Annotated in this window: 123 protein-coding genes, 2 tRNA genes and 5 pseudogenes (2 of these 130 cut by a window edge); 70 read left to right on the top strand and 60 right to left on the bottom strand. The window is 62.1% G+C overall.

All coding sequences use genetic code 11. The annotated features are described in order from the left end of the window. Together AC0NIE_RS26030 and AC0NIE_RS26025 are read left to right on the top strand one after the other, a co-directional pair. Positions 1-88: the final stretch of a leucyl aminopeptidase gene (locus AC0NIE_RS26030; protein ID WP_473486772.1), read on the top strand. It extends 1,424 nt beyond the left edge of the window; 88 of the gene's 1,512 nt are visible here — the last part of the coding sequence; its start codon lies off the left edge, out of view; its stop codon occupies positions 86-88. A gap of 19 nt (positions 89-107) precedes the next feature. Beyond that, a complete protein-coding gene (locus AC0NIE_RS26025; RefSeq protein ID WP_473486702.1) occupies positions 108-557 on the top strand; it encodes a DNA polymerase III subunit chi in 450 nt (149 codons plus the stop codon). Positions 558-881: 324 nt separating this feature from the next. On the opposite strand, the gene AC0NIE_RS26020 is transcribed toward AC0NIE_RS26025, so the two are convergent. Further along, positions 882-1,370 carry a MarR family winged helix-turn-helix transcriptional regulator gene (locus tag AC0NIE_RS26020; protein ID WP_473486703.1) on the bottom strand — a complete coding sequence of 163 codons (489 nt, stop codon included), beginning with the start codon at positions 1,368-1,370 and terminating at the stop codon, positions 882-884. 98 nt (positions 1,371-1,468) lie between these two features. Here AC0NIE_RS26020 and AC0NIE_RS26015 point away from each other — a divergent pair, with 98 nt between their 5' ends. Then, a complete protein-coding gene (locus AC0NIE_RS26015) occupies positions 1,469-1,837 on the top strand; it encodes an antibiotic biosynthesis monooxygenase family protein (RefSeq protein ID WP_473486704.1) in 369 nt (122 codons plus the stop codon). Positions 1,838-1,902: 65 nt separating this feature from the next. Beyond that, a complete protein-coding gene (locus AC0NIE_RS26010; protein ID WP_473486705.1) occupies positions 1,903-2,349 on the top strand; it encodes an anthrone oxygenase family protein in 447 nt (148 codons plus the stop codon). Between the two features lie 166 nt (positions 2,350-2,515). Here AC0NIE_RS26010 and AC0NIE_RS26005 read toward each other — a convergent pair whose 3' ends face one another. Both AC0NIE_RS26005 and AC0NIE_RS26000 read right to left on the bottom strand, forming a co-directional pair. After that, positions 2,516-3,238: a haloacid dehalogenase type II gene (locus AC0NIE_RS26005; RefSeq protein ID WP_473486706.1), complete on the bottom strand. Its 723-nt coding sequence runs from the start codon at positions 3,236-3,238 to the stop codon at positions 2,516-2,518. A gap of 195 nt (positions 3,239-3,433) precedes the next feature. Then, positions 3,434-3,877: a RidA family protein gene (locus AC0NIE_RS26000; protein WP_473486707.1), complete on the bottom strand. Its 444-nt coding sequence runs from the start codon at positions 3,875-3,877 to the stop codon at positions 3,434-3,436. 236 nt (positions 3,878-4,113) lie between these two features. Here AC0NIE_RS26000 and AC0NIE_RS25995 point away from each other — a divergent pair, with 236 nt between their 5' ends. From AC0NIE_RS25995 to AC0NIE_RS25950, 10 genes are all read left to right on the top strand, one after another. Further along, positions 4,114-4,803 (top strand): TetR/AcrR family transcriptional regulator, encoded by a 690-nt coding sequence (locus AC0NIE_RS25995; RefSeq protein WP_473486708.1) that lies wholly within the window; start codon positions 4,114-4,116, stop codon positions 4,801-4,803. A gap of 232 nt (positions 4,804-5,035) precedes the next feature. Then, positions 5,036-5,776: a FadR/GntR family transcriptional regulator gene (locus AC0NIE_RS25990; RefSeq protein ID WP_473486709.1), complete on the top strand. Its 741-nt coding sequence runs from the start codon at positions 5,036-5,038 to the stop codon at positions 5,774-5,776. Continuing rightward, entirely contained in the window at positions 5,773-6,948 is a 1,176-nt protein-coding gene (locus AC0NIE_RS25985) for a PLP-dependent transferase (protein ID WP_473486710.1), read from the top strand. The genes AC0NIE_RS25990 and AC0NIE_RS25985 overlap by 4 nt, the downstream gene beginning before the upstream one ends. A gap of 27 nt (positions 6,949-6,975) precedes the next feature. Then, the gene (locus AC0NIE_RS25980; RefSeq protein WP_473486711.1) at positions 6,976-8,235 is read left to right on the top strand and encodes an ABC transporter substrate-binding protein; all 1,260 of its coding nucleotides are present in this window, start codon (positions 6,976-6,978) and stop codon (positions 8,233-8,235) included. A gap of 104 nt (positions 8,236-8,339) precedes the next feature. Next, positions 8,340-9,275, top strand: coding sequence for a carbohydrate ABC transporter permease (locus AC0NIE_RS25975; RefSeq protein WP_473486712.1), 936 nt, complete (start codon positions 8,340-8,342; stop codon positions 9,273-9,275). 19 nt (positions 9,276-9,294) lie between these two features. Then, a complete protein-coding gene (locus tag AC0NIE_RS25970) occupies positions 9,295-10,128 on the top strand; it encodes a carbohydrate ABC transporter permease (protein WP_473486713.1) in 834 nt (277 codons plus the stop codon). 10 nt (positions 10,129-10,138) lie between these two features. Then, positions 10,139-11,239, top strand: coding sequence for an ABC transporter ATP-binding protein (locus tag AC0NIE_RS25965; protein WP_473486714.1), 1,101 nt, complete (start codon positions 10,139-10,141; stop codon positions 11,237-11,239). A 265-nt stretch (positions 11,240-11,504) separates the two neighbouring features. Continuing rightward, positions 11,505-12,119, top strand: a complete 615-nt coding sequence (locus AC0NIE_RS25960) for a hypothetical protein (RefSeq protein WP_473486715.1) — start codon at positions 11,505-11,507, stop codon at positions 12,117-12,119. A gap of 3 nt (positions 12,120-12,122) precedes the next feature. After that, positions 12,123-12,968: a 23S rRNA (adenine(2030)-N(6))-methyltransferase RlmJ gene (locus tag AC0NIE_RS25955; protein ID WP_473486716.1), complete on the top strand. Its 846-nt coding sequence runs from the start codon at positions 12,123-12,125 to the stop codon at positions 12,966-12,968. A 131-nt stretch (positions 12,969-13,099) separates the two neighbouring features. Beyond that, the gene (locus tag AC0NIE_RS25950; RefSeq protein ID WP_095496612.1) at positions 13,100-13,552 is read left to right on the top strand and encodes a hypothetical protein; all 453 of its coding nucleotides are present in this window, start codon (positions 13,100-13,102) and stop codon (positions 13,550-13,552) included. On the opposite strand, the gene AC0NIE_RS25945 is transcribed toward AC0NIE_RS25950, so the two are convergent. Further along, complete coding sequence (locus tag AC0NIE_RS25945) at positions 13,522-13,860, bottom strand: transcriptional regulator (protein ID WP_473486773.1); 339 nt, start codon at positions 13,858-13,860, stop codon at positions 13,522-13,524. The two genes, AC0NIE_RS25950 and AC0NIE_RS25945, sit on opposite strands and share 31 nt — an antisense overlap. Positions 13,861-14,308: 448 nt before the next feature. Further along, positions 14,309-14,857, bottom strand: coding sequence for a hypothetical protein (locus AC0NIE_RS25940; RefSeq protein WP_473486717.1), 549 nt, complete (start codon positions 14,855-14,857; stop codon positions 14,309-14,311). 449 nt (positions 14,858-15,306) lie between these two features. Here AC0NIE_RS25940 and AC0NIE_RS25935 point away from each other — a divergent pair, with 449 nt between their 5' ends. Then, positions 15,307-15,903, top strand: a complete 597-nt coding sequence (locus AC0NIE_RS25935; protein WP_473486718.1) for a glutathione S-transferase family protein — start codon at positions 15,307-15,309, stop codon at positions 15,901-15,903. 82 nt (positions 15,904-15,985) lie between these two features. On the opposite strand, the gene AC0NIE_RS25930 is transcribed toward AC0NIE_RS25935, so the two are convergent. After that, entirely contained in the window at positions 15,986-16,636 is a 651-nt protein-coding gene (locus tag AC0NIE_RS25930) for an outer membrane protein (RefSeq protein WP_473486719.1), read from the bottom strand. Positions 16,637-17,043: 407 nt separating this feature from the next. Between AC0NIE_RS25930 and AC0NIE_RS25925 the strand changes: the two genes are divergently transcribed. From AC0NIE_RS25925 to AC0NIE_RS25905, 5 genes are all read left to right on the top strand, one after another. Further along, on the top strand, positions 17,044-17,820 hold the full coding sequence (locus tag AC0NIE_RS25925; protein WP_473486720.1) for an SDR family oxidoreductase: 777 nt from the start codon (positions 17,044-17,046) through the stop codon (positions 17,818-17,820). Then, on the top strand, positions 17,817-19,904 hold the full coding sequence (gene uvrC, locus AC0NIE_RS25920) for an excinuclease ABC subunit UvrC (protein WP_473486721.1): 2,088 nt from the start codon (positions 17,817-17,819) through the stop codon (positions 19,902-19,904). Before AC0NIE_RS25925 ends, uvrC begins: the two co-directional genes overlap by 4 nt. Positions 19,905-20,003: 99 nt before the next feature. Next, the gene (pgsA, locus tag AC0NIE_RS25915; RefSeq protein WP_127316551.1) at positions 20,004-20,600 is read left to right on the top strand and encodes a CDP-diacylglycerol--glycerol-3-phosphate 3-phosphatidyltransferase; all 597 of its coding nucleotides are present in this window, start codon (positions 20,004-20,006) and stop codon (positions 20,598-20,600) included. A gap of 1 nt (position 20,601) precedes the next feature. Beyond that, on the top strand, positions 20,602-20,859 hold the full coding sequence (gene moaD / locus AC0NIE_RS25910; RefSeq protein WP_473486722.1) for a molybdopterin converting factor subunit 1: 258 nt from the start codon (positions 20,602-20,604) through the stop codon (positions 20,857-20,859). A 1-nt stretch (position 20,860) separates the two neighbouring features. Then, the gene (locus AC0NIE_RS25905; RefSeq protein ID WP_473486774.1) at positions 20,861-21,349 is read left to right on the top strand and encodes a molybdenum cofactor biosynthesis protein MoaE; all 489 of its coding nucleotides are present in this window, start codon (positions 20,861-20,863) and stop codon (positions 21,347-21,349) included. 46 nt (positions 21,350-21,395) lie between these two features. Here the strand turns inward: AC0NIE_RS25905 and AC0NIE_RS25900 are convergent, their stop codons facing one another. From AC0NIE_RS25900 to AC0NIE_RS25885, 4 genes are read right to left on the bottom strand one after another with little or no spacing between them, the layout of a single operon-like run. Then, the gene (locus tag AC0NIE_RS25900) at positions 21,396-21,893 is read right to left on the bottom strand and encodes a DoxX family protein (protein ID WP_473486723.1); all 498 of its coding nucleotides are present in this window, start codon (positions 21,891-21,893) and stop codon (positions 21,396-21,398) included. A 2-nt stretch (positions 21,894-21,895) separates the two neighbouring features. Continuing rightward, on the bottom strand, positions 21,896-22,696 hold the full coding sequence (locus AC0NIE_RS25895) for an HvfC/BufC N-terminal domain-containing protein (RefSeq protein WP_473486724.1): 801 nt from the start codon (positions 22,694-22,696) through the stop codon (positions 21,896-21,898). Next, positions 22,683-23,606 (bottom strand): MNIO family bufferin maturase, encoded by a 924-nt coding sequence (gene bufB / locus AC0NIE_RS25890; protein ID WP_473486725.1) that lies wholly within the window; start codon positions 23,604-23,606, stop codon positions 22,683-22,685. The genes AC0NIE_RS25895 and bufB overlap by 14 nt, the downstream gene beginning before the upstream one ends. Before the next feature lie 32 nt (positions 23,607-23,638). Further along, entirely contained in the window at positions 23,639-23,962 is a 324-nt protein-coding gene (locus AC0NIE_RS25885; protein ID WP_473486726.1) for a BufA1 family periplasmic bufferin-type metallophore, read from the bottom strand. A 283-nt stretch (positions 23,963-24,245) separates the two neighbouring features. Between AC0NIE_RS25885 and AC0NIE_RS25880 the strand changes: the two genes are divergently transcribed. Further along, complete coding sequence (locus AC0NIE_RS25880) at positions 24,246-25,010, top strand: YbaY family lipoprotein (RefSeq protein ID WP_473486727.1); 765 nt, start codon at positions 24,246-24,248, stop codon at positions 25,008-25,010. A gap of 135 nt (positions 25,011-25,145) precedes the next feature. Here AC0NIE_RS25880 and ndk read toward each other — a convergent pair whose 3' ends face one another. From ndk to AC0NIE_RS25860, 4 genes and pseudogenes are all read right to left on the bottom strand, one after another. Beyond that, complete coding sequence (gene ndk, locus AC0NIE_RS25875) at positions 25,146-25,568, bottom strand: nucleoside-diphosphate kinase (RefSeq protein ID WP_473486728.1); 423 nt, start codon at positions 25,566-25,568, stop codon at positions 25,146-25,148. 139 nt (positions 25,569-25,707) lie between these two features. After that, entirely contained in the window at positions 25,708-26,004 is a 297-nt protein-coding gene (locus AC0NIE_RS25870; protein ID WP_473486729.1) for a DUF1905 domain-containing protein, read from the bottom strand. 158 nt (positions 26,005-26,162) lie between these two features. Then, positions 26,163-26,798, bottom strand: coding sequence for a 5,6-dimethylbenzimidazole synthase (gene bluB / locus AC0NIE_RS25865; protein WP_473486730.1), 636 nt, complete (start codon positions 26,796-26,798; stop codon positions 26,163-26,165). A 125-nt stretch (positions 26,799-26,923) separates the two neighbouring features. Continuing rightward, positions 26,924-27,046: pseudogene (locus AC0NIE_RS25860) on the bottom strand (glutathione S-transferase family protein); the annotation flags it as partial. A 96-nt stretch (positions 27,047-27,142) separates the two neighbouring features. On the opposite strand from AC0NIE_RS25860, the gene AC0NIE_RS25855 reads away from it, so the two are divergent. Both AC0NIE_RS25855 and AC0NIE_RS25850 read left to right on the top strand, forming a co-directional pair. Then, positions 27,143-27,523, top strand: a complete 381-nt coding sequence (locus AC0NIE_RS25855; RefSeq protein WP_123151279.1) for a hypothetical protein — start codon at positions 27,143-27,145, stop codon at positions 27,521-27,523. A 183-nt stretch (positions 27,524-27,706) separates the two neighbouring features. Continuing rightward, a pseudogene (locus tag AC0NIE_RS25850) lies at positions 27,707-27,937 on the top strand (alpha/beta hydrolase); the annotation flags it as partial. An 80-nt stretch (positions 27,938-28,017) separates the two neighbouring features. Here the strand turns inward: AC0NIE_RS25850 and AC0NIE_RS25845 are convergent. Further along, positions 28,018-28,719, bottom strand: coding sequence for a glutathione S-transferase family protein (locus AC0NIE_RS25845; RefSeq protein WP_473486731.1), 702 nt, complete (start codon positions 28,717-28,719; stop codon positions 28,018-28,020). 92 nt (positions 28,720-28,811) lie between these two features. On the opposite strand from AC0NIE_RS25845, the gene AC0NIE_RS25840 reads away from it, so the two are divergent. Continuing rightward, entirely contained in the window at positions 28,812-29,324 is a 513-nt protein-coding gene (locus AC0NIE_RS25840) for a DinB family protein (protein WP_292184234.1), read from the top strand. Between the two features lie 91 nt (positions 29,325-29,415). Here the strand turns inward: AC0NIE_RS25840 and AC0NIE_RS25835 are convergent, their stop codons facing one another. The 3 genes from AC0NIE_RS25835 to AC0NIE_RS25825 form a co-directional block, all read right to left on the bottom strand. Next, a complete protein-coding gene (locus AC0NIE_RS25835; protein WP_473486732.1) occupies positions 29,416-29,718 on the bottom strand; it encodes a DUF982 domain-containing protein in 303 nt (100 codons plus the stop codon). A gap of 157 nt (positions 29,719-29,875) precedes the next feature. Then, entirely contained in the window at positions 29,876-31,957 is a 2,082-nt protein-coding gene (locus AC0NIE_RS25830) for an ATP-dependent helicase (RefSeq protein WP_473486733.1), read from the bottom strand. 70 nt (positions 31,958-32,027) lie between these two features. Next, the gene (locus AC0NIE_RS25825; protein ID WP_473486734.1) at positions 32,028-32,198 is read right to left on the bottom strand and encodes a hypothetical protein; all 171 of its coding nucleotides are present in this window, start codon (positions 32,196-32,198) and stop codon (positions 32,028-32,030) included. Positions 32,199-32,328: 130 nt separating this feature from the next. Here AC0NIE_RS25825 and AC0NIE_RS25820 point away from each other — a divergent pair, with 130 nt between their 5' ends. Beyond that, a complete protein-coding gene (locus tag AC0NIE_RS25820) occupies positions 32,329-32,499 on the top strand; it encodes a hypothetical protein (protein WP_165848808.1) in 171 nt (56 codons plus the stop codon). On the opposite strand, the gene AC0NIE_RS25815 is transcribed toward AC0NIE_RS25820, so the two are convergent. Beyond that, on the bottom strand, positions 32,472-32,816 hold the full coding sequence (locus AC0NIE_RS25815; protein WP_473486735.1) for a hypothetical protein: 345 nt from the start codon (positions 32,814-32,816) through the stop codon (positions 32,472-32,474). The two genes, AC0NIE_RS25820 and AC0NIE_RS25815, sit on opposite strands and share 28 nt — an antisense overlap. A gap of 89 nt (positions 32,817-32,905) precedes the next feature. Here AC0NIE_RS25815 and AC0NIE_RS25810 point away from each other — a divergent pair, with 89 nt between their 5' ends. The 7 genes and pseudogenes from AC0NIE_RS25810 (at position 32,906) to AC0NIE_RS25780 (ending at position 39,994) form a co-directional block, all read left to right on the top strand. Beyond that, entirely contained in the window at positions 32,906-34,783 is a 1,878-nt protein-coding gene (locus tag AC0NIE_RS25810; RefSeq protein ID WP_473486736.1) for an ABC-F family ATP-binding cassette domain-containing protein, read from the top strand. A gap of 90 nt (positions 34,784-34,873) precedes the next feature. Then, positions 34,874-35,112, top strand: a pseudogene (locus tag AC0NIE_RS25805) (molybdopterin oxidoreductase family protein); the annotation flags it as partial. 131 nt (positions 35,113-35,243) lie between these two features. After that, positions 35,244-35,669: a thioredoxin family protein gene (locus tag AC0NIE_RS25800; RefSeq protein ID WP_473486737.1), complete on the top strand. Its 426-nt coding sequence runs from the start codon at positions 35,244-35,246 to the stop codon at positions 35,667-35,669. Between the two features lie 9 nt (positions 35,670-35,678). Beyond that, positions 35,679-36,398 carry a cytochrome c biogenesis CcdA family protein gene (locus AC0NIE_RS25795; RefSeq protein ID WP_473486738.1) on the top strand — a complete coding sequence of 240 codons (720 nt, stop codon included), beginning with the start codon at positions 35,679-35,681 and terminating at the stop codon, positions 36,396-36,398. A 110-nt stretch (positions 36,399-36,508) separates the two neighbouring features. After that, positions 36,509-38,617 (top strand): molybdopterin-containing oxidoreductase family protein, encoded by a 2,109-nt coding sequence (locus AC0NIE_RS25790; protein WP_473486739.1) that lies wholly within the window; start codon positions 36,509-36,511, stop codon positions 38,615-38,617. A 56-nt stretch (positions 38,618-38,673) separates the two neighbouring features. Beyond that, positions 38,674-39,372, top strand: coding sequence for a DUF2270 domain-containing protein (locus AC0NIE_RS25785; RefSeq protein ID WP_473486740.1), 699 nt, complete (start codon positions 38,674-38,676; stop codon positions 39,370-39,372). Positions 39,373-39,730: 358 nt separating this feature from the next. Next, on the top strand, positions 39,731-39,994 hold the full coding sequence (locus tag AC0NIE_RS25780; RefSeq protein WP_123151291.1) for a DUF680 domain-containing protein: 264 nt from the start codon (positions 39,731-39,733) through the stop codon (positions 39,992-39,994). Between the two features lie 79 nt (positions 39,995-40,073). Here AC0NIE_RS25780 and AC0NIE_RS25775 read toward each other — a convergent pair whose 3' ends face one another. Genes AC0NIE_RS25775 through purM form a run of 6 tightly spaced genes read right to left on the bottom strand, consistent with a single transcriptional unit; the run spans position 40,074 to position 43,349 of the window. Beyond that, positions 40,074-40,589 (bottom strand): SixA phosphatase family protein, encoded by a 516-nt coding sequence (locus AC0NIE_RS25775; protein WP_473486741.1) that lies wholly within the window; start codon positions 40,587-40,589, stop codon positions 40,074-40,076. Between the two features lie 9 nt (positions 40,590-40,598). Continuing rightward, entirely contained in the window at positions 40,599-40,931 is a 333-nt protein-coding gene (locus AC0NIE_RS25770) for a hypothetical protein (RefSeq protein WP_473486742.1), read from the bottom strand. A gap of 17 nt (positions 40,932-40,948) precedes the next feature. After that, on the bottom strand, positions 40,949-41,236 hold the full coding sequence (locus AC0NIE_RS25765; RefSeq protein WP_473486743.1) for a type II toxin-antitoxin system RelE/ParE family toxin: 288 nt from the start codon (positions 41,234-41,236) through the stop codon (positions 40,949-40,951). Continuing rightward, entirely contained in the window at positions 41,229-41,519 is a 291-nt protein-coding gene (locus tag AC0NIE_RS25760) for a type II toxin-antitoxin system ParD family antitoxin (RefSeq protein WP_473486744.1), read from the bottom strand. The genes AC0NIE_RS25765 and AC0NIE_RS25760 overlap by 8 nt, the downstream gene beginning before the upstream one ends. A gap of 58 nt (positions 41,520-41,577) precedes the next feature. Further along, positions 41,578-42,288, bottom strand: a complete 711-nt coding sequence (purN, locus tag AC0NIE_RS25755; RefSeq protein WP_473486745.1) for a phosphoribosylglycinamide formyltransferase — start codon at positions 42,286-42,288, stop codon at positions 41,578-41,580. Then, positions 42,285-43,349, bottom strand: coding sequence for a phosphoribosylformylglycinamidine cyclo-ligase (gene purM / locus AC0NIE_RS25750; protein ID WP_123151294.1), 1,065 nt, complete (start codon positions 43,347-43,349; stop codon positions 42,285-42,287). The genes purN and purM overlap by 4 nt, the downstream gene beginning before the upstream one ends. A 262-nt stretch (positions 43,350-43,611) precedes the next feature. On the opposite strand from purM, the gene AC0NIE_RS25745 reads away from it, so the two are divergent. Genes AC0NIE_RS25745 through hdaA form a run of 3 tightly spaced genes read left to right on the top strand, consistent with a single transcriptional unit; the run spans position 43,612 to position 46,053 of the window. Further along, positions 43,612-44,169 (top strand): CDP-alcohol phosphatidyltransferase family protein, encoded by a 558-nt coding sequence (locus AC0NIE_RS25745; protein WP_473486775.1) that lies wholly within the window; start codon positions 43,612-43,614, stop codon positions 44,167-44,169. Further along, positions 44,141-45,340 (top strand): AI-2E family transporter, encoded by a 1,200-nt coding sequence (locus AC0NIE_RS25740; RefSeq protein WP_473486746.1) that lies wholly within the window; start codon positions 44,141-44,143, stop codon positions 45,338-45,340. The genes AC0NIE_RS25745 and AC0NIE_RS25740 overlap by 29 nt, the downstream gene beginning before the upstream one ends. Before the next feature lie 5 nt (positions 45,341-45,345). After that, positions 45,346-46,053, top strand: coding sequence for a DnaA regulatory inactivator HdaA (hdaA, locus tag AC0NIE_RS25735; RefSeq protein ID WP_473486776.1), 708 nt, complete (start codon positions 45,346-45,348; stop codon positions 46,051-46,053). A 133-nt stretch (positions 46,054-46,186) separates the two neighbouring features. Here hdaA and AC0NIE_RS25730 read toward each other — a convergent pair whose 3' ends face one another. Further along, a complete protein-coding gene (locus tag AC0NIE_RS25730) occupies positions 46,187-46,513 on the bottom strand; it encodes a hypothetical protein (protein WP_473486747.1) in 327 nt (108 codons plus the stop codon). 416 nt (positions 46,514-46,929) lie between these two features. Between AC0NIE_RS25730 and AC0NIE_RS25725 the strand changes: the two genes are divergently transcribed. After that, positions 46,930-47,208, top strand: a complete 279-nt coding sequence (locus AC0NIE_RS25725) for a type II toxin-antitoxin system Phd/YefM family antitoxin (protein ID WP_473486748.1) — start codon at positions 46,930-46,932, stop codon at positions 47,206-47,208. 47 nt (positions 47,209-47,255) lie between these two features. Here the strand turns inward: AC0NIE_RS25725 and AC0NIE_RS25720 are convergent, their stop codons facing one another. Next, positions 47,256-48,017 (bottom strand): SDR family NAD(P)-dependent oxidoreductase, encoded by a 762-nt coding sequence (locus AC0NIE_RS25720; RefSeq protein WP_473486749.1) that lies wholly within the window; start codon positions 48,015-48,017, stop codon positions 47,256-47,258. 102 nt (positions 48,018-48,119) lie between these two features. On the opposite strand from AC0NIE_RS25720, the gene AC0NIE_RS25715 reads away from it, so the two are divergent. Next, positions 48,120-49,043, top strand: a complete 924-nt coding sequence (locus AC0NIE_RS25715) for a LysR family transcriptional regulator (protein WP_473486750.1) — start codon at positions 48,120-48,122, stop codon at positions 49,041-49,043. A gap of 345 nt (positions 49,044-49,388) precedes the next feature. On the opposite strand, the gene AC0NIE_RS25710 is transcribed toward AC0NIE_RS25715, so the two are convergent. Continuing rightward, on the bottom strand, positions 49,389-50,390 hold the full coding sequence (locus AC0NIE_RS25710) for a GlxA family transcriptional regulator (protein ID WP_473486751.1): 1,002 nt from the start codon (positions 50,388-50,390) through the stop codon (positions 49,389-49,391). A gap of 127 nt (positions 50,391-50,517) precedes the next feature. Between AC0NIE_RS25710 and AC0NIE_RS25705 the strand changes: the two genes are divergently transcribed. Further along, the gene (locus tag AC0NIE_RS25705) at positions 50,518-51,345 is read left to right on the top strand and encodes an alpha/beta fold hydrolase (RefSeq protein ID WP_473486752.1); all 828 of its coding nucleotides are present in this window, start codon (positions 50,518-50,520) and stop codon (positions 51,343-51,345) included. Positions 51,346-51,472: 127 nt separating this feature from the next. Here AC0NIE_RS25705 and AC0NIE_RS25700 read toward each other — a convergent pair. Both AC0NIE_RS25700 and AC0NIE_RS25695 read right to left on the bottom strand, forming a co-directional pair. Continuing rightward, positions 51,473-51,549: transfer RNA gene (locus AC0NIE_RS25700), tRNA-Pro, on the bottom strand. Between the two features lie 938 nt (positions 51,550-52,487). Beyond that, positions 52,488-52,773, bottom strand: a pseudogene (locus tag AC0NIE_RS25695) (ZIP family metal transporter); the annotation flags it as partial. Between the two features lie 197 nt (positions 52,774-52,970). Here AC0NIE_RS25695 and AC0NIE_RS25690 point away from each other — a divergent pair. From AC0NIE_RS25690 to AC0NIE_RS25655, 8 genes are all read left to right on the top strand, one after another. Beyond that, positions 52,971-53,276 (top strand): ETC complex I subunit, encoded by a 306-nt coding sequence (locus AC0NIE_RS25690; protein ID WP_027152615.1) that lies wholly within the window; start codon positions 52,971-52,973, stop codon positions 53,274-53,276. Positions 53,277-53,338: 62 nt separating this feature from the next. Continuing rightward, positions 53,339-53,415, top strand: a tRNA-Arg gene (locus tag AC0NIE_RS25685). A 515-nt stretch (positions 53,416-53,930) separates the two neighbouring features. Further along, positions 53,931-54,218: a DUF982 domain-containing protein gene (locus AC0NIE_RS25680; protein WP_473486753.1), complete on the top strand. Its 288-nt coding sequence runs from the start codon at positions 53,931-53,933 to the stop codon at positions 54,216-54,218. Between the two features lie 130 nt (positions 54,219-54,348). Further along, the gene (locus AC0NIE_RS25675) at positions 54,349-54,558 is read left to right on the top strand and encodes a hypothetical protein (RefSeq protein ID WP_473486754.1); all 210 of its coding nucleotides are present in this window, start codon (positions 54,349-54,351) and stop codon (positions 54,556-54,558) included. Between the two features lie 897 nt (positions 54,559-55,455). Beyond that, positions 55,456-55,785, top strand: coding sequence for a hypothetical protein (locus AC0NIE_RS25670; protein WP_473486755.1), 330 nt, complete (start codon positions 55,456-55,458; stop codon positions 55,783-55,785). Positions 55,786-56,214: 429 nt separating this feature from the next. Then, complete coding sequence (locus AC0NIE_RS25665; RefSeq protein WP_473486756.1) at positions 56,215-56,607, top strand: response regulator; 393 nt, start codon at positions 56,215-56,217, stop codon at positions 56,605-56,607. A gap of 586 nt (positions 56,608-57,193) precedes the next feature. Further along, the gene (locus AC0NIE_RS25660; protein ID WP_123150929.1) at positions 57,194-57,394 is read left to right on the top strand and encodes a hypothetical protein; all 201 of its coding nucleotides are present in this window, start codon (positions 57,194-57,196) and stop codon (positions 57,392-57,394) included. 549 nt (positions 57,395-57,943) lie between these two features. After that, positions 57,944-59,170 carry an anion transporter gene (locus AC0NIE_RS25655; RefSeq protein ID WP_473486757.1) on the top strand — a complete coding sequence of 409 codons (1,227 nt, stop codon included), beginning with the start codon at positions 57,944-57,946 and terminating at the stop codon, positions 59,168-59,170. Positions 59,171-59,217: 47 nt separating this feature from the next. Here the strand turns inward: AC0NIE_RS25655 and AC0NIE_RS25650 are convergent, their stop codons facing one another. After that, complete coding sequence (locus AC0NIE_RS25650; RefSeq protein WP_473486758.1) at positions 59,218-59,607, bottom strand: YkvA family protein; 390 nt, start codon at positions 59,605-59,607, stop codon at positions 59,218-59,220. A 101-nt stretch (positions 59,608-59,708) separates the two neighbouring features. After that, positions 59,709-60,206: a MarR family winged helix-turn-helix transcriptional regulator gene (locus AC0NIE_RS25645; RefSeq protein WP_473486759.1), complete on the bottom strand. Its 498-nt coding sequence runs from the start codon at positions 60,204-60,206 to the stop codon at positions 59,709-59,711. Between the two features lie 171 nt (positions 60,207-60,377). Here AC0NIE_RS25645 and AC0NIE_RS25640 point away from each other — a divergent pair, with 171 nt between their 5' ends. Next, the gene (locus AC0NIE_RS25640) at positions 60,378-61,178 is read left to right on the top strand and encodes an SDR family NAD(P)-dependent oxidoreductase (protein WP_473486760.1); all 801 of its coding nucleotides are present in this window, start codon (positions 60,378-60,380) and stop codon (positions 61,176-61,178) included. Positions 61,179-61,227: 49 nt separating this feature from the next. Here the strand turns inward: AC0NIE_RS25640 and AC0NIE_RS25635 are convergent, their stop codons facing one another. The 4 genes from AC0NIE_RS25635 to AC0NIE_RS25620 all read right to left on the bottom strand — a co-directional run bounded on the left by AC0NIE_RS25635 (position 61,228) and on the right by AC0NIE_RS25620 (position 64,237). Then, positions 61,228-61,512 (bottom strand): cupredoxin domain-containing protein, encoded by a 285-nt coding sequence (locus AC0NIE_RS25635; protein ID WP_473486761.1) that lies wholly within the window; start codon positions 61,510-61,512, stop codon positions 61,228-61,230. 41 nt (positions 61,513-61,553) lie between these two features. Next, positions 61,554-62,078: a DUF4142 domain-containing protein gene (locus tag AC0NIE_RS25630; protein WP_473486762.1), complete on the bottom strand. Its 525-nt coding sequence runs from the start codon at positions 62,076-62,078 to the stop codon at positions 61,554-61,556. Between the two features lie 98 nt (positions 62,079-62,176). After that, a complete protein-coding gene (locus tag AC0NIE_RS25625; RefSeq protein WP_473486763.1) occupies positions 62,177-62,842 on the bottom strand; it encodes an RNA polymerase sigma factor in 666 nt (221 codons plus the stop codon). Positions 62,843-63,067: 225 nt separating this feature from the next. Further along, positions 63,068-64,237: a cystathionine beta-lyase gene (locus tag AC0NIE_RS25620; protein WP_473486764.1), complete on the bottom strand. Its 1,170-nt coding sequence runs from the start codon at positions 64,235-64,237 to the stop codon at positions 63,068-63,070. 444 nt (positions 64,238-64,681) lie between these two features. On the opposite strand from AC0NIE_RS25620, the gene AC0NIE_RS25615 reads away from it, so the two are divergent. The 5 genes from AC0NIE_RS25615 (at position 64,682) to AC0NIE_RS25595 (ending at position 69,741) form a co-directional block, all read left to right on the top strand. Continuing rightward, positions 64,682-65,710 (top strand): amino acid ABC transporter substrate-binding protein, encoded by a 1,029-nt coding sequence (locus AC0NIE_RS25615; RefSeq protein ID WP_352951723.1) that lies wholly within the window; start codon positions 64,682-64,684, stop codon positions 65,708-65,710. 63 nt (positions 65,711-65,773) lie between these two features. Next, the gene (locus AC0NIE_RS25610; protein WP_473486765.1) at positions 65,774-66,961 is read left to right on the top strand and encodes an amino acid ABC transporter permease; all 1,188 of its coding nucleotides are present in this window, start codon (positions 65,774-65,776) and stop codon (positions 66,959-66,961) included. A gap of 4 nt (positions 66,962-66,965) precedes the next feature. Further along, positions 66,966-68,123 carry an amino acid ABC transporter permease gene (locus AC0NIE_RS25605; protein WP_473486766.1) on the top strand — a complete coding sequence of 386 codons (1,158 nt, stop codon included), beginning with the start codon at positions 66,966-66,968 and terminating at the stop codon, positions 68,121-68,123. 75 nt (positions 68,124-68,198) lie between these two features. Continuing rightward, positions 68,199-68,948, top strand: coding sequence for an amino acid ABC transporter ATP-binding protein (locus AC0NIE_RS25600; RefSeq protein ID WP_174654397.1), 750 nt, complete (start codon positions 68,199-68,201; stop codon positions 68,946-68,948). Positions 68,949-69,054: 106 nt separating this feature from the next. Continuing rightward, positions 69,055-69,741 carry a TIGR02117 family protein gene (locus AC0NIE_RS25595; protein WP_473486767.1) on the top strand — a complete coding sequence of 229 codons (687 nt, stop codon included), beginning with the start codon at positions 69,055-69,057 and terminating at the stop codon, positions 69,739-69,741. Between the two features lie 24 nt (positions 69,742-69,765). Here AC0NIE_RS25595 and AC0NIE_RS25590 read toward each other — a convergent pair whose 3' ends face one another. The 4 genes from AC0NIE_RS25590 to AC0NIE_RS25575 form a co-directional block, all read right to left on the bottom strand. Then, positions 69,766-69,942, bottom strand: a complete 177-nt coding sequence (locus AC0NIE_RS25590) for a hypothetical protein (protein ID WP_473486768.1) — start codon at positions 69,940-69,942, stop codon at positions 69,766-69,768. A gap of 387 nt (positions 69,943-70,329) precedes the next feature. Then, entirely contained in the window at positions 70,330-71,484 is a 1,155-nt protein-coding gene (locus AC0NIE_RS25585) for an IS4 family transposase (RefSeq protein WP_474044226.1), read from the bottom strand. 86 nt (positions 71,485-71,570) lie between these two features. Next, positions 71,571-72,803 (bottom strand): FAD-dependent monooxygenase, encoded by a 1,233-nt coding sequence (locus AC0NIE_RS25580; protein WP_473489771.1) that lies wholly within the window; start codon positions 72,801-72,803, stop codon positions 71,571-71,573. A 16-nt stretch (positions 72,804-72,819) separates the two neighbouring features. Next, positions 72,820-73,065 (bottom strand): zinc-finger domain-containing protein, encoded by a 246-nt coding sequence (locus AC0NIE_RS25575; protein ID WP_029354249.1) that lies wholly within the window; start codon positions 73,063-73,065, stop codon positions 72,820-72,822. Between the two features lie 315 nt (positions 73,066-73,380). On the opposite strand from AC0NIE_RS25575, the gene AC0NIE_RS25570 reads away from it, so the two are divergent. After that, complete coding sequence (locus AC0NIE_RS25570) at positions 73,381-75,582, top strand: RNA degradosome polyphosphate kinase (protein ID WP_473489770.1); 2,202 nt, start codon at positions 73,381-73,383, stop codon at positions 75,580-75,582. Further along, entirely contained in the window at positions 75,582-77,117 is a 1,536-nt protein-coding gene (gene ppx, locus AC0NIE_RS25565; RefSeq protein WP_473489769.1) for an exopolyphosphatase, read from the top strand. The genes AC0NIE_RS25570 and ppx overlap by 1 nt, the downstream gene beginning before the upstream one ends. A gap of 9 nt (positions 77,118-77,126) precedes the next feature. Here ppx and AC0NIE_RS25560 read toward each other — a convergent pair whose 3' ends face one another. The 4 genes from AC0NIE_RS25560 to AC0NIE_RS25545 all read right to left on the bottom strand — a co-directional run bounded on the left by AC0NIE_RS25560 (position 77,127) and on the right by AC0NIE_RS25545 (position 80,750). Continuing rightward, positions 77,127-77,549 (bottom strand): DoxX family protein, encoded by a 423-nt coding sequence (locus tag AC0NIE_RS25560; RefSeq protein ID WP_473489768.1) that lies wholly within the window; start codon positions 77,547-77,549, stop codon positions 77,127-77,129. Between the two features lie 170 nt (positions 77,550-77,719). Then, a complete protein-coding gene (locus AC0NIE_RS25555) occupies positions 77,720-78,142 on the bottom strand; it encodes a DoxX family protein (protein WP_473489767.1) in 423 nt (140 codons plus the stop codon). 124 nt (positions 78,143-78,266) lie between these two features. Further along, the gene (gene fumC / locus AC0NIE_RS25550; protein ID WP_473489766.1) at positions 78,267-79,664 is read right to left on the bottom strand and encodes a class II fumarate hydratase; all 1,398 of its coding nucleotides are present in this window, start codon (positions 79,662-79,664) and stop codon (positions 78,267-78,269) included. 315 nt (positions 79,665-79,979) lie between these two features. Continuing rightward, positions 79,980-80,750 (bottom strand): NIPSNAP family protein, encoded by a 771-nt coding sequence (locus tag AC0NIE_RS25545; protein ID WP_473489765.1) that lies wholly within the window; start codon positions 80,748-80,750, stop codon positions 79,980-79,982. 94 nt (positions 80,751-80,844) lie between these two features. On the opposite strand from AC0NIE_RS25545, the gene AC0NIE_RS25540 reads away from it, so the two are divergent. After that, positions 80,845-81,531: a TetR/AcrR family transcriptional regulator gene (locus tag AC0NIE_RS25540; protein ID WP_473489764.1), complete on the top strand. Its 687-nt coding sequence runs from the start codon at positions 80,845-80,847 to the stop codon at positions 81,529-81,531. A gap of 35 nt (positions 81,532-81,566) precedes the next feature. On the opposite strand, the gene AC0NIE_RS25535 is transcribed toward AC0NIE_RS25540, so the two are convergent. After that, positions 81,567-82,154 (bottom strand): hypothetical protein, encoded by a 588-nt coding sequence (locus AC0NIE_RS25535; RefSeq protein ID WP_473489763.1) that lies wholly within the window; start codon positions 82,152-82,154, stop codon positions 81,567-81,569. A gap of 127 nt (positions 82,155-82,281) precedes the next feature. On the opposite strand from AC0NIE_RS25535, the gene AC0NIE_RS25530 reads away from it, so the two are divergent. Then, on the top strand, positions 82,282-83,412 hold the full coding sequence (locus AC0NIE_RS25530; RefSeq protein ID WP_473489762.1) for a metallophosphoesterase: 1,131 nt from the start codon (positions 82,282-82,284) through the stop codon (positions 83,410-83,412). A 74-nt stretch (positions 83,413-83,486) separates the two neighbouring features. Here AC0NIE_RS25530 and AC0NIE_RS25525 read toward each other — a convergent pair whose 3' ends face one another. After that, positions 83,487-83,666, bottom strand: coding sequence for a CsbD family protein (locus AC0NIE_RS25525; RefSeq protein ID WP_473489761.1), 180 nt, complete (start codon positions 83,664-83,666; stop codon positions 83,487-83,489). 164 nt (positions 83,667-83,830) lie between these two features. Between AC0NIE_RS25525 and AC0NIE_RS25520 the strand changes: the two genes are divergently transcribed. After that, entirely contained in the window at positions 83,831-84,484 is a 654-nt protein-coding gene (locus AC0NIE_RS25520) for a glutathione S-transferase family protein (RefSeq protein ID WP_473489760.1), read from the top strand. 144 nt (positions 84,485-84,628) lie between these two features. Here AC0NIE_RS25520 and AC0NIE_RS25515 read toward each other — a convergent pair whose 3' ends face one another. Then, positions 84,629-84,952, bottom strand: a complete 324-nt coding sequence (locus tag AC0NIE_RS25515; RefSeq protein WP_473489759.1) for a hypothetical protein — start codon at positions 84,950-84,952, stop codon at positions 84,629-84,631. Between the two features lie 43 nt (positions 84,953-84,995). On the opposite strand from AC0NIE_RS25515, the gene AC0NIE_RS25510 reads away from it, so the two are divergent. The 5 genes from AC0NIE_RS25510 to AC0NIE_RS25490 all read left to right on the top strand — a co-directional run bounded on the left by AC0NIE_RS25510 (position 84,996) and on the right by AC0NIE_RS25490 (position 86,739). Further along, positions 84,996-85,205 (top strand): cold-shock protein, encoded by a 210-nt coding sequence (locus AC0NIE_RS25510; protein WP_010915421.1) that lies wholly within the window; start codon positions 84,996-84,998, stop codon positions 85,203-85,205. A 344-nt stretch (positions 85,206-85,549) separates the two neighbouring features. After that, positions 85,550-85,777 (top strand): hypothetical protein, encoded by a 228-nt coding sequence (locus AC0NIE_RS25505; protein WP_473489758.1) that lies wholly within the window; start codon positions 85,550-85,552, stop codon positions 85,775-85,777. After that, positions 85,777-86,184 carry a hypothetical protein gene (locus AC0NIE_RS25500; protein ID WP_473489757.1) on the top strand — a complete coding sequence of 136 codons (408 nt, stop codon included), beginning with the start codon at positions 85,777-85,779 and terminating at the stop codon, positions 86,182-86,184. Before AC0NIE_RS25505 ends, AC0NIE_RS25500 begins: the two co-directional genes overlap by 1 nt. A 1-nt stretch (position 86,185) precedes the next feature. After that, complete coding sequence (locus tag AC0NIE_RS25495) at positions 86,186-86,347, top strand: hypothetical protein (protein WP_473489756.1); 162 nt, start codon at positions 86,186-86,188, stop codon at positions 86,345-86,347. 53 nt (positions 86,348-86,400) lie between these two features. Next, positions 86,401-86,739, top strand: coding sequence for a YkgJ family cysteine cluster protein (locus AC0NIE_RS25490; RefSeq protein WP_473489773.1), 339 nt, complete (start codon positions 86,401-86,403; stop codon positions 86,737-86,739). Between the two features lie 139 nt (positions 86,740-86,878). On the opposite strand, the gene AC0NIE_RS25485 is transcribed toward AC0NIE_RS25490, so the two are convergent. After that, positions 86,879-88,183 carry a metal-dependent hydrolase family protein gene (locus AC0NIE_RS25485; protein ID WP_473489772.1) on the bottom strand — a complete coding sequence of 435 codons (1,305 nt, stop codon included), beginning with the start codon at positions 88,181-88,183 and terminating at the stop codon, positions 86,879-86,881. A gap of 475 nt (positions 88,184-88,658) precedes the next feature. Then, a complete protein-coding gene (locus AC0NIE_RS25480) occupies positions 88,659-89,504 on the bottom strand; it encodes a class I SAM-dependent methyltransferase (protein WP_473489755.1) in 846 nt (281 codons plus the stop codon). A 225-nt stretch (positions 89,505-89,729) separates the two neighbouring features. Here AC0NIE_RS25480 and AC0NIE_RS25475 point away from each other — a divergent pair, with 225 nt between their 5' ends. Then, a complete protein-coding gene (locus tag AC0NIE_RS25475; RefSeq protein WP_473489754.1) occupies positions 89,730-90,341 on the top strand; it encodes a LysE family translocator in 612 nt (203 codons plus the stop codon). 334 nt (positions 90,342-90,675) lie between these two features. Here AC0NIE_RS25475 and AC0NIE_RS25470 read toward each other — a convergent pair whose 3' ends face one another. Then, positions 90,676-91,347, bottom strand: a complete 672-nt coding sequence (locus tag AC0NIE_RS25470) for a VOC family protein (protein WP_473489753.1) — start codon at positions 91,345-91,347, stop codon at positions 90,676-90,678. Positions 91,348-91,863: 516 nt separating this feature from the next. Here AC0NIE_RS25470 and AC0NIE_RS25465 point away from each other — a divergent pair. Continuing rightward, positions 91,864-92,179 (top strand): annotated as a pseudogene (locus tag AC0NIE_RS25465) (LysE family translocator); the annotation flags it as partial. 12 nt (positions 92,180-92,191) lie between these two features. Here AC0NIE_RS25465 and AC0NIE_RS25460 read toward each other — a convergent pair. Both AC0NIE_RS25460 and AC0NIE_RS25455 read right to left on the bottom strand, forming a co-directional pair. Further along, the gene (locus AC0NIE_RS25460; RefSeq protein ID WP_473489752.1) at positions 92,192-92,578 is read right to left on the bottom strand and encodes a nuclear transport factor 2 family protein; all 387 of its coding nucleotides are present in this window, start codon (positions 92,576-92,578) and stop codon (positions 92,192-92,194) included. Continuing rightward, positions 92,575-93,045 (bottom strand): OsmC family protein, encoded by a 471-nt coding sequence (locus AC0NIE_RS25455; RefSeq protein WP_473489751.1) that lies wholly within the window; start codon positions 93,043-93,045, stop codon positions 92,575-92,577. The genes AC0NIE_RS25460 and AC0NIE_RS25455 overlap by 4 nt, the downstream gene beginning before the upstream one ends. Before the next feature lie 110 nt (positions 93,046-93,155). Between AC0NIE_RS25455 and AC0NIE_RS25450 the strand changes: the two genes are divergently transcribed. Continuing rightward, positions 93,156-93,749: a TetR/AcrR family transcriptional regulator gene (locus AC0NIE_RS25450; protein ID WP_473489750.1), complete on the top strand. Its 594-nt coding sequence runs from the start codon at positions 93,156-93,158 to the stop codon at positions 93,747-93,749. A 67-nt stretch (positions 93,750-93,816) separates the two neighbouring features. On the opposite strand, the gene AC0NIE_RS25445 is transcribed toward AC0NIE_RS25450, so the two are convergent. From AC0NIE_RS25445 to AC0NIE_RS25420, 6 genes are all read right to left on the bottom strand, one after another. Further along, the gene (locus tag AC0NIE_RS25445) at positions 93,817-94,218 is read right to left on the bottom strand and encodes a type II toxin-antitoxin system HicB family antitoxin (protein ID WP_473489749.1); all 402 of its coding nucleotides are present in this window, start codon (positions 94,216-94,218) and stop codon (positions 93,817-93,819) included. Between the two features lie 4 nt (positions 94,219-94,222). Further along, complete coding sequence (locus AC0NIE_RS25440) at positions 94,223-94,423, bottom strand: type II toxin-antitoxin system HicA family toxin (protein ID WP_473489748.1); 201 nt, start codon at positions 94,421-94,423, stop codon at positions 94,223-94,225. Positions 94,424-94,499: 76 nt separating this feature from the next. Next, on the bottom strand, positions 94,500-94,700 hold the full coding sequence (locus AC0NIE_RS25435) for a hypothetical protein (protein ID WP_473489747.1): 201 nt from the start codon (positions 94,698-94,700) through the stop codon (positions 94,500-94,502). Positions 94,701-95,292: 592 nt separating this feature from the next. After that, positions 95,293-96,945 carry a chaperonin GroEL gene (gene groL / locus AC0NIE_RS25430; protein ID WP_474044217.1) on the bottom strand — a complete coding sequence of 551 codons (1,653 nt, stop codon included), beginning with the start codon at positions 96,943-96,945 and terminating at the stop codon, positions 95,293-95,295. Positions 96,946-97,007: 62 nt separating this feature from the next. After that, complete coding sequence (gene groES / locus AC0NIE_RS25425; protein WP_006203049.1) at positions 97,008-97,304, bottom strand: co-chaperone GroES; 297 nt, start codon at positions 97,302-97,304, stop codon at positions 97,008-97,010. A 267-nt stretch (positions 97,305-97,571) separates the two neighbouring features. Further along, a complete protein-coding gene (locus AC0NIE_RS25420) occupies positions 97,572-98,636 on the bottom strand; it encodes a hypothetical protein (protein WP_473489364.1) in 1,065 nt (354 codons plus the stop codon). Between the two features lie 358 nt (positions 98,637-98,994). Between AC0NIE_RS25420 and AC0NIE_RS25415 the strand changes: the two genes are divergently transcribed. Continuing rightward, on the top strand, positions 98,995-99,930 hold the full coding sequence (locus tag AC0NIE_RS25415; RefSeq protein WP_473489365.1) for a bifunctional helix-turn-helix transcriptional regulator/GNAT family N-acetyltransferase: 936 nt from the start codon (positions 98,995-98,997) through the stop codon (positions 99,928-99,930). A 323-nt stretch (positions 99,931-100,253) separates the two neighbouring features. Here the strand turns inward: AC0NIE_RS25415 and AC0NIE_RS25410 are convergent, their stop codons facing one another. Further along, positions 100,254-101,087 carry an AraC family transcriptional regulator gene (locus AC0NIE_RS25410; protein ID WP_473489366.1) on the bottom strand — a complete coding sequence of 278 codons (834 nt, stop codon included), beginning with the start codon at positions 101,085-101,087 and terminating at the stop codon, positions 100,254-100,256. Positions 101,088-101,326: 239 nt separating this feature from the next. After that, positions 101,327-102,721 (bottom strand): FAD-binding oxidoreductase, encoded by a 1,395-nt coding sequence (locus tag AC0NIE_RS25405; RefSeq protein ID WP_473489367.1) that lies wholly within the window; start codon positions 102,719-102,721, stop codon positions 101,327-101,329. Positions 102,722-102,841: 120 nt separating this feature from the next. Here AC0NIE_RS25405 and AC0NIE_RS25400 point away from each other — a divergent pair, with 120 nt between their 5' ends. The 4 genes from AC0NIE_RS25400 to AC0NIE_RS25385 form a co-directional block, all read left to right on the top strand. After that, positions 102,842-103,750 carry a LysR substrate-binding domain-containing protein gene (locus tag AC0NIE_RS25400; RefSeq protein ID WP_473489368.1) on the top strand — a complete coding sequence of 303 codons (909 nt, stop codon included), beginning with the start codon at positions 102,842-102,844 and terminating at the stop codon, positions 103,748-103,750. A gap of 201 nt (positions 103,751-103,951) precedes the next feature. After that, the gene (locus tag AC0NIE_RS25395) at positions 103,952-104,449 is read left to right on the top strand and encodes a MarR family winged helix-turn-helix transcriptional regulator (protein WP_473489369.1); all 498 of its coding nucleotides are present in this window, start codon (positions 103,952-103,954) and stop codon (positions 104,447-104,449) included. Next, positions 104,446-105,624: an HlyD family secretion protein gene (locus AC0NIE_RS25390; RefSeq protein ID WP_473489370.1), complete on the top strand. Its 1,179-nt coding sequence runs from the start codon at positions 104,446-104,448 to the stop codon at positions 105,622-105,624. Before AC0NIE_RS25395 ends, AC0NIE_RS25390 begins: the two co-directional genes overlap by 4 nt. Positions 105,625-105,651: 27 nt before the next feature. Further along, positions 105,652-106,591 carry the 5' portion of a DHA2 family efflux MFS transporter permease subunit gene (locus AC0NIE_RS25385; protein ID WP_473489371.1) on the top strand. Its footprint extends 596 nt past the window's final position, so 940 of the gene's 1,536 nt are visible here — the first part of the coding sequence; it begins with the start codon at positions 105,652-105,654; its stop codon lies beyond the right edge, outside the window.

The following is a 106,591-nucleotide window of genomic DNA, read 5'->3' as shown; positions in this document are numbered from 1 at the left end:
GCCGTCCAGCGAGATCAACCAGTCATGGGCCTCCGGCTTCGGCGTCAGACTGCTCGACCGGCTGGTGCGCGACAACTACGAGGGGTGAGGCCTTTCAAGGCGCAATCATGGCCGACGTCCTGTTCTACCACCTGACCGAATCGACTCTGGAGGATGCGCTGCCCGGCCTGCTCGAGCGCAGCGTCGATCGCGGTTGGCGCGCCGTGGTGCAGACCGGCACCGAGGAGCGGCGCGACGCGCTGGACCAGCATCTTTGGATTTTCAGAGACGATTCCTTCCTGGCGCATGCGACCGACCGCGAATCCTATCTGGCCGAGCAGCCGATCCTTTTGACAACCGGCCAGGACAACCCCAACGAAGCGCAGATACGCTTCCTGGTCGACGGCGCGGTGCCGCCGGAGCTTCTCGGCTATGAACGCGCCGTGTTCCTGTTCGACGGCCACGATGCGGCCCAGGTCGAGGCGGCGCGCACGCACTGGAAGACGATGAAGGAAGCCGGCCACGCGGTCACCTACTGGCAGCAGTCTTCAGACCGGCGCTGGGAACGCAAGGCGTAAAGCTGCCGCGTTGGCTATCCCGATGCCGCTGGCAGCCATACGCAGAATGACAACGTAGAAGGCGACGTGAACCCAGCACGCGACACGCTCCTGCGAGCGAGGCGATCCCTCCAGAGGAAACGGCTTCCGATCGAACCGCCGCCACCAGACGATACGGAAGGCCGTGAGAGAAGCAGGACTATGATCGCTACCGGAATGTGACACGGAGGAAACCGCAGTGGTGGCCGCATCCATGGCCTTCGCTGCCTGAAAGCCGGAGCCCAGCAGGGCCAGAATCAGAAGGGGCTCAGCCAGTGAATTGAGACCGCTATCGTGCCGTAGCGATCAGCTCTGCTCTTCAGCATCTTCTTCTCCTTCGAATTTCTTCCGCAGCGCCTTCATGACACGGCCGGCCGTTTCGAGGTCTTCGATGGGAAACCCCTCCGCGAGCGTGTTGACCCGTGGTTCGTACAATCTGATCGCGGCATCATAGGTCTGCTGTCCCTTATCGGTTAGCACGACAAGGTGCGCGCGGCGGTGATGCGGATTGGGTTCGAACCTGACGAGCCCTTCCTTCGCCAAATCGTTGACGATGCGCTGCACGTTCTGGCGGTTGGCACCGAGATCGCGTGCGAGCCACGCGACCGGCTGCGGGCGTTCGGCTGCGACAATGGCGCCGAGGATCTGCCAACGGGCGCTGGTCAGCCCAAGCGGAGCCACGAGCCGATCGCCCCACGTCAAAGTCAGGTTATTGACCCTGAACAGGCCGAGAATGAGATCGGTCAAGGCTTCACCCGCCGGCGTTCGATTTGGGGTCTTCGTTGTTTCGTCCATTTGTCACCATAGGATGGTATTGACATTATAATGTCAATTAGCTACGTGTGCATCATACCAGATCGACATCGTATAACCAAATTGGAAAGGAACCTATCATGTCTCTTATGCGCCCACTGGACCCTGCATTCCCGATCGAACGTCAGATCGCAATCGATGCTGCTTCCGTCGTGCTTGTGAACGTATTCACGCTCGACAAGGCGGACGAACAGACCTTTCTCCGAGCCTGGCAGGACGATGCGCTGTTCATGAAACAGCAGCCGGGTTTCATCTCGACCCAGCTTCACCGCGCGGTCGGCGAAAGTCCTACTTATCTGAACTATGCCGTCTGGGGATCGACAGCAGACTTCCGGACTGCGTTCATGCATCCGGAGTTCAGGGCGAAACTCTCAGTCTATCAAGCTTCGGCGGTCGCTTCCCCGCACCTGTTTCAAAAAGTCGGCGTGGCGGGCGTCTGCCTCGCGTAGGCGTGGCGTCAGCAAGAATTCGAAGTCATCAAAATCGAAAGAAAAGAAAGGCAGGAGAGATTCCGTTGCGACTCCTATTCAACATTCTCGCTATCTCTGGTTCGGCGATGTTCGCCGGCGTCATGCTGACGATCGGCGTAACGTTGGGCGGCTACTGGAAGAGCCTTCCGGCTGCCGAATTCCTCGATTGGTTTAGCCAGAACGACCGGTTCATCATAAGGACGATCCCCCTTGTCGTCGTTCCGACCCTCATCGGCCTGATCGGTTCGATCTGGCTCAGCTGGAGCGAGGGAGGACTACGTGCACTGTGGATCGGGGCGATCGCCTGTGTCGCTGCCGTTCTGGTTCTCACTATGGCCTGGTTCCTTCCGACCAACGCGCAATTCGCCACCAAGTCGATTCCCCTGGATCAGGTGCCCGCCCGGCTAGACACCTGGCTCATGGTCCACAACGTTCGAATCCTGCTCGCTACCGTCGCGTCGGTGCTCGGGATTCTGGCAGTCGCTCGGTGAAGGGCGGGACCGGCGCTGGGAACGCAAGGCGTAGTAAAGCCTGCCATCTTGGCTATCCGCAACCCGGGATAGATCGCGGAGCAATTGGCTCACGACGCCGAAGAAAGCATCGGACCGAAACCGGGAAGAACACTGAAGGGGGTGGTTTGCTGATCGTTGAGACGCGCTACACCTGAAGCCGTTCAGCCAAGTCAATGAAGTCGCTGGCCACCAGGTCCCAGGCCTGATCAGGGTGCAAGTCCGTGGTCTGCGCTAACCCGTGCTCGGTCGGACGCGGGACAAAGGCTGTTCGCAATCCGCATGCCCGAGCCGCTGCAAGGTCGCCATTGTGGGCGGCCACAAGACAGATCTCAGCTGGCTTCATTGCCAGGACGTCAGCGGTGCGAAGATAGGCTTGCGGCATCGGCTTGTACGCCTGCACGACTTCGGCGCCGAGGATCGCATCCCAGGGGATGCGACTACGCTTCGCCATGTTGAGCATGAGGACGATGTTACCGTTCGAGAGCGGTGCGATGATATAGCGGGCCTTCAGCAGTGTGAGGCCGGCCACCGCGTCCGGCCATGGCTCCAATCGGTGCCATGCCAGGTTCAGTTCGTCCAGTTCGGACGCTGCCACCGAAGCCGGGTCGATCCCGAATTCTGGCAAAACAGCTTCCAGATTCTCCCGATGCAGCACGTCGAGCCGTGTAAAAGGCCGCCGGCCGCTGCGCACCTCCTCCATCGCTGGGGAGTAACGGCTGCGCCACGCATCCGCGAAAGCGGTAGGAATGGCGGATACTGCTCCATGCCGCTTCAGGAACGATTCAGCTTCGCGCGCCACGCCGCTGCGCCAATCGACGACAGTGCCGAATACGTCGAATACCAAGGCACGTACACCATCCAATGCCATCACATTCGGCTCCTCGATCCGCACAATACATGACCGTCGCATTCGGGTGGCGAGCGCCTCTTGCGGCTGTCGCAAAAATCGGTCGCGAGACACCCACTTTTGCGAGGGACATTTGCGACAGGCAAACCATTGACCGGATGGACAGGGTGAAACTATCGCGAAGCTCAGGATATGTGCGAAGGGCGACCGGCATCACTACTCCAGAATGACGACGGCCTCCACCTCGAAGAGCATGGGGTCAATTGCAAGCTTGGGAACGGGAATCAGGGTCTGCGCCGGCAGCGCCTCACCGAACATTTTCTTGACGTTCTTGGTCAACACCTCAAGCTTGGACATATCGTGATCGACCACGAAGACCGTGAGCTTGGCGACCTGATCCGGCCTGGCACCGAGCTCATCGAGGGCGGTACGCAAATTTGCGTAGGCCTGCCCAACCTGGACAGCGAAGTCGGGCGACAAGGCTCCCGTGCTGTCTTGGCCGCCCTGTCCGGAGATGTAGGCCACCCGGCCATCGCGGGGCGTGATCACCGCCGTGCTGTAGCCATTCGGCGACGGGTCGTAGAGGTTTTGTGGATTGACGATGGTCAGCTTGAGATCCTTCTCACTCGCTGTTGTCGCAGCGGGAACTCCAATGGTCATGATGATTAGCCCTCCGATAAGCAGATGCTTGATTTGCGCGTGACATGATTTTCTCTTGGCTCTGCGAGCAACGTACCCTCGCGGCCGGCATGATTGAACTTTAACCGTATCGCCCATACGATGACTCGTGCGATGTACGAGTCATCGTATGGTACGCCGTACGAGTCAATCGTTCAAGATCGACATTCGTCGCGTTGCCGGTTCAAAATCGACGTTCTGAACAGCGAGGGAGACGGATGGCTGCAAAACGCAGCGGCGCCCGGAGCAAACGAGGGATAAATGAGCGGCTCCAGCCCGTGCAGGAGCCGCGCAGTGAACCGCCGCTCTCTCGGGAACGCATCGTGGCGACCGCGGTAGAACTGCTGGACGCCCAGGGAGTCGACGGATTGACGATGCGTCGGCTGGCCGATCGCCTCGGTTCGGGCGTGATGAGCCTGTATTGGCACGTCGACAACAAAGAGGATGTCTTTGATCTGGCGCTCGACTCGGTGCTCGAATATCGCGGACCGCCGCAAATGGTTGAGTCTCGAGACTGGCGCGGAGATGTCGTTCATATGCTCGAAGACTGGCGCGCCAGCATGCTGCGCCATCCCTGGTCGGCATCGCTGTTGCCGCGCCGGGCACTCGGCCCGAACATACTCAGTCGCCTGGAACTGCTGAGCAACACCTTGTCCAGAGCCGGGGTTGCGGACGCAGATGTGAACGTCGCGATATGGTCGCTCTGGAACTATGTGATGGGCGCCACCATCACCCGGGCGAGCTTCGACCTCTCGGACGACGACAGGGTCGCCGCGCAGCAACGCCTTACACGTCTCAGCGAACGCTACCCGACAATCGAACGCTCTCGTCTGCTGTTGGATAACGATTGGGGCGGCACCTTCCGGAAAGGCCTCGGTTTCCTCCTCGATGGCCTCTCTCCAGGATGAGGCTGAACGGTAGCTCTGGCTCAAAGCGACTGTCGCAAAATCCCCGTTTAAACGACAGTTTTTGCACCTGATTTTTGCAACGTCGCAGCGGAAGCCTTTGCGGCAAGGTTTAAGGTTCCACAGCGGGTCGTGAGCCGAAATGCAAACTGAGACACTGCCCAGGGCACTTGACGAAAGGTCGGCCGCGCGCAAATCTGCTAAGATGTCAGACCAATTTTGTATGTAGGTTCCCATGCGAGCGCGCGGCGAACTGCCCGGGGCATCTGCTACGCGTGTGGCAATCGCCACGCTCCCGCCATTGGATCGCGGCAAGCAGGTCATGGAAGCGCTGGCCGACTATGTCGAGCGCGCTGCGTTGAAGAGCGGTGACCGGCTTCCGACCGAACGCGAATTGATGGCCGCGCTTTCCGTCGGGCGCTCGACGATACGCGAGGCGATGGGGCGTTTCGAAGCGCTCGGCGTCACCGAGACCCGCAAAGGCAGCGGCACCTATCTGCTCAAGCCGATATCCGCCGGCACGATCCATTTGCCGCTGTCGCTCGATACGGCAGAGCTGCGCGATGGTCTCTTGCACACCCTCGAGGTACGCCGCGGCATCGAGGCCGAGGCAAGCATGGTCGCGGCGCGGCGGCGGACTGTCGACGATCTGCGGACGATCGAGGAAAAACTCATCGAGATGGAGCGCGTCCATCTCGCCACCGGCACGTCGGGTCCGGAAGACCTGGCCTTTCACCTGGCCGTCTACGACGCCACGCACAACCCGCTTTTCCGGCAGCTCCTGGGGCAGATGCGCGAAGCGTTCGAGCGCTTTTGGGACCATCCTTTTGACCGGCAGGATTTCGCGCGGCGATCGTTCCCGTATCACCGCGAACTGTTCGATGCCATCGTCGCCAGGGACGCGGAGCTGGCGCGGGGAAAAACGCTGAAGATCCTCGAGATCGTGGAAGAGGATATCGAGGAAATGTCGAAATGAACGGTCCCGATTTTTTCGACCAGGCATCGCTGATCGCCGCGCATGACGAGGGCAACGCCTTCGATGCCGTCGTGCCGCCGATCGTGCAGACCTCGCTCTTCACCTTCCCGAACTATGACGAGATGCTCGAGACGTACCGCGGCGAAAAGGTGCGGCCGACCTACACGCGCGGGCTAAACCCGACCGTGCGCATGTTCGAGGAAATGCTGGCAAAGCTGGAGGGCGCCGAGGACGCGATCGGTTTTGCGAGCGGCATGTCCGCCATCTCGTCGGCAGTGCTGAGCTTCGTCGAGCCGGGCGACCGCATCGTCGCGGTCAGGCATATCTACCCGGACGCGTTCCGGCTGTTCGGGACGCTGCTCGCGCGCATGCGCATCGAGGTGACCTATGTCGACGGGCGCGACGAAGCCGCTGTCGCGAGCGCCCTGCCTGGCGCCAAGCTGTTCTATATGGAAAGCCCGACCAGCTGGGTCATGGAAACCCATGACATCGGTGCGCTCGCTGCGCTGGCAAAGTCCCGCGGCATCCCGACCATCATCGACAACAGCTGGGCCAGCCCGGTCTTCCAGCGGCCGCTGTCGCTCGGCGTCGATGTGGTTGTCCACTCCGCGTCCAAGTATCTGGGTGGCCACAGCGACGTCGTCGCCGGCGTGGTCGCGGGCTCGAAGGACTTGATTGGCCGCATCCGCGGCGAAGCCTACCCATATCTCGGCGGCAAGCTGTCGCCATTCGACGCCTGGCTCTTGATTCGTGGCTTGCGCACACTGCCGATCCGGATGCGCGCGCATCAGGCCTCCGGCCTCGAAATCGCACGGCGCCTGCAGGATCATCCGATCGTCGAGAAGGTCTGCCATCCGGGGTTGGCCAACCTGCTTCCTGCGGGGCTCACCGGCACGTCGGGCCTGTTCTCATTTGTCTTCCGCGACGGCATCGACATCCGGACGTTTGCCGACCACCTCAAGCTGTTCAAGCTAGGCGTGTCCTGGGGCGGCCACGAAAGCCTCATCGTGCCCGGCGAGGTCGTGCTGCAGCAGAAGGCCCAACCCAATTCCGCGATGGCGTTCGGCGTCCATCCGCGGTCCGTGCGTCTCCATGTCGGCCTCGAGGGAACCGAGGCGCTGTGGAGTGACCTGGAAACGGCTATCACAGCCGCTTCCGAAGAAAAGACCTGAAGCAACCAGACAAGAAGGGAACGGAAAATGAAGAAGCTTCTTATCGCCGCATTCGCCACCGTACTGATGTCGGGTGCTGCACTCGCCGACACGACGCTGAAGCTCGTGGAGGTGATCACCAGCCCCGAACGCACCGAAACCCTGAAATCGATCGTCTCCAAATTCGAGGCTGCCAACCCGGGCACGAAGGTCGAGGTCATCTCGCTGCCCTGGGGCGAGGCGTTCCAGAAATTCGCGACCATGGTGTCCGCCGGCGAAATCCCCGACGTCATGGAGATGCCGGACACCTGGCTGTCGCTCTATGCCAACAACGGTCTTCTCGAGAGCCTCGAACCCTATCTTGCCAAATGGGAGCACACCTCGGGCCTCACCGATCGCGCGCTCGAACTCGGCCGCGACGTGAACAACACCGCCTACATGCTGCCCTACGGCTTCTATCTCCGGGCGATGTTCTACAACAAGCAGCTGTTCCAGGAGGCTGGTGTCACCGAGCCGCCCAAGACGATGGACGAGTTCGTGGCGGCATCGGAAAAAGTATCCAAGCTTCCAGGCAAATATGGCTACTGCCTGCGCGGCGGGCCGGGCGGCCTCAACGGCTGGATCATGTTCGGCGCAACCATGGCCGGGTCCAACAAGTTCTTCAATGAAGACGGCACCTCGACGATGAACAGCGAAGGCTGGGTCAAGGGACTGACCTGGGTCGTCGACCTGTACAAGAAGGGATTGGCACCGAAGGACAGCGTCAACTGGGGTTTTAACGAAATCGTCGCCGGATTCTACACCGGCACCTGCGCAATGCTTGATCAGGATCCAGACGCGCTGATCGCAATCGCCGAGCGGATGAAGCCGGAAGACTACGGCGTCACGACCATGCCGAAGGGGCCGTCCGGCAAGACGTTCCCGACCATCGGCTATGCCGGTTGGTCGATGATGGCGGCAAGCCAGAACAAGGACCTCTCCTGGAAGCTGATCGAAACGCTTGAAGGGCCCGAGGGCAATGTCGAGTGGAACAAGCGCACCGGTGCGCTGCCGGTCCACAAGTCGGCCGAAACGGATCCCTTCTACGCAAGCGAGCAGTTCAAGGGCTGGTTCGCCGAACTCGAGGACAAGGATGCGGTGCCGACGGTCATGCCGACCTATCTCGAGGAGTTCGCCTTCTTCAAGGACTCGATGGTCATCAAGACCAGTCAACAGGCATTGCTCGGCGACATCACGCCCGAGGAAATGGCCAACCAGTGGGCCGACTATCTGACCAAGGCGCAGCAGAAGTACCTGGCCAAGAAATAAACGGCGGACCTAGAGCATCGGAGCCGCCCATCGCCGGGTGGCTCCGATAGGCCTCGTCCATGGTCGATTGGAAGGATGTCCAATTGGAACGAAAGCGTTAGCTGATGGTTTTTGACGCCACCGCCGGGTTCCCGGAATCGCGCCGCCGGTCGCTGGTCGACCGGATCACGCGCCACGCCGAGCCATATCTTTACACCGCCCCGGCGCTGATTCTGATCGTCACCATCATGCTGGCGCCGCTGGTGCTAGGCCTGTCCTACGCCTTCCGTGACGTGCACTTGCTTAATCCCTTCTCTGGCGGGTATGTCGGGCTCGATCATTTTCGAACCCTTTATGACGACGATAATTTTTATCGGGCGCTGCGCAACACGCTGTGGTGGACCGGCGCGTCCGTCTTCCTGCAGTTCGTATTCGGCCTGGTCCTGGCGCTGTTGCTCGACCGGCCGTTTGCCGGCCGCGCCATAGCGCAGGCGCTGGTGTTCCTGCCCTGGGCGGTGCCGACCTTCCTCACCGGGCTCAATTGGGCGTGGCTGTTCAATCCCGTCATCGGACCGCTGCCGCATTGGCTTCATGCGCTCGGCCTGATGAGCGAGCCGGCCAACATCCTTTCCAATCCGCAGCTCGCCATGTGGGGACCGATCATCGCCAACGTCTGGTGGGGCATTCCCTTCTTCGCCATCACGCTGCTGGCCGCGCTTCAGGCTATCCCACGCGACCTCTACGAGGCGGCGGCGATCGACGGCGCCGGCGCGATCAGGCGGTTCACGTCGATCACGTTGCCATTCCTGGCGCCGACCATTGCGATCACCGTGCTGTTGCGCACTGTCTGGATCTCGAACTTCGCCGACCTGATCATCGTCATGACCAGCGGCGGGCCGGCCGACCGCACGCAGATCGTCGCGAGCTACATCTTCACGCAGGCCTTCAGAGCCCTTGATTTCGGCTACGCCTCGGCCATCGCGCTGGTGCTGCTCGTCCTGCTGCTCGCCTATTCGATGCTGATCGTCATGCTGCGGCAAGTCCTGATGGATCGGTCGTGATGGGTCGGGGGATGACCAGATGAACAGGTATTCGACCTTCGGCACCGCGCTGCACCGCCTTGCGATCCTCTGCTACGTGGTCTTTGCGCTGTTCCCGCTGTTCTGGCTGTTGAAAGTATCGGTGACGCCGAACGACCTGCTCTATTCGGAGGGCGTGCGGATGTGGCCGTCGCGGATGAGCTTTGAACATTTCCGTTTCGTGCTCGCCCACAGCGCATTCCCGGTCTTCTTCAGGAACAGCATGATCGTTGCCGGCGCAACGGCCGTGATCGTGACGCTGCTCGCGTCCCTCTCCGGCTATGCGTTGTCGCGTTTCACCTTCCGCGGCAAATACTGGCTGGTCGCGCTGATGCTGCTCACCCAGATGTTTCCATTGGTGATGCTGGTCGCGCCGATCTTCAAGATGCTCTCGCCGCTCGGGCTGACCAACAGCCTGACCGGGCTGGTGGTCGTCTACACCGCCTTCAACATCCCCTTCGCGACGTTCCTGATGCAGTCGTTCTTCGACGGCATTCCCAAGGAACTGGAGGAGGCGGCCAAGATCGATGGCGCCACGCAGTTCATGGCGTTTCGCCAGATCATCCTGCCGCTGACGCTGCCCGGCATCGCCGCGACGCTGGGCTTTGTATTCACCGCCGCATGGAGCGAGCTGCTGTTCGCGCTGATGCTGATTTCGGGCAACAGCGCCGCAACGTTTCCGGTCGGTCTGCTCACCTTCGTGTCGAAATTTTCGGTCGATTTCGGGCAGATGATGGCGGCCGGCGTACTGGCGCTGATCCCGGCCTGCCTCTTCTTCCTGTTCATCCAGCGCTATCTGGTCCAGGGCCTGACGGCCGGCGCGGTCAAGGGCTGAGTGAGGTTTCATGGCATCGATCGACATCCGCAACGTCCGCAAGAATTTCGGCATCGTCTCCGTGCTGCACGGCGTCGACTTGTCGATAAAGAACGGCGAGTTCGTGGTGCTGGTGGGGCCGTCGGGCTGCGGCAAGAGCACGCTGCTGCGCATGATCGCCGGGCTCGAGGAGGTGACCGAAGGCGAGATCCGGATCGACGGCATGCGCGTCAATGAGCGGGCGCCCAAGGACCGCGACATCGCCATGGTGTTCCAATCCTACGCGCTCTACCCGCACATGAATGTCGCCGAGAACATGAGCTATGGCCTGCGGATCCGTAAGGCCGCCCGCGAGAAGATCACGGCCGCTGTCAGCAATGCGGCCAGGAAGCTTGAGCTGCAGCCGCTGCTTGCGCGGCGGCCGAAGGCACTGTCGGGCGGTCAGCGCCAGCGCGTGGCGATGGGCCGCGCGATCGTGCGACAGCCCAAGGCATTCCTGTTCGACGAGCCGCTGTCCAATCTCGACGCGCGCTTGCGCGAGCAGATGCGGGCAGAGATCAAGAAGCTGCACCGCGATCTCGGCGCGACCTCGATCTATGTCACCCACGACCAGATCGAGGCGATGACCTTGGCCGACCGGATCGTCGCCATGCATGAGGGCGTGGTGCAGCAGGTCGGCAGCCCGCTGGAGCTTTACGATCGCCCCGCCAACCTGTTCGTCGCCGGCTTCATCGGATCGCCGGCCATGAATTTTCTGTCGGCACGCTACGAGGTCGGCGCAGGCACGGCCGGCGCACGATTGCCTGACGGAACGCTGATTGCGCTTTCGTCAGCCTATCAACTCGAGGAAGGCGCGGCGGTAACGCTCGGCATCCGGCCGGAGCATGTCGAGATATCGCCGGCCTCGGAGGGCAGCCTGAGGGCGACGGTCGACCTGATCGAGCCGACCGGCTTCGGCATCATCCTGCATCTCGGCCTGCATGGCCTGCCATTCAACGTCTTCACGCTCGACCGGGCCGCGCTCACGGCCGGTCCGACGGTGACGGTGGCATTCCCGCCGCAACATTTGCATCTGTTCGATGAGACTGGAAAGCGCGCATCGGAATCGATCCTCCAGAAGGGGAAGGGCTGATCCCCCCTTTCGGCCGTTCCGATCATTCGAATTTTCCCAAAACCGGTTCCCACCTTTGGGTCCGATGCTATTGTCCTATCTTGGCACCGCCGAATTCGATACGACATTCGATCTCGGCGTCGACATGGCTCCTGGGACGAGATGGAACGCGCCCGCGGCGGCGCTAGATCATGATCCCGAACCGAAGGTCAGCGAAGCAAAAAGTGGGAACCGGTTTTCGGACGAGATCATGGTCAAACAACAACAGGGCTAGGTAGTCGAGCGCATGCGCTTTCTGTTTCTTCTGATCCTGCTCGCCGGCACCGGCATCGGCGTCGTCTATCCCTGGGCGATGACCAATTTCTCCGGCCATGAGATCGGCACCTGGCGGGTCTACGAACAGGGCCGGTTCAGGCCGGTGACGGTGCCGCTGTCCGGCCGCGACGCGCCGGTGCGGGTGCTGGTCGATCTTACCGCCAGGACCGAACGCATCGTCGTATCGCAACAGCGCACCGTATTGACGCTGACCGCCGCCACCGGTGGCAGGACGGTGCTCGCCTCGACACTGCAGTTCACCCATTCGGAAAATCCGCGCCAGGTCAGCCCGCAACTGCCGGACAAGATCTTTCGCGACGAGGCAGGACTGATCCCGATGGTCAGCCCTGGCCCCTACATCTTCACCGTCGGCCCCGGCGACGCCGAAGGCATTGAGATGCGGGCGGTGGATCTCGTGCTGCGCTCCGGTGTCGGCGAGATCGACCGCCGGGCGCGGCCGGTCGGCTTCTCGCTGATGGCGGCCGGCCTGATCGGGCTGCTGCTGGCGTTGCGTTTCGGCGGGCGGCGACCGCAAAATCCGAATTCGCAGCCGCCACCGCCGCGCTGGGGCAGGGGCTCGAGTTAGCTCGTGAATTACCGCCACGCCTATCACGCCGGAAACTTCGCCGATGTCGTCAAGCATGTCGTGCTGAGCCGGCTCGTCGAATATTTGAAACAGAAGGACAAGGCGTTTCGCGTCATCGACACCCATGCCGGCATCGGCCGCTACGACCTGGCGTCGACTGAAGCGCAAAAGACCGGCGAATGGCAAGGCGGCATCGGCCGGCTGGTCGGCGCCGAGATCGGCGCCCCTGCGGCAGCACTACTGGCACCTTATCTGGAAGCTGTCCGTTCGCTCAATCCCGAAGGCGGCGTGAAACAATATCCCGGCTCGCCGCTGATCGCGCGTCATCTCATGCGCAAGCAGGACCGGCTGTCGGCGATCGAATTGCATCGCCAGGATGCCGCGAAACTGAGGGCGCTATTCCAAGGCGATTTCCAGACCCGGGTGATCGAGCTCGACGGTTGGTTGGCGCTCGGCGCGCATCTGCCGCCGAAGGAAAAGCGCGGCCTCGTACTCGTCGATCCGCCGTTCGAGGAGGAGGGCGAGTTCGATCGCCTCGTCGACGGGCTGCGGAAAGCCCATAAGCGCTGGCCCGGCGGCATCTATGCTTTGTGGTATCCGGTCAAGGACCGCAAGGCGGTCGCCGCCTTCCGGAAGGCGCTGGTGCAGTCAGGCGTCCCGAAGCTGCTCGATATCGGCTTCGAGATCAGGCCGCCATCGGCCGAGCCCAGCCTCGACGGCGGCGGCATGGTGGTGGTCAACCCGCCGTTCACGCTGGAGGGCGAGCTGCGCACGCTGCTGCCGGCCTTGCACACATTGCTTGTCGTTGAAAAACCGGCGCACTGGACGCTGGAATGGCTGGCGGCGTAGGGCGGCAGAGGTATTCGCGCGCCTGTCCTGGCTGAAGGCGATTTCGAACTAGGAAACCATTGTCTCTACAACCGCTTGACCGCGCGCAAGCGAATCCGCACAGTGCGCGCAATCGACCATAAGAGGCTGCCATGACTCGCTTCGCCCAATCCGCCCTTGCCGCACTGATCGCACTTTGCACGCCGCTCGGCACGTCCCTGGCTGTCACCCAGGCAGCAAAGGCGGCCGACCTTGCCGTCTACGTCGACGAAGACAGCGGCGTTTGCGGTGAGGCTTGGGTGCTGAACAAGATCACCAGCCGCTTCTCCTACCAGGTGCACCACGTGCCGAATCTGCCCGATGTCGAGATCACAGATTTCCAGCGCATCCACCAGCACCGCTATCTGCCGGCCAACGAAACCTGGCCGATCGGCCGCCGCTATTGCGGCGCCACCGTCAGCCTGTCCGACGGCCACGCCCGTACCATCTGGTATCTGATCGAGGAAGGGCAGGGCTTTGCCTCGATCGGCGACAATGTCGAATTCTGCGTCTCGGGCTTCGACCGCTGGATGGTCTACAACGGCCGCTGCCGCGTCCTGCGCTGAACGCGTTTACCTGGCTGCTCCGCCTCATCGAGGATGGCGCGAAGGAAGGCGGCGTGACCGCGAAAGGCGCGCCGTCCGATTGACGTCGCCTTGACCCGCGTTTGCGGCCGGCGTCCGACAAACAGCTTTTCGACATCGACATATCCCGCCTTGGCAAGCGTATCGATATGCGCGCCGAGATTGCCGTCGGTCGCATTGACGATGGCCTTCAATCGGGCGAATTCCAGCGCATTGCGCCTTTCCAGAGAATTCAGCGTGGCCATGATCCTGAGCCGCACGCTCTGGTGGATGATTTCGTCGGCAGCCATCATCGGGCCTGCTGTGGTGTCCGGCGTTCAGTCTCACTGATCTGGGACAGCGCCGCTCGATCTTGCGCGAATGACATGCGCTTCTCCCGCATACTGCAGAATACTCTGCTGAATAGAGTAATCTGTCAACCTTAGCAAAAAATTGCCCCTCTCGAACGCAGGCAAGGTCCTGGCGCAGAGCGGGGCCGCGTCCTGCTTTTGCAGCTTGTGTAGATCGTCCGGTTGACAAGACGATGAGATCGTTGAAGCAGCCGCATCATGGTGTTGCCGGTCGATGATCAACGAGCAAAACGCTTGCTAACCTTCAGCGCTTCGTAGCAAGATTGGTCCGGCAAAGCGCGCACAATGTCTGTAGCAAACCGTCGGCAAAGATCGAAGAGCAGCAACGGCATTTTGCGAAATCAGCACGAGCGTGTGTCGCCTGTAACCAAAACTTAAACTGAAAAAATCATGCTAATGCTTCGCTGGCTAGACAAGCGCGAGTCAGATATGCATTACGCGCCGGGTCATTAACGGCCGTCGGCACAACTAAGGGGCATGATATGGCTAAACAGTCATCCAAAGCGCCGGCATCCAAGTCACCGGCAAAGAAGGCACCGGCAAAGAAAGCACCAGTAAAAGCAGTGGCGGCAAAGGCCGCGGCCGCTGTGAAGAAAGCAGCACCTGCTGCCAAGCCGAAGGCCGCCGCGGCCAAGGCAAAAGCAGCGCCGGCCAAGAAGCCGGCCGCGAAAGCCGCGGCAAAACCGGCAGTGAAGAAAGCAGCACCAGCCAAGGCCAAAGCAGCGCCGGCCAAGAAGCCGGCCGCGAAAGCCGCGGCGAAGCCGGCAACGAAGAAAGCAGCACCTGCCAAGACTGCGCCGATAAAGAAGGCTGCACCGGCCAAGAAGGCTGCGCCGGCAAAGAAAGCGGCTGCAGCGAAGTCTTCGGTAGCGGTGAAGAAAGCAGCGCCGGCGGCCAAGCCGAAGGCGAAGGCAGCGCCCGCGAAGGCGAAGGCCAAGAAGTAATCGCGTTTCTTCGCTCGCGGAGAAGACAGTTAAGGGCGGGTGCCGGACAGGCGCCTCGCTCGCAGGGTCAGTGCTCGGGCAAGAATAGAGGCGGAGGGAAGACAGCTTTTCGCAGCTCCCAGGACTTCGCCGCACGGCGAAGTCCGGTGGGGCATTTCTCTGTGCCCGCAGAGGAATTCTCGGTGCAAGACCGGTGGCTAGGTTCGGGTCTGTCTGACCTGTTCAGATTCTCTTGGGCTGCAACTGCCGTACCGCTCATTGCCTCAAGATCGCAGAGGAACGGTCGTCTGCCGTGGCGCCCGGTTTTTCCGCCTGTGGGCTGTTGGTCATGCCGGCATGCCCGGCCAACAGTGTCGCGGAAATGGATCATGCGCAAATTCTAAGTGCTACAGCATTCTTTGCGCGTCCACGCGCTCTGTACTCGGCAACCAGGAACCCGATCATGCCCAGACTGTTCTACGCCTCCACGTCCCCTTACAGTTCCAAGGTGCGCATGGCCGCGCTTTATGCCGGCATCGCCGTCGATCTCGTGCCGATAAAAACCGAAGACAAGCCAGCCGAGCTGATCGACACCAATCCGCTCGGCAAGATCCCGGTGCTGGTGCTCGACGACGGCCGCTCGGTCCACGACAGCCGCGCCATTACCCAGCATCTCAACCGCATGTCGAAGAACGCGCTGTTCCCGCGCAATCCCGACAGGCGCCTTGAGGCAGAAGTGCTGGAGGCACTGGCCGACGGCATCTGCGACTGCGCGCTGTCGATGGTCTATGAGCGGCGCACGCGCCCCGAAGACATGGTCTATCAGCCTTGGCTCGACCGCCAGTGGGCGAAGATAACCAACGCGCTCGATCTGCTCAACGCCAATCCGCCAAAGCTGCCGAAGAAGATCACCGCCGGCCAACTGGCGCTGCGCGCCTGCCTTGGCTATCTCTCGCTGCGCTTTGCCGGAAAATGGGAAAAGGGCCGCAGCCGGCTGGTCCGCTGGGCAGCGCGCTTCGACGAGAAGTTTCCGGAGCTGAAACCCTGCGTCCCGGCGTGAGCTGGTTGGCACCCAGCCAGAGAAAAGATCAAAAAAAGCCGGGCACGAGGCCCGGCTTTTTCGTGTCGTGGCTTGGACGAATTTAGAACTTCATACCGACGCCGAAGGTGACGCGGTTGTCGCTCGACTTGACCTTGCCGATACCGTCGAAGTCCTTGTCGCCGAAGTCGGTGTAGCGATACTCGACACGGCCGAACACATTGTCGGTGATCTTGATGTCGGTACCGACGCCGGCCGTCCAGCCCAGCATGGTGTTTTCGTCGCTGGAACCAGCGGCTTCGATCTCCTGGTTCTTGAGCGCGCCACCGGCGGTGCCGTAGAGCAGGATTTCCGGGGTGACGGCGTAGCCGAGGCGGGCGCGCAGCGAGCCTTCGAAGCCGCCCTTGGCCTCGACGCCACCATCGTCGCCCTCGATGCCGCTATAGCCGATATCGGCTTCAGCACCGTACACGAAGTTCTCCTGCTGCCACTGGTAGCCGCCGAAGACGCCGCCGACGAATCCATCGGTGTCGACGTCAGTGCCGATATCCTCGGCGTCGGCGTGACCGCTGAAGCCGTAGCCGACGCTCACACCGGCATAGGGACCGGCCCAGGAAGCGACCGGAAGTTCGGCGATCGGGGCGGGTGCCGGCGGCTCTTCCGAGATGACGTCAGCAGCATAGGCGGTTCCGCCGAGGGCGAAGAGCCCAAACGCCACCGCCAGCGGTCGCGCAAATTTAAGATTGGCTTGCATTGTTCTTTACTCCTTAAGCCACAGGCACAGGCTTGCTTTTCACAAGCGCCCTCAACCCGCCGGGGGGATAAACGGGTCTGGCGCTCAACGGTTCCGAATGTCGTGTCGAAATGCGGCTGAAGCGAACCTGAACTTGGGTCATTACCGGGCACGAATGAGGCTGAATTTTGACGTTGTATCTGCGCAACAGATAGTGTCAGGAGGCTTTGCCGTGCCGCGCTGAACACCGCTTGGAGCAAGGGGTCCGGAGCCCTATATTGCGGTCTGACGGCCGAGTCCCGGCCACAGTCGAAAGACCGATCCGGCCGCTTTGCCACAATGCTGCCCAAGGTCCGAACGGCATTTAACGCTTGGCCGGCCATATTTCGCCGACTGGCTGAAATCGAAGCCCATTGAGGATTGACAGGATGAGCAAGGCCGCTGGAACGGCGCTGGTGACGGGCGGGGGCAAGCGGATCGGCAAGGCGATCGTCGAGGATCTGGCCGCGAACGGTTTTGCTGTCGCCATCCATTGCAACCGCTCGCGGGCCGAGGCGGAAGCGTTGGCTGCGCGGATCAACGGCGGCCATTTTGGCCAGGATGGTCGCGCCGCTGTGGTCGCCGCCGACCTGACCGACATGGCCGCGGTCGGCGACCTGATCGGCCGCGCCGCAGCCGCGCTCGGGCCTGTTACACTGCTGGTCAACAATGCCTCGCTGTTCGTGGACGACACGGTTCAGGACGTCGACTGGATTGCCTGGGACCGTCACTTCGCCGTCCATGTGAAGGCGCCGGCACTTTTGGCGCAAGAATTCGCCCGCGCGCTGCCGGAAGGCCAGGAAGGGCTGATCGTCAATATGATCGACCAGCGCGTCTGGCGCCCGACGCCACGCTATTTCTCCTATGCGCTGTCGAAATCGACATTGTGGACGCAGACGCAGATGATGGCGCAGGCGCTGGCACCCCGCATTCGCGTCAACGCCATCGGCCCCGGCCCGACGCTGAAGAGCGCGCGCCAGGAAGACAGCGATTTTGCCGCGCAGGTCGACGGCTTGATCCTGAAGCGCGGCCCGGAATTGCCTGAATTCGGCGCCACCATCCGCTATCTCTGGGGCGCGCGCTCGGTCACCGGCCAGATGATCGCGCTCGACGGCGGCCAGCACCTTGCATGGCAGACGCCGGATGTGACAGGCATTATCGAATGAGTCCCATGGACCAGAAACACAAACGAGGCGGCGCCGCCGACGATCTGCCCCCCGATGTCGACCTCGAGGACGAGGCGGCGGAGGAGATCGTCGATCCGTCAGCGCCCGGTTCCGGCGGCCCTGACGTCGCCTTCACGGCCATCGATTGGACGCCGCATGCCGGCGATGCCGACGGCATGGTCGGCGCCGAAGTCATCCAGACCCTGGTCAAACGGCTGCCCAACGCGCCCGGCGTCTACCGCATGATGAATACCGCAGGCGACGTCCTCTATGTCGGCAAGGCGCGCAGCCTGAAGAAGCGGGTGACCAATTACGCGCAAGGCCGCTTCCACACCAGCCGCATCGGCCGCATGGTGCGCGAGACGTCGACGATGGAGTTCGTCGTCACCCGCACCGAGATCGAAGCGCTGCTGCTGGAAGCCAATCTTATCAAGCGCTTGCGGCCGCGATTCAACGTGCTGATGCGGGACGACAAGTCGTTCCCCTACATCCTGTTGACCGGCGATCATGTCTCGCCCGGCATCTACAAGCATCGCGGCGCGCGCTCGCGCAAGGGCGACTATTTCGGCCCATTCGCCTCGGCCGGCGCCGTCGGCCGCACCATCAATTCGCTGCAGCGCGCTTTCCTGCTCAGGAGCTGCACCAACTCCTTTTACGAGAACCGCACGCGACCGTGCCTGCTGTTCCAGATTAAGCGCTGCGCCGGCCCGTGCACCGGCGAAATCTCGCATAGTGACTATGCCAAGCTGGTCGCCGAGGCGAAGGACTTCTTGTCCGGCCGTAGCCAGAAGGTGAAGACCGATATCTCCGCCGCCATGCAGCAGGCCGCGGAAAACCTCGACTTCGAGCGCGCCGCCATCTATCGCGACCGGCTGGCGGCGCTGTCGCATGTGCAGAGCCATCAGGGTATCAACCCGCAGACGGTCGACGAGGCCGATGTCTTTGCCATCCACCAGGAAGGCGGCCAGGTCTGCATCCAGGTGTTCTTCTTCCGCACCGGCCAGAACTGGGGCAACCGCGCCTATTTCCCCAAGGCCGATCCGGCGCTGGACGCGGCCGAAGTGCTGGGCTCATTCCTGGCGCAATTCTATGACGACAAGCCGACGCCGCGCACCATCCTGTTGTCGCGTGGCGTCGAGGACCAGGAATTGCTGGCCGAGGCGCTCTCCACCCGCGCGGGCCGCAAGGTGGCCATCTTGGTGCCGCAGCGCGGCGAGAAGAAAGACCTGACCGACAACGCGCTGCAGAATGCCCGCGAGGCGCTCGGCCGCCGGCTGGCCGAGACCTCGACGCAAGGGCGGCTGCTCACCGGCTTCGCCGAGACTTTCGGCCTGAAAAAACCGCCGGTGCGCATCGAGGTCTACGACAACTCCCACATCATGGGCACCAACGCCGTCGGCGCCATGGTTGTCGCCGGGCCGGAAGGCTTCGTGAAGAACCAGTACCGGAAATTCAACATCCGCTCGACCGAGATCACGCCGGGAGACGATTTCGGCATGATGCGCGAGGTCATGGAGCGGCGTTTTTCCCGGCTGCTGAAGGAACATGGCGATGTGCCGCAGAGCGAACAGGCGGCGGACGACACCCTGGCCGAACAGGGCGACGATATCGAGGATGCAGGCGGCTTCCCGGCCTGGCCAGACGTCATCCTCATCGACGGCGGCCAGGGCCAGATGACGGCGGTGCGCAAGATCCTCGCCGATCTCGGCATCGAGGATCGTGTCCAGGCCATCGGCATCGCCAAGGGCCAGGACCGTGACGCCGGCCGCGAACGCTTCTTCGTGAGGGGAAAGCCACCGTTCTCGCTCCCCGTGCGCGACCCGGTGCTCTATTTCGTCCAGCGGCTGCGCGACGAGGTCCACCGCTTCGCCATCGGCTCGCACCGCGCCCGCCGCAAGAAGGAGATGGTCAAGAGCCCGCTCGACGAGATCAGCGGCATCGGCCCGGGCCGCAAGCGCGCGCTGCTCATGCATTTCGGCACCGCCAAGGCGGTCAGCCGCGCCGCGATCGAGGATTTGGTCAAGGTCGACGGCATATCCGAGCAGGTGGCGAAGCTGGTCTACAACCATTTTCACGAGAGCTGATGGATTCGGCTATTTTCGGTTGGTCCATCGACTATCGCCTGTTGACCCCCCACATTCGCTTCTGATTTGAGTAGGCAGGCAGAAAGAGTTCCCAAAAATATGGCCCAGCGCGCATTCAACCTGCCCAACATGCTCACCTATGCCCGCATTCTCGCGGTGCCGCTGGTTGTGCTGTGCTTTTTTCTCGAAGGTCATCTGAAATCGAGCGACTTCGCCCGCTGGTCGGCGCTGATCATTTTCCTGCTGGCCTCGATCACCGACTATTTCGACGGCTATCTGGCGCGCGCCTGGCAGCAGACCTCGAATATCGGCAAGATGCTCGATCCGATCGCCGACAAGTTGCTGGTTGCCACTTGCCTGCTGCTGCTGGCGGCCGACACCGATAGGCATGCCGGCATCGCCGGCTGGTCGCTGTGGGCGGCGATCATCATCCTGTGCCGCGAGATCCTGGTCTCGGGCCTGCGCGAATATCTGGCGGCGCTGAAGGTCTCGGTACCGGTGACGCAGCTGGCAAAGTGGAAGACCACCATCCAGATGGTCGCCATCGCCTTCCTGCTCGCGGGACCTGCCGGCGACAAGATCTTCCCGCTGACTACGCAGACCGGGCTGGTGCTGTTGTGGATCGCCGCGCTTGTGACGCTTTACACCGGCTATGACTATTTCCGCGCCGGCCTCAAGCACATCATGGACGAGTAGCATGTCGACGAGGCTCATCTATTTCGCCTGGGTGCGCGAGCGGATCGGCAAGTCGCAAGAGGACGTCGACTTGCCCGCCGGCATCGAGACGGTGGCCGACCTGCTGCGCTGGCTGAAATCGCGCGGCGAGGAGTACGAGCACGCGCTGCAATATCCTGACGTGATCCGCGTCGCCATCAACCAGGAACACGTCGAGCACCGCGAGAAGATATCAGGCGCGCGCGAGATCGCGCTGTTCCCGCCGATGACGGGTGGCTGAAATGCCCGGCGCGGTGGTGCCGACGGTGCGCATCCAGGCGGAGGATTTCGATGTCGCCGCCGAGATCGCCAAGATGACGCAAGGCCGCGCCGACATCGGCGCCGTGGTGACTTTCTCGGGTCTCTGCCGCGATGAAGCGGGCAGGCTGGCGGCACTCGAACTCGAACATTATCCCGGCATGGCCGAGGCCGAGATCGGCCGCATCGCCGCCGAGGCGGTCGGCCGCTGGCCGCTGCAGGGCCTCACCGCCATCCATCGCCACGGCAGGATCGCGCCCGGTGAGAACATCGTGCTGGTGGTCGCTGCCTCCACGCACCGGCAGGCGGCGTTCGAGGCGGCGAACTTCCTGATGGACTATCTGAAATCGCGCGCGCCGTTCTGGAAGAAGGAACACCATACCGACGGCTCGCAAGGCGGCTGGGTCGACGCCAAGGAGGCCGACGACGAGGCGGCAAGCCGCTGGAAGCAGGCCGTGCCGAAACGAAATTGATGCTTCGCGTCACCGCCGGACGGGTGGGAATCCCATCGACCCCAGATCAGCCTTTGTCAGTGCCGATCCAGTGATCGAGCGCAATCCGGCCGGGTCCCCACGCCATGATGCCGAGCGCCATCGCCGCCCAGGTGATGTGCAGCGGCCAGCCGTCCGGCACGGTGAGCTGTATGACCAGCGTCATCACGAGCAGCCCGAATGCCGCCAGTCGTGTCGCCAGGCCGAGAACAAGGAGAATTGGCAGCAGGATTTCCGCCGATCCTGAGATGAACGCTACCAGCCCAGGTGCGGGAAAATTGTAAGGGCCGCCGGGCAGATGCAGCTTGAGCTCCGAGCTGAAAAGCAGCACGGCGACCTCGTTCAACTGCAGAAAACCGTCCCATTTGTTGATGCCGGACCGCCAGAACGGGACGGCGAGCGCGCAACGCAGGACAAGCTGCGTCAGCGATGGTGTGGCACCCATGCGCAGGGCGGCATTCACCCTCTCGACGAGGGCGGCAATCCCTCGCGGCTTGGTGCTGGCGTTCTGCCCATGGTTCGTCATGGTCATCCTCCCTGGTGTGCCGCCGTGAAGGCGCCTGCTTGCAGCAGGCCGGCAATGTTCACGGCAAGGTCGAATTCGGCCCGCTCCGCAAATGCTGCCGCCGCCGCCGCGCCGAGCGGCTCGCCCGTCATGAGACGGTCCAGGAAAACAGCACCGCCGGGCGGCAGGTGGTGAATGAAGACTTCGAGGCCGGGCCGCGTGACCAGCGCATCTTCAGGGTCGCCCGCCTCAATCCGCCCGACAGGACCGTCGCTCCGGTTTGCCGCAAAGATCGTCACGACCGGATAGCGCGAGCGTATGGCGCGCGTTGCCGGGTGCGGCACGAACACGGTATCGGCCAGCCGTTCGGGCGGGATCGCCGCCAGTGCTCGGGACGCCAACGGTTCCGCGTCTGCGGCATGATAGGCGTCGAGCCAGGCACGCTCCATGCGCGCCACGTCGGCCAGCCACGGCATCGACTGCGCGTATTCGTAGCGCTCGATGAAATCGGGAAAGTCGCGGCCGTATTCGAACAGGAGCGGCGAGGTGGGTGGCGTTTCGCGGACATGAAAGCGCGCCATCGCGCGAAAGAAGTCCGGGCCAGTGATGCGCAGCGTCGCTGGAAAGCTGGCGGCCAGCGCATCGATCAGGCTGACCGTGACGTTGTTGCGGTAGACGGCATATCGCTTGATCGCAGCCTTCCCGTTCGGCCCCGAGACAACCTCAGGCGGGGCTCGGTCAGGATCGAGCAAACCGGCGGTGAATGCCGCGGCATAGTCGAACCGGCGGCCGAGATCGCGCGACTGGAGCTCATCCTGCGGCATGGGCTTTTCCGAACAAGCTGTCGGCATGACGGTCGAGGATCGCCTGGGCGGCGGCGGCCTCCGCCTTGAGCACCGGCCAATCGGGAATGTCGCTATCCCATTCGATCAGCGTCGGCAGCGGCCCGCATCGGCCGATGACGACATCGAAAAGCTTCCAGACCGCGTCGGCGACCGGGCCGTCATGGCTGTCGATGAGCAGCAGATCGCCCTCGTCATCCTCCTGCTCGGCGTGCCCGGCCAGATGGATTTCGCCGACATGCTGAAGCGGGAAATCCGCGAGATAGGAAAGGGCTGAAAAGCCGTGGTTGGTGGCTGAAACAAAGACGTTGTTGACGTCGAGCAGCAAGCCGCAACCGGTACGCCGCACCAGCTCTCGGATGAAATCCGTCTCGCTCATCGTCGATTCCGGGAAAAGGACGTAGGTCGAGGGGTTCTCGAGCAGTATCGGGCGGCCGATCGTCCCCTGCACCTCATCGATATGATCCGCCACTCGCGAAACCGTTGCATGCGTATAGGGTAGGGGAAGCAGGTCGTTGTAATAGGTTGTGTCGTGGGTCGACCAGGCGAGATGCTCGGAAACGAGCGCCGGTTCATAGCGGTCGACGAGCGCCTTGAAACGACCGAGATGCGCTTTGTCGAGCGGCCGCGGTCCGCCGATCGACATGCATACCCCGTGCAGCGAAACGGGATAGTCGCGGCGGATCTTGGTCAGCGCATCGTGCGGCGGGCCGCCGGCGCCCATGTAGTTTTCGGCGTGGACCTCGAAGAAGCCGTCCTTTGGGTCGTCGCCGAGGATCGCGGGTAGATGCTCGTGCTTGAAACTGGTGCCGGCAGTGCCAGCGATTGGGTGCGCCGGAAAGCGCGAGGTTTTCGACACGCGGGATGTTGGGTGAGTGACCATTCCGTTCATCTACATCTCCGCTTTCCGGGCAGTTGCATTGCTTACGACGGGATGTCGCGGGTCAGCTCTGTGGGCGAGCCCTTGCGGTCGCCGGGCAGGTCCATCGTCGTGCAGGTGCCGCCGTCGACAAATTTCCAGGCGTTGCCCTGATAATCGACAGTCGAGGTGCCTTGGCAGGTAGTGCCGGGTCCTGCCTTGCAGTCGTTCTGCCCCTTCAGGGCGACACCAAAGCACTTCTCCTTGCCGGCATCCATCGCCGCCTTGACCTGTGCCTCGGACAGCGGCGCGGCCGTCGCAAAAGAAGCAAGAGCCGTGGCAACGGCGCCGGCCAGAAAGGCCGCGCTCACGGTTGATCTTGTTGACATGATTTCACCTCCGATTGGGTTGTTGCGCGCGCGGTTCCTCAAGCGCGCATTGGTCAGTTCGGTCCGGAGGTTCCCTGTGTTACATCTTTTGGGAACACGACTTCGTGATCGCCTGGGGACCTGGCGTGAGCAATATTTCGCCTGTCACGCCAAGGGGGCTGACCACAGGGCAACGAGCCGCCGGAAGGCACCGCCGTGTGAACAGCCCGTGTGAGGCGTCACGGAACCACCGCAATCCTGCGAGACCTTTGCGACCAGTTTGCTGCGCTATGGGAGCAGGATCATGCTGAGCAGGATCGCCGAGTTCTTCATCTTCGGTGTCGTGCCGCTGGTCGGTATACTGGTGGTGCCTGAGTTGTCCGTCGCTGCCGAGAAGACCCTGAAGGGCGAGGTGATGTATCGCGAGCGCATCGCGCTGCCGCCCAACGCCGTGCTTTCCGTGCAGCTTGCCGATGTCTCGCTGGCCGACGCGAAGGCCGCTGTCGTTGGCGAGCGCAAGGTGGCGCCGGCCGGCCAGGTGCCGATCAAGTTCGAGATCAGCTTTGATCCCCAGGTGATCCGGCCTGATATGACCTATGTGCTGCAGGCGCGCATCACCGTCGACGACAGGCTGTTGTTCATCTCCGATGAGCGCCACCAGGTCGATCCGCTGAGCGACGCGTCGCAGACCGTCATGCTGAAGATGGTGACGTCGAGCGAGCAGCCGGCGTCGGCCCCGGTGTTCGGGCAGAGCTGGCTGATCGAGTATATCGACGGCATTGGTATGATCGCCGAGCCGCAGGCGACGTTCAGGATCGACGAGGGCGGCAAGGCCGGCGGCAGCGGCCCTTGCAACGTCTACTTCGCCACCGCCAAAGTCGATGGTTCGACGATCGCCATCAGTGACATCGGTTCGACGTTCAAGGCCTGCGCGTCCGAGATTATGGCCGAGGAAAAGGCGCTGTTCGAGGCGCTGGCCAAGGCGGCGTCATACCATGTCGACGCCGGCAAGCTCATCATCGTCGACAAAGACGACCGCGTCATCCTGCGCTTCAACGCCGCGAGCTGATAACCGGTTTCGGTTTTTGAGCATCATGCGCAGTTGGCGGGTGTCGGCGCCCGGCGTCCGGTGCAGGATCGCCGCAAAAAAAGGCCAGCATTGCGCCGGCCTTTTTGCATGTGACGTGGCTAAGGACTTATCGGCTCAGCCGACGATCTCGGTGTCCGAGAACCAGTATTTGATCTCCTGCGCGGCGGTCTCCGGCGCGTCGGAGCCGTGCACGGAATTCTCGCCGATCGACAGCGCGTGTACCTTGCGGATGGTGCCTTCGGCGGCGTTGGCCGGGTTGGTGGCGCCCATCACGTCGCGGTTTTTGGCAATGGCGTTCTCGCCTTCCAGCACCTGCACGACCGTTGGACCCGACGACATGGACTCGACCAACTCGCCGAAGAACGGACGATCTCTGTGGACGGCGTAAAAACCTTCCGCCTCGCGGCGGCTCATCCACACCCGGCGCGAGGCGATGACGCGCAGGCCGGCTTCTTCGAGAATCTGGGTGATGGCGCCGGTGAGATTGCGCCGGGTTGCATCTGGCTTGATCATGGAAAAGGTGCGTTCGAGCGCCATGGGGTCGTCCTTGTGATGGAGAGTGGAATTCGGGGTGGCGGGCTCTATACAAGCCGCCCGCCGGCTTGCCAAGGGGAGGCCGGCGCGGCGCGCATTTCTGCGCCGCATAGCGCATCGCCGTCAGCCCGAACCAATGTTTTCATAACTGCATCTCGATCGTCAGCTTGGCCGTGTCGCCAGCCCGAAGGCCTTCGCGGACCCGCACCGCCGTCTTGATCGGCAACAGCAGGCTGCCGGATTTCTTGTCGGGAAACAGCGATGTCCGCCATCTGGTCTGGCCGATGACGGCTTCCACGCCAAGCGAACCCCAGGGCCGTGCCATGCCCGCCGTCGCCGTCTTGATCCGTGCCCCAAGCTCCGGCGGCAGCGTCACGAAATGCCAGCCGCCCTTGCCTGGATAGACCCAGATCTCGGCCTGCACGTCGTAGCGAAACATTTTGTGCCCTTCCTCAGATCAAGGCTGTCACCGGTGGCTTCGCCATAGTGCCTTGTTGGCAACGCCGGCGATTGGCGAAAACATCCATGATATCATTCTTCCCTGCATGGAGGAGCCATTCTTCCCCTGCAAGAGAGGATGGCAGCGTCGCCGTTGCGCTACCGCCTTATCACCATCGAAGCGCGCCGGACTTCCCAGCCCTCCCGTTCCAGTTCCGGCACGCTGTGGTTCTCGCTCGGGTAGCCGACGCAGAAGTAACCGATCAGCGTCCACTCCGGCGGCGCGTCCAGGATCGTCGCCATTTCGGCCGGATCGAGGATCGAGACCCAACCCATGCCAATTCCTTCCGCGCGCGCCGCCAGCCAAAAGGTGTGGATCGCCATCACCGCCGAATATTCGATGGTCGCGGGCATGGTCAGGCGGCCGAGCCCATGCCCCTGTTGTGTCGCGCGGTCGGCGAAAACCGCGAATTGGCAGGGCGCTTCATTCAAGCCGGCGAGCTTCAGGCGCGCATAGAGCGCGGCGCGCTCACCCGAGAACGATGCGAGCGCCTCCGCATTGCAGCGCTCAAAGCAGGCCCTGATGGCGGCGCGGCACTCTGCACTCTCGACCATGACGAAACGCCAGGGCTGGCTCAGCCCGACCGAGGGCGCAATGCTGGCGACGTCAAGCAGCCGCTCCAGCGCGCCTTCGGGGAGCGGCGTCGGCTTGAATCGCCTGACGTCCCGCCGCCACAGGAAGAGGTTGCCCAGCTCGGCGCGAAAATCGTCTGGGAATTCCGGGCCTGACGTCATGGTGTCGTGCTGCCGTTGCTAAAGGGAGTAGGGGAGTACGACAGTAGGGCAGTAGGGCAATAAGGCACTAGGTATGCGCGCCGCCGCGACTTCCCTACTCCCTTACTGCCTTACTGCCTTACCCCCTATGCGGCGGCAGCCGCCGCCACCTTGCGGCCGAGGCCGCCATGCAGGTCGAGGCAGCGCTCGAACCACTGGGCCACCACATCGCTGTCGTCGAGCAACCGGTAGGGTGAGGCGATGCTGGCCGGGCTATTTTGGTTCACAGTCGGATCAGGCGCGCCCGCGTTCATCGGCGGTTCAGGTTCCATGGCGTAACATTGGCCCAGCGAAGGAGGAGGGCCATGAAAAAGCTCTTGTCTGTCCTTGTGGCCGCAGTTTTCGGTACGGCTTTTGCCTTGCCTTTGAATGCCGCGCCTCTCTCTATTCCGAAATCTGAGCAGGTGCAGAACAGCGCCGTCGAACAGGTTAGGCACCGTAGACACTGGCGACACAACTATGGTCACTGGCGGGGTGGTCGTCACTGGAACCGACGATACGCATTGCGGGGGTGTGGCTACTATGGGTGTTACCCGCGCCGCTATTATAGGCCCTACTACAGACCCTTTTATCGCCCCTACTACGGCTTTAGCCCCTACTACGGCTTTAGCCCCTATTACGGCCACCGTGGTTACTACCCGCACTACTACAATGGCTCAGGAGTGAGCATCTATCTGCATTTCTAGCTACGAAATCGTGGAAAGCGTCCCATACCCCCAAGCGCGGTTTCAGGGAAGGCGGAAAGCTGGCGGACCAGAGTGTTGGACGCCCGACGCGAATCGAATGGCCTTGGCCATTCCGATTTCAAGTTTGCAATCCGTCAGAGGATTTTGACTTCCGCAGCCGCACTCCGGACCCTGAAGATCGGGAGCGCCGGACTTTTCCTAGCCGGGTGGTCTCAGGGCGGCTTCGTGACGATGGCTTTCCTGGAAAAACTCGAGAGAGCGGGCATTTCAGTGAAGGCAGCTGCCACGGCAAGTGCGCCGATCGATATCTTTGTGGCATTGCACGGCGCCCTGAACTTTCCCCGAAAGAATGATGCACCGTGGATGACGACGATCGTCATCCTGACGGCCTTCTCCTTTGAGAACTACTGCGGCACTTCCTTACTCCTTACTCCTTACTCCTTACTCCTTACTCCTTACTCCTTACTCCTTACCTGCCTTACTGCCTTACTCCCCTATGCGGTGGCGGCGGCCGCCGCCACCTTGCGGCCGAGGCCATCATGCAGGTCGAGGCAGCGCTCGAACCACTGCGCCACCACATCGCCGTCGTCGAGCAACCGGTAGGGGGAGGCGATGCGCGCCCATTGCAGCGCGCCGAAGACGATGTAATCCGCAAACAGCGGTGATTGGCCGCCGATGAACGGCTGATAGGCGAGCGTCGAGCGCAACGGTTCCAGCGAGGCGCGGAAGGCGCCAAGGCCGGCGTCGCGCGCCGCCATCACCTCTTCCAGTCTCTTGCCGAAGCGCTGCTCGCGGTTTTGGCGGAAATAGGCGGCGTTCGCCTCGTCCTGCATGGCGTGGAGGTCCATGATCGCCGCAGTGGTGACATAGGGATGGATGGTCAGTTGCGACCAGCGTTCGATGAAGCGCGCCATCGCCTTGCCGCCGTCGCCGGAAAACAATGTCGGCCGCTCGGGATAGGCCCCGTCGAGATAGAGCGCGATTGCGAAGGAATCGGCGACCACCTTCTCGCCGTCGCGGATCACCGGAACGAGTTTCGAAACGCCGCCTTCAACTGTCGGCACTTCGAGAAAACGTGTCGGCACGGTGGAGATGTCGAGCCCCTTGTGGGCAAGCGCCATCGCCGCCTTCCAGCAATGCGGGCTGAACGGACGGGCGGTATCGCGCCCGACGAGGTCATAGAGCAGAATGGTCATTGGCGGCAGCTTCCTTGCGGTCTACTAGAGCGATGTTTCGGGCAGATGGGGGTAGGCACCCGGAACGGGGTCTCGCGGGTCGGGAGAAAAAGATGAAACAGCACTTCATGATGTTTGCGGCCTACAATCAATGGGCCAATAGCCGCATCTACGATGCCGCCGCCGATCTCGACGAGGAGGAATTTCACCGTAATGTCGGTGTTTTCTTCGGCTCGATAATGGGCACGCTCAACCATCTTCTGACCGCCGATCGCATCTGGATGAGGCGCTTTACCGGCGAGGGCGACGCGCCGGCCAGGCTCGACACCATCCTGCACCGCGCCTTGCCGGGCTTGCGACTGGCGCGCGAGGCCGAAGACAAAAGGATCATCGACTGGGTCGGGGCGTTAAGCGACAAGGCTTTGTCCGGCCGCTTCTCCTACATGACCGTCTCCGACATGCGCACCGTCTCGCAGCGATTGGCGCCGGCGCTCGATCATTTCTTCAACCACCAGACCCATCACCGCGGCCAGGCGCACGCGATCCTGACCGTTCTTGGCCGGCCTTCGGTGCCACTCGACCTGACGCTGTTCCAGCGGAGCGAAGAGGGGCGCGCCTACGCCTGATTTCGGATTATCCGGATCGAATTGACAGGAAAACCCGTCGAAGACGAACAGCATCTTCGACGGGTTATAGTCGCAAAAGAGGCCTCGCCAGTCAGGCGGCGTATCCGCCCTGGCCCCGGGCGGCCGGCTTGACCGAGACGGCCGGCCGGGCGGAAGGCCAGAGAATGCCTGCCGTCACCACGAAGGTGACCAAGGCATCGCGCGCCGCTTCGGGCGAGATCTCGCCGGCGCGTGCCGCCTCGCAGGCTTTCACGGCCGCGCCATAGCTCAGGCGTCGTCGCGATGGCGGAAACTCGGTCAGGAACTCATGCATGTCGAAGAGCGAAGCGAGCATGCGCTTATGGCCGGCGCCGACGGTAACGGCGACCGGGGTGAAGGGCATCGTGTCGTGCATTCTGGCCTCTCATATTGGGCGGAGGTGACGGCGGACGCCGCTCTCCGATCTGAATCGGACGCCCAGAAACGCGGATTGCGGCATCAGGTTCCATGTTGCCGAAATTTGGTTTTCGCCACCAAGTCCCGTGGCATGAGCGCCGTGCCGAAGAGGCGGCCTATTTCCACATGTCACGCATGCGGGCGCCAAGGTCGACGCGCACTTGCGGCTGGCGGCGCGGATCGTCTTTGACCTGGACGCTCGCCCACGATGTCTGTTCGAAGGCGCTGAGGATCGTGGCCGGGATGAAGCGGGTGCGCGAGGCGTAAACGTGACGATCGCCACGCGCCGCCTGGCCGTGGACGAAAAAGCGCTGCGGCATGACCAGGTGCAGGCCGTCCTTGGCCCGCGTCATCGCCACGTAGAGCAGGCGGCGCTCCTCGTCGATGTCCGCCTTGCTGCCGACGGCGAGGTCGATCGGGATGCAGCCGTCGACGGTGTTGAGGACGAAGACGTTCTTCCATTCCTGGCCCTTGGCAGAATGGATGGTCGACAGGATCAGGTAGTCCTCGTCGCGATGCGGCGGCCCGGCCTCGTCGCTGGTCGCATCCGGCGGATCGAGCGTCAGCTCGGTGAGGAAACGCTCGCGCGAGGCGTAGCCCGAGGCGATCTGTTCGAGCTGCAGAATGTCGGCCCGGCGCGTCGTTGCGTCCTCGTGGATGCGGTCAAGATGCGGCTCATACCAGAGCCGGACATGTTCGAGATCAACAGGCCATTTTCCCGACCCGGTGCGAAGCTGCGAGAACAGCGCGACGAAACCCAGCCAGTCGTCGGCGGCGCGTTGCGGCGGCCGGTAGCGCGCCAGCCCCATCGCTTCGTCGAGCGACGCCGCCATGGTGTCGACGATCTGCGAAGCCGCCGAAGGGCCGATGCCGGGCAAAAGCTGCAGCACGCGAAAACCGGCGACGCGGTCGCGCGGGTTTTCGGCGAAGCGCAGCACCGCCAGCACGTCCTTGACATGGGCGGCGTCGAGGAACTTCAGCCCGCCGAACTTGACGAACGGGATGTTGCGGCGTGTCAGCTCGATCTCCAGCGGCCCGCTGTGGTGCGAGGCGCGAAACAGCACGGCCTGCGCCTTCAGCGCCGTGCCGGCCTCACGCTCGGTCAGGATCGCCTGGCAGACGTAACTCGCCTGCTCGGCCTCGTCGCGAACGCTGACCAGCTTCGGCTTTTCGGTCGATCTGCGCTCCGACCAGAGGTTCTTGGTAAAGCGCTCCGAGGCCTCGCCGATCACCGCATTGGCGGCGGCCAGGATGGTCTCGGTCGAGCGGTAGTTGCGCTCCAGCATGACGATCTCGGCCGGCTGCGCGAATTGTTTGGGGAAGTCGAGGATGTTGCGCACTTCCGCCGCGCGAAACGAATAGATCGACTGCGCGTCGTCGCCGACCACCGTCAGTCCGGATCCGTCCGGCTTGAGCGCCGTGAGGATCGCGGCCTGCAGCCGGTTGGTGTCCTGGTACTCGTCGACCAGCACATGGTCGAAACGCCCACCCAGATGCGCTGATGTCTCCGGCTCGCCGGCCATCTGCGCCCAGTAGAGCAGCAGGTCGTCGTAATCGAGCACGTTCTGCGCCTGCTTGGCCTCGACATATCGGGCAAACAGCGCCTTAAGCTGTTCTGCCCAGCCGGCGCACCAGGGAAACACCGAACCGAGAATCTCGCCGAGCGGCGCCTGCGCGTTGACGGCACGCGAGTAGATCGCCAGGCATGTGCCCTTGGTTGGAAAACGGCCTTCGGTCTTCGAGAAGCCGAGTTCGTGCCGGGCGAGGTTCATCAGGTCGGCCGAATCCTCGCGGTCATGGATGGTGAAGGCCGGGTCGAGGCCGATCTCCAGCGCGTAGTCGCGCAGCAGCCTGGCGCCGATGCCGTGAAACGTGCCGGCCCAGCTCAGCGCATCGGTGATAACGGAAGCGTCACGGCCGAGTACCTCGCCGGCGATGCGCTCGACCCGCTTGGCCATTTCCGATGCGGCGCGGCGCGAAAACGTCATCAGCAGGATGCGCCTGGGATCAGCGCCCCTGACGATCAGATGCGCGACGCGATGTGCCAGCGTGCTGGTCTTGCCGGAGCCGGCGCCGGCGATCACCAGCAACGGCCCGGCGACCGCGCCGTCGCCATGCTCGACGGCAAGGCACTGCTCGGCGTTCAGCTTCGCGAGATAGGCAGGCCGGAAGGTCGAATCACGGGCAGCGAGGTTCATTGCCCATCAAGCATCGTTTCTGCTTTGTTCGCAACAGCGATGCAGCGTTTCCTCGCCCCGGCGGATGGACCTAGCGCTGGGGCTCTACGCCCATTGCCGCCGACTGCCGCGGCAACGACTTGTCGTCATCGGGAGGCGGTAGCAACAGCGGATCGAAGTCGTCGGGCACTTCGTCAATGATTTCCCTGACTATGCGGTAGGCCACGTAGATGACGGCTCCGGCTATGAGCAGACGGATCATGATTTTCTCCACTGGTATGAACCAACCGAAGAGGCCGCGTTTTGTTCCCCGCTTTCCAAAGTCCCCGAGCTCTGCCTGAGCGTGCAACCAAATCGGCACCGTCTCGTTTGCCCGGTGACAGGAGGTTGCGATGAACAAGCTATCAATCTCGCTGGCTTTGGCGGCGGCGCTGGCTGTCGCGGCTTGCGATAACAACATCCCACCGACAAAGGCCCCCGGCGCCGATCAAAACCCGCAGGTCGACCCTGCACCCAACTCGACGTCAGGCGATGATCAACCCGGCGCGCCGTCGGCGCAGTGATGGAACGCAGTAGGAAAGGTGGCCGGCGCCGCTTGGGAGGGGAGCGATGACGCCGGCCAGGCGGGTATCAGGTCCGCCGCATACCTAGAGATAGCTGAGTCTTGCCGTTGCGTCATGGGGTGATCGCGGAAGACCACCGCCTTGAACAGGCAATCAACTGACAAATGTGACAAAACTGCAATTTTCAGATGCGAGAAGTCGATGCTCGCCAGGCGCCGCGCCGTCGCAGCAGGGTCCCGGCCCAATTCAAAGCTGGCCTCTGATCCGGCGAGGCCGGCGATCGGATCAATCGTCTTCCCCACCGCGGCATTAAGCAACCGGCCGCGCCGGGCATTTTCATACCTTATGCGGCCAAGCGGCGCTCAAGGTCTTGCGAAGCGCTGACGTCCCGTGCAAAAGCGCGGCCATGCTGATCATTAACGACCTTTCGCTCCGCATGGCCGGACGCCTGCTTCTTGACCATGCCTCGCTGACCTTGCCGGCCGGCAGCAAGGCGGGGCTTGTCGGTCGCAACGGCACCGGCAAGACGACTTTGTTCAAGGCGATCACTGGCGACCTCGCCTCCGAGACCGGCTCGATCGGCCTGCCGAAGAACACGCGCTTTGGCCAGGTGGCGCAGGAAGCGCCCGGCACCGAGGAACCGCTGATCGAGATCGTGCTCAAGGCCGACCTTGAACGCTCCGCACTGCTCGAGGAGGAAAAGACGGCGACCGATCCGCACCGCATCGCCGATATCCACATGCGGCTGGCCGATATCGACGCCCATTCGGCCGAGTCGCGCGCTGCCACCATCCTCGCCGGCCTCGGCTTCGACGACGCCGCCCAGCGGCGGCCGGCCTCGTCCTTCTCCGGCGGCTGGCGCATGCGGGTGGCGCTGGCGGCGGTGCTGTTTGCCGAGCCCGATCTTCTGCTGCTCGACGAGCCGACCAACTATCTCGACCTCGAAGGCACGCTATGGCTGGAAAACTACGTGTCGAAATATCCGCACACGGTGCTGCTGATCTCGCACGACCGCGACCTGCTCAACCGCGCCGTCAACTCGATCGTCCATCTCGACCAGAAGAAACTGACCTTCTGGCGCGGCGGCTACGACCAGTTCGAGCGCCAATACACCGAGCAGCGCGAATTGCAGGAGAAGGGCAGGGTCAAGCAGGAAGCCGCACGCAAGCACATGGAGTCCTTCGTCGAGCGCTTCCGCGCCAAAGCTTCCAAGGCGAGACAGGCCCAGTCGCGCATCAAGGCGCTGGAGAAGATGAAGCCGATCGCCGCAATTGTGAACGACAACGTGCGGCCGTTCTCCTTTCCCGAGCCGGTGAAGACGGTGGCCTCGCCGATCATTGCGCTCAACAACGTCAATGTCGGCTATGTCCAGGGTGAGCCGATCCTGAAGAAGATGACGCTGCGCATCGATGCTGACGATCGCATCGCGCTGCTCGGTGCCAACGGCAACGGCAAGTCGACCTTCGCCAAATTGCTGTCCGGCCGCCTGAAGCAGGAGACCGGCACCATGACGGTGGCGCCCGGCCTGAAGGTGGCGATCTTTGCCCAGCATCAGCTCGACGATCTCCGACCGAATGAAAACGCCTATGAGCATGTCCGCCGGCTGATGCCGGAAGCGCCGGAATCGAAGGTGCGCGGCCGCGTCGCCCAGTTCGGCCTGACCACCGAGAAGATGAACACCGCCGCCAAGGACCTGTCCGGCGGCGAGAAGGCGCGGCTGCTGATGGGCCTGTCGGCGTTCGAGGGGCCAAACCTGTTCATCCTCGACGAACCGACCAACCATCTCGACATCGACAGCCGTGAGTCGCTGATCCATGCGCTGAACGAATTTCCCGGCGCCGTCATCCTGATCTCGCACGACCGCCATCTGCTCGAGGCGACGGCCGACCGGCTGTGGCTGGTCAAGGACGGCACGGTCAACCCCTATGACGGCGACCTCGATGACTACAAGACGCTGGTCACCGGTGTGTCCGGCGACCGCCGCGGCAAGCGCGAGGCCGAAAAAGCCTCGAAGGCCGACCGCCGCCGCGACGCGGCAGCGCGCCGCGCCACCTTCGAGCCGCTGGCCAAGGAGATCCGCGCCACCGAAGCGCTGATGGACCGCATCCGCAAGCGCATCGATTTGATCGAGGACGAGCTCGCCAATCCGGCGGTCTATGAAAAGGACCCCTCGACGGCGACACGGCTGGCCAAGGAGCGCTCGCAGCTTGCCCAGACGCTGGCCGGCCACGAGGAAAAATGGCTGTCGATGTCGGCGGAATACGAGGAAGGCACGGCGGAGTAGCGCGACGCCCCTCTGCCTTCTCCCACAAGCGGAGAAGGGAAGGCCCATCTGGCCCTACACGCCGCCGCCATAAACGGCTAGTTTGGCCTCATGAATCGACACGCCAAGCTCAGGATCTACCATTCGGCCTGTCAGCATGATTGCCCGTCGACCTGCGCGCTCGAGGTCGAGCTGCTCGACAACAAGCGCATCGGCCGCGTCCACGGCGCCAAGGCCGATACGTATACATCAGGCGTCATCTGCGCCAAGGTCGCCCGTTACGCCGCCGCGTCCATAGTCCCGAGCGCTTGCTGAAGCCACTGGTGCGCTTGGCGTCAGCACCTGATGGCTGCTGACGGCGTCGAATGCACGTGGACACAAGGGAAGGGCGGCCTCGGTAACATTACCGTGAGCCTGTAACGTTCGCCGTCGCTGGCGCGAACAACGGACCATATCCTCATGTCCGCCATGGCGGGATTACTTGCCCGCCGACACCTTCAGGAGTCAAGAAATGCTAGACCGTCGCACCTTCCTCATCGGCCTGACCGCAATATCGGGCCTCGCCTCGGCTCCGGCGGCGCTGGCGGCCAGCCGCATGGCCTACACACAGCAGGCCTTCGAAGAGGCGCAAAAGGCAGGCAAGCCGATCCTGGTCGAGATCACCGCCAGCTGGTGTCCGATCTGCAAGGCGCAGAAGCGGGTGCTCGGCCAGTTGCTGCCTGCGCCCGAGCACGCAAACCTGGCCGTTTTCGAAGTCGATTTCGATTCCCAAAAAGAGGTTGTTCGGGCTCTTGGTGCGCGGATGCAGAGCACGCTGATCACCTTCAAGGGCGCAACGGAAGTCGGTCGGCTTGTTGGCGTGACCAAGGCGGATGCCATCAAGCAATTGCTTGATAAAACGATCTGAGCGGCGGCGATGCTACTCGGCTTCATATTTTCGTTCCTGGCCGGGGTGCTGTCGACGCTGTCGCCATGCGTGCTGCCGCTGATCCCGGTCGTGCTCGGTGCTGCCGTCAGTCAGCATCGCTATGGCCCCATCGCGCTGGCCGCAGGACTTGCCATATCCTTCACGGCCATAGGGCTTTTCGTCGCCACGATCGGGTTCTCCGTCGGGCTTGACGGCGGTGTCTTTCGCAGCGCCGCCGCAGTTCTGATGCTCGTCCTCGGCACGATATTGATCGTGCCGGCATTCCAGGCGCATATCGCGCTTGCGGCCGGTCCGGCCGGCAACTGGGTCGAGCAGCGGTTTGGCGGCTTTTCCTCCGTTGGCCTTTGGGGGCAGTTCGGCGTCGGTCTGCTGCTCGGCGCGGTGTGGAGCCCTTGCGTTGGCCCGACTCTCGGTGCCGCTTCCGTCCTTGCAGCGCAGGGCCAAGACCTTGGCCAGGTTGGGGTCACCATGGTCCTGTTTGGTCTCGGTGCTGCCGTGCCGTTGCTGATCCTCGGACTACTGTCCCGCGAGACCTTGCTGAGTTGGCGCAGCCACATCGCAGGCGCCGGCAGCGGGCTGAAGGTCGCTTTAGGCGTCTTGCTGGTGATGACCGCCGCCGCGATTCTGTCTGGGTTCGACAAGGCGTTGGAAACCGCACTCGTCAACGCTTCGCCCGAGTGGCTGACGGCGTTGACGACGCAGTTCTAACGGCTCCGCGCTGGCGGTCGCCAGATTTTCAACTTGCCTCAGCAAGGAGAAGCAAGTTAGCGCTGCATCTGGCCCTACACGCCGCTTTCGCAACCGACTAGTCTGCTCCCATGAATCAGCACGCCAAGCTCAGGATCGGCCATTCGGCCTGTCCGCATGATTGCCCGTCGACCTGCGCGCTCGAGGTCGAGCTGCTCGACGGCAAGCGCATCGGCCGCGTCCATGGCGCCAGGGCCAACAGCTACACATCAGGCGTCATCTGCGCCAAGGTCGCCCGCTATGCCGACCGCGTCCATCATCCCGACCGCTTGCTGAAGCCGCTGATCCGCGCGGGCGCCAAGGGCGAGGGCCTTTGGAAGGAAGCGAGTTGGGAGGCCGCACTCGACCTCGTCGCCGAAAAGTTTATCGAGGCCGAGGCAAAATACGGCTCGGAGACGGTCTGGCCCTATTACTATGCCGGCACGATGGGGCTGGTGCAGCGCGACGGCATCGAGCGGCTGCGCCACGCGAAAAAGTATTCCGGCTTCTTCGGGTCGATCTGCACCAATCTGGCCTGGACCGGCTGGATGATGGGCGCCGGCGCGTTGCGCGGTCCCGACCCGCGCGAGATGGCCAAGTCCGACTGCGTGGTGGTCTGGGGCACCAATGCCGTGGTCACCCAGGTCAACGTCATGACCCACGCGATCAAGGCGCGCAAGGAACGCGGCGCAAAAATCGTCGTCATCGACGTCTACGAAAACGCGACGATGAAGCAGGCCGATCTCGGCCTGGTGCTGAAGCCCGGCACCGATGGCGCGCTGGCCTCCGCGGTGATGCATGTGCTGTTCCGTGACGGCATGGCAGACCGCGCCTATTTGGAAAAATACACCGACGACCCGCACGGTCTGGAAGCGCATCTTCAGACGAGGACGCCGCAATGGGCGGCTGATATCACCGGGCTTTCGGTCGACGAGATCGAGGCCTTCGCCCGCCTCGTCGGCACGACCAAGAAAACCTATTTCCGCCTCGGCTACGGCTTCTCGCGCCAGCGCAACGGCTCGGTCAACATGCATGCCGCCGCCTCGATCGCCGCGGTCACCGGCTGCTGGCAGTATGAGGGCGGCGGCGCCTTCCATTCCAATTCGGGCATCTTCAAGCTGAACCAGGAACTGCTGGAAGGCACGCGGATGCGCGACCCCTCGATCCGCCATCTCGACCATTCGCGCATCGGCCCGGTGCTGACCGGCGCTGAGGATGCGCTCTATGGCGGCCCGCCGGTGACCGCGCTGCTGATCCAGAACACCAATCCGGTCAATGTCGCGCCGGAGCAGCGGCTGGTGAAGCAGGGTTTTCTGCGCGACGACCTGTTTTCCTGCGTGCACGAGCAGTTCATGACCGACACCGCAAAACTCGCCGATGTCGTGCTGCCGGCGACGATGTTTTTAGAGCATGACGACATCTACAAGGGCGGCGGCAACCAGCACATCACGCTCGGGCCGAAGCTGATCGACCCGCCGGAAGGGCCGCGCAGCAACCATTTCGTCATCGAGGAACTCGGTAAAAAGCTGGGCGTTGGCGACAAGCCTGGCTTCGGCATGACCGAGCAGCAGCACATCGACATCATTTTGGGCAAGCGCGGCCTGGGTAGTTTTTCGAACCTCAAGGAAGAGAAGTGGGTCGACTTGCAGCCGGATTTCGAGGCGGCGCATTTTATCAGCGGCTTCGGCCACGCGGACGGAAAATTCCGCTTCCGCGCCGACTGGACCGGGCAGGCGGCGCCCAACCGGCCGCCGAGAAGCATGGGCCTGTTCGGGCCGGTGGCAAGCCTGCCGGAATTTCCCGACCACGTCGACCTGATCGAGGTGGCGGATGCGGCGCATCCGTTCAGGCTGACCACCTCGCCGGCGCGCAATTTCCTCAACTCGACTTTTTCGGAGACGCCGGTGTCGAAGGCCAAGGAGGGCCGGCCGGAACTGCTTTTGCATCCGGACGATGCGGCAGCCTATGGGCTGGCCAATGGCGACCGCGTCGAGATCGGCAATGCGCGCGGCGAAGTCGTGCTGCACGCAAGATTGTTCGACGGCGTCAAGCGCGGCGTCGTGGTCGCCGAAGGCATCTGGCCCAACAGCGCCCACGAGCGCGGCGAGGGCATCAACGTCCTGACCGGCGCCGATGCGCCGGCGCCCTATGGCGGTGCTGCGTTCCACGACAACAAGGTCTGGCTGCGCGCGGCGAAGTGAGGCCTCGGAACGATATATCCAACCAGCCGTTTTTGCGTGGCGGTGGAGACATGGTGATGGCAGAAGTGTTGGCAGCGCCGGACCCCATTGGAAGAACGCTTTCGCCCGGCGAACTCGTAACCACGATGTCGCACTTTCATCGCGCCGAGATTCTGCGCATGACGGGGTGGCGCGATCGCCTGGACCGGACGAGTAATTGGGCGATAACGGTCGTTGCGGCGATGTTGTCCATCTCGCTTTCGACAGCCAGCGCGCATCACGGCGTGCTGCTTTTTGCCATGCTGCTTGTCCTGTTGCTGCTGTGGATAGAAGCGCGGCGATATCGCTTCTTCGACGTTTACCGGGCCCGCGTGCGCCAGTTCGAACGGCACTATTTCGCGCAGATATTCTCGCCGCAGCCGGACTTCGCGTCCGATTGGCTGTTGGTCGTCGGCGAAAGCCTGCGCACTCCAAAATTCCTCATTTCGCAACGAGCGGCGTTGGCGCGCCGTCTGCGTCGAAACTACATCCACATGCTGCTGATCCTGCTGCTGGCCTGGATCCTGAAACTGTCGACCCCCAGTCTTCTAACCGAAGGTGTCCGCATCGACTTTGTCAGCTCGGTGCGCGAGGCCGTTGCCGGCGCTGCTCTGGGGCCCATTCCCGGCTTGGTCATCGTCGTGCTGGTCGCCGCCTTCTATGCCGGCCTGCTGGTCACGGCGTTCCTGACCGCTGGCGACGAGGGCGAACTCTCCTTTGGTGACGTGCACGTCTAGAGCGGCAGCGCAAAACCGGCGGATCTGCGATTTCATTTGTGCAGGAAATCGAACCGATCGGTTCGTTTTTGTTGACGCATTGTGCAAGATAGAGTGAACGTCGGCTCAGCAAATGGCCAGGCCGCGCGGCAGACGTATTCGCCTAAAGCATTGAGAAGAAGTTCAAAGATTGTGGCGAAGGAAGCCTTTTAGCGGATTTCAAGCACCCGGTTCAGGGCGTGGCCGGAACATCTTTGTGATTGGAAACTGCTGCATGGCCAACCCACCTCGGGGTGGTCCGAGCGACGCGAAATCCTCCCAAGGCACGCCACGAGACGGACAACAATACTGAAAGTATGAAAGTACTGGAGTACCTGAAATGACCAAGATTGCTCTCACCGCTGCCGCCATCCTCATTGCCACGGGCAGCGCCTTTGCCGGCAGCGACCATTATGGTTCGGACGGCGTCAACCAGCCGGCCGCGCCTGTTGGCAATGCGCCTGTTGTCGATAATATGTTCACGGGTTCGATCCGCAAGCCGTTTACGGCCGAGCACAATACCGTCAATACCAACGCGACGATCCAGCCCGGCACGACTGAACCGGTCGTGCCTCAGTCCGGCCGGGGCAACTGGGGCCGCTAAATCCTCAAGCTTCGGAACTCAAAGAGCGGCGGGCTTGGCCCGCCGTTCCTGCTTTTGTATATCAAGTCACAGCCCTCGTTTAGCGCAGGTCCTTCGGCCAAACGCAGTGTGTCAGCCGCGCATCGCCGAGGGCCAGCCGTGCCCAGTCACCGTCGAAAACGAAGCGGGCCAGGGCTGCCGTCGGGAATTTCTCTTCAAGCTTTTTGAGTGCCGCGGCATCCGATCCGGCGCCCGCAAGCCGGCGCGCGAATTCCTCCAGGCCGGGATTATGGCCAATCACCAAAAGGCTGCTTGTTGCCGCTTTTGCCTGCCGTACCTTGGCGAGAATGTCTGCCGCACCGGCCTCGTAGAGCGCCTGGACAAATTTGGCCGGCGTTTTCGCCGGCAATTCCGCCGAGACCAGCCGCCATGTGTCGCGGGTGCGCAACGCGGGCGATACCAGCGCCAGGTCCGGCAGCCAGCCCTGCCTGGCCAGTTCGCGCCCGACCAGCGGCGCGGCCTTCAGCCCGCGCCCGGAAAGCGGCCGGTCGAAGTCAATAAGGTCAGGATCGTCCCAACTCGACTTGGCATGACGCAGAAGAAGGAGTTGTTTCATGAGTTCAATTTAAGACCAAGGAATGTCGGGCTGAAAGTCTTTCCCATATCCGCCGCCATGTTTTGTGCCCATGGCGGTATCAAAGGTCGCCCAAAGCGCACCAAAGATGAACAAACCTACGCGCCGTTCATCCTTATCCCACTTGACCGAAATGTCTGCTTCAGTAATGGCCCAATCGCCCGATCGAATGTGAATTGCATCGATGACGGAACCCACTCGCCCGTCCTCGACTCGATACAGATAGAAGTACGCCGTGGCATTCGTTGGATTGTCTGCCTCATCATACTCGAAGGCACCGGCCAGATCACCTTTTGCCCGCATAGCGCTGTCGAAGAGATCCATTTGCCTGTCTGCATCTGTCAAAATAATGTTGAGACGTCGCGTGCGCCATGCGCGACGCGAACGACTTCGACGCGCTGTTCGGCAAGGCGATAAAGCACGAGATAATTGCCGATCGTCAATGCTCGCACTTCGGCACCGATGTCGGGTCTCTGGCGACCGGATTGCGGGAATGTCTCCAATTGCAGGATGCGCGCCGCAATCGCGTCCAGAAAGCGATCCGCGGCAAGCTCCGCCGCAATGCCAAACCAGATGTCGATCAGATCGTCTTCGGCGGCCGGGCTGCGGACAATGAGGATGTCAGCCACGCCGTGGTGTTTTTTTGGCAGCGTCGCTGAACCGGCTGTGCGCCTTCAGCTTGATCTCCTCGATGTCGAAAGGCGCGAAGAGGCCGCTCTCCAGCCCTTCCGTCCAGGCTTTCCGCAGCCGCTGCGCTTCCGCATCGCGCAAGGGCTGGCGAAGGCGCCATTCGCGGAGAGCCTCGCGGATCACTTCGCTTGCCGAACCGTATTGCCCGCTGGCCGCCGCGCTCTTGACCATGTCCAGCAGTTCCGGGGAAAGCGCCACGCTGACTTTTTCGACTGTCGCCATCAAACTGTCTCCTTGCCAAGATGGTGGCAATAATTGCCACCATCTTCAAGGATGGGCCTCAGGGCGTGATGCGCGCCAGATGCTCGAGGTCGGTCTCCTCGCGCAGCGGATCGGGGGCCATCACCACGGAGGTGCTGTTGTCGGCATCGTCGGCGAAGTGGGCCAGCACGGTGCGACCGCCTTCCATTCGCGCCTTGCCTTCGGCGACCAGCCCGAGCGCCAGCGGATAAAGCCGGTGCTCGGCCTTCAACACGCGCGCGGCGAGCGTATCCTCATTGTCGCCGACCATCACCGGCACAGCGGCCTGGGCGATGATCGGGCCGTCATCCATGTCCAGCGTGACGAAATGCACCGTGCAGCCATGGATGCGGATGCCCGCGCGGATAGCTCGCGCATGCGTATCCAGCCCCTTGAAGGCCGGCAACAGGGCAGGGTGGATATTGATCATCCGTCCCAGCCATTTCTCGACGAAGCGCGCGCCGAGGATGCGCATGTAACCGGCCAGCGCCACGAACTCGGCGCCGAACGAGACAAGTGCGGCGTCGATCGCCCCGTCATGCGCTTCCTTGCTGCTATAGTCCGCCCGCGAAATCACCTTGGTGGCGATGCCGCGCGCCGCCGCGATACCGAGACCGGCGGCATTGGCCCGGTCGGAAATGACGCCGACGATCTCGGCCGGATAGTCCGGGTTGCTGGCCGCGGCAATCAGCGCCGTCATGTTGGAGCCGCGTCCCGAAATCAGCACTACGGTGCGTTTGCGCGCGCTCATAGGCCGATCGAGCCCCGATAGATCACGCCGGCGTTGCGGCGCGGCACGATGCGGCCGATCGGCGTCACGCTCTCACCGGCCTCCTGCAGCACGGCCGCGACCTGTGCCGCCTGGCCGGAGGCGACGGCGAGGATCATGCCGACGCCGCAGTTGAAGGTGCGCATCATCTCTTCGGGCGCCACGCCGCCGGTCTTCGCCAGCCATGAGAACACCGCCGGCACTTCGATGGCGTCGAGGTCGAGCTCGGCGGAAAAATCCTTCGGCAGGACGCGCGGGATATTTTCCGGGAAACCGCCGCCGGTGATATGGGCCAGCGCCTTGATGCCATGCGTGTTACGGATCGCCTTGAGGATCGACTTGACGTAGATGCGGGTCGGCTCGAGCAGCGCCTCGGCCAGCGTGGCTTCATCGTTGAAGGGCGCTGGATCGGTCCACGCAAGGCCGCTGGTGGCGACGATGCGGCGGACCAGCGAAAAGCCATTTGAATGCAGCCCCGACGAGGCCAGTCCCAACAGCACGTCGCCCTCGACGATGTCGTCGGTCGGCAGCAGTTGGCCGCGTTCGGCCGCGCCCACGGCAAAGCCGGCAAGGTCGTAGTCGTTGCCGTGATACATGCCGGGCATTTCCGCCGTCTCGCCGCCGATCAGCGCGCATCCGGCCTGCCGGCAGCCCTCGGCGATGCCGCCGACGATCGCCGCACCCTGGTCGGGGTCGAGCTTGCCGGTGGCGAAATAGTCGAGGAAGAACAATGGCTCTGCGCCCTGCACGACGATGTCGTTGACGCACATGGCGACGAGGTCGATGCCGATCGTGTCGTGCTTGCCGGCATCGATGGCGATCTTCAGCTTGGTGCCGACGCCGTCATTGGCGGCGACCAGCACCGGGTCGATGAAGCCGGCGGCCTTGAGGTCGAACAGGCCGCCAAAGCCGCCGATCTCGCCATCGGCGCCCGGCCGGCGCGTCGCGCGCACCAGCGGCTTGATCTTCTCGACCATGAGATTGCCGGCATCGATGTCGACACCCGCCTCGGCATAGGTGAGCCCGTTCTTGCGCTTGCTCATCACTCTTTCCTGCTTTCCGGGGCTCTTCGCATGAACGGCTGCGCCTCGCAAGGATAACGGCTGGCTCAGGCACTTTCGGCATCACAAAAGAGTGGACAGAGGCTTCAGGCAAATCTCCAACATTGGCGATTGGCGAAAGCCTTGAACACAGCCAATCTCTCCTCCACAAGGGGCGAGATTGGCAGCTTCTGCGTCGCTCTCACTTGCCCTACCCTCCCATCTCCATCATGTATCATCAAAACAGAAGCGACGGGATATGCGTTTGACCATCCCCAACATGATCACGATCATGCGTTTCGTGCTGGTGCCGGGCGTGGTGCTGGCCATGCTGCAGGCGCGCTGGGACTGGGCTTTCGCCGGCTTCCTGATTGCGGGCATTTCCGACGGCGTCGACGGTTTCATTGCCCGCCATTTCAATCAGTTTTCCCAGCTTGGCGCCTATCTCGATCCGATGGCCGACAAATTGCTGCTGGTCTCGGTGTTCGTGGTGCTGGGCTTCATCGGTGAATTGCCGCTGTGGCTGGTCGTCACCATGGTGTCGCGCGATGCACTGATCGTCTGCGCCGTCGTTCTGTCCACCGTCATGACCCACCCGGTCGAGATGAAGCCGCTGTTCGTGTCGAAGGCCAACACCGCCATCCAGATCGGGCTGGCGGCGGTGGTGCTGGGCGAACTTGCCCTCGCCATCAATCTCGACCCGCTCAGGCCGGTACTCATATTGCTGTCCGGGGTCTTGACCGTGGCTTCGGCCGCGGCCTATCTCGTGGCTTGGCTGAGGCATATGAGCGGCTATGGCGAAGGCTCCACACCGGGCACCTGACCAGGACATCGACGCGGCGGCCGAGGCTGCGGCTGCCGATGCTGCCGCGTCCGGCGTGTTTCGCCGCCAGATCCGCTTCTGGCTGATCAGCGCCATCATCCTCGCGATCTTTCTCTATGTCTTCAGCGGCATCCTGCTGCCGTTCGTCGCCGGCATGGTGCTCGCCTACTTCCTCGACCCGGTCGCCGACCGGCTGCAGCGGCTCGGCCTGTCCAGGCTGATGGCGACGATTGTCATCCTGTTTGCCTTCATCGTCGTTCTGGTGCTGGCCTTCGTCATCCTCATTCCGGTGCTGGCTTCGCAGATGGCCGATTTCGCCAGCAAGCTGCCGGAATACCTGACCCGGCTGCAGAGCCTGATCACCAGCTTCGACCCGAGATGGCTGGAAGAGCAATTCGGCGTCGACGCCAATGGCCTGCGCGAAGGGTTGAACTCGCTGCTGACCTCCGGCTTCGGCCTGCTGACCACGGTGTTCACCTCGATCTGGAGCTCCGGCGTGGCGCTGGTGTCGGTGGTCAGCCTGTTCGTCGTCACGCCCGTCGTCGCCTTCTACATGCTGCTCGACTGGGACCGCATGGTGGCGATTGTCGACAGCTGGGTGCCGCGCGACTATGTCCAGACCGTCAGGGCAATCGCCAACGACATCAACACCGCCACCGCCGGCTTTGTGCGCGGCCAGGGCACGCTGTGCCTGGTACTGGGCGCCATGTACGCCACCGGCCTGACCTTGACCGGCCTGAATTTCGGCATCCTCATCGGCCTGTTCGCCGGGCTGATCTCCTTTATTCCCTATGTCGGCTCGCTGACCGGGCTGGTGCTGGCCGTCGGCGTCGCCTTCGTCCAGTTCTGGCCGGACTGGACCATGGTCGCGGCGGTGGCCGGCGTGTTCTTCGTCGGCCAGTTCATCGAGGGCAACATCCTGCAGCCGAGGCTGGTCGGAAAAAGCGTCGGCCTGCATCCGGTGTGGCTGATGTTTTCGCTGTTTGCCTTCGGCGCGCTGTTCGGCTTCGTCGGCTTGCTGATCGCCGTGCCGGCCTCGGCCGCCGTTGCCGTTCTGGTGCGTTTTGCCATCGCTCGATACCTGGAGTCGCCGCTCTACAAGGGCCACAACACCGAACCTGTCCCGCCGCTGCCGGCGCGTCGCCGCGGGAGCGGTGGACCGCGCAGTTGAGCCAGATGCCGGACAACAACAAGATCGACCCGCCGCGCCAGTTGCCGCTCGATCTCGGCCACGGCACCGGCTATTCGCGCGACGAACTCGTCGTCTCCGGCACCAACAGCCAAGCGGTGGCGCTGGTCGATCGCTGGCCGGACTGGCCGTCGCCGGTGGTCGTGCTCGCCGGTCCGGCGGGCTCTGGAAAAACCCACCTGGCCTCGATCTGGCGCGCCCGCGCCGGAGCAGTGAAAGTCGACGCCGGGCGGATCGGCGACTGCATGGCCAGCCTCGGCGCGCGGCCGGCACTGATCGACGATGTCGATGCCGGTCCGGTCGATGAAGAGGGGCTGTTCCATCTGATCAACGCGGTGCGCGGGGCCGGCTCGACCTTGCTGCTGACCGCGCGGCGTTTTCCGTCCGCCTGGGGCGTCAGTCTTCCGGACCTCGCTTCGCGGCTGAAGGCGGCGGCGACAGTCGAGATCCATGAGCCCGACGATCTCTTGCTGGCCGGCGTCATCACCAAACTGTTCGCCGACCGCCAGGTCGAAGTCGAGCCGCATGTCGTGCAATATCTGGTGCGCCGCATCGAGCGCTCGCTGGCAACAGCGATGCGGGTGGTGGAGCGGCTGGATCGCACCGCGCTCGAGCGCAAGACGCCGATCACGAGGGCGCTCGCCGCCGAAACCGTCAGCGCCATGGATGAGGGGCAGGGCGAGTTTGAGATTTAGACTGCAGTGGGCTTTGGCGTGCTGCCTCGGAGGGCAGCAGGCTCTTCCACTTTCGCCGCAACTTCATTTAAAGTCGCTATCAGCCTGTTGATTTGCGACAGGGCGGTGGTCATCTCTGGACCGTATCGCGTCACTAAATATTCTCGGTTTCCAGTAAGTTGGGACAGATGGTGTGCCGTGCGTTCCGCAGGACCAGCCCCGAGGCGATCGCCTTTGCGGTACGTGTCGCAAAATCGTGCTGCAGACCACGCAACGCCTTATGATCAGAACCAGTCAGGAGGAGATGGGCATTGAGGTAGAGTTCGATTGCGTGAAGGGCGGTGAAACGGCAGGGCACCAGGGAAAGCGCGTTACCCTTGCGTCGATGTTCCAGCAGGCGGATCGCTGCATTTCTGAATTCGCTTGCGAGTCCCAGTACCTGTTCGGCTGTTGCTTCTTCACCAGGGTAGGAAGCATTCATTCTACTTGCCCCGCCTCACATCGGCGTCCCGCCGTTCCCGCAGGATGACACGACGCCGGACGCTACGTCAAAGTCGAAACACCGATTGGTCGAACGCGGAAAATGACCACCCCTGCCGGTGTTCCATTTCGGGAAACGAAGACTGGCATCTGTCTTGCAACGTCAGTCTTGCCGGCTAACCCCGGTCCTGATTGCGTATCAAATCAGGTTGTAGGCTCGCCGGGAGATGAGGCGGTTGGGGTTCTCTTCCCGGCGAGCTTGCCTTCAATGAGGGGCGGTAGTCGCGCGTACGGCACTGGCAACCGCGCTCACGGATAAAGCAGTCCCGCGCCGTCTTTGGCCGTTATAATGGACCGTTGAACGGGCTATTTTCCTCGTAAATATGGACCAGAGGATGGTTCATAGAAGAGGGGCCGATGCAGGTATCCGTTACAGACGCCAAGGGACAGCTGACAGAATTGGTGCGTCGTGCCGAGGCAGGTGACGAAGTCATTCTGACCCGTCACGGTCATGCGGCCGTGCGCCTGGTTGCCATCAAGGCGATGCCGGACACGAAAAGCTGCCGGGCATTGCTGGAGGCGATGCGGGCATCCGGCGCCGAAAAGGCAAAGGCCGGCCCATCCGCCGCGCGAAGCCAGGATTTCCTCTACGGCGCTGATGACTTTTCGAAGACCGATATCGAAAGCGTTCTTTAAGGTGCGATCCTGGATTAGGTCAGGGAACGGATGCCGGTTGGATCAACCTACGGCCGGAGACCCCCGATAGTGTACCCACCATCGACAGTGATCTCTTGCCCCGTGACGAAGTTTGCATCGTCTGAAAGCAACCAAGCAACTGTACCTGCGATATCTTCTGATACGCCGTTACGGCGGAGGGGCGTGTGGGCGGCTAGGCGCTTGGCAAAAACAGGGTCTATGACATCATCCGCCATCGGGGTCAGAATGATACCCGGATTGATGGCATTGATCCGGATGTTCCGAGGGCCTTGCTCGACCGCGAACGTACGCATCATGGCAAGCAATGCGCCCTTTGTACTCGCGTAAGCCCCGGCCCCCGGCATCACTGCGCCCGCCGTCCAGGAGGCGTTGATGAGTATGCTGCCGCCTTCCAGGAACGGCAGGCAATGCTTGATCGTAAAGAACGTCCCCCGAAGGTTGGTGCCGATCAACACGTCGAAATCATCCGCGTCGGTCACTGCCAATGGTTTGAAGTCGCCCAAAATTCCGGCATTGGCGAATACGGCATCCAGTCTCCCGAAGCGTTCAATTGTCTTCCCTACAGTCGCCGCGACTGCATCGTTGTCAGCAATATCGCAAGCAATCGCGACTGCGTTGCCGCCTGCTGCCTCGATGTCCGACTGCAATTGGCTGATCGGATCGTAACGGCGTCCGACAAGGGCAATCTGTGCACCTTCGTCAGCCAGCCGAAGGGCAGCGGCCCGCCCCATACCCGTTCCCGCACCCGTAACTAGAACCGTTTTGCCCATGAATCTGGTTTGTGCCATGTCTTTGTTCCTTCGGTGAATTGCAACATGGCAGCTGTAATTCCTGTGCTATCTCATGATAATTCGGCAAAACGCTTATTCATTTGAAAGCAGAAGTATCGAATGGCTCTTTTTCGCTCCATGCAGGTTTTTGTGGCGACGGTCCAAGAGGGCTCAATGAGCGCTGCTTCGGCAAAACTCGGCATATCGCCAGCGATGGTGGGGCAACATGTGGCCGCGCTGGAGGAGCGGCTCGGCACACGCCTTCTGAATAGGACCACCCGCCGTCAGAGCTTGACGGATTTTGGCACGAGCTATGTCGAGCAGTGCCGGGACATCCTGGATCGTGTGGCTGTTGCGGATCAGGACGCAGAGGCATCTCAGACGAAACCTCGCGGGCAACTGAGGATCACAGCGCCGACGACTTTTGGGACGGAGGTTTTAATGCCAGCTTTGAAGCGTTATCGCGACATTGCCCCTGACGTGACGCTGGACATCACGTTGACCGACCGCAATGTCGATATCGTGGAAGAAGGCTTCGACATCGCGTTTCGCATTGGAGCGTTGCCGGATAGCCGCCTTATTGCTCGTCACCTTGCTCCCTATCGATTGATGATTTGTGCTGCACCGGATTACCTTGCCCGCATGGGCACCCCGGATCATCCTCGCGAGCTTTCCGTCCACGAAGCCATCGGCTTTACCCCTGCAGCCCGGTCGCCCTGGAGGCTATCGAAAGGCAAGGATCTGGTCGAAGTCGCTCCCAAAATCTCGATCACCGTCAATAGTGGTCAGGCTGTCCGCATGGCTGCGCGTGCTGGGTTGGGCGTGATTATGCAACCATCCATACTGCTGACTTCGGATATACGCGCTGGCCTTCTCGTCCGGCTTTTCCCGGATTGGCACCTGAATGAACGGCCCATGTCTCTCATCTACCACCGTGACCGACGCATGGCGCCACGCCTAAGCAGCATCATTTCGTTTGCCATTGCAGAATTTGGCGCTCAGGTTGAGGGACAGGCAAATCGTCTCGTCGAAAGCGCTCGTTAAACATGGGTTGTCTGCGCCAGATGCGCGCGACAATGCTACGAGGTCGACGCTCCCGCCTATGAGCTCTCCCACGAGATAATGTCGGCGATAGATTTTGACCGAGAGCCATTCCACCCGCAGCCTGTGCATCGGCCGTTTTCGAACTGATGTTCGCAGGCGGGCATCCATAGAGATGAAACGCGCATTCAGCACAAAGGCTGGTCATTGCGCTGCTTTCGACGAAATATCTGCTGCCGCATTCGTCGCAACTCGTGATTGATCGGTCAGTCATTGGCTCACCCGCGCTTCCGTTTCAGTCCGATCGCCTCGCGCAGCCGTCGGGTCGTGCCGCCACTGCCGCCACGTTCAGATCCCACCGTCCGGCGGCGCCGCCCGTTCCGCGCCGAAGCGCCTGCGGTAATCGCCGGGCACCAGGCCGGTTATCCTGGCGAAAACTTTGCGGAAGGAGCCAGGATCGTCATAGCCGACATCCCAGGCGATCTGGTCTATGGATCGGGTCGTCGCTTCCAGCATCTCACGCGCCTTGCCGACGCGCAGGTGCTGGCAATACTCGGTCGGCTTGAGGCCGGTGGCGTTGCGAAAGCGGCGCAAAAAGGTCCGCTCCTCCAAGGCCGCATGCTCCGCCATGGTGGCAAGCGTCACATCGCGCGCGCCTCTCGCCTGGAGCCAGTGCTGCACTTTGAGGATAGCTTCGTCGCGATGGCTCAGCCTGGGAGCAAAGGGGCTATAGAAGCGTTGCTCGCGCCCCGGCGGGTCCACCAGCATGAAGCGGGCGGTTTCTATCATCACGGTCGGCCCGAGCACCCGGTCGACGAGCTTCAGGCCGAGATCGGTCCAGGCCATGTAGCCGCCGGCGGTGATGATGTCGCCGTCGTCGATGACCAGCTTGTCGGCATCCAGCACGATGTCGGGGAAGCGTATCGCCAGCGCGTCGCGATAGGCCCAGTGCGTGGTCGCCGCACGACCTGACAACAGACCGGTCTCGGCAAGCACGAAGGCGCCGGCGCAGACCGAGCCGAGCGTTGCGCCCGCCGCATGGCGGGCCCTGAGCCAGTCGGCATAGGGCGCGGCCGCCTCGCGCGGAATCGGATCACCCAGGGTCGGAGGCAAGATGACCATGGCAGGTCCATGGCCGGGGCCGGGCTCGCTGTCGAAGGTGCGGATGACGGTTTGGCTCGCCTCTTGCAACTGCCAATGGCTGACACGAAGTCTCAGCACGTCCGGCGACCGTTCGGCAGCCAGCCGGTTGGCCAGCTGGAAGAGATCGGTCAGCCCAAGAACGGCCGCTCCCTGAACGCCAGGATATACAACGAGGCCGATTTCGACCGGATCACGCGCCGCAATCATTTGTCAGTTTTGCCATGTACAATGTCTGTTTTGCCAATCCTCACCATGGCTCCGTTGCAATAGCTTGTCCACAGAAGGAACGAACCTTCCCCCGCCCATCCAGCCAACCACATCAAGGAGTACGACGATGAGCACATTCACCACCAAGGACGGCACCGAGATCTTCTACAAGGATTGGGGCACAGGGCAGCCAATCGTGTTCCATCACGGCTGGCCGCTCAGCGCCGACGACTGGGACAACCAGATGCTGTTCTTCCTCGACAAGGGCTATCGCGTGATCGCGCATGACCGGCGCGGGCACGGTCGCTCGACACAGACGGCAACCGGTAACGAGATGGACACCTATGCCGCCGATGTCGCGGCTCTGGTCGCTCACCTTGATCTCAAGAACGCCGTCCATATCGGCCACTCGACCGGCGGCGGCGAGGTGGCGCGTTACGTTGCCCGCTACGGTGGCGAGGGACGCGTCGCCAAGGCGGTGCTGATCGGCGCGGTGCCGCCGATCATGCTCAAGACTGACAGTAACCCCGGCGGCCTGCCGATCGAGGTCTTCGACGGCTTCCGTGCCGCTTTGGTCGCCAACCGCGCCCAGTTCTACAGGGATGTGCCGGCCGGCCCGTTCTACGGCTTCAATCGCGAGGGCGCCAAGGTCTCGCAAGGGGCTGTCGACAATTGGTGGCGCCAGGGCATGATGGGCGGAGCCAAGGCCCATTACGACTGCATCGAGGCTTTTTCCGAGACCGACTTTACCGAGGACCTGAAGAGGCTCGACGTGCCTGTCCTGATCATGCACGGCGATGACGACCAGATCGTGCCGATTGCCGACTCTGCTCTGCTTGCAGCCAAGCTGGTGAAGCACGGCACGCTCAAGGTCTACGAGGGCCTTCCGCACGGCATGTGCACCACCCACCCGGAGATCATCAATCCGGATCTCCTGGCGTTCATCCAAAGCTGACGCGTCGCAGCTTCAGGCGGGCACGCCCGGAAATCCGGGCTGCCCGTCGGTCGCTTGGGTGCTTCGTCCGTCGCAGATGCCGTCCGGCGCAGCTGCGCCGAGCAGCACGGCTGTCGCGGTGAATGAATGGTCGGAGTGGAGAGATTCGAACTCCCGACCCTCTGGTCCCAAACCAGATGCGCTACCAGGCTGCGCTACACTCCGAGTCCTTGCGGGCTATAGGGTTCCGGGCTTTGGAAGGCAACCCCCGAAACGACAAAAACGGAACGAACGCAATACAGTGGCAGGGAGTTGCACGAAAAGTCCACCAAAAGTCCCACGGCTGTTCATCACGCTCCTCATGGATTGAAAAATGAAGTAGCCGCGCCTTGTCGCCCTCCGGCGCTACCGGCTCGCGTTCAACTAGTCGGCGGCGCGTCAACCGGCGGCGGTGCTTGGAACATCAATCGCTTCGCCAGCAAGAAAGCTGCTTGAATTGAGCGATCCTCAGCCCGTCACCAACGAGACCATCATCAGAATTCTGCATCTTGTTCTCATCGAAATCCGCGCGACCGACAACCTGGAAAAGGCTCAGCTAGCCAATCGCAAACACCCCTCGGGCGGCCAATAGCTTGTGCTTTTCAAAGATCGCTAGTTTCTGCGGATAAGTGATCCGCACCTTGGCGTTGCACCCGTCGCATCTGAAGTGCGCGATCGTTTTTAGCGCGGAGCCCTTCCTTACCGCCGGATGCGAGCAATCCGGACATTCGAATGTGAGCGCAACATCAGACAAGTCTTCGGCTAAGCCCATTTCCGTCCCCTTCGCAAGCGCTGTGGCTGGCGAGTCTCAATTAGCAATTCAGATGTAGCAATTCAGATGCCAATCCCATTGTCCCAAAGCGAGACGAGAACGATTTGCTTCGGGATTGGCCAAGCGCCTTGGGCGCCCGACACAATGTGCTCGTCAGCGGCTCCCGCTAAGAGCTGATTACCGCGGCCCGAGTCCTTTCGGGCTATAGGTTGCGGGCTTGGCTGCGCAACCCCTTGAAAAGACGAGAACGGAACAAACGGTAGGCCGCGCCGAGAGCGGGGCCGGAAATGCAGCCAGCCGGGTCCAGCGCAACGCCTCGCAGCGCCGTCTCGGCGCCCAGGTTCCTGTCCGGTCAGACCTTCACCAAGGCGGCCGTCGCATACATGAAGGCGACGCCGGCCGCCAGCCCAACCAGGACCGGCGGCGTGAAGAAGGCATCGAGACCCTTCTGGCTGCGGCGCATCAGATAGGCGCCGACCTCGACGATGACCTGCAGGATCGTCCCGGCGCCGATGGCAAGCGCCAGCGCCGACCATTGCGGCGCATAGGCCAGGCCTGCCGAGCCACATGCCGAGAACCGCAGGCCCGCCGGCTAGCAAGGTCAGGCCGGCGAACGTCCACAGCGGTGGCCGCTCCTTCTCAGTTTCTGCGTTGTAGCAAACTGCTCAAGCTGATTGGAGGGACGGATCTTTTTCCGTGAACCCTCGCGCGATCGTCGTCGGTGGCCCGCCGTACCGAAGGGGTACGGCAGGCATCGGCCTTGCCGCCGGCGGCATTGCGCAGTAATGACGGGAATACAGCGGCGGTGCCGCTTGCACGTAGCAACGAGGTGTCCATGTCCGCGCGCATTTTCAGCCCAGCCAAAACCGCGATGCAGTCCGGCAAGGCCAAGACCGGCCACTGGGTGCTGGAATTCGATCCCGAGATGCGCAAGAAAATCGATCCGCTGATGGGCTATACCACGTCGGGTGACATGCGGAGCCAGATCAGGCTCACCTTCGATACCCGGGAAGAGGCGGTGGCCTATGCGGAGAAAGAGGGGCTGGCCTACCGTGTCGAGGAGCCGAAGGAATCCAAGCGCCGCCAGATTTCCTATGCGGAAAATTTCCGCTATGACCGCAGGACGCCCTGGACACATTGACCGGCAAATGCCGGGCAGCCGTCCCAGCGCATAACTCAGCCGGCCCTTGGCGTCGGCCCAGCGGTCCCGTAGCTCAGCTGGATAGAGCACCGGCCTTCTAAGCCGATGGTCACAGGTTCGAATCCTGTCGGGATCGCCAGCATTTTCACGGTCCATTCTGGACACATAGGTTACGGTTTATATCGGAGACATGGGTAACACTTTCGGCCCGAAGGATTGTCTAGTGGCAATGCTCGAAATGCAGCCTATCATTTTTCACGATTCGCGATCCGGGCAAATCCCGACCCACCCCGCGCTCGATGATCGCTTGATCGCCCCGTCGCGCTTTAGGTGCGGCGGACTTTTTGTTTCCGTATGGAACACTGGCACGCGCAAGACGTTCGCCTCCTGCAGTAATATTTCCTGTGCACATAGGAATGCTGCGAGATCGGATTGTCCCCTCCGATCAGCCCGCGTCCTTCCCCTCCGTGGGGCGCGGGCTTCTTCGTTCATGGCACCGATACGATCAAGGCTCGTCGGACGTGCAACCCCTGCGTGTTGGCACCGAGCAAGGCGTGTTGAGCCTCGATCGCGTCGGGCAGCGCCGCTCTGAATTCACGATGCACGTTCATGCAACCACCGCCATGTCTTCGCGATTAACCGCCTTCGATCCTGGTGAGCGACAAAAATGACGGCGTTTGTCCCGATTACAATCTACCTGAATCACACGCCGCGTCGATAGCCGACGCTGCGAAAGCCCTTCAGCAACCATGGCCATTCATGGACAAGCCGTCCCGACTTGAAGCAATCCGAATGATCGAGGAATGCCTGGCCGGGCATTGCAGTCACCAGGCTGCGTTCGCCGCTTTCGAGGCGGCTGCAACGGAACAGGGACTTCATAAGCAGAAGCCTCCAAGCGAAGGCCTCAAGAAATTCGACGGGGTTGCTGAAGATCTGATGTGAGGTCGCCCTCGCCCGCTCGCAGATCTTCCGCGAGGGGCGCATCTCGCGTCTGCGATTCTGCAACGGGGTGCGGTTTTTTGGTGTATGATAATGACGCACGAACAAAATCTCTGGGCGAAGGGGGTTTGTCATGCCGATTGGTGGAAAAGCCGAGCATGCGGGTGTCTTCAACCCGACCGAACTGGCCCTGTTGGCGCGGGTGTTCGAGCGGTTGAAGATTGACAGTGAATCTGCGCATCGACGTGAGGCGCTCGCGTCCCGAATTATTGCCAACTACATGGCCGGAGTGGTGGACGAAGAAGAACTTCTGTCGGTTTCGAAACAAGCGCTGGGGCGGTAGGACCGGGTAAAGCAAGGCTCACCGAGTTGAGCATTCCAACCGCCGGTTGGTAGACGCGACGCAGCCGGCGCGCGTAGGATTTCCTACAATCCGGGCACGCCCACCCCCGCCCACCCTGTGCCTGGTGAACGACTGATCGCCCGCCGTGCCGAAAGGTGCGGCGGGCTTTTTGACTTCCGTATGGAACACCGGCTCGGGGAGGGCGTTCGGCTTCTGCAGCATCTTCTCCTGTAAACCAAGCTGCGAGATCGGTGACCTCTCCCGATCAGCCCGCGTCCTTCCCCTCCGTAGGGTGCGCGGGCTTTCAGCCATTTGGCCGATGCGTGGTGAAAGTTACCCACACTAAAGCTGGGTCAGTTCCTATGATGCCAACAGACCTTTGCCCGCGATCTCTCCCGGAGGCGCGGGCTTTTCGAGCGGTGGTTATCTGGTTGACAGGTCCGGTTGGGAGATAGCCAACAAACCGTGCTACATGGGCGATGAAATTCCCCCGCCCGGCGTACGACCTTGCCAACACATTGAGCGAGATCGGGCTGGCGCGGGCGCTACGTGCCACCCTTGTGCATCAGAGGGCGCGAATGATCGCCTTACTTAGCAAGCTGCCCAAACCCGAATGGAAGCCGGAGATGCCGCCGCCGTCCGCGCTCATTTGCGAGCTACCGGCGCTGCCCAGCCGTAGGCGTTGACTGATTTTTCCGTTCCGGAAAATGCTGATGCATGTCGCGCAAAAGTGTACAGCGGTTTTGCGATAACGACATGCATAAAACAGCAACCTAAAGCGTCGCACGAGGCCGGTCAAACGCGACGCGCTTTAAGGCTTGCCTGTCGCAACCGATGGTAGTAGATTGATATGATTAATTCTAAAAGTTGAGCAGATGTGACAGGTTACTGGGTGCCATGGGCGAGCGCGGTGAGGAATACCTCCCTGAATGGATTGCAGGCCATCTGTCCGATGATCCGGTAATTGCCGGAGACATCTCGGCCAGAATTTGGAACATGAAGAACGTTGGGCTCCCGTCCCGTGGGATCAGGAGAAGCCAGCGGAAAGAAGCGTTGATCGAGGGCGGAGGTGAAGCTTTGGAAGCTCAGTCGACTCGCGCGATCACCGTCATCTTCCCAGACTCAACACCCATCATGCTACTGGCTGTCTTGGCGCTTTCTGTGCTGCTGCTCCTGGGCGTGGCAGGGTCCGGGCTATTAGATGAGGCGGTTGCGTCAAGGCTCTGACGGAAAGCGAGTTCGACCTGCTTGGCGTCGAGCGCGGAGAGGCAAGCCCGCATTTGCGCTCGTGGGCGAGCCGGGCACCCGGAAATTATGTCGGCAGTGCCTTCGTCAGCGTCAATCGCGAGATGCGCGAACGGCTTTGCAAGCGCGTCCAGGAGGCATGCCGGCGAGGCACCCAAGGACATGAAGAAGCGGCCGGCAACGCAGTGGGTGAAACCGGGCATGAAAGCCTGCGTGAAGCACTTGCGCGGCGAGGACGATCTTCGGCACGCCTTGCTTCCCAAAACTTTAGGAAGACCAGGTGCGACGTGACTGTTTTCGCTCGTTAAAAATTGAGTATGGACTCTGATCCTGACAGGATTATGAATTATCCGGGCACCGTTGTCGGGATGTCAGCGCACACCGTGCTCCTGCCCATCAATGGAGGAGGACATGAGAAAGCCTCTGGCGCTCATCTTTGAGGACGAGCCGATGATCGTTATCGATATCGAGGCGTCACTCAGAGAGGCTGGCTTTGCGGTGGCCTCAGAGCCAAGTTGCAGTCGTGCACGACTAATTTTGGCCCTTGTTGAGCCGGACGTCGTCATCCTGGACGTGCTCTTGCAGGACTGCATCAGCTCTTCGGTTGCTGAAGAACTCGTGGCCCGTAATATCCCTTTTGTAATTTATAGTGCCACGGACATCGAGGGCCGCGGTGAGGCCTTCAAGGCCGGTACTTTTGTCGCGAAACCTGCGGACGAATCCGTGCTTGTAGCTTTGGCGGATTCCATGGCTAGGGCATCCACGGCTGCGAGAACGCTTAGAGAAAGCTCGAGAGACGGGTGAGTGCTCTAAAATCCGCTGTCAGAAACTCAAAACCGCGCGACTGGCTACACCGAACGCATAAAGAGGCGACGAACCGCGCTGCGCCCCCGGCATGAGGCTCCACATCAGGCATCTCCGTGACGAGGAAGAGTTGCGCCACGCCTCGGTGCTGGGCTCCAGCGACGAGGACGCCTCAGTCGCGCTCGCGCGGACCACCCGCCAAATCGAGGAATGGCGGATGGTCCTTTATCAGCGCAGGAAGGGACTTAGCTGCGCAGATCTCAGTTTCGTTCTTCGGTCCAAAATCCTAACGACATTCCAATCGCCAGGAACGCGGTGGAGACGGCCAAGACCGGAGCGAGCAACCAGCGGGCTCGGTGAACGCTATTTTCCATGGGCTCTCCCATGAACTCAAAGCGAGCAACTACTACGAGCAGCCGCCGTTCCGGGTGGCGCGATGTCCGGACTATTACGCGAAACCAGGTGAGACTTAGGTCCCGTCTCGGATCAGACCGAAGCCCAGCCAAGGAACGTTTGCAGCTGCCTGAGGTTTGAAGAGCCTGGCGCGAAGACGATGCCGTTCAGCGCAGGGAGGAGTATGATCATCATGTCGAACCGTGAGATTGGAGCGTCCCAGGCGCTGCGAATGCGCGTGGCCGACCTCAATGAGAGGATGCGCGGCGCCCGGATTACCGAGAGTGAACTGAAGACCTTTCGAAAGGTCGCGGCCGTCATGGAGGGCGGCAAGGGCAGAATCGATGCCGACGATTTGATTGCCGCATCCTTCGTCGTCGAGACGCTGGACTAGCCAAACCGCCTACAAGCTCTCCAGAATGCGAGGCGCTGCAATGTCCCTCTCTCCCAGCCTATTCTCTGTTGGCCTGACTTTCCAATGCCCGCAATGCGACTTCGCCGTTATCAAGAACGGCAGCTGGTTTCAGGTCGTTTCCCACTACAGGTGTGAGGGATGCGGACGCGAGATCCGGATTACCTATCGCGACAAGATTGCGATCTTCCAGAAGCACGCGCACTTGGCCATGCGGCCGCCGGGAGCGCGGTAGATGCGACAGATGTGCAGACCCCTTCACCGGATGTGAGCTCGAATTGCTGGGGTCGAGTGCGAGGCGCCGGCATTCGCTCTGATGGGCGAGATCGGCACGCGCAAGTATGTCGGCTCGGCCTTCACTGATTCCAGCCGCGCGATGGTATCACCAATCGCCCGGGCGCCTCGGTAGACAGGATTCGCCGACGTCGCGGGCATCTCTTGTGCTTGCGTTCATTCATGTCGCAGTGAGGAGGGGCATTGGCGATTCGCCAATGGCGGGGCAGGGCGGATCTGAACGGGGCTTTTCCACGAATGACATTGATGGGCGCGGCGGCACTGCTGATCCTGATCCTGACCTATGCCGGCGTCGCCGTCGGCAGGTTCCCCGGCTTGCGCCTCGACCGGGCAGGCATTGCGCTGCTCGGCGGTGCGGCGATGATCGCCATCGGCGCGCTCAGCCCGGAGGATTCCTACCGTGCCATCAATTTCGATACCATCACGCTGCTGCTCGGCATGATGATCGTTGTGGCGCATCTGAAAGTGTCGGGCGCTTTTCGCGCGCTCGGCGCCGTCGCCATCGAGCACGCGCACGCGCCGTTCATGCTGCTGGTGATGGTGACGCTGCTGACCGGCGTTCTGTCAGCGTTCCTGGTCAATGACGCGATCTGCCTGGTCATGGCGCCGATCGTCGTCCACGTCACCCGCGTCATCAACCGCAACCCGCTTCCCTATCTGATCGCTACCGCCACGGCGTCGAATTGCGGCAGCGTCGCCACCATCACCGGCAACCCGCAGAATATGGTCATCGGCGCGCTGTCGGGGATATCCTATCCGGCCTTCTCGGCAGCCCTGGCGCCGGTCGCGCTATTCGGCCTCATCGCCGTCATCGTCATAGTACGGATCGTCTATCGCGCCGAATTCGCGCGCAAGGCCGAGCTCAGCCCCGAGGTCTATCGCGGCCGCATGCTGCCGGGACAGGTGGTCAAGGCCGTGGTCGTCTGCATCGGACTGGCGATAGCCTTCTTTGCCGGCGTCCCGGTTGCCAAGGCGGCGCTCATAGGCGGCGCCATTCTTCTCGTGACCCGCGCAATCAAGCCGGCGCGCATCTACCGCGAGATCGACGGGCCGCTGCTGTTCATGTTCGCCGGCCTGTTCATCGTCGTCGCCGGCGCCGAGAAGACGCTGCTCAGCCCCGACATCGTCGCCTCGGCAAAAAACCTCGGGCTGGACGACGTGTGGCGGCTGTCCGGCTTCACCGCAGTGCTGTCCAACATCATGAGCAACGTTCCGGCCGTGCTGGCGCTGCGGCCGTTCATACCAGGCCTGGAAGACCCCGAGCGCGCCTGGCTGGTCGTCGCCATGAGCTCGACGCTGGCCGGCAATTTCACGCTGCTCGGTTCAGTCGCCAATCTGATCGTCGCCGAGTACGCGCGGGTCTCCGGCACACCACTGTCGTTCGCCGCCTTCTTCAAGGTCGGCTTGCCGCTGACGCTGGTCACGCTGCTTGCCGGGACGGCATGGCTGGCGCTCGGGTTTTAGGCCGCCGGCGCAGCAGCCTAGGCGGTTCAAGCGCAAGCCTGATCAGACTATTTGGCGTGGGTGGGCCAGAACGCCCAAATCAGCAAAGCTGCCAAAGCCAGCCAGAGCGCCACGACAAGAAACATCCCCGTCCTGCTTTGCGGGTGTTTTTCGAGCGCGGCAGCCCGCGCTCGAAACTCGTCCATCAGCGGCGGCGGAACAAGCCTTATGGCCAGGATTACGCCGAGCGGGACGATGATCAGGTCGTCGAGATAGCCGAGCACCGGAATGAAATCCGGGATCAGGTCGATTGGGGAAAGCGCATAGGCGGCCACCATCCCTGCAACAAACTTTGCAAACCAGGGCACCCGAGGATCGCGTGCGGCGAACCACAGGGCGACGACATCAAGCTTGATGTCGCGCGCCCGGCTCTTTGCCGCTTCCAGCCATGCTTTCATAGGGTTACTTTAGCACAGATTGTCGTCCGCCTGCATCCGAGCGGTTGCCGGTCGCGCAAAACCAGACCGTCCATAGCGCGTCCCAAAGGGCGTGCGGCGCTTTAGCACTCCGACGATTCGGTGCTGCTCGCCGGCTTCGCGCCCGAAACATAGGAGTCGAGAAAGTCCTGCGAGGCGACATCGTCGGCGAGGCTCCTCAGCTTTTCGGCCGCGGCCGCCCCCAAAATCGCCTCGACGCGCCGGTTGGCCTCGACCCACACGACATATGCCTGCTGGTATCGCGCTTTTCCGAGCGGCGTCAGTACAGCATGTTTCGTTCGCCGATCGTGGGTATCGTGGCGGACCTCGACCAGACCGTCTCGCACAAGCGGCCGCAGAGCGTGCGTCAGCGCTGAGATCTGGATCGCCAGGCGGCCGGCGAGGACCTGCAGCGTCGGCCCATCCTCGCCGTAAGCGGCCGCGAGCCCGTCGATCTGGCCGAGCAGAAGGGTTTGCGTTGACGTCAGCCCGGTTGGGACCAACGCCGCGTCATACAACTGGCCAAGCCGGCGCGCCGCACGGCGCAGCGACGAATTGATGCAAACGAAATCGCCCGGCATGCCGGGCGCTTCTGCATCTGGCTCGTCCCGATCTTCGAGCGTCGCAAACGATTCGACTGTTTTTTTCATCCTTACAAAATAGTTGAGGGCTGAAGCATTGCAAAGGGGCACAGATCTGGCTAGTTAGTTGAGCGCTCAACATTTGAGCGCTCAACATTCAGGAGATAACCCATGTCGAACTCCGCTTCCAAGCCGGTCGCCGTCGTCACCGGCGCCTCCGCCGGCATCGGCGCTGTCTATGCCGACCGCCTCGCTGCCCGTGGTTATGATCTTGTGCTCGTGGCGCGCCGCGCCGAACGCCTGAAAACCCTCTCGGCAAAGCTGTCGCGGGCCTATGGCGCCAAGGTCGAGGTGATCGGCGCCGACCTGACCAAGGAGGAGGGCTTGGCGCGTGTCGAGAAGGTGCTCGCCACTAACCCCGCCATCACCTTGCTTGTAAACAACGCCGGCAACGGCACGCTCGGATCGACGATAAACACGTCCGACGAGAATGCCGCGTCGACAATTGCGCTCAACATCACGGCGCTGACGCGCCTGACCCGAGCGGCGCTGCCGGCATTCCTGTCGCGCAACGCCGGGGCGATAATCAACATGGCCTCGGTCATGGCGCTGCACTCGCTGCCGATCACCTCTCTCTACAGCGGCACCAAGGGTTATGTGGTGAACTTCAGCCGTGGCCTGCAGGAGGAGCTTGCCGGAACCGGCGTCAGGCTGCAGCTCGTTCTTCCTGCCGCGACCGCCACCGAATTCTACGAGTTCGCCGGCATGCCGCTTTCAGCGTTCGACCCGGCAGTGGTGATGACCGCGGAAGACATGGTCGATGCGGCCCTGGCAGGGTTCGATCAGGGTGAAGCCATCACGCTGCCGTCGGTCCACGACCGCGCGCTTTGGGAAACCTATGACGCCGCCCGCGCCACCTTGTTCGCCGCGACGCAGACCGGCGAGCCGGCGCCTCGCTACCAGGCGGCTTGACGTCGCCGAACCGCCCTGCGAGCGCGCAGGGCGGTCTCCGCTGGCATGGCTAGGGCGACGTCACCGTCAGACGGCCTTTCATATTGGGATGGAAGCGGCAAAAATAGTCGACCGAACCTGCCGTCTTCAGCGTCAGGCTCGCCGATGTCTTCGGCGGGATCATCACCTCCCAGCCGCCTTTGACGGTCGCCGTGTGGGCGAACACGTCCTTGTTGACCCACTCGATCGTGTCGCCGACCTTCGCCTCGATGCTAGCGGGCGAAAACACCAGTTTCTCGATCGTCACCTCGATCGTTTCGGCCTTGGCTGGTGCGGCAGCAATAATTAGTGCCATTGCAATCCACAGATGTCGTTTCGACACCGTTGGTGCTGTTCTCATTTCAGCATGCCGGCGACATGTTCGGCATGCTGTTCATGGCCCTGGAATAGCTTCAGGCCGGTCTCCAGCAGGCTCTTCAGTTCGGCATTCTCGACCGAGGGGATCAGCAGGGTTTCGAGCGCGCCGTTGACCTGCTTGTGATAGGCGACCTCGTTGTCGACATAGGCCTTGTCGAACGCGGCGCCGTCGAGCTTGGCGAGCTTCGCCCGTTCCTCGTCCGCCGCCTTGGTCAGCGCCTTGCTGGTGGCGTTGTCCTCTGGCGTTACGTTGAGCTTCTTGACCAGGTCAAGGGCTTGTTTGTTTACGGCTTCATGGTCTCGCACCATGTCTTTGGCGAAATCGAGAATCTCCTTGTTCTTCGATTTCTTCAGCGCTTGCATGGCCGCCTCGACGTCAAGCACGCCGGCTGTGTAGGCGATGTGGGCGATCTGCGGGTCGCTCGGCTTGTCGGAGGCTTGCGCCAACGTCGCTGCGCTGAGCAGGAAAAGCGCTGCCAGTGCGGTGGTCGATCGAATAAACATGACGTTCTCCTTCGCCGGATGCGGTTGGCTCCGGGCATTTTCAGTTGACGATGATTGGATGCCGGAAGGGGGCAAACGTTCCCGGGAATTGGGGAAAATCAGTCTGTAAAGCCAAGCCGCTGCATCACCGCGGCGGTCAGCCTGTCACACCGGCGGCCGGCGAAGGGGAAGGCATCGAGCAGCACCGGGCCGATCTGATCGGCCAGCGCCTTGCGGACGAGGGCGCGGGCGCGGTGCAGCCGGGTCTTGACGGTTTCGGGCCGCACATCAAGCAATTCGGACGTCTCGTCTATGCTGAGACCCTCGATCACCCGCGCCACGAATACGGTCCGGTAGACATCGGGAAGGCGATCGGTCGCCCGTTCGACAAGCTCGAGGATCTGCCGTTGCGCCATCATCCGCTCCGGATCGTCGCTGGGATTGAGGGGGAACTTGATGATTTCGGCTTGTAGATTTTGCGGCATCGCTACCGTTCGCCGCCCTTTGCGCAAACGCCCAAGCGCCTCGTTGATGACGATGCGTGACAGCCATGTGGCGAGAGAGGATTCGCCGCGAAAATCCCCGAGCTGGGCAAAGGCCCTGACATAGGCCTCCTGTACGATGTCTTCAGCCTCGCTGTCGTTGCGGACGACGCTGCGGGCGATACGATAGAGTCGCTGGTTGTGCATTTTGATAATTGTGTGGAAGGCTCCGCCCTCGCGCGCCAGCGCACGGCCGACAAGCTGCATCTCGCCAGGTGCGGCGGGCATGACGGTCGCAGACATGACCGGTTTCCTCATCGCGAGCCAATCTCCTGACCGGAGGGCAAATCCTCCGATCGAAACATTGGACGGCCTAACCGGCAAAAGGTTCCGAACATTTTTCCCGGCGGCCAGCACCGCCTACGCTACCGCTTCCACCAGCAGCTTGTCTGCAGCTTGCGCGCGCCGTTGCGGCCAGCAGATCGGCCGGGCCGAGGATGCGCCTGTTGGAAGACCCCCTGCCGTCGCTCAAGCTCCCGCCGCCGCGGCGAGGCCGCGTGCCAGATCGGCCTTCAAATCCTCGACATCCTCGAGCCCGATCTGCAGGCGGATGAGCGGGCCGTCATAAGGACCCTTGGCGACGACGCGGTCGCCGAGGAACACCGGCACCGCAAGGCTCTCATAGCCGCCCCAGGAATAGCCGAGGCCGAATATCCTGAGCGCGTCGAGGAAGGCATGCTGCTGTTTCTGGTCGCCGCCCTTGAGCACGATCGAAAAAATGCCGCTCGAGCCGCAGAAGTCGCGCTTCCAGAGATCGTGATCGGGGTGGCTGCCAAGCGCTGGATGCAGCACGCGCGCCACGCCCGGCTGGCCCTCCAGCCAGACGGCGATGGCCAGTGCGCTGCGCTGATGGCGGTCCAGCCGTACGCCCATGGTGCGCAGGCCGCGCAGCACCTGATAGACATCGTCCGGCCCGGCGCAGCAGCCCATTGTGTAGAAGGTCTCGCAAAGCTGTTTCCAGCAGGCGTTGTTGGCCGACGCGGTGCCGAGCAGCACGTCGGAATGGCCAGCCGGATATTTCGTCGCCGCATGGATCGAGATGTCGACGCCATGGTCGAGCGGTCGGAAGTAGAGCGGCGTCGCCCAGGTGTTGTCCATCATGACGATCGCACCTGCGGCATGTGCCGCGCTGGCAATAGCTGGTATGTCCTGCACCTCGAAAGTGTTGGAGGCCGGCGATTCGGTGAACACGACCCTGGTGTTGGACTTGATCAGCGCGGCAATAGCGGCGCCGACATGCGGATCGTAGTACTCGACCTCGATGCCCAGCCGTTTCAGCATCGTGTCGGCGAAATTGCGGGTCGGGTGATAGACGGAATCGACGATCAGGACATGGTCGCCCGCCGATAGGAAGGCGAGCAGCGGCAGCGTCACCGCCGCCAGGCCCGAGGGCACCACAATCGTGCCGGCCGAGCCTTCCAGCCCGTCGATGGCGCTGGCAAGGGCGTCGGTGGTCGGCGTGCCGCGCGTGCCGTAGGTGTATTTCTGGCTGCGTGCCGCCATCGTCGCCGCGTTGGGATAGAGCACGGTCGAGGCATGCACGACCGGCGGATTGACGAAGCCGAAATAGTCGTGCGGATTGTTGCCCGAATGGGCAAGCCGCGTGTTGATGCCCATTTCGTTGCCGTCTTTTGTCATTGCGCTTCGCCTCTGATGAAGCGCTAGCCATAGTGCGGCGGCATTGGCCGCGCAACCGTCCGCCATCCGCCAGCCGGCGGACTTCGGATATGCCAATTGATTCGCTGACAACCCTGTAATGCGTGGCGTTCCGAAGGCGGATTTTCAAAGGCCCAGCCCCGACTTGCGTCGACCGGGCCTTGCCGGCTTTGTTCGCACTCATGGCTAATTTCCCGGCGCGTTTGTCTGCAATTCAGGCATTTGCGGCAATTGGTTTTCAAACTGTTTCGGTTTCGGTCATTTTCCTTGACCTCACTGAAATAATCGCCTTCGATGCAGTTCGTGAATGGGAGGCAGCGCGTCGGTTGCGATGCGGGGTTCCGGGAATGGGCCGGAACGGGAAGCTGCGTTCACACGGAAAAAAGTCAGGTTCGCCTGAAAAAAACAGAAAAGGGTCTGTGGGTTATGAAACACATTGCAATCGGCATCCTGGGCGCCGCCGCGCTTGGATTGGTGGCTTCGGCCGCGTCGGCGGCCACGCTCGACGACGTCAAGGCCAAGGGCTTCATCCAATGCGGCGTCTCGACCGGTCTGGCCGGCTTCTCGGCGCCGGACGACAAGGGCGACTGGCAAGGCATCGATGCGGATTTCTGCCGCGCTGTCGCGGCCGCCGTTTTCGGCGATGGCACCAAGGTCAAGTTCACGCCGCTCAGCGCCAAGGAACGCTTCACCGCACTGCAGTCAGGCGAGATCGACCTCCTGTCGCGCAACACCACCTGGACCATCAACCGCGATACGGCGCTTGGGCTGAATTTCGTCGGTGTCACCTACTATGACGGCCAGGGCTTCATGATCAATGCCAAGAAACTGCCGGGCGTGAATTCCGCACTGCAGCTTTCGGGCGCGGCGGTCTGCGTGCAGAGCGGCACCACGACCGAACTCAACCTTGCCGACTATTTCAAGTCGAACAAGATGGAATACAACCCGGTCGTCTTCGAAAAGCTGGAAGAGGTCAACGCCGCCTATGACGCCGGCCGCTGCGACGTCTACACCACCGACCAGTCCGGCCTCTACGGCATCCGCCTGACGCTCGGCGCACCCGCCGACCACGTCGTGCTGCCCGAGATCATCTCCAAGGAACCGCTCGGACCGGCCGTGCGCCAGGGCGACGACCAATGGTACCACATCGTCAAGTGGACCTACTTTGCGCTGCTCGGCGCCGAGGAACTCGGCATCACCAAGGCCAATGTCGAGGAGATGAAGACCTCGGACAATCCCGAGATCAAGCGTGTGCTCGGCCAGGAGGCCGATACCAAGATCGGCACCGATCTCGGCGTCTCCAACGACTGGGTCGTCAACATCGTCAAGGCAGTTGGCAATTACGGCGAAATGTTCGAACGCAATGTCGGTTCGGGCAGCCCGCTGAAGATCGCGCGCGGCATCAACGCGTTGTGGACCAAGGGCGGCCTGCAATACGCTCCGCCGATCCGCTGATCGAAATGTGATCCGGAAGGCAGCGTTCCTGCCTTCCGGTTTCTCTTTCCAGGGGATGGTCGAATGGCATCGCAGGAAATTCTTCGCGAGGAGCCAAGCCGCGGCTCCTTTATCAACGATCCGAAGGTCCGCGGCATATTCTTCCAGGCGGTGGTCGTCATCGTGCTGGTGGCGTTGGTCTGGTGGATCGTCCAAAATACCATCGACAATCTGACGCGCCTGCACATTGCATCAGGCTTCGGCTTCCTAAGGGGCCGCGCCGGTTTCGACATCAGTGACAGCGCCATCGCCTATTCGTCGGATTCGACCTATGGCCGCGCCATTGCGGTCGGCTTCATCAACACGCTCATCGTTGCCGCCGCCGGCATCATTACCGCCACCATCATCGGCTTCATCCTCGGCATCGGCCGGCTTTCGCACAACTGGCTGATCCGCAAGATCTGCATGGTCTATGTCGAGGTCTTCCGCAACATTCCGCCGCTGCTGGTTATCTTCTTCTGGTATTCCGGCGTGCTTGCCGTGCTTCCCATACCGCGCGAGAGCATCAACCTGCCTTTCGGCTCGTTTCTCAACCAGCGTGGCTTCTATTTTCCGCGCGCCGTCTGGGGCGACGGCTCCTGGTTGATCTTCGTCGCTTTGCTTGTCGGCATCGCCATGGCGTGGTTCGTTGCCCGCAAGGCGCGTCAGCGGCAGATGGCGACCGGCCAGCAATTCCCGGTGTTCTGGACGTCGGCGGCGCTGATCGTCGGCCTGCCGTTGCTTGCCTATGCGCTGAGCGGCTTCCCGCTGAGCTTCGACTATCCAAAGCAATCGACCTTCAACCTGACTGGCGGCTTCCAGGTCAAGCCGGAGTTCCTGTCGCTCTATCTGGCGCTGTCCTGCTATACTGCGGCCTTCATCGCCGAAATCGTGCGCGCCGGCATCATGGGCGTCAGCAAGGGCCAGAGCGAAGCAGCCGGTGCGCTGGGTCTGCGTCCAGGATCGATCCTGCGGCTTGTGGTTGTTCCGCAAGCCATGCGCATCATCATTCCGCCATTGACCAGCCAGTATCTGAACCTGACCAAGAACTCTTCGCTCGCCATCGCCATCGGTTATCCGGATCTGACGGCGACCGCCGGAACGGTGCTGAACCAGACCGGCCAGGCGATCGAGTGCGTGCTGATCATGATGGTGGTCTATCTCGTGCTCAGCCTGCTGACCTCGGCGGTGATGAACGTGGTCAACGCCAGGATGGCGCTGGTGGAGAGGTAGCGACATGCAGGAACACGATACCTCCTGGGTTCGGACCGAAATGGCGCTGTCGCAACAGGCGCCCGCCGGCGTGCGCGGTCTGGGGGCCTGGATCCGCAAGAACCTGATCGCGTCGACCGGCGACACCATCCTGACCATCGTCGGCATCGTACTGGTCGCGATGATCCTGCCGCAGATTATCAATTGGGCCTTCATCAACGCCCAATGGACCGGAACCGACCGCACCTTCTGCGCCACGGTGGCGCAGGGCGGCATCCAGCCGGACGGCTGGTCCGGCGCCTGCTGGGCCTTCGTCAACGCCAAGTTCGGCCAGTTCATGTTCGGCCGTTATCCGATCGAGGAGCGCTGGCGGCCGATCCTGGTCGCCATCCTGTTCGTGGTGTTGCTGGTGCCGTTGCTCATCCCGCGCGTGCCGCGCAAGGGGTTGAACGCCATCCTGTTCTTCCTGGCACTGCCGATCGTTGCCTTCATCCTGCTGACCGGCGGCGTGTTCGGCCTGCTGCATGTCGAAACTCCGCTGTGGGGCGGCCTGCTGGTGACGCTCAGCCTGTCCTTCGTCGGCATTGCTGTTTCACTGCCGGTCGGCATCGTGCTGGCGCTCGGCCGGCGCTCGAAGATGCCGATCGTCAAGACGCTGTGCGTCATCTTCATCGAGACGGTGCGCGGCATCCCGCTGATCACCGTGCTGTTCATGGCCAGCGTCATGCTGCCGCTTTTCCTGCCGGCCGGCGTCACCTTCGACAAGTTGCTGCGCGCGCTGATCGGCGTATCGTTGTTTGCCGCTGCCTATATGGCCGAAGTGGTGCGCGGCGGCCTGCAGGCGATCCCCAAGGGCCAGTATGAGGGTGCCGATTCGCTCGGCCTCGGCTACTGGCAGAAGATGGGCCTGATCGTGCTGCCGCAGGCGCTGAAGCTGGTCATTCCCGGCATCGTCAACACCTTCATCGGCATGTTCAAGGACACCAGCCTTGTCTACATCATCGGCATGTTCGACCTGCTCGGCGTCGTCAAGCTGCACTTTTCCGACGCCAACTGGGCGACGCCGCAGACCGCCAGGTCCGGCCTGGTGTTTGCAGCCTTCGTCTTCTGGCTGTTCTGCTTCGGCATGTCGCGCTATTCGATGTTCACGGAACGCCGGCTCGACACCAGCTACAAACGCTAAGAACAAAAAAGGGAACCCTCCATGGCCACAGAAAATGCCGTCAGCGCGGAAGAGATCAAGGTCAATGCCGCCAAGATGCATATCTCCGACACCGATGTCGCCATCGACATCATCGCCATGCACAAATGGTACGGCGAATTCCATGTGCTGAAGGACATCAACCTGAAGGTGATGCGCGGCGAGCGGATCGTCATTTGCGGCCCTTCGGGCTCCGGCAAATCAACGATGATCCGCTGCATCAACCGGCTGGAAGAGCACCAGAAAGGCAAGATCATCGTCGACGGCAAGGAATTGACCAACGATCTCAAGAAGATCGACGAGGTGCGCCGCGAGGTCGGCATGGTGTTCCAGCACTTCAACCTGTTCCCTCATTTGACCATCCTGGAAAACTGCACGCTGGCGCCGATCTGGGTGCGCAAGACGCCGAAGAAGCAGGCCGAGGAAATCGCCATGCACTTCCTCACGCGCGTCAAGATCCCGGAACAGGCCAACAAATATCCCGGCCAGCTTTCCGGCGGCCAGCAGCAGCGCGTCGCCATCGCCCGCTCGCTATGCATGAACCCGCGCATCATGCTGTTCGACGAGCCGACCTCGGCGCTCGATCCGGAAATGATCAAGGAGGTGCTGGAGACGATGGTTGGCCTCGCCGAAGAAGGCATGACAATGCTCTGCGTCACCCACGAGATGGGCTTTGCCCGCAAGGTCGCCAACCGGGTGATCTTCATGGATCAGGGCCAGATCGTCGAGCAGAACACCCCGGCCGAGTTCTTCGACCATCCGCGCCACGAGCGCACAAAACTGTTCCTGTCGCAGATCCTGCACTGATCGCTCTCATGCAAATCAAAAAAGAGCCCGGCCGAAACCGCCCGGGCTCTTTTTGCGTCTGAGCCGTCAGCCCCCGATTGCGCCCCAATTGCGAGGCCGTTCCCTCATGAGAAAGCCGTCCCTCGTGAAAAAGCTTGGGCGTTTTCTCTCCATTCTGGTGGTGGCAATAGTGCTTGCCGTGATGCTGGGCACAGTCATTCCACGGCCGCTCTTGTCGGCGGCCGCCGCCGATCCCGTCGCCACCAGGCACATCCTGGTGCTGAAAAATCCGATCCACACCGATATCGCCATTCCGGTCGATGACGATGTGCGCAGACGCTTCCATTTCCTGGTCGATGGCGGCATTCCGGCCGGCATGGCCGAGGTCCGCTACATCGTCTTCGGCTGGGGCGGCCGCGCCTTCTATCTGGAGACGCCGACCTGGTCGGAACTGAAGGCCGTGCCGGTGATGAAGGCGCTGACTTTGGACGCATCGGTGATGCATGTCGATGTCGCCGGCAATATTGTCGAGCCGCATGCCGACGTGGCCGGCTTCGACATCAGCGAGCAGCGTTTTGCAGCGCTGCTCGACTTCATCGCCGCGAGTTTCCAGCAAGGGCCGAACGGTCCGATCCTGATCGAGAATGCCGCCTATTCCAGGTTCGACCGCTTTTACGAAGCCAACGGCCATTTCAATGCGCTGGTTGGCTGCAACACCTGGACGGCGGCGGCTCTACGTATCGCCGGCCTGCGGACAGGCTGGTGGAATCCGCTGCCGGCCTTGCTGGACATATCGATGCGGATTTATAATTGATGGTCGCAGACACGCCCGAACGGATCAGTCGGTCTTGCGGTTACGTGCGCTACGCCAAAATTTCTCGGTTATCTTGGGAAGATCGCTGACGTCGATGTCGACCTCCGGCCGCGCGATCAACCAAGCGATCTCGGCTTTCTGAGCATCCGTTAAAGGTGGAGGATTCCTCGGATCGATTTCATGTCGGATGACTTCGGCCACAGCGCCTTAATACTCAGTGCTGGCACTGCAGTCGAATGCGAGCGCCTCATTCCTTCGCACCCCCCTCCGGCCTGCCGGCCATCTCCCCCGCAAGGGGGGAGATCAGCAGCTTCGGCGCTCCGCTCACTCCTGCAACGTTGCAGATTGGCGAAGGCCGCAGTGACGGCCAATCTCCCCCCAAGTGGGGGAGATGTCCGGCAGGACAAAGGGGGGCGCTGTCCATAGGCGCTAACTTAGGGCATGAGCGTTATCCTTGCTGCGGCGGATTGGCTTTTTCGTCGCCTCGGTGGATCGCAGACGTGGCGGATGATTTCGGCAAAGCGCGCCACGATTTTTCCCGGCCGCATCACGATCAGTATGGCGTTGAGGATTGCAGGACGCAGGAGACTATGCAGCCTCCAAAGGGACAGCGATTGCGCTGTGGGTGGTTTCATCTTCACAGGGGGGAGAGTCGAGAACGTCGGTGACGGCCTCGTCGATCATCAGCGCCAGGATCAGATGGGCTGTCAGCCAGCTTCGAGCGAGCCGCTCATCGCGTGCGGGAAGCTTATGGATACCCATTCCACTCTTGAGCCGCTTGAAGGCGAGTTCGACTTGCCAGCGCAGCCGATAGGTTTGCAGAACCTCGTCGGCCGCCAATTCATCGGCTGGGATCGACGTCAGCAGCATGACGAAGCCTGCTGCGGTGAGGGTCATCGGGTGCAGCCTCTTGCTGCCACGTCGCTGATGCCCTCGCCTTGCCGCCTTCTGTGCTTTTTGCGTGGCCTCCTCATCCTTGCGCTTGACGATGAGCCTCGCCGGCAAGAGCGGCTTGCCTCGGCTCTTGCTTGTGCGGCCTGAATGCTCCAGGAGCACGCTCATCTCGCAAACTTCACCGGGCTGCAAGGGCTCAAAGATGGCGTTCCAGTCGACCCGTTGCCCTTCGGGCGTGGTCAGCCGAACACTGTTCCAGCCCGTGCGCACGATGAAGTCGCCGCCCGCCGCCACCACCTTTTCAAGGGACGGGGTACGAGCGTAGGCGCGATCGCCGACAACGATGTCGCCTTGGCAAAGCGGAACACGAAAGAAGCCTTCACCGCCGCGAGCGTCGCTAATCTCCAGATGCGTGAACCGCGCAAGCGCAGGTTCGTAGGTGGCGTGCAGCCGCCAGTCCGTGCCGGCACTGCCGGGGTGCGAGATCGAACTGCCATCGACGACGCGCAGCCGACGCCCCGTCGCCGCGGTACTTTTGACACAAGCGTTTTCCAGCAAGGCGCCTGCGATGCAGCCAAGCCAATCGGCCGCTCCACGCAAGCGCTTCAAAAGAGCAACATCGGAAAGGCTCGCAACGTCGTTCATCCCGGCCCAGGCGGCCGCCGAGCGCAGGCTCATCCCGCCGGGGCCATAGGCCAAGGCCAGACGCAGCAATGTCGCTGCGTCCGCAACATTGCGACGACGTACCAGCGCTCCCGTCGCTCGCGCCGTCGTGTCAAGATCAACACATTGCGACAGTCTCGAGATCAGAGCCTGCCAGTCGCTTTCAATCGAATCATTCCTCTGCATCTGGCCTAGGAATCACATCTCGATTCCACCAGTCTACCCCTAAGGTTAGCGCCTATGGGGCGCTGTCCCGCCAGACGGTCGAGTTTTCATCGCCGATCGACGATTTCCGGCGGCCGCCAGCCATAGAGCCAGTCGAGATCGGCCGCGAGCTTTTCCGGCGAGCGCAGCTTCAGGAACAGGTTGCGCGCGACGGCCACCGGCCCCGCTGCATGCCAGGCGAAGCGGTTGACGGCACCGCGGCGGGCGACCCTGGCGATGCGCGGGCGCCGCACCTTTTCCCAGGCGGCAAGCGCGCTCCCTGGATCGGCAGGCGAGGCGGCGACAAAGCCGGCAAGGGTTGCGGCATCCTCGATCGCCATCGCCGCGCCCTGCGCCGCAAACGGCGTCATCGCATGCGCCGCGTCGCCGATCAGGGCGATGCCGGCGGGCGTCGTCGTCCATGGCTGTGCTTGGTCGACCGTATGGATCGGCCATGCGGTCCACGGGCCGGCGTCCTCGGCAAGACGGGCCAGTGCTGGCGCCGTGCCACGCATGGCGCCGGCGAGGATATTGGGGTCGGCGTGGCCCGACCAGCCCTCGGCGATGATCTCGCCCCTGGTGAAGGCGGCCAGATTGAAAGCCGTGCCGTTACTGACCGGATAGGTGACGAGGTGGAAGCCGGGATGCAGGAAGGTGGTCACGCAATTGGCGGCGCCGACCGCCGCAACGGCTTCTCCCGCGACGCTGTCTGCACTGATCGTAGCGCGCCAGGCAAGCTCGCCCGAAAACCGGCTTTTGGCCGCAAGCCCGCCAAAAGCGCGGATCGCCGACCAGACACCGTCGGCGCCGATCAGCAGAAAGCCGTCGGCTTCCACCGTCTTGCCGGCAATCTCGACTGTTGCCGTGTTATGGCGCGGTCCTGTGGCGACGCCGCTGACGCGCGCGCCGGTGGCGAGACTGATGTCCGGCTGTTCGGCGATCCGCGCCATCAGCGCGTCTTGCAGGTCGGCCCGATGAGCGACGAGATAGGGCGCCTGCCAGCGCCTTTCGGCTGCTTCGCCAAGCGGCACCCGCGCCAGCTCGCGCAGCGTGGCCGCCTCCTTGAGCACGACCGCCTCCGGCCGCATCGCCGCCGGCAACAGCCGGTCGAGCACGCCGAGGTGGCGAAGGATGCGCGTCGCGTTGGGTGAGAGCTGGATGCCGGCGCCGGCGGCTTCGAGGCGCGGCGCCTGTTCGAACAGCCGCACCAGATAGCCGCGCTCGGAAAACGCCAGCGCCGCAGTCAGTCCAGCGACGCCGGCTCCGGCGATAACCACCTGCCGGGACCGGGTGTCGTCCATGCGGATGGCGTGCGCGTCAGGCAGCCTGGTCGATATAGAGGCATCCCGCAGGCTGCGTTTCCGTCGCCTTCAGCTTTGGCGAATAGCGATAAAGGGTCGAGCAATAGGGGCAGACCTTTTCATTGTCGTCGCCCATGTCGAGAAACACATGCGGATGGTCGAAAGGTGGGTTGGCGCCGGTGCACATGAATTCCTTGACGCCGATGTCGATCGCCGCATAGCCCGCATCGTTCTGGAAATGGGGAATGGAACCGCCTGCCATCGTCGTCTCCTATATTTGACGCATGACCCCGGATCATGCGCAAAATCAAAATTCCACCGCGACCTTTGCGCGTCCAAAGGACGCGCCGCGCTGTACCTGGATTGCATCTGGATCATAAGCAGTCTCTTTGCAAGATCGATGAAATCAAACTGTCGTAAAAGCCTGTCACAGGATAAGCTAAGCCGGTTAAGGCATGGTCCGAAAACCGAATTCGGTTTCGCTGGGGATCATGCGTAGCTTAAGTGTGGGAGCGTCCTTTGCGCGTCCGCAAAGACGCGCCACGCTGTGGCCAGCGGTGCGAAACGAGCAGGAACCATGAACGAACTAAAGCCGGTGCAGAGCGAATTCACCACTGTCGAGGTGGCGAGCCCCGAGGGCGGCAACCCGGACCGCTTCGTCAACCGCGAGTTTTCCTGGCTGCAATTCAACCGCCGCGTCCTCGAGGAATCGCTGAACGCCAATCATCCGCTGCTCGAGCGTGTCCGCTTCCTGTCGATTTCGGCCGCCAATCTCGACGAGTTCTTCATGGTCCGCGTCGCCGGTCTCGCCGGCCAGGTTCGCGAAGGCATCACGCTGAAGAGCCCGGATGGCCGCACCCCCGTACAACAGCTGGAACAGTTGCTGCGCGAGGTCGAGCGCCTGCAGGAGGACCAGCAGAAAAGCCTTTCCGCGCTGATGCTGCTGCTCGACAAGGAAGGCATCGAGAGCATCAGCCGCGATGCGCTGACCAAGGACGAGAAGACCTGGCTCGAGGATCATTTCCAGGAGCAGGTGTTTCCGGTGCTCACACCGCTTTCGATCGACCCGGCGCATCCGTTCCCATTCATTCCCAATCTCGGCTTCTCGATGGCCCTGCAACTGCGCCATCGCAGGAATGGCGAAGAGATGAGCGCCCTGTTGCGTCTGCCGGTGGCGCTGAAGCGGTTCATCCGCTTGCCTGACCGCAAGCGTCATTTCCGCTTCATTCCGCTGGAAGAGGCGGTCGGTCTCTATATCGGCAAGCTGTTCCCCGGCTACGAAGTCAAGGGCTCCGGCACGTTCCGCATCATCCGCGACAGTGACATCGAGGTCGAGGAAGAGTCCGAGGATCTCGTGCGCCTGTTCGAGACGGCGCTGAAGCGCCGCCGCCGCGGCTCGGTCATCCGCATCGAATTCGACAAGCTGATGCCGGCCGAACTGCGCGAGTTCGTCGCCGGCGAGCTTGGCGTCTCGTCGAGCCGCATCAGCGTGCTCACCGGTCCGCTGGCGCTCAGCCAGATTTCCGAGATCGTCGCCATCGCCCGCGACGATCTCAAGTTCACGCCCTATAATCCGCGCTTTCCCGAGCGCATCCGCGAGCACGGCGGTGACTGTTTCGCCGCCATCCGCGAGAAGGACATCATCGTTCATCACCCCTACGAATCCTTCGACGTGGTGGTGCAGTTCCTGCGCCAGGCGATGGCCGACCCGGAAGTGGTGGCGATCAAGCAGACGCTCTATCGCACCTCGAACGACAGCCCGATCGTGCGCGCTTTGGTCGACGCGGCGGAGGCCGGCAAGTCGGTGACGGCGCTGGTCGAGCTCAAGGCACGTTTCGACGAGGAAGCCAACATCCGATGGGCGCGCGACCTCGAGCGCGCCGGCGTTCAGGTCGTGTTCGGCTTCCTCGAACTGAAGACCCATGCGAAAATGTCGCTGGTGGTGCGGCGCGAGGACGGCAAGCTGCGCAATTACGTGCATCTCGGCACCGGCAACTACCACCCGGTCACCGCGCGCATCTACACCGACCTGTCCTTCTTCACCACCGATCCGACGATCGCCCGCGATGTCGCCCAGCTGTTCAATTTCATCACCGGCTACGCCGAGCCGACCGAGGAGATGCGGCTGGCCATCTCGCCGTTCACCCTGCGCAAGCGCATCCTCAAGCACATTTCGGAGGAGATTTCGCATGCGCTGGAGGGCAGGCCGGCCCGCATCTGGATGAAGATGAATTCGCTGGTCGACCCGATCATCATCGACGCGCTCTATGACGCCAGCCGCGCCGGCGTCGAGATCGATCTCGTCGTGCGCGGCATCTGCTGCCTGAGGCCCCAGGTGCCGGGCCTGTCGGAAAACATAAGGGTCAAGTCGATCGTCGGCCGCTTCCTCGAACACAGCCGCATCTATTGTTTCGGCAACGGCCACGGATTGCCGTCGGACGGGGCGGTCGTCTACATCTCATCGGCCGATTTGATGCCGCGCAATCTCGACCGCCGCGTCGAAACCATGGTGCCGATCACCAATCCAACGGTGCATGAACAAGTCCTCGGCCAGATCATGCTGGGCAACATCATGGACAACCAGCAAAGTTTCGACGTATTGGCTGACGGAACCTCCCGGCGCGCCACGCTCGAGGAGGGCGAGGAACCGTTCAACGCGCAGGAATATTTCATGACCAATCCGAGCCTTTCCGGACGTGGAGATGCGCTGAAATCGCATGCGCCCAAGCGCATCGCGCAGTTCAAGCGCCGCAAGAAAAACGGCGCAGCGACCGGCTGATGATTTCAACGTCCCAGGGCCGGCTTCAGGACCGCCGACCGCTGTCCATCATCGACATCGGGTCGAACTCGATCCGTCTTGTCGTCTATGAGGGGCTGGCGCGCTCGCCGACCACGCTGTTCAACGAAAAGATGCTGGCCGGCCTCGGTCGCGGTATCGTTTCGACCGGAAGGCTCGATCCCGAGGCGGTGACCCGCTCGATGGAAGAATTCCGCCGTTTCCGCGCGCTGTCCGAGCAGGCCGGCGCCGAGCGTATGTATGTGCTGGCGACCGCCGCCGCCCGCGAGGCGGTCAACGGCCCCGATTTCATCCACCGCGCCGAAGATGTGCTCAAGACCGAGGTCCAGGTGCTGAGCGGGCGCCAGGAAGCGCATTATTCCGCGCTCGGCGTCATTTCCGGCTTCCACCCGGCCAACGGCATCGCCGGCGACCTCGGCGGCGGCAGCCTCGAACTGGTCGACGTCGACGGCGAGGCAATCGGCGACGGCATCACGCTGCCGCTGGGCGGTCTGCGCCTGCAGGACATGGCGAAGAACTCACTGGCCCAGGCGGGAAAGATAGCGCGCGACGAGCTCGCGAAGGCGAGGCTCCTGAAAGGCGGGCAGGGCAGGCCGTTCTATGCAGTCGGCGGCACCTGGCGAAACCTGGCCCGGCTCTACATGGAAATGACCAGCTATCCGCTGAGCGTCATGCACCATTACGAGATCGGCATCGACAGCGCTGCGAACTTCCTCAAGCAGGTCGCCAAGGGCGAGATCGAGAAGATAAGGGGTATCGAGGGCGTCTCAAAGAACCGCCGCTCGCTGCTGCCTTATGGCGCCATCGTGCTGCAGGAGATCATGGCGGCGATGCAGCCGTCCAAGATCATCGTCTCGGCGCTGGGCGTGCGCGAGGGCTTTCTCTATTCGCTGCTCGACAAAGCCGAGCAGAGGGCAGATCCGCTGATCTCGGCCTCGGAGGAACTCGCCCGGCTGCGTTCGCGCTCGGTCACCCACGCGCATGAGCTTGTCGAGTGGACGGGCAAGACATTCGCCGCCTTCGGCATCGAGGAGACCGTCGACGAGGCGCGTTACCGCCAGGCCGCCTGTCTGCTTGCCGACATCGGCTGGCGCGCGCATCCCGAATATCGCGGCAAGCAGTCGCTCAACATCATTGCCCACGCCTCCTTCATCGGCGTCGACCATCCCGGCCGCGCCTTCCTGGCGCTGGCCAACGCCTACCGTCATGAGGGCATCTTCAACGAATCGATCGCGCCGGAAATCAAGGCACTGGCAGCCCCGCGCTATATCGAGCGCGCCCGCGTGCTGGCCGCGGTGATGCGCGTCGTCTACCTGCTGACGGCGGCGATGCCGGGGGTCATGCCGCGACTGAAATGGGAGAGGCGCGGCAATGGCGTGCTGGCGCTGGTGCTGCCGTCGTCGCTGGCCGACCTTTACGGCGAGCGGCCGGCCGGGCGGCTGGCGCAACTGGCGAGGGTCACCAATCGCCGGCTGGTGCTGGCGGTCGAGGGCGGCTCCAGCGTTTCGGTCAAGTAGTCTGTCTCATCAAGTGGCGTCGGCGTCGATCCCAAAACCCTGGCCATCGACAGAATAGGCACCTGCGCCAGCCATCGCCAGCGCCAGAAAACCGCCTGATAGGGCGATGTCCTTCATCAGCATCTGTGAGTGCATGAAGGTCAGTGTCGGATCGTCGCCGCCCTGGCCAAAATGGCCGATGAAGCCTGCCGCGATGCAGAAGGCGGCAAGCAGGAGCGCCACGATCGAGGTGTTGAGGCCGACGAGGATAAGCAGTCCGGCGATCAGCTCGAACAGGCCCGTCGCCCAGGCTACGAGTGTCGGCAGCGGCAGGCCGAGGCCGGCAAAATAACCTGATGTGCCGGCAATGTCGCTAAGCGCGTGGAAGCCGGACGGAACGAATAGCGCGGCGAGAAGCAGTCGGGAAAACAGAAGCAGCGCATTGCGGGGCATTGGTCACCTCCGATGTCGGCCAGGCCGGTTGGCCTGTTCCTCCCCGACGCCTCGACCTTAGCAGAATTCGGGTCAGGCCACTCGGCCCGGCGAAAGTCTTGATAAACCGACAACGAAAAAGGGACGCGGAAAATTCCGCGCCCCTTGCTGCAAATCGTTCCTGGACCGCTTCAGCCGCGCTTGGCGTCGACCGAATAGGCGCCAGCGCCCGAGGAAGCCAGCACGAGGAAGCCGCCGGCAATCGCCAGGTTCTTCATGAAGCTGATCATCTGCATCTGATCGGCCCAGCCGGTGTGGGCGACCAGTCCCGTGGCGACGGTGAAGACTGCCAGCACCCAGGCTGTGATCCGGGTCTGAAAGCCGATGAGGATGGCGAGACCGCCGAGCAGCTCGATCAGGCCGACGACAACGGCCGTTACGGTCGGCATCGGCAGGCCGATGCTGCCGAAGTAACCGGCGGTGCCGGCGATCGCAGTGAGCTTGCCGAAACCGGAAAGCACGAAGATGACTGAAAGCAGGACGCGGCCAAGCAGGATGGTGGCCGAGGGATTGGAAGCGGTGCCGGAACCGGCAACTGATGTGTTGGTGGACATGGTGGGCTCTCTCCGGAAGGGGTTGTGGTGTTCCCCCCAGATAGATCAGGTCGACTGTTCACCAAAGATGCGGATTTGGTTACAGATCGTTCACAGCAGTAACGTTTTTGCGATCAGCGTAAAATCATCCGGGATGCGTCATGTCCTCCGGCCGTACCAGGCGGTCGTAGTCGGCTTCGCTGACCAGCCCGGTGGCCAGCGCTTCCTCGCGCAAGGTCGTACCGTTCTTGTGCGCGGTCTTGGCGATCTTGGCGGCATTGTCGTAGCCGATGGTCGGCGCCAAGGCCGTCACCAGCATCAGCGAACGGTCGAGGGCGGCCCTGATATTGTCTTCCCGCGCTTCGATGCCGACGACGCAATTGTCAGTGAAGGAGATGGCGGCGTCGGCGAGCAGCTGCACCGACTGCAGGAAGTTATAGGCCATCAGCGGATTGTAGACGTTGAGCTCGAAATGGCCCTGGCTGCCGGCGAAGGTCACGGCCGCATTGTTGCCGAACACCTGGATGCAGACCTGCGTCAAGGCCTCGCACTGGGTGGGGTTGACCTTGCCCGGCATGATCGATGAACCTGGCTCGTTTTCCGGCAGCGACAGTTCACCAAGGCCGGAGCGCGGGCCGGAGCCGAGCAGACGAATGTCATTGGCAATCTTGAACAGGGCGCCGGCGCAGGCGTTGATGGCGCCATGCGAGAACACCATGGAATCATGGGCGGCCAGCGCCTCGAACTTGTTCGGCGCGGTGACGAAGGCGATGCCGGTGATCGCGGCGATGCGCGCCGCCACCTTCTCGGCAAAACCGACCGGCGCGTTGAGACCGGTGCCGACGGCGGTGCCGCCTTGCGCCAGTTCCTGCAGGCCGGGCAGCGTCATCTCGATGCGTTTGATCGAGGAGGCGACCTGCGCGGCATAGCCTGAGAATTCCTGGCCAAGGGTGAGGGGCGTCGCGTCCTGTGTATGCGTGCGGCCGATCTTGATGATGTGGGCGAAAGCTTTGGTCTTGGCTTCGAGCGCCGCATGCAAATGCTTCAGCGCCGGCAACAGGTCGTGCACGATGCGCTCGGCGCAGGCGATGTGCATCGCCGTCGGATAGGTATCGTTCGACGACTGGCTCATATTGACGTGGTCGTTGGGATGCACTGGCTTCTTGGACCCCATGACGCCGCCCAGCAGTTCGATCGCCCGGTTGGAGATCACCTCGTTGGCGTTCATGTTGGATTGCGTGCCCGAGCCGGTCTGCCAGACGACCAGGGGGAAATGATCGTTCAGCTTGCCGTCGATGACTTCCTGAGAGGCTTCGATGATCGCCTTGCCGATGGCCGGGTCGAGCCGCTTCAGCTCCATATTGGTTTCGGCCGCCGCCCGCTTGACGATGCCGAGCGCGCGAACGATCGACGCCGGCTGCTTTTCCCAGCCGATTTTGAAATTGCCCAGCGAACGCTGCGCCTGGGCGCCCCAGTAACGGTCGGCGGCGACCTCGATGGGACCGAACGTGTCGGTTTCGGTTCTGGTCTCTGGCGCGCTCACGTGTCTCTCCGATCTGTCGAATTCGGCACCGGCGTATCGCGTTGCACAAATGGCTTCAAGCGGAGATTGCGGGCGGCATGAATGCAAATCGGTTGAAGGAACGGGGCTCTTCCTTCTCCCCTTGTGTTCCCTTGTGGGACCCCTTGTGGGAGAAGGTGGATCGGCGCGTAGCGCCGAGCCGGTGTTGGACGGAGCGGTGCCAAGCTGGAAAACCCCTCATCCGACCGAGCGGAGCCTGTCCTCGGGCTTGCCGGAGGCAAGACCCGTGGGCTCGGCCACCTTCTCCCACAAGGGGAGAAGGAAGAGGCTCCTCTCTCACCGACCAAGCAGCGACTTCGAGGTTGGAGATAGGCGCAGCGTTTCCGTCGGTCTGGCCAGGCCCGACTGCAATGCCTGCCAGGCCGGCGCCGCGGCAAGCGCCGCTTCAACGCTTTCATGGGCGTCCGCGCTGTCGAAGGCGGCGACGCTGATGAAGACGTTTTCGCCTGATCGAACCGGCAGGCGGGGAAAGCTGTTTTCGGCATGTTCGGTGACAAACGCAGCAAGTGGCCGTGCGCCAAATGCCGCCAGAGTGGCGATGGCGTCGGTTTCAAAGCGGCTGGCGAAGTCGGCTTCGGCGCCGGGCCGCAGATGATGAATTTTGATGACAACAATATCCGACAAGCAATTGTCACCGCTTGGCTTTTCGTGACCCGGCAAGGCTGCCCGTTGCGATCCCGACAGATCGAAGACGGCGCCTGGCCATGCCGGTTTCAGCAACAGCACGTCGTCGGAGGAAATCATCGTGGCGTTCGCGGCGTCGCGCCAGGCGGCCCAGACGGGTCCCTCGTAGAACGCGGCCAGCGCATCCTTCCTCGCGACCATTCCGTCGAAGCCCCGTAGCCAGACGAACATGTCGGGCCTGTCGAGATCGCGAAACTGACCGATGATGGTCATCCCTGCCGCTTCCTGACCCTCGATCAGGTGACCGTCGAAGATGCCGATCAGCGTCTCCCGCCGGCCGGGTTTCAGCGTGTACTGCCTGAGCTCGACGACCGGCGAGGCGTTGAGGCGGGATTTCGGCGGGGCATTCAGGGACAGGCTCATTGCGCAATCTCCAAAACAGGGTATTCATCCTGTTTTAAAACAGACCGGTTGTCCTGTTTTGTCAATCTGCTATCGTGTGAAAATGTCAGCAGAGATGACCGCTCGCCCAAAGCCGCGGCCCGGCAAACGCACCAACGACCCGGAAGGCCTGCGCAAACGCGTGCTCGATGTCGCCGAAGCCTCCTTTCAGGCGCGCGGCTACCACGCTTCCAGCCTCGGCGACCTGATGGCGGCGGCGGGTGTCACCGGCGGCGCGCTGCATCATCATTTCCCGACCAAGAAGGCGCTGGCGCTGGCGGTGATCGAGGAGCGGGTGGCGGCGGCCGTCGAAGCAACATGGATCGCCCCGGTGCAGGCGGCAGGCTCGGCGCGCGAGGGCGTGCGCAGCGTCTTCGAGGCCGTGGCGGCGGAACTGGAGCAACAGGGTCTCGTGCGCGGCTGCCCGCTCAACAATCTGGCGCATGAACTGTCGCTCGCCGATCCGGATTTTCGCGCTGCCCTTGCCGGCATCTTTTCGGCATGGCGCCAGGCGATCGCCGACAAGGTCAGTGCCGACCAGCAAGCAGGCAGGGAGCAGGACACCGATCCGCAGCGCTTCGCGGCGCTTGCGGTCGCGACCTATTCCGGCGCCATGTCGATGGCCAAGACAGCGCAGGATTCAGGCGTGCTGCGCGATTGCCTGAACGCGCTTGAGCAGGGAGCTTCCCCAGCCTCGTCATCCAAGGGCGAAGCAGTTGCGAAGCGACGTCGCAGGGTGCTGCGGCAGTACAAAGCCTTTTGATGCCGGAGCGCCAGTCGCCCTCTGCCCTGCGGGACTTAATTCGGCAGCGGTTTGATGACCTCGTAGCCGACCACGCTTTCGGCGTTGGTGCCCTCGTCATAGCGCCTGGCCAGAACCGCTTGCAGGTCGGGCGCGTAGAGCGCGGTGAATTCATCCTGCGTCTTGCCGGCCTCGTTCTTGATCGTCTGCCTGACGGCGAGCACGTTGTATTTGCAGCCACCCAGGCTGAACGTCTCCTTGCCCTTGACGTTGATCTCGAGCGTCTCGGTGCCCCTCGGCTGCTTGCTTGCTGCGAGGCGGACGAACACGGTCTTGCTTTTCGCCCCGGCCTTGAGCGGAAACAGCTTTCTGAGATCGGAAAACGGGATCAGGGCAAGCTGACCGGTGTCGCTGTCGCGAAACACCTCGATAAGACCGCCGAACAGAAACTGCGTCTGCGCCGATTGGGACTGGTATTCGTTGGCAACCGACACCATTCCAGCCGCCGCCGGTCGAAATTCGCTGTGGATGCCGGGCCTTTCGAGAATGAAGCCGGCCTTGGCGGCTTTGGCGTCGATGCACTCGGCACCATGAGCGGCGCTCGCCAGGATGGTGAGTGCCGTGCCGATGGATATAGTCTTCATAGCGTCCTCGTTTGCCCGCATAAGTTGAGTTCCGACACTGAAAGCAATGCCAGACCTGCGGCGTCGTGTCGACATACCGTTCGAGGGAACTGGACGAAGAGGCGCCGGCTGTGCTGAATTTCGCGCCATGAATCGCATCTCGGCAGGATCACTCTCCCGGCGCAGATTCCTGGCGCAGGCGGCGGGATTTGCTGCGGCCGGCGCGCTTGCGCGACCGGCGCTCGGACAGACCGGGCAGCGCATTCCGCCTGTCGAAGCCACCTTCCTGTTCGTCGCCGATGTCCATGCCTGCCGCATGGCCAGCGGGCTGAGCCCCAATTGTCAGCAGGAAGGCAAGACCGACGCCGCCTTGCTGCGCAGTGTCGCCGCGTTGAACGGCATTGGCGAGAAGGACTGGCCGGCCGAAATCAACGGCATCGCCACCGGCCTGCGCTCGGCCGGCAGCCGTATCGGCACGCCGCTCGGCCTCGTCGTCGGCGGCGACATGACCGACGACGGCGGCGGCCAGGTCACCCAGCCCAGCGAAGGCACGCAGCTGCTCCAGTTCAGCCAGCGCTACCAGCAGGGCGTCGGTCCCGATCGCGTGCATGTGCCGGTCTATGTCGGGCTCGGCAACCATGATCTCGACCAGAACGGTCCGCCGAACCACGTCGACTGGTATCGCCGCGAAATGCGCGATTATGTCGAGGTCAACCATCGTGCCGGCGTGTTCTTCAAGCCGCCGGTGCCGGTAACCGACTACGATGTCGACGCCGACTGCTACTCATGGGACTGGCGTGGCCTGCATCTCGTCCAGACGCACCGTTTTGCCGGCGACACCGGCCACGGCGCGGTCTCCGGCCTGCCATGGCTGAAGCAGGATTTGGCGGCCCACGCGGCGGACGGCCGCCCCGTCATCCTGTTCCAGCACTATGGCTGGGATGTTTTTTCGATCGAAAGATGGGATGCCGCCAAACAAACCTTCGACGATGACGGACCTGGTGCGCCGCATTGGTGGAGCGAGGCGGACCGGCAGGCGCTGCTGGCGGCGCTGAAGGGCTACAACGTCATCGGCATTTTCCATGGCCACCAGCACGAGACACCGATGATCTACCGCAGCGATGGGCTCGACCTGTTCAAGCCGAAGGCTGCCTTCATGGGCGGCTTCGCGCTGGCGCGAGTGACCAGCGACAGCATGGACATGGTGCTTGGCGAAGCCATCGGTGACCATGGCGAGATCGCCTTCACCAACGCTTTCTCCAAGACCCTGAACTTGTAACGGCAGCAACCGAAAGCAAACAAAAGGCGGCCTAAGCCGCTTTCCTCATCGCCGTTGAAACGGCAGCGCAGGGATCAGAGCACCTTCCTGAGCTTGTCCTTCATGTCGCCATAGGCCTTCTGCATTTTGCCGGCGATCTTATCGGCCGCGCCTTCAGCCTGGACGCGCCTGTTGCCGGTGGCCTTTCCGGCGGCCTTCTTCACCGAACCTTTGAGCTGCTTGGCTAGGCCCACAACCTGATCCCTGTTCACCATGGCCGCATCTCCTGCGTAGATTCACTCGCCCAAAAACGGGCATCAAAACAAACGGGGCGGGCGCGGCTTCGGTTCCAGGCTCGGCCGGTCGAGCGGAATAGCTTCCGGCGGCGAGGCGGACAGGATAGGGTGCGCCCGAACGCGCCAGCAAGGCTGGAGGGACAATGGCTGAACTCACGCTTTTTATCGGCAACAAATGCTTTTCGTCCTGGTCGCTGAGGCCATGGGTGGCGATGAAGCATCTGGAGATCCCATTCGAGGAAGGCTTCGTGCGCCTGCGCACGCCCGAGACATCAGCCAATCTGGCCAAAGTGTCGCCGACCGGCCAGGTACCGGTGTTGATTCACAATGACAGGATTGTCTGGGAAACCCTTGCCATTCTTGAATATCTTGCCGACCTTTTCCCGGAAAAGAAGCTGTGGCCGACCGATATCGGCGCTCGCTCGCTGGCCCGTTCGGCGGCGACCGAGATGCATTCCGGCTTTCGTGAGGTCCGCTATGGCTGGCCGATGAACCTGCGGAGGCCGAAGGGCCACAAGCCGCTCGACGCCGAAGGCGAGGCGCAGCGGGCGCGCATCGAGGCACTGTGGCGGGAATGCCGGGAAAAATACGGCAAGGGTGGACCGTTCCTGTTCGGCCACTTCACCGCGGCGGATGCTATGTATGCGCCGGTCGTTACCCGCTTCGACATCTATGGCGGCACGCTGGCGCCGGACACCCGCGCCTATGTCGACGCTATGCTCTCAACATCGGCAATGCGGCACTGGTATGCGGAGGCAGCGAGGGAGACATGGCCGGAGCCCGGCCCTGACGAATAGGGCCCGGTTAGAACGCCGCGTTCGGGGCTGGGCTTCCGCCACGAAATCCTGCCGATGATGATCGCTGTGATGTGAAGCCGGCGCTACGGGCGCCATAAAAGAACGCCCCTCGCACGTTTTATTGCACGGGAGGCGTCCTTTGTGTCAGCCTTTCCTGAGATTGCTCTCATGAACTGCTGACGATATCCAAAATGCACGGATGCCAAAATGGTTCCCGGCATGGTGCGATTTTTTTTTAACAGCTGGCGCTGACCCGGTTTCGGCGCCAGATCCGCCATCGGATTGCCTGCGCAACCAGGCTTGCGTCGACCAGTCCGCCGGCGGCAAAAGCAAAAAATTGACACCGCGCCAAAAGAAGTCTAAAAGCAATTCGTCGATATTTGTTTGACCGACTTTTGTTATCCGCGTGTCCAGGCGCGCCTTTGACGAACTTCCCCCATCAAAATCGAGACAAACGCTGTTGTGCATTCGCATGACGGCGAACGAATATTTGCCACGGAAAGGGTTCGTTATGAGCACAGGCACAGTTAAATGGTTCAACGCCACCAAGGGTTTCGGTTTTATTCAGCCTGACGATGGCTCGGCCGACGTTTTTGTCCACATCTCGGCCGTAGAGCGCGCCGGAATGCGCGACATCGTCGAGGGCCAGAAGCTCGGCTACGAGATGGTCCGCGACAATAAGTCGGGCAAAATGTCCGCCGATCAGTTGAAGGCGGCCTAAAACGGAATTCAGCCTCGCCGGTGACCACGGATGTACTGGCACTGGTGAATGGCGGATTCCAGCGCATGACCCGGGAGACATCGTTTCCAGAAAGGATCATGCGCAGATGAAAGTGTCAGCGCGTCCAAAAGCACGCGCGGCGCTCCAGCGGAAGGTCAGGCATCGCCTGGCCTTTTGCATTTGGGTCGCTTCAAAAGTTCGAAAAGAGCACCGCGCGTTCGTTTGAACGTGTTAAGGATGTTCCAGCAATTTGAATCCGACTGCCGTATTGCTTTGTGCGTGGTCCCGGTCGAAAGACCGGTCTCGCATTTTTCGGCATTACGCTCCGAACCGGGAGAAAGACCTTGACCGCCACTTCAAAGAAATCCCGCGACCACGCCGAATCCATCTTCAGCAAGACCCAGACCCAGTCCATGTCGCTCAACCGCATCATGTCCGAACAGGATGCTGTCAGCCAGGCCCGGGAAGCCAAGACCGCGCGGCTGCGCGAACTGCGCCTGGAAAAGGAAGCCGACGATATGGCTGCGGCCGCCGCGCTCGCCGCCGCGCCGAAGCGCGTGGGCAAACGCTGATGGCCACCAAGCGCGTCCCGCAAAAGACGATCGCCACCGATTCGACCATCGCCGATGTCGTAGGAGAGCTCGACAAGCCGGTCGAATATGTCCGGCGCGTGCTCGAAAAGCTCGAGCGCTGCAGGCGCGCCCATGGCGATGCCCAGGTCAGGCTCGGCGTGCGTGGCCGCTCCGAATGCCCGAACTATCTGATCGAGTATGTCCGCGAAAATGCCAAGACCCATGAGCGCGTCACCCATCAGGATGCCGCCTATAGCGGCAGCACGCATCGCGAGCTGGCGCCCCGGCACATCGAGGAGGCCAGGAACTGGTCGCCCGAGGAAATGAACATCACGGCAGTCTCGGCGCTGATCGGCCGCCTTCGCAACCCGAATGCGCCATCATCGCGTTTCCCCGACGAGGATTGATATGGCCATAAAATTTTCCGCCAAGGACCAGCCGGCGGCATCCACCGCAAAGCTAGCCAAGCCGGCTGCCGCGCCGAAAGTCGACGTTACAGCCGGGGCCGCGACCGATCTGTTCAAGTCGCCGGCGGAAGTGGCGTCGCGCAAGACCAGGAAGAAGAAATAGCGCCCTTGCCGCGAAACGCCGATCCGCATCCGGTAGCGTCAGAGCTGCTTGGCTTGGCGAGCGCCGGAGACTTTTCGTCTCTGGAGGAGGGCGCCGCCCCTCGCTTCGATTGCCAGAGCTGCGGCGCCTGCTGTTCCTATTCGGCCGAATGGCCGCGCTTCTCCACCGAAGATGATGCGCAGCTCGACCTGATCCCGCAGAAATATGTGGCGGCCGACGAAGCCGGCATGCGCTGCGACGGCGTGCGCTGCTCGGCGCTTGCCGGCGAGGTCGGCAAGTCGACCATTTGCGGCATTTACGAGGTCAGACCGGACGTCTGCCGTGCCTGCATGCCCGGCGGCGACGATTGCCTGATGGCGCGTCGCGGCCACGGGCTGCCGACGCGGCGATAACGGGCCTCAGATGGTGTCTCAGAATTTCCACCTCGGGTGGGAAGCGGCCATTCCTTGTCGCTCGGCTGTGGAATGCCAGCGCTCTGCGGCCAGCAGGCCATCGGCGGCGTCCAGTAGAGACAGGCGGCTCAGTCGTTCCTCACTGGGTCAGCGTGTTTTTGTAGATAAGGCCATCTTTCATGATGATTTTGAAGTTGTTGGCAGGATCGGCCACCACGTCGAGGTTCTCCAGCGGATTGCCTTCGACGAGCAGGAGGTCCGCGAGCGCGCCTTCTTCGATCACGCCGAGTTTCCCCGGATAGGGGTTGCGAAGGCCCGACAGCGCGAGCAGCTCGGCATTGGTCCCGGTCGCCATGACGAGCGCTTCGGCAGGCGTGTACCAACGCACAAGCGACGCCAGGATTGCCCCCTGCTGCTTCGCCAACGCGCGGGAGAACAGGACATCGGTGCCCCATGCCGTCTTGATCTTGTATTTCTTCGCGAGTTCGTAGGTCCTGCCGATGCCCGGCCACACCTCATCGGCCTTGGCTCGCTCGACCGAACCCTCTTGGAGGCCTGTCCTCATCAATTCGGGAAGCGGCTGCAAGCTCAGCCAAATGTCCTTTTCGGCGATCAGCTTGGCGGTTGCCTCGTCCATGAGGAAGCCGTGTTCGATGCACTTGACACCAGCCGCGATAGCCTTCCGGATCGCATCCGAGGTGAAGGCGTGCGCGGCGACGTAGGTGCCCCAATTCTCGGCAATTTCAACAGCAGCCCGCAGTTCGGGCTCGGTGAAGGTGGTGACGTCGAGCGGGCTGTGGGGCGACGACACTCCACCGCCCGCTGTCAACTTTAGCAGCGCGGCCCCCTGCATGAGCTGCTCGCGGGCACGCAAACGCACCTCGTCGGGGCTGTCCACAACTATGCTGCCGCCGTTCCTCTCCATTGGAGTGAACAAGCCGCCGATCGTCCGAGGCAAGTCGCTGAGCTGGCGGAAATCCCCATGCCCGCTGGTCACGGTGATCATGGCTCCGGACGGATAGATGCGCGGTCCCGCTATGATGCCTTGATCTATCGCGCGCTTGAGGCCGAACACCGGCCCGCCCACGTCGCGAACGGTGGTGAAGCCGCGCATCAGCGTATCCGTCGCCTCGTCGCCGGCCGCAAGATTGGCGAAGCCGACGTCGCCCATCGCCTCCACCGGTGTGGACGCAATCAGCATTGCGTGCCAATGCGCATCGATCAGCCCCGGCATCAGCGTTCGCCCGTTGCCGGCAATGCGCCGCGCGCCTTCGGCCGCGATGGGACTTGTCGAGATCCGCGCGATCACATTGCCCTCGACCAGCACATTCGATGGGGCCGAAAGTGCAGCGCCTTTTCCGTCGAAGATGCGGACGTTTTCGAAAAGCACTTCGTCAGCGGCCGCAGTTGCGCAAAGTCCGAGCACGAGGGCTGCCGCAAGCATTTCTCTGCCTGAGCGAAGGATCATGAAAGCCGTGCGGGCCGAGAAAACGGCTGCGGCGCAGGACACGGCATGCGCCACGACCTCGCCTTTTGTCAGCTCCTGCGATCCAAAGGATTTGTGACACATGACGATTATCCTGCTTCAGGAGGAGGTGGTCACGGCGCAAGGACAAGTTCTAGATTATACGGCATCGTCGTCAAGAAGCGTTCCAGACTGTTCTCTTTCGCAGTGAAGGGTCGTATCGAAGGTCAGGTCGATCGTGGTGATACCAGGGCAAGCAGTGCATGGTTTGCCTGAGGAAGCGATCAGACGAGGCAGCGCGCCCGGAATGGGTGGGAAGTCGCCGTTCGGTTCATCTGCCAGAACAAGCACGTTGCCAAGAGCGGAATATTCGCCTTGGTCTTTCCTGCGAGGCAGCCGCCCAGAACCCCGGAGAAGGATTGGTACGGGCTACCCTGTCGCTCCAGTCTTGTCACTAGGTCGGGGCACGCGACCAGGCGCCCACTTCCGAGCGGCTCACGATCACGCTACCCGCCTCGATTTCGAGCTGCATGCGCTGTCCCAAAGTTTCAATATCGACCTCAGCGGCCGTCGCAACTCCCCGGCTCTGTATTTCCGGCAGCATCGTGACAATGAGTTCAGCGGTCTGGTGTGACCAGTCGAAACCGGTCTTGGTTCCCCCAACAACCGCCTCCAAGTGCATTGAGGGCGCGGTCAATCCAGCCGCGCGGAATGCCGCATCGAGCTTGATACCCATATTGGTCTCGATACCGCTGCGCCGGAACGTCTCGACGATCCATCGACAGCAGTCGTCGTAGGTCGGCGCTGGCGGGCTGGATCGACAGCCGTCCCAATCCGGCTCATGGAAGACGATGGTCCCTCCAGGCCGGAGGTGACGAGCGACGCCACGCAGCATGGCCACAGGATCGGCTTGAAACATCAGAACATAGCGGCCGATCACGGCGTCGAACGGTCGGTCGAACGAGAGTGCCACGGGATCGCCTTCACGGAAGCTGACATTCTGGATCGGATGCGCCGCCGCGCGCCCCTCCGCCGCCGCAAGGGCCGCTGGAGCCCGATCTGCGCCGATGACCCGACCTTCGCTGCCAACCATCTCGGAAACCAGGAATGTAACGTCGCCCGCGCCACAGCCGACGTCGAGCACGCGCATCCCGGGTTTTATGCCCGCAGACAGCAAGATTCTTCGCGTGATCGGGTTAATGATGCCCGCCTGATGGCTGAGACGCCTGATCTCACGATCGGAATGGACGAGAATATACGGGACGTGAACGTCGACACGTGCGCCATCAGCGACTTCCATGGCTTGCCTCCCCTCATACGACTGTTCCCCAAAGGGGACATCGCGTAAGTCGACGACTATGCGCCGATGCGGCAGCCAGTCAACCAGACTGGCTGTTGACCTCAATGCGAATGTCGCTTCAGGGTCAATGCTTGAAATGAGACACTACCGCCCCCCGGGCCGGCTTGTGCCCGCGCGGTTCGCTGGCTACGCTGCCGGCGCAGGGACAACGCCGGGAGACCATCCGTGAGCATCGAATTCTTGTTGACGTCGCTGATTGTCGTGGCTTCGCCCGGCACCGGCGTTCTCTATACGCTGAGCGCCGGGCTTTCCCGTGGCGCGCGGGCCAGCATCATCGCTGCTTTCGGCTGCACACTCGGCATCATTCCGCATATGGCGGCCGCCATCACCGGTCTGGCGGCGCTGCTGCACACCAGCGCACTCGCCTTCGAGACGCTGAAATATCTGGGCGTCGCCTACCTGCTCTACATGGCGTGGAACACGCTGAAGGAGCGCGGCGGCTTGAACGTCGGGCAGGATGTCGCGCCGCGCTCGGCCGGCAAGGTGATCACCTCGGGCATCCTCATCAACATCCTCAACCCGAAGCTGTCGATTTTCTTCTTCGCCTTCCTGCCGCAGTTCGTCAGCACCACCGAACCGCATGCGCTGTCGAAGATGCTGGAGCTCAGCACCGTCTTCATGTTTTTGACCTTCGTCGTCTTTGTCGCCTACGGCATCTTCGCCGCCTCGATCCGCAGCCATGTCGTGTCGCGGCCGATGGTGATGACCTGGATGCGCCGCACCTTCGCCGGCGCCTTCGTCATGCTTGGCGCCAAGCTGGCGCTGACCGAGAGGTAGAGCCGCCAGCGCTACCCCTTCTTCACATAGCCCATCGCCTCGACGATCTGCCCGTCCGCTACGCGCATCAGATTGACGCCCCGGATAGAGTTGCCGTCGGTCATGAAATAGCGCCAGATGGAGGCCGCTCTGCGCCCGAAAATAGAGTACGGTCGCGTGCAAGCGCGGCTGCCCGAGAAACATCAAAACATTATCATTAACGCCTCAAAGCGTGGTCGGTGCCGGGATGCGCACGCCCTGCACTTCGATCGAGCCGCCGAGGGCGCTGGATCCTCGATCAGAGGGTTACTATTGCGTCGATGCTGCCGTTTCAAATGACGTCGTGATCCAATCCTTATAGCGGCAGCGGCTTGCCAGCCTGCTCGGCCATCATGTACTCGGCATACCAGTCCGGCCAGTTCTCATCACGCTGGCCGCCTGTCCGCTTCTCGTGCTCGCCATGGGCCGCAGACGCACGCCGGAGCGCGGCCGCGAGCTCGGCCGACGAGACAAATGTGGTGTCGTCAGCGTCGACGCGGCCGGGCGCTCGCGCAGTGACCTCCTGCAACAGCCAGACATTTCCGGACGGATCGCTGAAGGAGGCCCACGAGGAGTAGCTGCGCCGCTCAGGGTCCGGACCGCTGACACGGCCTTCACGGCCGGCATAGTGGTACACCTCGCTCACGTCGACACCGCGATCGGCGAGTTCGGCGCGCGCTGCCTCGATGTCTGACACGACGAGCTCGCCAACGCTTTCGAGGACATCGAGCTCGACCCGGGCATAGGGCCCTGGGGTGACCCCTGAGCCGAAGACTATCGAACACGGGGAGCCCGGAGGCGTAAACTGGATGACACGAAATTCGTCGCCTGTGATGTCGGCGTCGAGCCTCCAACCCAAGCCGCCGTAAAATCGCTTGGCTCGATCGACGTCCGAAACGGGGATGACGACGACTTCGAGCTTGATGTCGACCCTTCGCGCTGACGGGGTTGCGATTGCGGCTTCGCCGCGCTCCTGAATATCATTCATGACGATCTCCTTGGGTTTGGATGCGTTGCGTTATCTTTAACGCCGCGCGCTGGCCGGTGCCCGCGTGGCTGTTCATGCATGCAAGCGGGATCTGAGGCACGGGGCCGCACCTATGTCGCCGAATCTCGTGATGCTCTTCTGGATGTGCACATATCCGGTAACGCGAACTCGCGCCCGCTAATCCGAGATGGACTTCGCGGCGGGCGAACGCGTCCTACGTTTTGGAAGACTGGTCGCTAATCGGCAAAAAATATTGCGACCAGATATGCTAGCATTCTTATCGTATTGCAGCAAATCAACTCCCAAAAATCAAAGTCCAATCGAGGGCGAGCGAACTTCCGCTGCGGGTCATGGACACACCCTGCTGCAGAACCCGGCAAAGACCACACCGGGTAAGCCGAAGTTCAAATTAAGGCCTTTCCAAAACACCGCCGCTGAACAGGACAACGGAGCCTTGACGTCCGGGGTCCGATTATAGAAGCGGATCGTCGCCCGCTCGCCGGCTGCACGCTGGGCGCGCCGCGCTCGGCCGGCAAGGTGATCACCTCCGGCATCCTGATCAACATCCTCAACCCGAAACTGTCGATCTTCTTCTTCGCCTTCCTGCCGCAATTCGTCAGCACCACCGAGCCACACGCGCTGTCCAAGATGCTGGAGCTCTCGAGCGTCTTCATGCTTTTGACCTTCGTCGTCTTTTGTCGGCTACGGCATTTTCGCCGCCTCGATCCGCAGCCACGTGGTGTCGCGGCCGATGGTGATGACCTGGATGCGCCGCACCTTCGCCGGCGCCTTCGTCGCGCTAGGCGCAAAACTGGCGCTGACTGAGCGGTAGGGCCTGTCGGCGCTAGCCCTTGACGTATCCCATCGCCTCGACGATCAGCCCGTCCGCTACGCGCATCAGATTGACGCCACGGATGGAGTTGCCGTCGGCATGCCAGTAACGCCAGCGGATTGTCGCCCGTTCACCGGCCACGAACGTCTCTTCAATATCGAAGCGCGTGCCTGGTTCGCTGGCGATCGCCGACCACAGCCGCACGCAGGCCTCCCGGCCGGCATGGCGGGCGCCATCCGGCGCCGGCACGGTGTTTTCGATAACGCAGTCCTCGGCCACCAGGCCCGGGAGTGCCGACGGATCATGATTTTGGAACACGTCGTTGAAGCGCCGCATGATCTCGGCCGTCTGGCTGGATTGGTCGTCTGGCTGGACGACCATGATGCTAGCCTGTTTCATCTCGATATTTCCTGATTTCGTTTTTCCGCAGCGGCGTCCGTGACGAGGTCGGCCTTGAGCCTGATATCAGCGACGCCTGCCAAAGCCCGGGAAACGAGGCATGTTGCTTTCGCCGATTGGGCAAGGCGCTGGAATTCCTCGGGCGCCAGGCCCGGGATTTCGGCTTCCGTTTCAAGGTCGATGCGGGTGAGCGTCGGTCCGGCCGTGCTCGTTCCGAGATGCACCTTGGCGACGGTGTGGATCCGTACGGGGACATGACCGCCGCTGCCCAGTATGGCGCTCAGCGCCATCGAAAAGCAGCCGGCATGCGCCGCCGCAATCAGTTCCTCGGGATTCGTGCCGGGACCGTTCTCGAAGCGCGACGGGAAGGAATAGGCACCTTCGAAGACGCCGCTGCCGAGCCGCAGCCGTCCAGAACCTTCTTTTAACGACCCCTGCCATTGGGCCTCTGCTTCACGGATGGTCATTTGTCGTTCTCCTCTTCGATGTCGAATATATAGACTGATCTACATATTATGTAAACCGATTGTCATATTCGAGGCAGGGCCTATAATGTTTACTCCTGACAGAGGTTGACATGGCGAACGATACCCGCACCCGCATGATCGAGGCGACGGCGCTGCTGCTCAGGCAGCGCGGCTATCACGGCACCTCGCTCAACGACATCTTGAGCGCCTCCGGTGCACCAAGAGGATCGCTCTACTTTCATTTTCCGGGCGGCAAGGACCAGCTGGTCATCGAGGTGACGCGCGACAGCGTCGAAAAGGTCACGCAAACGCTGGGTGAGGCACTTGCCGCCGAGCAGGACCCGGCGGTAGCTGTCCACCACATTTACCAGTCGGTCGCGCGCATGCTGGAGGACAACCAGTTCACGCTTGGCTGTCCGATCGCACCCGTGGTGCTGGACTCGCCGGCCGACGTGCCGGAGCTGGCCGAACTGTGCCGCTCAGCCTTCGAGCAATGGATAGGCTTGCTGCAGGCGGCCTTCGTCAGGGCAGGGGTGCCCGAGCGCCGCGCCCGCGCCCTGGCGCTGCTTGTCGAATCATCACTGGAAGGGCTGATGGTGATCGCGCGCGCCACCCGCGACCGTGCCCAGGTGCTGGCGGTGGCCGACGAAGTCGCCGCCCTGATAGAAGGTGCATTGCCCGCCAAAGAGGTCGCTGCAATGTAACGGCACGCTGATACTGCTTGTTTGAGCTTGACGGGCTCGGCCCTAGCCAGCGCCCTCGTCTGCACGACTAGTCAACAATCTCTTTGCGTGCGGCCGAAGCAAGGAAGGCAGAGCGGGTTTGTCCCCGTTCACGCGCCGTGGCATCGATGGCTTCAAGCAGGCCGAGATCGAAGGATACATTGATACGCGTGGTGGAGCCACGGTCACGGATCAGCGGAACGATCGTCGTCATAGCGCCTTCGCGATCCTCCGCAAGTTCTGGATCATTTGCAATCGCATCGAAATCGCGAGGGGAAGGCACCGGATCGCCGTCGGCCTCCAGCATTCGCACATGACCGGAAAGCGCCTCGACAGCGTTGCGCACGGCCTCGTCTATCGTGTCGCCAGCCGAAATGCAGCCGGGCATATCGGGAAAGTCGACGCCATAGACGCTATCAGGATCTTTGCGAATAAAAGCGATGTAGCGCATTCTCTTATCTTGGTTTGTTGAGCAGCCCCGCGTGCTTCATCAGCGCCCGAACCGTGCCAATCGGTATATCTTTACGAGGGTGGGGGATTGTCACTTTTCCAAGTTTCGTTGGATGCTTGAAATGATGATGCGAGCCGGTGATGCCGATCTCAAACCACCCATCCTCCTCAAGCAGTTTGATTAGCTTCCGGCTGTCGCGTTCCATAGGAGCGCTCCGTGTAATATAATACACATTTTGGAGGGATTCAACGCCACTTTTTGCATAGTGGATCAGTTTGAAATTAGCCGGAGCTAAATTCCAGCGTCAGCTTTACACGCTCTATCTCATATCCAGTAAGGTTTGCGATGTTGGCTCTGAGGTGCTCTATCATTTCGGCCATGGTTTTGGGCTCCAGCGCTTTTTCTTCGCTTACATCCTCCGCAGCCTTTACTGGGTCGCCATCGTGCAACCAGTCTTCAGTCACCTCCAATATATTTGCCAAGGCCGCCAGGGTCTCAGCTCTCGGTAGTGTGTTGCCCTGGAGCAGTTCCAGATAGCAGTTGGCGTATAGCCAACCAGTCTAGCGAGTTCAGATTGGCTTACCCGCTTTGCAGACATTCGGAGTTGAAGCCGCTGCGCGAACGTTGCAGTTGGTTGGGGGGAGCGTCTGATTATCGGCATGTGGTTTCTCCAAAGATTTGGAAGAGCAGCCTTGTCATACTGTTTACAATTAAAATCCTGTTAATCTTCATCTTTTTGTAGGGCGCGCTTAGCGGACAGCTGCTCAGCTTCCTTCGCTTCGGTCGGCGCAACGATATCTGAGATCGCTCGTCGGCGAGCCGGGCGGCCATGGCCGAGGTGGCGCGAAGCGCCGAATGAATGCGGACGAAGTTGTAGTCCTTAGTGCGGCGCGACCGCATTGGCGTGAGCCTCGACTTTCCTGGAAAGCCATTGGTCAATATTCAAAAGGGCGACCTCTCGGCCGCCCTTTCCATATCAGAAGGCTGATGAGCTGGATTAGAAATCCATGCCGCCACTCAAGCCCGCAAGCGGGCTTGAGCATTATCAGTTCATGGGCGTGCTGATGGATTTCGTTAGAAATCCATGCCGCCCATGCCGCCCATGCCGCCGCCCATGCCGCCAGGCATGCCGCCGCCAGCCGACTCCTTCTTCGGAGCCTCCGCGATCATGGCTTCGGTGGTGACCAGCAGGCCGGCGACCGAGGCCGCGTCCTGGAGAGCCGTGCGCACGACCTTGACCGGATCGACGATACCCATGGCGATCATGTCGCCATATTCGCCGGTCTGGGCGTTGAAGCCGAAGGTCGGGCCCTTGTTCTCGAGGATCTTGCCGGCAACGATCGATGCTTCCGCACCGGCGTTGGCCGCGATCTGGCGGGCCGGAGCCTGCAGCGCGCGACGCACGATGCTGATGCCTGCGGTCTGGTCGGAGTTGGCGCCGACAGCCTTGATGCTCAGCGAAGCGCGCAGGAGTGCGACGCCGCCGCCGGGAACGATGCCTTCTTCGACGGCCGCACGGGTCGCGTTGAGGGCGTCATCGACGCGGTCCTTCTTTTCCTTGACTTCGATCTCGGTCGCACCGCCGACGCGGATGACGGCAACGCCGCCTGCCAGCTTGGCGAGACGTTCCTGCAGCTTCTCCTTGTCGTAGTCCGAGGTGGTCTCCTCGATCTGCTGCTTGATCTGGGCGACGCGGCCCTGGATCTCGGCCTTCTTGCCGGCGCCATCGACGATGGTGGTGTTCTCCTTGGAGATCGACACCTTCTTGGCGCGGCCGAGCATGTTGAGGCCGACATTCTCGAGCTTGATGCCGAGGTCTTCGGAAATGACCTGGCCACCGGTGAGGATGGCGATGTCTTCCAGCATGGCCTTGCGGCGATCACCGAAGCCCGGCGCCTTGACGGCGGCGATCTTCAGGCCGCCACGCAGCTTGTTGACGACCAGCGTGGCCAGAGCCTCGCCTTCGACGTCTTCCGAAATGATGACCAGCGGCTTCGAGGTCTGGACGACAGCCTCGAGGATCGGCAGCATGGCCTGCAGGTTGGAAAGCTTCTTCTCATGGAGAAGGATGTAGGCGTCTTCCAGATCCGCAACCATCTTGTCGGCGTTGGTGACGAAGTAGGGCGAGAGATAGCCGCGGTCGAACTGCATGCCTTCGACGACTTCGAGTTCGGTCTCGGCGGTCTTGGCTTCCTCGACCGTGATGACGCCCTCATTGCCGACCTTCTGCATCGCTTCGGCGATCATCGAGCCGACCGAAGCATCGCCATTGCCGGCGATGGTGCCGACCTGGGCAACCTCTTCCGAGGTCTTGATCTTCTTGGCGTTCTTGATCAGCGTCGCGACGACGTCGCTCACCGCGAGGTCGATGCCACGCTTCAGGTCCATCGGGTTCATGCCGGCGGCAACCGACTTGTGGCCTTCCTGGACGATCGACTGCGCCAGAACGGTCGCGGTCGTGGTGCCGTCGCCGGCGATGTCGTTGGTCTTCGAAGCAACTTCGCGGACCATCTGCGCGCCCATGTTCTCGAACTTGTCTTCAAGCTCGATTTCCTTGGCGACGGTGACGCCGTCCTTGGTGATGCGCGGTGCGCCGAACGACTTGTCGATGACGACGTTGCGGCCCTTGGGGCCGAGCGTGACCTTCACCGCGTCGGCGAGGATGTTGACGCCGCGCAGCATGCGCTCACGGGCATCGCGAGAAAATTTTACGTCTTTGGCAGCCATTTTTAGCTCCTGGCAGGGGCTTGAATTGAGCCCGAAGATTTAAGTGACGGTGAGGCCGATATTCAGCCGATGATGCCCATGATGTCGGATTCCTTCATGATCAGAAGGTCTTCGCCATTGAGCTTGACTTCGGTGCCCGACCACTTGCCGAACAGGATGCGGTCGCCGGCCTTGACGTCCAGCGGGACGAGCTTGCCGGCTTCGTCGCGGGCGCCGGAACCGACGGCGATGATCTCGCCTTCCTGCGGCTTTTCCTTCGCCGTATCCGGGATGATGATCCCGCCGGCAGTCTTGGATTCGGATTCAACCCGGCGTACGACCACGCGGTCATGAAGCGGGCGGAACTTCGACTTTGCCATTTTTTATTCCTCGATGAGAATGGTGAGAACAGTTCCTCCGTCCGGCGGCGCCGGACAACCTATAAGCCCGGCGACGCCGGACCTACGCTTAGCACTCACCAGTGGCGAGTGCTAACGTGGCGGTGAGATAAGCCGATGGCTGGCGAGAGTCAAGGCGAGAGAGAGGGTACCGCCGCGCGAAATTATTTCCATCCCGCAACGCGATTGTGGAAAATCTCAGTTGCTATCAGAGATCTGGTCGAAATCTTACTAACAGTTGGAACGGAATCAGTGTCCGAGGCGCAAGCCGATCTCCCGAGTTTCAAAATCAAGCAGCAGGCTGTTCTTCTCGAAATATCGGATGCCGACAATGTTGTGCTCGAGCCCAGGAACGATCTCTACCTCAGGATTGTATGTGGTCGTGAAGTTCCAATCCTCCTGGCCGTCAGTTTTTACCAAGACCTTCGTGCCGGTCTTCAATGACGTGCGAGGCTTCGAGGCATCGGTTACGACCATAATCGTTGAGTTGCTTGTGTCGTAGAGCGTTGGCCGGCAAATCGGTTCAGATCCCCATGAGAGACAGGAGTCGAGAGTGGGAAAATTGTATCGCCAACTGGCCTGTTTCCACTTTTGCACCCTGAAGTCCTTTTTAACCCCTTCCGGCACGCCGATATGGAGCGCCTCCACCTGCGGACAGTTGCCGTTCTCGTTAGTGCAGACTTTCCACTTGGCGCCGATCGGAGAGAGGTAATAGCCCCTGTGGAGGCCGGGCCTGACGCTCACAAACGCCATCGGGGACTTGATCATCCGGTCTGGTCCGCCTCCGCCAACGGGAGAGATGCCGAAAATGCCCTTGGGCCAAAGCGGGCCACCAACGATTTCTCCAGTACTGCGCCTGACTTTTTTGTAACGGATGAGGAATGGGATTGAGGTCTCGGTGGAGACCGGAGAGTCCGGCGAACCAAAAGTCACGCGAGCGTAGGCAACGTTGCCGTACTCATCGTAGGTTCCATAGTTCATAACTGCTTCTTTGGTGGTCACCATTATCCCGTCTATCTGCTGATCCTGCGTAATCTTTATTCCCGTGTCTGAACAGGTCTCGGCGGGCAGCACCGATTCGCAATCGATCGTCATTCCGCTCGATCCGGTATCGAGCAGCAACGGTTGGTTGACTGTGCGATTGCCCAAAGAAAGAATTTTCACATAGAGCATGCGAATGTTCTTTGGCTTTCCCGGGTACTCCAATTTGATTAAGGGCACCTTAGTTGGAAGCCCTTCGGCGCCGACTGAGGCAGGTAAAAAGCACGACTGGACTGCAAATATTAGCAGTAATGTCACCAAAAAATTCTTCATTACCACGCCCGTGTTACTGGCCAGCGCAGTTCCAACAATCCGGAATGCGCGGACACGATGATCTTTGCGATTGGATCGCCTCACCCGATGAAGCTAAATTCAAGATCTCCGGGTCGTGCGAACGTGTCTATGCTCTTCTCCTCAGCGCCCCCTGCGAACCAAGCACCAAAGTGAGCATCCGCGCCAGCGGATAGGAGCCGCTCGCCCGACGCGCACTTCGTCGAAACTGAGCATGCCAAGTGTCGCGAAGCAATAAGTCGTTCGAAGGCTCATCCGCCGAATTGGACAATGCCCTGCTTCGAACAGATACTTGACTGAGTCAAATAAGTGGTTGATCTTGTGCGGGCAGGAGGATGCCATGACGATTCATCATCAACCCGGCAAGGGGCGGATCGATGCGGTGCGGGGCTTCAACCGCTTCTACACCCGCCAGATCGGCCTGCTCGACGAAGGACTGCTGAACAGCGCCTTCTCGCTGACTGAGGCTCGGGTGCTTTACGAACTGGCGCATCGCGATGGCCTGACCGCCACCGATCTTGCGCGCCATCTCGGTCTCGACCCCGGCTATCTCAGCCGGTTGTTGAAAAAGTTCGAGGAGCGCGGCCTGGTCGAGCGCGCCGCGACGCAAGCCGATGCGCGGCGCTCGTCGATCGCGCTGACGCCGGCGGGAAGGGCGGCCTTCGCGCCGCTGAACCAGGGTTCGCACGATCAGGTCGCGGCCTTGCTCGACCGGCTTCCCGCTCAAGAACAGGACAGGCTGGTCAAGGCGATGCAGACGGTGCAGCGCCTGCTGGGCGATGGCACGGAGCCCAAGGTCCCCTACATGCTGCGGCCTTTGCAGGTCGGCGACATCGGCTGGATCATCCATCGCCAGGGCCTACTCTACGCGCAGGAATATGGCTGGGACGAAACCTACGAGGCGCTGGTCGCCGAAATCCTCGGCGCCTTCGTCACATCCTTCGATCCGAAATGGGAACGCAGTTGGATCGCCGAGCGGGAAGGGGATGTCGTCGGCTCGGTCTTTGTCGTGCGCCAGTCGGACGCGGTGGCGAAGCTGCGCCTGCTCTATGTCGAACCCTCGGCGCGCGGTCTCGGCATCGGCAGGCGGCTGGTCGAGGAATGCATCGGCTTTGCCCGTGCCAAGGGCTACAAGACGTTGACGCTGTGGACCAACGACGTGCTCACCTCAGCGCGCCGCATCTACGAGGCGGCCGGCTTCAAGCTGGCCGACGAAGAGCGCCACCACGCCTTCGGCAAGGATCTGGTCGGCCAGAACTGGAACCTGGAGCTGTAGCGTCTTTCCCTTCTCCCCTTGTGGCAGCAGCTGGAAAGCCGAGGCTTTCGCTCTACGATGGACCCCCACCCCTAGCCCCTCCCCACAAGGGGGAGGGAGACTTCCGTTGGCGCTGACCTCGGCAAATTGCCTGCCTTTCGGCGCCAAAGGGGAAGTAAAGGCGCGCGGCAGCGTTCCCTCCCCTTGTGGGGAGGGTTAGGGTGGGGGTCCATCTTCGTAAGAATCCAAATGCGATTGCCCTGCCCAGCAAGGGGAGAAGGCAAGATAAGGCGGAGCCGGTTTTCGACACTAGTCTCCAACACAAGTTGAAAACTGGCCCTTCCTCATGCCTTGACTGGTATCCAGATTTCCAGCCCGCCATTGCCGCTGCGCGGATCGAATTCGGGGCCGTAGCGTTCGAATTCGGGCGCATCGGCGACCTCGTGCCCGGAGGCCGGCAGCCATTTGTTCCAGATCGTGTTGACCGTACGGCGGATGGTCGAGATGTGGTCACGATGGGCGAACACGGCGTATTTCTGCGCCGGCACGCGCACGCGCGAAAACGCCCTCGGCAGGTCAGAAAAATCGGACACCTCGACGCCGGCGATATAGTCGAAATTGCCTGGATCGTCGCCGTTGACGCAGACGCCATAGGCGACGTCGCCGACCTCGCCGGGAATATTGCCGATATAGGGGCCGAACCGCTGCCATTGCATCGGGATGCCGGCGCTGGTTTCGCAGCTGTAGCGTTCGCCGAGACCGGCGATGAGAAACGGCCGGCTGGTCTCAAAACGCGGCGGCTCGAGATTGGTGAGGAAGGACTGGTCCATCAGAATCGGCTCCACGAGATCGAGGTTGTCGAGCGAGCCTTGCGCGCGCACCAGTTCCGGCGTGGTGCCGAACTGGTCGCGGAAGGCGCGGGTGAAGGCCTCATGCGAGGCGTAGCCGGCGTCGAGCGCCACTGAGAGGATGTCGGGTGCGCCGGCGGCGAGCTTGCGCGCCGCTTCGGTCAGCCGGCGAGAACGGACGTAGCCCATCACCGAACGGCCGGTCGCCGCGCCGAAAGCCCGCGTCACGTGAAAACGCGACACGCCGCTGCTCTTGGCGACATCGTCGAGCGAGACGGATTCCGGCAGATGGCTTTCGACGAACCACAGCGCTTTCTCGGTCGGGTTCATATGGCTCTCCGCGTCTCGCGATTGGCGCAGCCATGGTGCCGCTTCCTTGCAGGACCAGTTTGATCGAAATTGCGCCCGGCGCAAAATTGAAACGATGATGATCGTCAGCGCTGCCGGCGTTGAATTGAAGTTGTAGTTGATGAAGTCGGGCGTGTTGCCAAAGCGTGTCGCCTTGTCGATCGGGTTACCAATCGACGTGCTAAGTCCGCTTTCGGACCCGACGCCGCGGCGGAAATCGCTCAGATCGTCGGCCTGATGTTCTGATTCAAACGGAAGAAATTGGTAGGATCATACTTGTTTTTTAAAGCAACCAATCTCGGGTAGTTCTCGCCATAAGCTGCCAGAACCCGGTCCGTGCCCTCTTCGCCGAGATTGTTAGCATAGACGCCGCCGGTCGAGAACGGTCTCATTGCATCCCATAGGTCACGCGCCCATCGGATGTGCATTTTGTCATCAGCCGGATTATCCCAGATCGATATCGGGAAGCAATCGTAAAGCGCATCTCTGTTGGCGTAGGGAGTTTCGCCTATTGGCACACGCGAGATTGCGCCGCCAACCTGCTGCAGGACAAGAAGCGACTCGCTGGGTGCGGTCGCGTAAGCTGAGAGCATTGTGTCGATTGCCTGGTCTGAAATTTCGCGCATGAACTGCGCCTTCCAGTAGTAGCGCCGCCCGCGCGGAAAGATGCTGTCTCCGGCCGACTGGATTTGAAGATACGGGACGGGAGCAATCCGGTCTTCAACCGGCGTGCCGTATTCTCTCAACGGTTGGACGATTTGCTCGCCCTCGCCAAGCGGGCCGATGTAACACGCCGAGATGCTGAAGAAACGTTCACCTGAGGGCGCAGTCACAAGCGCCGCGTCCAGGCTCAGCTCATCGGGAGCCTTGCTCGAAAACGTGCGGTAGAACCGCATTGCTTCGCGCGCATGTTCGTAGCGGTGCAGAACTGACCCCGCGATGAGAAGGGGACCCACGGGATGAAGCCTGTATTCGAAGGCTGTAACGATTCCGAAATTGCCGCCGCCGCCCCGAATGCCCCAGAAAAGATCCGCGTTTTCAGCCGCGTTTGCCTTGAGCAGCCGGCCGTCCGCCGTCACGATTTCGACTGCTATGAGATTGTCGCAGCTCAGTCCATGTTTGCGGCCAAGCTTGCCGAACCCGCCGCCGAGCGTCAGTCCGGCTACGCCTGTATCGGCGTTGACACCCATGGTCGTCGCGAGACCATGAGCCTGCGTGGCCGCGTCGAACTCTCCCAAGTTCAAGCCGGCCTCTACGCGCGCAACGCGATGAACGGGATCGACCTCAATCCGCTTCATGCGCGACACATCGATCACCATGCCGCCATCGCACACCGAACTGCCGGCGACGTTGTGACCACCGCCGCGAACGGCGACGAGAATGTCTTGTGATCGGGTGAAGTTGATGGCCGTGACGACGTCGTTGGATTCGGCACAGTAGAAGACCGCCGCCGGCCTCTTGTCGACCATTCCATTCCAGACTCTGCGTGCCTGGTCGTAGCCTGGATCGCCCGAAAGGACCAGATCGCCACGAATGATCTGTCGGAGCCGCGCGATATCCGACGCCTTCAGGGCTGACCCGGTTCCGGGATCCTCCGCAAGCTTGAGCGTGCTCATCGAGGGGGTTCCCTTCGTGATCCGAGGACAGACTGTATGCAATAATCTCATGGGCCTTCATCCGCCGCAAAGTCGAATATCTCAGTCGCTAGATGAGTTGGATTCATCTAAACTGCATGAATGAGAAGACTTCCGCCGCTCGGATCCCTTCGCGCCTTCGAGGCTGCTGCCAGGCGCATGAGTTTCAGGGAGGCCGCGATCGAACTCGGCGTGACGCCCACGGCCATCAGCCACCAGATTCGGTTGCTCGAGGGCATCTGCGGACAACCCCTGTTTCGGCGGCGCCCACGGCCGCTTGTGCTTACGGACGTGGGCGAACGGCTGTTCCCGGTCATTCGCAACGGCTTCGACGCCTTTGCCACCGCAATTGCGTCAGCTTCGGCCGGCGTCGGCCAACGCCCGCTACGGGTGACAAGCCCGAATGCATTTGCCAGCCGGTGGCTGGTACCGCGTCTGCCAAAATGGCGGGAAGAGTACCCGAAGATCCCTCTGGAGATTATCGGAACCGACTCGGTGTTGGACCTGCGCGCCGGCAATGCCGATGTCGCGATCCGCTACGCGCGCAGGATGCCTCAGGACCTTGCCGCCCAGGAAATTTTTCGGGACACGTTCTTTCCGGTGTGCAGCCCTGATTTGCTCGCCAAGGGCACCCGACAGATCGAGCGGGCCGCCGATGTGCTGCAATATCCGCTCATCCATTTTGATTGGATGAACCGTGATCGCGAAGCGCCTACCTGGTCGCGATGGCTGGCGGCGGCACGCTCTGTCGATCCTGGCATCCCGGATACCAACAAAGCGTGGGACCTAAGCTTTCGCGAAGAATTGCATGCGATCGACGCGGTCGTGGCAGGCCAGGGTATCGCTATCTGCAGCGACGTGGTCGTCAGCCGCGAACTCAAAAGTGGAGCGCTGGTCAAGGCACACGATCTCTCTCTGCCAGGCTACGGCTTCTATCTCGTCTACGTCTCTAACCACCCCTTGCAGCCGCACATCGAGGCCTTTTCTGCCTGGATGGGATCGTTGGTGTAGAATTAGCTCAAGCATGATTATCAGGTTCGATGGGTGGTCCGGTGTCGGTGCAAGGCAGAAGCCGATGGGAACGCGGCTTCCTTCATTGCTATTCAGCAATCGCTGACCATGACCGCATTGCATAACTGTCATCCCAGTTTGCCGGCTTCTGGCACAATGCGGCTCCTTGAATGGTGAGCACGCTTATAATATATGCCGCTCATGGCTTCCGACGGCATCGACAGATTGGGCTTTTTGATCCACGACGTGCAGCGCCTGATGCGCAAGCGCTTCGAGGCGAGGGCCAGCGGGCTCGGCCTTTCCTCGGCGCAATGGCGGCTTATGGTCCGCGTCGCCAAGGAAGAAGGCATCACGCAAGCGCGGCTCGCCGAACTTCTCGAGATCGAGCCGATCAGCGTGTCGCGCCTGGTCGACCGCATGGAGGAGAGCGGCTGGATCGAGCGCCGTTCCGACGCCGCCGACCGCCGCGTTCGCATGATCTTCCCGACCGCCAAGGCGAGCGAGGCCTACGCCGAGATCAAGAGCCTTGCTGGCGAAGTCTATGAAGAATCGCTGACCGGCGTGTCGCCGCAAGATCGCCGTGTCCTGATCAAGGCACTCGAGGCGATGGCCAAGAACCTGGCGGATGGCGAGACGGCGCCTGGCGAAAAAGTCGAGAGTGGCGAAAAAGTCGAGAGTGCAGAAGGCGCAGCAGCATGAACGCGGTAGCCAAGGTAGATGAGAATGCGACCAAGCTGGAGATGGAAGCTCCTGTGCAGCCGGCGGCAGCCCCGGTTACGGTCGCTCCGCAGGTAGAACCGGCGCCGGTGGCGCCGAAGAAGAAGCGCCGTGCCGGCCGCTTCCTTTTGATGTTTGCGCTCCCCGTGGCACTGATCGCTGGCGGCAGCTACGTCTGGGTGACCGGCGGCCGTTACCAGGAGACCGAGAACGCCAATCTGCAGCAGGCCAAGGTTTCGATCGCCGCCGATACGGCGGGCCGCATCGTTCAGGTCGACATTTTCGACGATCAGTCCGTCAAGCAGGGCGACGTGCTGTTCGCCATCGATCCCGAGCCCTACCGGATCGCATTGGCGCAAGCCGACGCGGCGGTGGCCGGCGCGCGCCTCAATGTCGAGCAGCTGCGCGCGGCCTACAGCCAGGCGGTAGCGCAGGAGAAGTCCGACGCCAGCCAGGTCGGCTACGCGCAGTCGCAATACGACCGGGCCGCCGACCTTGCCCGCAAGGGCATCAACGCCGAGTCGTCGCTGGACGAGGCCAGGAACGATCTCGACAAGGCCAAGCAGCAAATGGCGGTGGCTCAGCAGGGCATCCTCAGCGCCGAGGCGGGCCTTGGCGGCAATCCCGATATCGAGACCGACAAGCATCCGACCGTGATGGCGGCGCTCGCCGCGCGCGACAAGGCTGCCTACGATTTGGCGCAGACTACGGTCAGGGCGCCGGCCGACGGCATCATCAGCCAGGCTGCCTCGTTCAAGGTCGGCCAGTATGTCGGCTCGGGTACGCCGCTGTTTTCGCTGGTCGAGACCGGCGATACCTGGATCGATGCCAATTTCAAGGAAACCCAGCTCACCCATATGAAGCCGGGCCAGAAGGCTGAAATCGTCGTCGATACCTATCCGGGCAAGACGTTCGAAGCCACGGTCGAGGCGATTGGCGCCGGCACCGGGGCCGAGTTCTCGCTGTTGCCCGCTCAGAACGCCACCGGCAACTGGGTCAAGGTCACCCAGCGCATTCCGGTGCGCCTGGAACTGGCCGATGCCGGCGCCAAGATGGTGCTGCGCACCGGCATGAGCGCGACGGTTACGGTGGACACCGGCGTTTCCCGCGGCTTTCCGAGCATCTTCGGCCACGCCACGGCGGGTGAGGCGCAATAGACCACCTCGTTCCATAAGTTCCACATCATGAGCACGCCAGAACCCTTTCGCGAAGTGCCGCATCGCGGCCTGATCACCGTGGCACTGATGCTGGCGACGATCATGCAGGCGCTCGACACCACGATCGCCAACGTCGCTCTGCCGACCATGACCGGCGACCTCGGCGCCTCCCCCGACAACATCAACTGGGTGCTGACCTCCTACATCGTTGCCGCGGCGATCATGACGCCGGTGACCGGCTGGCTGGCCGACCGCTTTGGCCGCAAGGAGCTGTTCCTGACGGCGGTGGTCGGTTTCACCATCTTCTCCATGCTGTGCGGTCTGGCATGGAGCCTTGAAACCATGGTGCTGTTCCGTCTCATGCAAGGTGTATTCGGCGCGGCGATCGTGCCGCTGTCGCAGACCTTCCTGCTCGACATCAATCCGAGGGAACGCCACGGCCAGGCGATGGCTATCTGGGGCGCCGGCATCATGCTGGGACCGATCCTTGGCCCGACTCTGGGTGGCTGGTTGACCGAGAATTTCAACTGGCGCTGGGTGTTCTTCATCAACCTGCCGGTCGGCATCATCGCCTTTCTCGGCATGGCCGCCTACTTGCCGGCCGTTGCAAGGCGGATACGCAGCTTCGATTTCTTCGGCTTCGCCATGCTCTCGCTTGGTGTCGGCGCGCTTCAGCTGATGCTTGATCGCGGCGGCGAGGTCGACTGGTTTTCCTCGGTCGAGATATGGATCGAACTCGGTCTTTCCATCACCGGCTTCTGGGTGTTCATCATTCACACCTTGACGGCGGAGCAGCCCTTCATCGACCCGAAGATATTCCTCGACCGCAATTTTGTGACCGGACTGGCATTCATCTTTGTCATGGGCGTGCTCATTCTGGCGAGCATGGCGCTGCTGCCGCCAATGCTGTCGACCATCTTCGGCTATCCGACCCTCACCATCGGCATCGTCTTGGGGCCACGCGGCG

It is taken from the genome of Mesorhizobium sp. WSM4842, assembly GCF_055901575.1.
The sequence above is the reverse complement of the archived record's forward strand: the minus strand, read 5'-3'. Positions and strand labels throughout refer to the sequence as shown.

Excerpts from the sequence above, each read along its gene's own strand:
- AC0NIE_RS26025 (WP_473486702.1), top strand. The coding sequence starts at position 108 with ATGGCCGACGTCCTGTTCTACCACCTGACCGAATCGACTCTGGAGGAT.
- AC0NIE_RS26020 (WP_473486703.1), bottom strand. The coding sequence starts at position 1,370 with ATGGACGAAACAACGAAGACCCCAAATCGAACGCCGGCGGGTGAAGCC.
- AC0NIE_RS26015 (WP_473486704.1), top strand. The coding sequence starts at position 1,469 with ATGTCTCTTATGCGCCCACTGGACCCTGCATTCCCGATCGAACGTCAG.
- AC0NIE_RS26005 (WP_473486706.1), bottom strand. The coding sequence starts at position 3,238 with ATGGCATTGGATGGTGTACGTGCCTTGGTATTCGACGTATTCGGCACT.
- AC0NIE_RS26000 (WP_473486707.1), bottom strand. The coding sequence starts at position 3,877 with ATGACCATTGGAGTTCCCGCTGCGACAACAGCGAGTGAGAAGGATCTC.
- AC0NIE_RS25995 (WP_473486708.1), top strand. The coding sequence starts at position 4,114 with ATGGCTGCAAAACGCAGCGGCGCCCGGAGCAAACGAGGGATAAATGAG.
- AC0NIE_RS25990 (WP_473486709.1), top strand. The coding sequence starts at position 5,036 with ATGCGAGCGCGCGGCGAACTGCCCGGGGCATCTGCTACGCGTGTGGCA.
- AC0NIE_RS25985 (WP_473486710.1), top strand. The coding sequence starts at position 5,773 with ATGAACGGTCCCGATTTTTTCGACCAGGCATCGCTGATCGCCGCGCAT.
- AC0NIE_RS25980 (WP_473486711.1), top strand. The coding sequence starts at position 6,976 with ATGAAGAAGCTTCTTATCGCCGCATTCGCCACCGTACTGATGTCGGGT.
- AC0NIE_RS25975 (WP_473486712.1), top strand. The coding sequence starts at position 8,340 with ATGGTTTTTGACGCCACCGCCGGGTTCCCGGAATCGCGCCGCCGGTCG.
- AC0NIE_RS25970 (WP_473486713.1), top strand. The coding sequence starts at position 9,295 with ATGAACAGGTATTCGACCTTCGGCACCGCGCTGCACCGCCTTGCGATC.
- AC0NIE_RS25965 (WP_473486714.1), top strand. The coding sequence starts at position 10,139 with ATGGCATCGATCGACATCCGCAACGTCCGCAAGAATTTCGGCATCGTC.
- AC0NIE_RS25960 (WP_473486715.1), top strand. The coding sequence starts at position 11,505 with ATGCGCTTTCTGTTTCTTCTGATCCTGCTCGCCGGCACCGGCATCGGC.
- AC0NIE_RS25950 (WP_095496612.1), top strand. The coding sequence starts at position 13,100 with ATGACTCGCTTCGCCCAATCCGCCCTTGCCGCACTGATCGCACTTTGC.
- AC0NIE_RS25945 (WP_473486773.1), bottom strand. The coding sequence starts at position 13,860 with ATGGCTGCCGACGAAATCATCCACCAGAGCGTGCGGCTCAGGATCATG.
- AC0NIE_RS25935 (WP_473486718.1), top strand. The coding sequence starts at position 15,307 with ATGCCCAGACTGTTCTACGCCTCCACGTCCCCTTACAGTTCCAAGGTG.
- AC0NIE_RS25930 (WP_473486719.1), bottom strand. The coding sequence starts at position 16,636 with ATGCAAGCCAATCTTAAATTTGCGCGACCGCTGGCGGTGGCGTTTGGG.
- AC0NIE_RS25925 (WP_473486720.1), top strand. The coding sequence starts at position 17,044 with ATGAGCAAGGCCGCTGGAACGGCGCTGGTGACGGGCGGGGGCAAGCGG.
- uvrC (WP_473486721.1), top strand. The coding sequence starts at position 17,817 with ATGAGTCCCATGGACCAGAAACACAAACGAGGCGGCGCCGCCGACGAT.
- pgsA (WP_127316551.1), top strand. The coding sequence starts at position 20,004 with ATGGCCCAGCGCGCATTCAACCTGCCCAACATGCTCACCTATGCCCGC.
- moaD (WP_473486722.1), top strand. The coding sequence starts at position 20,602 with ATGTCGACGAGGCTCATCTATTTCGCCTGGGTGCGCGAGCGGATCGGC.
- AC0NIE_RS25905 (WP_473486774.1), top strand. The coding sequence starts at position 20,861 with ATGCCCGGCGCGGTGGTGCCGACGGTGCGCATCCAGGCGGAGGATTTC.
- AC0NIE_RS25900 (WP_473486723.1), bottom strand. The coding sequence starts at position 21,893 with ATGACGAACCATGGGCAGAACGCCAGCACCAAGCCGCGAGGGATTGCC.
- AC0NIE_RS25895 (WP_473486724.1), bottom strand. The coding sequence starts at position 22,696 with ATGCCGCAGGATGAGCTCCAGTCGCGCGATCTCGGCCGCCGGTTCGAC.
- bufB (WP_473486725.1), bottom strand. The coding sequence starts at position 23,606 with ATGAACGGAATGGTCACTCACCCAACATCCCGCGTGTCGAAAACCTCG.
- AC0NIE_RS25885 (WP_473486726.1), bottom strand. The coding sequence starts at position 23,962 with ATGTCAACAAGATCAACCGTGAGCGCGGCCTTTCTGGCCGGCGCCGTT.
- AC0NIE_RS25880 (WP_473486727.1), top strand. The coding sequence starts at position 24,246 with ATGCTGAGCAGGATCGCCGAGTTCTTCATCTTCGGTGTCGTGCCGCTG.
- ndk (WP_473486728.1), bottom strand. The coding sequence starts at position 25,568 with ATGGCGCTCGAACGCACCTTTTCCATGATCAAGCCAGATGCAACCCGG.
- AC0NIE_RS25870 (WP_473486729.1), bottom strand. The coding sequence starts at position 26,004 with ATGTTTCGCTACGACGTGCAGGCCGAGATCTGGGTCTATCCAGGCAAG.
- bluB (WP_473486730.1), bottom strand. The coding sequence starts at position 26,798 with ATGACGTCAGGCCCGGAATTCCCAGACGATTTTCGCGCCGAGCTGGGC.
- AC0NIE_RS25855 (WP_123151279.1), top strand. The coding sequence starts at position 27,143 with ATGAAAAAGCTCTTGTCTGTCCTTGTGGCCGCAGTTTTCGGTACGGCT.
- AC0NIE_RS25845 (WP_473486731.1), bottom strand. The coding sequence starts at position 28,719 with ATGACCATTCTGCTCTATGACCTCGTCGGGCGCGATACCGCCCGTCCG.
- AC0NIE_RS25840 (WP_292184234.1), top strand. The coding sequence starts at position 28,812 with ATGAAACAGCACTTCATGATGTTTGCGGCCTACAATCAATGGGCCAAT.
- AC0NIE_RS25835 (WP_473486732.1), bottom strand. The coding sequence starts at position 29,718 with ATGCACGACACGATGCCCTTCACCCCGGTCGCCGTTACCGTCGGCGCC.
- AC0NIE_RS25830 (WP_473486733.1), bottom strand. The coding sequence starts at position 31,957 with ATGAACCTCGCTGCCCGTGATTCGACCTTCCGGCCTGCCTATCTCGCG.
- AC0NIE_RS25825 (WP_473486734.1), bottom strand. The coding sequence starts at position 32,198 with ATGATCCGTCTGCTCATAGCCGGAGCCGTCATCTACGTGGCCTACCGC.
- AC0NIE_RS25820 (WP_165848808.1), top strand. The coding sequence starts at position 32,329 with ATGAACAAGCTATCAATCTCGCTGGCTTTGGCGGCGGCGCTGGCTGTC.
- AC0NIE_RS25810 (WP_473486736.1), top strand. The coding sequence starts at position 32,906 with ATGCTGATCATTAACGACCTTTCGCTCCGCATGGCCGGACGCCTGCTT.
- AC0NIE_RS25795 (WP_473486738.1), top strand. The coding sequence starts at position 35,679 with ATGCTACTCGGCTTCATATTTTCGTTCCTGGCCGGGGTGCTGTCGACG.
- AC0NIE_RS25790 (WP_473486739.1), top strand. The coding sequence starts at position 36,509 with ATGAATCAGCACGCCAAGCTCAGGATCGGCCATTCGGCCTGTCCGCAT.
- AC0NIE_RS25785 (WP_473486740.1), top strand. The coding sequence starts at position 38,674 with ATGGCAGAAGTGTTGGCAGCGCCGGACCCCATTGGAAGAACGCTTTCG.
- AC0NIE_RS25780 (WP_123151291.1), top strand. The coding sequence starts at position 39,731 with ATGACCAAGATTGCTCTCACCGCTGCCGCCATCCTCATTGCCACGGGC.
- AC0NIE_RS25775 (WP_473486741.1), bottom strand. The coding sequence starts at position 40,589 with ATGAAACAACTCCTTCTTCTGCGTCATGCCAAGTCGAGTTGGGACGAT.
- AC0NIE_RS25770 (WP_473486742.1), bottom strand. The coding sequence starts at position 40,931 with ATGGATCTCTTCGACAGCGCTATGCGGGCAAAAGGTGATCTGGCCGGT.
- AC0NIE_RS25760 (WP_473486744.1), bottom strand. The coding sequence starts at position 41,519 with ATGGCGACAGTCGAAAAAGTCAGCGTGGCGCTTTCCCCGGAACTGCTG.
- purN (WP_473486745.1), bottom strand. The coding sequence starts at position 42,288 with ATGAGCGCGCGCAAACGCACCGTAGTGCTGATTTCGGGACGCGGCTCC.
- purM (WP_123151294.1), bottom strand. The coding sequence starts at position 43,349 with ATGAGCAAGCGCAAGAACGGGCTCACCTATGCCGAGGCGGGTGTCGAC.
- AC0NIE_RS25740 (WP_473486746.1), top strand. The coding sequence starts at position 44,141 with ATGGCGAAGGCTCCACACCGGGCACCTGACCAGGACATCGACGCGGCG.
- hdaA (WP_473486776.1), top strand. The coding sequence starts at position 45,346 with ATGCCGGACAACAACAAGATCGACCCGCCGCGCCAGTTGCCGCTCGAT.
- AC0NIE_RS25730 (WP_473486747.1), bottom strand. The coding sequence starts at position 46,513 with ATGAATGCTTCCTACCCTGGTGAAGAAGCAACAGCCGAACAGGTACTG.
- AC0NIE_RS25725 (WP_473486748.1), top strand. The coding sequence starts at position 46,930 with ATGCAGGTATCCGTTACAGACGCCAAGGGACAGCTGACAGAATTGGTG.
- AC0NIE_RS25720 (WP_473486749.1), bottom strand. The coding sequence starts at position 48,017 with ATGGCACAAACCAGATTCATGGGCAAAACGGTTCTAGTTACGGGTGCG.
- AC0NIE_RS25715 (WP_473486750.1), top strand. The coding sequence starts at position 48,120 with ATGGCTCTTTTTCGCTCCATGCAGGTTTTTGTGGCGACGGTCCAAGAG.
- AC0NIE_RS25710 (WP_473486751.1), bottom strand. The coding sequence starts at position 50,390 with ATGATTGCGGCGCGTGATCCGGTCGAAATCGGCCTCGTTGTATATCCT.
- AC0NIE_RS25705 (WP_473486752.1), top strand. The coding sequence starts at position 50,518 with ATGAGCACATTCACCACCAAGGACGGCACCGAGATCTTCTACAAGGAT.
- AC0NIE_RS25690 (WP_027152615.1), top strand. The coding sequence starts at position 52,971 with ATGTCCGCGCGCATTTTCAGCCCAGCCAAAACCGCGATGCAGTCCGGC.
- AC0NIE_RS25675 (WP_473486754.1), top strand. The coding sequence starts at position 54,349 with ATGCCGATTGGTGGAAAAGCCGAGCATGCGGGTGTCTTCAACCCGACC.
- AC0NIE_RS25670 (WP_473486755.1), top strand. The coding sequence starts at position 55,456 with ATGGGCGAGCGCGGTGAGGAATACCTCCCTGAATGGATTGCAGGCCAT.
- AC0NIE_RS25665 (WP_473486756.1), top strand. The coding sequence starts at position 56,215 with ATGAGAAAGCCTCTGGCGCTCATCTTTGAGGACGAGCCGATGATCGTT.
- AC0NIE_RS25660 (WP_123150929.1), top strand. The coding sequence starts at position 57,194 with ATGTCGAACCGTGAGATTGGAGCGTCCCAGGCGCTGCGAATGCGCGTG.
- AC0NIE_RS25655 (WP_473486757.1), top strand. The coding sequence starts at position 57,944 with ATGACATTGATGGGCGCGGCGGCACTGCTGATCCTGATCCTGACCTAT.
- AC0NIE_RS25650 (WP_473486758.1), bottom strand. The coding sequence starts at position 59,607 with ATGAAAGCATGGCTGGAAGCGGCAAAGAGCCGGGCGCGCGACATCAAG.
- AC0NIE_RS25645 (WP_473486759.1), bottom strand. The coding sequence starts at position 60,206 with ATGCCGGGCGATTTCGTTTGCATCAATTCGTCGCTGCGCCGTGCGGCG.
- AC0NIE_RS25640 (WP_473486760.1), top strand. The coding sequence starts at position 60,378 with ATGTCGAACTCCGCTTCCAAGCCGGTCGCCGTCGTCACCGGCGCCTCC.
- AC0NIE_RS25635 (WP_473486761.1), bottom strand. The coding sequence starts at position 61,512 with ATGGCACTAATTATTGCTGCCGCACCAGCCAAGGCCGAAACGATCGAG.
- AC0NIE_RS25630 (WP_473486762.1), bottom strand. The coding sequence starts at position 62,078 with ATGTTTATTCGATCGACCACCGCACTGGCAGCGCTTTTCCTGCTCAGC.
- AC0NIE_RS25625 (WP_473486763.1), bottom strand. The coding sequence starts at position 62,842 with ATGTCTGCGACCGTCATGCCCGCCGCACCTGGCGAGATGCAGCTTGTC.
- AC0NIE_RS25620 (WP_473486764.1), bottom strand. The coding sequence starts at position 64,237 with ATGACAAAAGACGGCAACGAAATGGGCATCAACACGCGGCTTGCCCAT.
- AC0NIE_RS25615 (WP_352951723.1), top strand. The coding sequence starts at position 64,682 with ATGAAACACATTGCAATCGGCATCCTGGGCGCCGCCGCGCTTGGATTG.
- AC0NIE_RS25610 (WP_473486765.1), top strand. The coding sequence starts at position 65,774 with ATGGCATCGCAGGAAATTCTTCGCGAGGAGCCAAGCCGCGGCTCCTTT.
- AC0NIE_RS25605 (WP_473486766.1), top strand. The coding sequence starts at position 66,966 with ATGCAGGAACACGATACCTCCTGGGTTCGGACCGAAATGGCGCTGTCG.
- AC0NIE_RS25600 (WP_174654397.1), top strand. The coding sequence starts at position 68,199 with ATGCATATCTCCGACACCGATGTCGCCATCGACATCATCGCCATGCAC.
- AC0NIE_RS25595 (WP_473486767.1), top strand. The coding sequence starts at position 69,055 with ATGAGAAAGCCGTCCCTCGTGAAAAAGCTTGGGCGTTTTCTCTCCATT.
- AC0NIE_RS25585 (WP_474044226.1), bottom strand. The coding sequence starts at position 71,484 with ATGCAGAGGAATGATTCGATTGAAAGCGACTGGCAGGCTCTGATCTCG.
- AC0NIE_RS25580 (WP_473489771.1), bottom strand. The coding sequence starts at position 72,803 with ATGGACGACACCCGGTCCCGGCAGGTGGTTATCGCCGGAGCCGGCGTC.
- AC0NIE_RS25575 (WP_029354249.1), bottom strand. The coding sequence starts at position 73,065 with ATGGCAGGCGGTTCCATTCCCCATTTCCAGAACGATGCGGGCTATGCG.
- AC0NIE_RS25570 (WP_473489770.1), top strand. The coding sequence starts at position 73,381 with ATGAACGAACTAAAGCCGGTGCAGAGCGAATTCACCACTGTCGAGGTG.
- ppx (WP_473489769.1), top strand. The coding sequence starts at position 75,582 with ATGATTTCAACGTCCCAGGGCCGGCTTCAGGACCGCCGACCGCTGTCC.
- AC0NIE_RS25560 (WP_473489768.1), bottom strand. The coding sequence starts at position 77,549 with ATGCCCCGCAATGCGCTGCTTCTGTTTTCCCGACTGCTTCTCGCCGCG.
- AC0NIE_RS25555 (WP_473489767.1), bottom strand. The coding sequence starts at position 78,142 with ATGTCCACCAACACATCAGTTGCCGGTTCCGGCACCGCTTCCAATCCC.
- AC0NIE_RS25545 (WP_473489765.1), bottom strand. The coding sequence starts at position 80,750 with ATGAGCCTGTCCCTGAATGCCCCGCCGAAATCCCGCCTCAACGCCTCG.
- AC0NIE_RS25540 (WP_473489764.1), top strand. The coding sequence starts at position 80,845 with ATGACCGCTCGCCCAAAGCCGCGGCCCGGCAAACGCACCAACGACCCG.
- AC0NIE_RS25535 (WP_473489763.1), bottom strand. The coding sequence starts at position 82,154 with ATGAAGACTATATCCATCGGCACGGCACTCACCATCCTGGCGAGCGCC.
- AC0NIE_RS25530 (WP_473489762.1), top strand. The coding sequence starts at position 82,282 with ATGAATCGCATCTCGGCAGGATCACTCTCCCGGCGCAGATTCCTGGCG.
- AC0NIE_RS25525 (WP_473489761.1), bottom strand. The coding sequence starts at position 83,666 with ATGGTGAACAGGGATCAGGTTGTGGGCCTAGCCAAGCAGCTCAAAGGT.
- AC0NIE_RS25520 (WP_473489760.1), top strand. The coding sequence starts at position 83,831 with ATGGCTGAACTCACGCTTTTTATCGGCAACAAATGCTTTTCGTCCTGG.
- AC0NIE_RS25515 (WP_473489759.1), bottom strand. The coding sequence starts at position 84,952 with ATGCACAACAGCGTTTGTCTCGATTTTGATGGGGGAAGTTCGTCAAAG.
- AC0NIE_RS25510 (WP_010915421.1), top strand. The coding sequence starts at position 84,996 with ATGAGCACAGGCACAGTTAAATGGTTCAACGCCACCAAGGGTTTCGGT.
- AC0NIE_RS25500 (WP_473489757.1), top strand. The coding sequence starts at position 85,777 with ATGGCCACCAAGCGCGTCCCGCAAAAGACGATCGCCACCGATTCGACC.
- AC0NIE_RS25495 (WP_473489756.1), top strand. The coding sequence starts at position 86,186 with ATGGCCATAAAATTTTCCGCCAAGGACCAGCCGGCGGCATCCACCGCA.
- AC0NIE_RS25485 (WP_473489772.1), bottom strand. The coding sequence starts at position 88,183 with ATGCTTGCGGCAGCCCTCGTGCTCGGACTTTGCGCAACTGCGGCCGCT.
- AC0NIE_RS25480 (WP_473489755.1), bottom strand. The coding sequence starts at position 89,504 with ATGGAAGTCGCTGATGGCGCACGTGTCGACGTTCACGTCCCGTATATT.
- AC0NIE_RS25470 (WP_473489753.1), bottom strand. The coding sequence starts at position 91,347 with ATGAATGATATTCAGGAGCGCGGCGAAGCCGCAATCGCAACCCCGTCA.
- AC0NIE_RS25460 (WP_473489752.1), bottom strand. The coding sequence starts at position 92,578 with ATGAAACAGGCTAGCATCATGGTCGTCCAGCCAGACGACCAATCCAGC.
- AC0NIE_RS25455 (WP_473489751.1), bottom strand. The coding sequence starts at position 93,045 with ATGACCATCCGTGAAGCAGAGGCCCAATGGCAGGGGTCGTTAAAAGAA.
- AC0NIE_RS25450 (WP_473489750.1), top strand. The coding sequence starts at position 93,156 with ATGGCGAACGATACCCGCACCCGCATGATCGAGGCGACGGCGCTGCTG.
- AC0NIE_RS25445 (WP_473489749.1), bottom strand. The coding sequence starts at position 94,218 with ATGCGCTACATCGCTTTTATTCGCAAAGATCCTGATAGCGTCTATGGC.
- AC0NIE_RS25440 (WP_473489748.1), bottom strand. The coding sequence starts at position 94,423 with ATGGAACGCGACAGCCGGAAGCTAATCAAACTGCTTGAGGAGGATGGG.
- groL (WP_474044217.1), bottom strand. The coding sequence starts at position 96,945 with ATGGCTGCCAAAGACGTAAAATTTTCTCGCGATGCCCGTGAGCGCATG.
- groES (WP_006203049.1), bottom strand. The coding sequence starts at position 97,304 with ATGGCAAAGTCGAAGTTCCGCCCGCTTCATGACCGCGTGGTCGTACGC.
- AC0NIE_RS25420 (WP_473489364.1), bottom strand. The coding sequence starts at position 98,636 with ATGAAGAATTTTTTGGTGACATTACTGCTAATATTTGCAGTCCAGTCG.
- AC0NIE_RS25415 (WP_473489365.1), top strand. The coding sequence starts at position 98,995 with ATGACGATTCATCATCAACCCGGCAAGGGGCGGATCGATGCGGTGCGG.
- AC0NIE_RS25410 (WP_473489366.1), bottom strand. The coding sequence starts at position 101,087 with ATGAACCCGACCGAGAAAGCGCTGTGGTTCGTCGAAAGCCATCTGCCG.
- AC0NIE_RS25405 (WP_473489367.1), bottom strand. The coding sequence starts at position 102,721 with ATGAGCACGCTCAAGCTTGCGGAGGATCCCGGAACCGGGTCAGCCCTG.
- AC0NIE_RS25400 (WP_473489368.1), top strand. The coding sequence starts at position 102,842 with ATGAGAAGACTTCCGCCGCTCGGATCCCTTCGCGCCTTCGAGGCTGCT.
- AC0NIE_RS25395 (WP_473489369.1), top strand. The coding sequence starts at position 103,952 with ATGGCTTCCGACGGCATCGACAGATTGGGCTTTTTGATCCACGACGTG.
- AC0NIE_RS25390 (WP_473489370.1), top strand. The coding sequence starts at position 104,446 with ATGAACGCGGTAGCCAAGGTAGATGAGAATGCGACCAAGCTGGAGATG.